Annotated in this window: 112 protein-coding genes, 1 tRNA gene, 1 other RNA gene and 1 pseudogene (2 of these 115 cut by a window edge); 57 read left to right on the forward strand and 58 right to left on the reverse strand. The window is 63.4% G+C overall.

All coding sequences use genetic code 11. The annotated features are described in order from the left end of the window. The 4 genes from JHL16_RS03105 to dgcA all read left to right on the forward strand — a co-directional run. Window positions 1–1099: the final stretch of an apolipoprotein A-IV repeat region-like domain-containing protein gene (locus tag JHL16_RS03105; RefSeq protein ID WP_200183429.1), read on the forward strand. Its footprint begins 5279 nt before the window's first position; only the last 1099 of its 6378 coding nucleotides appear in the window; its start codon lies beyond the left edge, outside the window; it ends in the stop codon at window positions 1097–1099. Between the two features lie 86 nt (window positions 1100–1185). Next, on the forward strand, window positions 1186–1635 hold the full coding sequence (locus tag JHL16_RS03110; protein WP_200183430.1) for a hypothetical protein: 450 nt from the start codon (window positions 1186–1188) through the stop codon (window positions 1633–1635). A gap of 13 nt (window positions 1636–1648) precedes the next feature. After that, window positions 1649–2659, forward strand: coding sequence for an N-acetyltransferase DgcN (gene dgcN, locus JHL16_RS03115; RefSeq protein WP_200183431.1), 1011 nt, complete (start codon window positions 1649–1651; stop codon window positions 2657–2659). Continuing rightward, window positions 2659–3642, forward strand: a complete 984-nt coding sequence (gene dgcA, locus JHL16_RS03120; RefSeq protein ID WP_200183432.1) for an N-acetyl-D-Glu racemase DgcA — start codon at window positions 2659–2661, stop codon at window positions 3640–3642. The genes dgcN and dgcA overlap by 1 nt, the downstream gene beginning before the upstream one ends. Here dgcA and JHL16_RS03125 read toward each other — a convergent pair. Next, entirely contained in the window at window positions 3590–4795 is a 1206-nt protein-coding gene (locus JHL16_RS03125) for an MFS transporter (RefSeq protein ID WP_200183433.1), read from the reverse strand. The two genes, dgcA and JHL16_RS03125, sit on opposite strands and share 53 nt — an antisense overlap. Before the next feature lie 102 nt (window positions 4796–4897). Here JHL16_RS03125 and JHL16_RS03130 point away from each other — a divergent pair, with 102 nt between their 5' ends. Next, the gene (locus JHL16_RS03130; protein ID WP_200183434.1) at window positions 4898–5692 is read left to right on the forward strand and encodes a hypothetical protein; all 795 of its coding nucleotides are present in this window, start codon (window positions 4898–4900) and stop codon (window positions 5690–5692) included. Here JHL16_RS03130 and JHL16_RS03135 read toward each other — a convergent pair. After that, window positions 5689–6672 carry a threonine ammonia-lyase gene (locus tag JHL16_RS03135; RefSeq protein WP_200183435.1) on the reverse strand — a complete coding sequence of 328 codons (984 nt, stop codon included), beginning with the start codon at window positions 6670–6672 and terminating at the stop codon, window positions 5689–5691. The genes JHL16_RS03130 and JHL16_RS03135 overlap by 4 nt on opposite strands. Window positions 6673–6781: 109 nt before the next feature. Between JHL16_RS03135 and JHL16_RS03140 the strand changes: the two genes are divergently transcribed. Together JHL16_RS03140 and JHL16_RS03145 are read left to right on the forward strand one after the other, a co-directional pair. Next, window positions 6782–7159, forward strand: a complete 378-nt coding sequence (locus JHL16_RS03140) for a DUF2852 domain-containing protein (protein ID WP_200183436.1) — start codon at window positions 6782–6784, stop codon at window positions 7157–7159. Window positions 7160–7227: 68 nt separating this feature from the next. After that, window positions 7228–8004 carry an SDR family oxidoreductase gene (locus JHL16_RS03145; RefSeq protein ID WP_200183437.1) on the forward strand — a complete coding sequence of 259 codons (777 nt, stop codon included), beginning with the start codon at window positions 7228–7230 and terminating at the stop codon, window positions 8002–8004. 87 nt (window positions 8005–8091) lie between these two features. On the opposite strand, the gene JHL16_RS03150 is transcribed toward JHL16_RS03145, so the two are convergent. Both JHL16_RS03150 and gcvA read right to left on the reverse strand, forming a co-directional pair. Next, window positions 8092–9033 carry an ATP-grasp domain-containing protein gene (locus tag JHL16_RS03150; protein ID WP_200183438.1) on the reverse strand — a complete coding sequence of 314 codons (942 nt, stop codon included), beginning with the start codon at window positions 9031–9033 and terminating at the stop codon, window positions 8092–8094. Continuing rightward, entirely contained in the window at window positions 9033–9956 is a 924-nt protein-coding gene (gene gcvA / locus JHL16_RS03155; RefSeq protein ID WP_137860357.1) for a transcriptional regulator GcvA, read from the reverse strand. Before gcvA ends, JHL16_RS03150 begins: the two co-directional genes overlap by 1 nt. A gap of 115 nt (window positions 9957–10071) precedes the next feature. Between gcvA and JHL16_RS03160 the strand changes: the two genes are divergently transcribed. Next, entirely contained in the window at window positions 10072–10293 is a 222-nt protein-coding gene (locus JHL16_RS03160) for a DUF1127 domain-containing protein (protein WP_200183439.1), read from the forward strand. Between the two features lie 123 nt (window positions 10294–10416). On the opposite strand, the gene JHL16_RS03165 is transcribed toward JHL16_RS03160, so the two are convergent. From JHL16_RS03165 to JHL16_RS03185, 5 genes are read right to left on the reverse strand one after another with little or no spacing between them, the layout of a single operon-like run. Continuing rightward, window positions 10417–10923 (reverse strand): cupin domain-containing protein, encoded by a 507-nt coding sequence (locus JHL16_RS03165; protein ID WP_200183440.1) that lies wholly within the window; start codon window positions 10921–10923, stop codon window positions 10417–10419. Next, on the reverse strand, window positions 10920–11393 hold the full coding sequence (locus JHL16_RS03170; RefSeq protein WP_200183441.1) for a murein hydrolase activator EnvC family protein: 474 nt from the start codon (window positions 11391–11393) through the stop codon (window positions 10920–10922). Before JHL16_RS03170 ends, JHL16_RS03165 begins: the two co-directional genes overlap by 4 nt. Window positions 11394–11432: 39 nt before the next feature. Next, window positions 11433–11828, reverse strand: coding sequence for a DoxX family protein (locus tag JHL16_RS03175; protein WP_200183442.1), 396 nt, complete (start codon window positions 11826–11828; stop codon window positions 11433–11435). Window position 11829: 1 nt separating this feature from the next. Beyond that, window positions 11830–12276 (reverse strand): tetratricopeptide repeat protein, encoded by a 447-nt coding sequence (locus JHL16_RS03180; RefSeq protein WP_200183443.1) that lies wholly within the window; start codon window positions 12274–12276, stop codon window positions 11830–11832. 27 nt (window positions 12277–12303) lie between these two features. Then, on the reverse strand, window positions 12304–13269 hold the full coding sequence (locus JHL16_RS03185; RefSeq protein WP_200183444.1) for an MBL fold metallo-hydrolase: 966 nt from the start codon (window positions 13267–13269) through the stop codon (window positions 12304–12306). Window positions 13270–13417: 148 nt separating this feature from the next. On the opposite strand from JHL16_RS03185, the gene JHL16_RS03190 reads away from it, so the two are divergent. The 8 genes from JHL16_RS03190 (at window position 13418) to JHL16_RS03225 (ending at window position 19439) form a co-directional block, all read left to right on the forward strand. Next, window positions 13418–13999: a sigma-70 family RNA polymerase sigma factor gene (locus JHL16_RS03190; RefSeq protein ID WP_200183445.1), complete on the forward strand. Its 582-nt coding sequence runs from the start codon at window positions 13418–13420 to the stop codon at window positions 13997–13999. Beyond that, entirely contained in the window at window positions 13989–14786 is a 798-nt protein-coding gene (locus tag JHL16_RS03195; protein WP_200183446.1) for an anti-sigma factor family protein, read from the forward strand. The genes JHL16_RS03190 and JHL16_RS03195 overlap by 11 nt, the downstream gene beginning before the upstream one ends. Window positions 14787–14815: 29 nt before the next feature. Then, window positions 14816–15391 (forward strand): hypothetical protein, encoded by a 576-nt coding sequence (locus JHL16_RS03200; protein WP_200183447.1) that lies wholly within the window; start codon window positions 14816–14818, stop codon window positions 15389–15391. A 352-nt stretch (window positions 15392–15743) separates the two neighbouring features. After that, the gene (locus JHL16_RS03205; protein ID WP_200183448.1) at window positions 15744–16127 is read left to right on the forward strand and encodes a VOC family protein; all 384 of its coding nucleotides are present in this window, start codon (window positions 15744–15746) and stop codon (window positions 16125–16127) included. A 120-nt stretch (window positions 16128–16247) separates the two neighbouring features. Beyond that, a tRNA-Lys gene (locus JHL16_RS03210) sits at window positions 16248–16323 on the forward strand. Window positions 16324–16455: 132 nt separating this feature from the next. Further along, a complete protein-coding gene (locus tag JHL16_RS03215; RefSeq protein ID WP_200183449.1) occupies window positions 16456–16719 on the forward strand; it encodes a hypothetical protein in 264 nt (87 codons plus the stop codon). A gap of 92 nt (window positions 16720–16811) precedes the next feature. After that, window positions 16812–19025, forward strand: coding sequence for an esterase-like activity of phytase family protein (locus JHL16_RS03220; RefSeq protein WP_200183450.1), 2214 nt, complete (start codon window positions 16812–16814; stop codon window positions 19023–19025). 129 nt (window positions 19026–19154) lie between these two features. Continuing rightward, a complete protein-coding gene (locus JHL16_RS03225; RefSeq protein WP_200183451.1) occupies window positions 19155–19439 on the forward strand; it encodes a GIY-YIG nuclease family protein in 285 nt (94 codons plus the stop codon). 388 nt (window positions 19440–19827) lie between these two features. Here the strand turns inward: JHL16_RS03225 and JHL16_RS03230 are convergent, their stop codons facing one another. Then, window positions 19828–21399 (reverse strand): 2-isopropylmalate synthase, encoded by a 1572-nt coding sequence (locus tag JHL16_RS03230; RefSeq protein WP_200183452.1) that lies wholly within the window; start codon window positions 21397–21399, stop codon window positions 19828–19830. Window positions 21400–21730: 331 nt separating this feature from the next. Here JHL16_RS03230 and JHL16_RS03235 point away from each other — a divergent pair, with 331 nt between their 5' ends. The 3 genes from JHL16_RS03235 (at window position 21731) to JHL16_RS03245 (ending at window position 26300) form a co-directional block, all read left to right on the forward strand. Continuing rightward, the gene (locus JHL16_RS03235; RefSeq protein WP_200183453.1) at window positions 21731–21967 is read left to right on the forward strand and encodes a hypothetical protein; all 237 of its coding nucleotides are present in this window, start codon (window positions 21731–21733) and stop codon (window positions 21965–21967) included. Between the two features lie 255 nt (window positions 21968–22222). Continuing rightward, window positions 22223–24850, forward strand: a complete 2628-nt coding sequence (locus tag JHL16_RS03240) for an ATP-binding protein (RefSeq protein WP_200183454.1) — start codon at window positions 22223–22225, stop codon at window positions 24848–24850. A 220-nt stretch (window positions 24851–25070) separates the two neighbouring features. Then, on the forward strand, window positions 25071–26300 hold the full coding sequence (locus JHL16_RS03245; protein WP_246770747.1) for a response regulator: 1230 nt from the start codon (window positions 25071–25073) through the stop codon (window positions 26298–26300). On the opposite strand, the gene JHL16_RS03250 is transcribed toward JHL16_RS03245, so the two are convergent. After that, window positions 26261–27016 (reverse strand): winged helix-turn-helix domain-containing protein, encoded by a 756-nt coding sequence (locus JHL16_RS03250; protein ID WP_200183455.1) that lies wholly within the window; start codon window positions 27014–27016, stop codon window positions 26261–26263. The genes JHL16_RS03245 and JHL16_RS03250 overlap by 40 nt on opposite strands. Before the next feature lie 207 nt (window positions 27017–27223). Here JHL16_RS03250 and fmdA point away from each other — a divergent pair, with 207 nt between their 5' ends. The 4 genes from fmdA to JHL16_RS03270 all read left to right on the forward strand — a co-directional run bounded on the left by fmdA (window position 27224) and on the right by JHL16_RS03270 (window position 29723). Then, complete coding sequence (gene fmdA, locus JHL16_RS03255; protein ID WP_200183456.1) at window positions 27224–28450, forward strand: formamidase; 1227 nt, start codon at window positions 27224–27226, stop codon at window positions 28448–28450. A gap of 76 nt (window positions 28451–28526) precedes the next feature. Continuing rightward, window positions 28527–29036 carry an AmiS/UreI family transporter gene (locus JHL16_RS03260; protein WP_137858263.1) on the forward strand — a complete coding sequence of 170 codons (510 nt, stop codon included), beginning with the start codon at window positions 28527–28529 and terminating at the stop codon, window positions 29034–29036. Between the two features lie 12 nt (window positions 29037–29048). Next, on the forward strand, window positions 29049–29345 hold the full coding sequence (locus tag JHL16_RS03265; protein WP_200183457.1) for an FmdB family zinc ribbon protein: 297 nt from the start codon (window positions 29049–29051) through the stop codon (window positions 29343–29345). 135 nt (window positions 29346–29480) lie between these two features. Further along, window positions 29481–29723: a hypothetical protein gene (locus JHL16_RS03270; protein ID WP_200183458.1), complete on the forward strand. Its 243-nt coding sequence runs from the start codon at window positions 29481–29483 to the stop codon at window positions 29721–29723. A gap of 183 nt (window positions 29724–29906) precedes the next feature. On the opposite strand, the gene JHL16_RS03275 is transcribed toward JHL16_RS03270, so the two are convergent. From JHL16_RS03275 to JHL16_RS03295, 5 genes are all read right to left on the reverse strand, one after another. Continuing rightward, a complete protein-coding gene (locus tag JHL16_RS03275; RefSeq protein WP_200183459.1) occupies window positions 29907–30827 on the reverse strand; it encodes a PhzF family phenazine biosynthesis protein in 921 nt (306 codons plus the stop codon). Window positions 30828–30903: 76 nt separating this feature from the next. Continuing rightward, window positions 30904–31716, reverse strand: a complete 813-nt coding sequence (dapF, locus tag JHL16_RS03280; protein WP_200183460.1) for a diaminopimelate epimerase — start codon at window positions 31714–31716, stop codon at window positions 30904–30906. 74 nt (window positions 31717–31790) lie between these two features. Continuing rightward, window positions 31791–33890: a TRAP transporter fused permease subunit gene (locus JHL16_RS03285; RefSeq protein ID WP_200183461.1), complete on the reverse strand. Its 2100-nt coding sequence runs from the start codon at window positions 33888–33890 to the stop codon at window positions 31791–31793. 10 nt (window positions 33891–33900) lie between these two features. Further along, window positions 33901–34884 (reverse strand): TAXI family TRAP transporter solute-binding subunit, encoded by a 984-nt coding sequence (locus JHL16_RS03290; protein WP_200183462.1) that lies wholly within the window; start codon window positions 34882–34884, stop codon window positions 33901–33903. A 98-nt stretch (window positions 34885–34982) separates the two neighbouring features. Further along, window positions 34983–35705: an NUDIX hydrolase gene (locus JHL16_RS03295; RefSeq protein WP_210345936.1), complete on the reverse strand. Its 723-nt coding sequence runs from the start codon at window positions 35703–35705 to the stop codon at window positions 34983–34985. Window positions 35706–35771: 66 nt separating this feature from the next. Between JHL16_RS03295 and JHL16_RS03300 the strand changes: the two genes are divergently transcribed. Continuing rightward, window positions 35772–37826 (forward strand): oxidoreductase, encoded by a 2055-nt coding sequence (locus JHL16_RS03300; protein ID WP_200183464.1) that lies wholly within the window; start codon window positions 35772–35774, stop codon window positions 37824–37826. Here JHL16_RS03300 and JHL16_RS03305 read toward each other — a convergent pair. After that, window positions 37823–38758 carry a hypothetical protein gene (locus JHL16_RS03305; RefSeq protein WP_200183465.1) on the reverse strand — a complete coding sequence of 312 codons (936 nt, stop codon included), beginning with the start codon at window positions 38756–38758 and terminating at the stop codon, window positions 37823–37825. The two genes, JHL16_RS03300 and JHL16_RS03305, sit on opposite strands and share 4 nt — an antisense overlap. Before the next feature lie 93 nt (window positions 38759–38851). Here JHL16_RS03305 and JHL16_RS03310 point away from each other — a divergent pair, with 93 nt between their 5' ends. Then, window positions 38852–39511: a DapH/DapD/GlmU-related protein gene (locus JHL16_RS03310; protein ID WP_200183466.1), complete on the forward strand. Its 660-nt coding sequence runs from the start codon at window positions 38852–38854 to the stop codon at window positions 39509–39511. Window positions 39512–39573: 62 nt separating this feature from the next. Here JHL16_RS03310 and JHL16_RS03315 read toward each other — a convergent pair whose 3' ends face one another. Further along, window positions 39574–40362 (reverse strand): outer membrane beta-barrel protein, encoded by a 789-nt coding sequence (locus JHL16_RS03315; protein ID WP_200183467.1) that lies wholly within the window; start codon window positions 40360–40362, stop codon window positions 39574–39576. A 285-nt stretch (window positions 40363–40647) separates the two neighbouring features. Here JHL16_RS03315 and JHL16_RS03320 point away from each other — a divergent pair, with 285 nt between their 5' ends. Continuing rightward, a complete protein-coding gene (locus tag JHL16_RS03320) occupies window positions 40648–41910 on the forward strand; it encodes a L,D-transpeptidase family protein (protein WP_200183468.1) in 1263 nt (420 codons plus the stop codon). Between the two features lie 3 nt (window positions 41911–41913). On the opposite strand, the gene JHL16_RS03325 is transcribed toward JHL16_RS03320, so the two are convergent. Continuing rightward, window positions 41914–42714: an arginase family protein gene (locus JHL16_RS03325; RefSeq protein ID WP_200183469.1), complete on the reverse strand. Its 801-nt coding sequence runs from the start codon at window positions 42712–42714 to the stop codon at window positions 41914–41916. Window positions 42715–42851: 137 nt separating this feature from the next. On the opposite strand from JHL16_RS03325, the gene JHL16_RS03330 reads away from it, so the two are divergent. Next, the gene (locus JHL16_RS03330; protein ID WP_200183470.1) at window positions 42852–43433 is read left to right on the forward strand and encodes a DUF4893 domain-containing protein; all 582 of its coding nucleotides are present in this window, start codon (window positions 42852–42854) and stop codon (window positions 43431–43433) included. Beyond that, on the forward strand, window positions 43430–44527 hold the full coding sequence (locus JHL16_RS03335; protein WP_200183471.1) for an FUSC family protein: 1098 nt from the start codon (window positions 43430–43432) through the stop codon (window positions 44525–44527). Before JHL16_RS03330 ends, JHL16_RS03335 begins: the two co-directional genes overlap by 4 nt. Here JHL16_RS03335 and JHL16_RS03340 read toward each other — a convergent pair. The 3 genes from JHL16_RS03340 to JHL16_RS03350 form a co-directional block, all read right to left on the reverse strand. Further along, entirely contained in the window at window positions 44524–44967 is a 444-nt protein-coding gene (locus tag JHL16_RS03340) for a YqfO family protein (protein WP_200183472.1), read from the reverse strand. The two genes, JHL16_RS03335 and JHL16_RS03340, sit on opposite strands and share 4 nt — an antisense overlap. 63 nt (window positions 44968–45030) lie before the next feature. Continuing rightward, on the reverse strand, window positions 45031–45528 hold the full coding sequence (locus JHL16_RS03345) for a heme-degrading domain-containing protein (protein ID WP_200183473.1): 498 nt from the start codon (window positions 45526–45528) through the stop codon (window positions 45031–45033). Next, entirely contained in the window at window positions 45525–45905 is a 381-nt protein-coding gene (locus tag JHL16_RS03350; protein WP_246770784.1) for a winged helix-turn-helix transcriptional regulator, read from the reverse strand. The genes JHL16_RS03345 and JHL16_RS03350 overlap by 4 nt, the downstream gene beginning before the upstream one ends. 163 nt (window positions 45906–46068) lie before the next feature. Between JHL16_RS03350 and JHL16_RS03355 the strand changes: the two genes are divergently transcribed. Beyond that, complete coding sequence (locus JHL16_RS03355) at window positions 46069–46923, forward strand: NAD(P)H-binding protein (RefSeq protein WP_200183474.1); 855 nt, start codon at window positions 46069–46071, stop codon at window positions 46921–46923. 57 nt (window positions 46924–46980) lie between these two features. On the opposite strand, the gene ilvC is transcribed toward JHL16_RS03355, so the two are convergent. The 5 genes from ilvC to JHL16_RS03380 all read right to left on the reverse strand — a co-directional run bounded on the left by ilvC (window position 46981) and on the right by JHL16_RS03380 (window position 51913). Beyond that, window positions 46981–48000, reverse strand: coding sequence for a ketol-acid reductoisomerase (gene ilvC / locus JHL16_RS03360; protein WP_200183475.1), 1020 nt, complete (start codon window positions 47998–48000; stop codon window positions 46981–46983). A 138-nt stretch (window positions 48001–48138) separates the two neighbouring features. Next, window positions 48139–49389, reverse strand: coding sequence for an FAD-dependent monooxygenase (locus JHL16_RS03365; protein ID WP_200183476.1), 1251 nt, complete (start codon window positions 49387–49389; stop codon window positions 48139–48141). 7 nt (window positions 49390–49396) lie between these two features. Beyond that, on the reverse strand, window positions 49397–50029 hold the full coding sequence (locus JHL16_RS03370; RefSeq protein ID WP_200183477.1) for a LysE family transporter: 633 nt from the start codon (window positions 50027–50029) through the stop codon (window positions 49397–49399). After that, window positions 50026–50781, reverse strand: a complete 756-nt coding sequence (locus JHL16_RS03375; RefSeq protein ID WP_200183478.1) for a pyridoxine 5'-phosphate synthase — start codon at window positions 50779–50781, stop codon at window positions 50026–50028. The genes JHL16_RS03370 and JHL16_RS03375 overlap by 4 nt, the downstream gene beginning before the upstream one ends. Window positions 50782–50863: 82 nt before the next feature. Next, the gene (locus JHL16_RS03380; RefSeq protein ID WP_200183479.1) at window positions 50864–51913 is read right to left on the reverse strand and encodes a helix-turn-helix transcriptional regulator; all 1050 of its coding nucleotides are present in this window, start codon (window positions 51911–51913) and stop codon (window positions 50864–50866) included. 123 nt (window positions 51914–52036) lie between these two features. Between JHL16_RS03380 and JHL16_RS03385 the strand changes: the two genes are divergently transcribed. Genes JHL16_RS03385 through JHL16_RS03405 form a run of 5 tightly spaced genes read left to right on the forward strand, consistent with a single transcriptional unit; the run spans window position 52037 to window position 57341 of the window. Continuing rightward, window positions 52037–53425, forward strand: coding sequence for an aminotransferase (locus tag JHL16_RS03385; protein ID WP_200183480.1), 1389 nt, complete (start codon window positions 52037–52039; stop codon window positions 53423–53425). 32 nt (window positions 53426–53457) lie between these two features. After that, entirely contained in the window at window positions 53458–54564 is a 1107-nt protein-coding gene (locus JHL16_RS03390) for an ABC transporter ATP-binding protein (RefSeq protein WP_200183481.1), read from the forward strand. Next, on the forward strand, window positions 54561–55478 hold the full coding sequence (locus tag JHL16_RS03395; RefSeq protein WP_200183482.1) for an ABC transporter permease: 918 nt from the start codon (window positions 54561–54563) through the stop codon (window positions 55476–55478). The genes JHL16_RS03390 and JHL16_RS03395 overlap by 4 nt, the downstream gene beginning before the upstream one ends. After that, window positions 55471–56274 carry an ABC transporter permease gene (locus JHL16_RS03400; RefSeq protein ID WP_200183483.1) on the forward strand — a complete coding sequence of 268 codons (804 nt, stop codon included), beginning with the start codon at window positions 55471–55473 and terminating at the stop codon, window positions 56272–56274. The genes JHL16_RS03395 and JHL16_RS03400 overlap by 8 nt, the downstream gene beginning before the upstream one ends. A 26-nt stretch (window positions 56275–56300) precedes the next feature. Continuing rightward, window positions 56301–57341 (forward strand): extracellular solute-binding protein, encoded by a 1041-nt coding sequence (locus JHL16_RS03405; RefSeq protein ID WP_200183484.1) that lies wholly within the window; start codon window positions 56301–56303, stop codon window positions 57339–57341. A gap of 40 nt (window positions 57342–57381) precedes the next feature. Here JHL16_RS03405 and ilvN read toward each other — a convergent pair whose 3' ends face one another. The 3 genes from ilvN to miaA all read right to left on the reverse strand — a co-directional run bounded on the left by ilvN (window position 57382) and on the right by miaA (window position 60788). Next, entirely contained in the window at window positions 57382–57939 is a 558-nt protein-coding gene (ilvN, locus tag JHL16_RS03410; RefSeq protein ID WP_137858289.1) for an acetolactate synthase small subunit, read from the reverse strand. A gap of 12 nt (window positions 57940–57951) precedes the next feature. Next, a complete protein-coding gene (locus JHL16_RS03415) occupies window positions 57952–59730 on the reverse strand; it encodes an acetolactate synthase 3 large subunit (protein ID WP_200183485.1) in 1779 nt (592 codons plus the stop codon). A 188-nt stretch (window positions 59731–59918) separates the two neighbouring features. Beyond that, entirely contained in the window at window positions 59919–60788 is an 870-nt protein-coding gene (gene miaA / locus JHL16_RS03420; protein ID WP_200183486.1) for a tRNA (adenosine(37)-N6)-dimethylallyltransferase MiaA, read from the reverse strand. Between the two features lie 6 nt (window positions 60789–60794). Here miaA and serB point away from each other — a divergent pair, with 6 nt between their 5' ends. After that, window positions 60795–61679: a phosphoserine phosphatase SerB gene (serB, locus tag JHL16_RS03425; RefSeq protein ID WP_200183487.1), complete on the forward strand. Its 885-nt coding sequence runs from the start codon at window positions 60795–60797 to the stop codon at window positions 61677–61679. 545 nt (window positions 61680–62224) lie between these two features. Then, the gene (locus tag JHL16_RS34880) at window positions 62225–63139 is read left to right on the forward strand and encodes a hypothetical protein (protein WP_478140538.1); all 915 of its coding nucleotides are present in this window, start codon (window positions 62225–62227) and stop codon (window positions 63137–63139) included. Between the two features lie 77 nt (window positions 63140–63216). On the opposite strand, the gene JHL16_RS03435 is transcribed toward JHL16_RS34880, so the two are convergent. The 10 genes from JHL16_RS03435 to JHL16_RS03480 form a co-directional block, all read right to left on the reverse strand. Next, window positions 63217–64686, reverse strand: a complete 1470-nt coding sequence (locus tag JHL16_RS03435; RefSeq protein ID WP_348647158.1) for a Do family serine endopeptidase — start codon at window positions 64684–64686, stop codon at window positions 63217–63219. Window positions 64687–64779: 93 nt separating this feature from the next. Next, window positions 64780–64977, reverse strand: a complete 198-nt coding sequence (locus JHL16_RS03440; protein WP_200183489.1) for a DUF2065 domain-containing protein — start codon at window positions 64975–64977, stop codon at window positions 64780–64782. Between the two features lie 13 nt (window positions 64978–64990). Then, entirely contained in the window at window positions 64991–65872 is an 882-nt protein-coding gene (gene hflC / locus JHL16_RS03445) for a protease modulator HflC (RefSeq protein WP_200183490.1), read from the reverse strand. Continuing rightward, window positions 65869–66963 carry an FtsH protease activity modulator HflK gene (gene hflK, locus JHL16_RS03450; RefSeq protein WP_200183491.1) on the reverse strand — a complete coding sequence of 365 codons (1095 nt, stop codon included), beginning with the start codon at window positions 66961–66963 and terminating at the stop codon, window positions 65869–65871. Before hflK ends, hflC begins: the two co-directional genes overlap by 4 nt. Window positions 66964–67033: 70 nt before the next feature. Continuing rightward, complete coding sequence (locus tag JHL16_RS03455) at window positions 67034–68323, reverse strand: flavin monoamine oxidase family protein (RefSeq protein WP_200183492.1); 1290 nt, start codon at window positions 68321–68323, stop codon at window positions 67034–67036. A 15-nt stretch (window positions 68324–68338) separates the two neighbouring features. After that, window positions 68339–68845, reverse strand: coding sequence for a dihydrofolate reductase (locus tag JHL16_RS03460; RefSeq protein WP_200183493.1), 507 nt, complete (start codon window positions 68843–68845; stop codon window positions 68339–68341). Further along, the gene (locus JHL16_RS03465; RefSeq protein WP_200183494.1) at window positions 68842–69327 is read right to left on the reverse strand and encodes a GNAT family N-acetyltransferase; all 486 of its coding nucleotides are present in this window, start codon (window positions 69325–69327) and stop codon (window positions 68842–68844) included. Before JHL16_RS03465 ends, JHL16_RS03460 begins: the two co-directional genes overlap by 4 nt. Next, window positions 69324–70100 (reverse strand): CPBP family intramembrane glutamic endopeptidase, encoded by a 777-nt coding sequence (locus JHL16_RS03470; RefSeq protein ID WP_200183495.1) that lies wholly within the window; start codon window positions 70098–70100, stop codon window positions 69324–69326. Before JHL16_RS03470 ends, JHL16_RS03465 begins: the two co-directional genes overlap by 4 nt. 6 nt (window positions 70101–70106) lie before the next feature. Next, the gene (locus JHL16_RS03475) at window positions 70107–70901 is read right to left on the reverse strand and encodes a thymidylate synthase (RefSeq protein WP_137858301.1); all 795 of its coding nucleotides are present in this window, start codon (window positions 70899–70901) and stop codon (window positions 70107–70109) included. 76 nt (window positions 70902–70977) lie between these two features. Continuing rightward, a complete protein-coding gene (locus tag JHL16_RS03480) occupies window positions 70978–71292 on the reverse strand; it encodes a DUF2853 family protein (protein WP_137858302.1) in 315 nt (104 codons plus the stop codon). 127 nt (window positions 71293–71419) lie between these two features. Between JHL16_RS03480 and ssrA the strand changes: the two genes are divergently transcribed. From ssrA to JHL16_RS03520, 8 genes are all read left to right on the forward strand, one after another. Next, window positions 71420–71777, forward strand: a transfer-messenger RNA (tmRNA) gene (gene ssrA / locus JHL16_RS03485). 81 nt (window positions 71778–71858) lie between these two features. Then, complete coding sequence (locus JHL16_RS03490) at window positions 71859–72359, forward strand: SspB family protein (protein ID WP_200183496.1); 501 nt, start codon at window positions 71859–71861, stop codon at window positions 72357–72359. A 4-nt stretch (window positions 72360–72363) separates the two neighbouring features. After that, window positions 72364–73284, forward strand: coding sequence for a penicillin-insensitive murein endopeptidase (gene mepA / locus JHL16_RS03495; RefSeq protein ID WP_200183497.1), 921 nt, complete (start codon window positions 72364–72366; stop codon window positions 73282–73284). A gap of 19 nt (window positions 73285–73303) precedes the next feature. Continuing rightward, window positions 73304–75208 (forward strand): potassium transporter Kup, encoded by a 1905-nt coding sequence (locus JHL16_RS03500; protein ID WP_200183498.1) that lies wholly within the window; start codon window positions 73304–73306, stop codon window positions 75206–75208. 15 nt (window positions 75209–75223) lie between these two features. Then, window positions 75224–76156, forward strand: coding sequence for a PHP domain-containing protein (locus JHL16_RS03505; protein WP_246770748.1), 933 nt, complete (start codon window positions 75224–75226; stop codon window positions 76154–76156). A 155-nt stretch (window positions 76157–76311) separates the two neighbouring features. Next, entirely contained in the window at window positions 76312–77703 is a 1392-nt protein-coding gene (gene fumC, locus JHL16_RS03510) for a class II fumarate hydratase (protein WP_200183499.1), read from the forward strand. A 7-nt stretch (window positions 77704–77710) separates the two neighbouring features. Continuing rightward, window positions 77711–77887, forward strand: a complete 177-nt coding sequence (locus tag JHL16_RS03515) for a DUF4169 family protein (protein ID WP_200183500.1) — start codon at window positions 77711–77713, stop codon at window positions 77885–77887. Beyond that, on the forward strand, window positions 77887–78111 hold the full coding sequence (locus tag JHL16_RS03520) for a ribbon-helix-helix domain-containing protein (RefSeq protein WP_200183501.1): 225 nt from the start codon (window positions 77887–77889) through the stop codon (window positions 78109–78111). The genes JHL16_RS03515 and JHL16_RS03520 overlap by 1 nt, the downstream gene beginning before the upstream one ends. On the opposite strand, the pseudogene JHL16_RS03525 reads toward JHL16_RS03520, so the two are convergent. The 3 genes and pseudogenes from JHL16_RS03525 to JHL16_RS03535 form a co-directional block, all read right to left on the reverse strand. Next, window positions 78108–78272: pseudogene (locus JHL16_RS03525) on the reverse strand (sugar ABC transporter ATP-binding protein); the annotation flags it as partial. The gene JHL16_RS03520 and the pseudogene JHL16_RS03525 sit on opposite strands and share 4 nt — an antisense overlap. A 41-nt stretch (window positions 78273–78313) precedes the next feature. Next, window positions 78314–82174: an AsmA family protein gene (locus JHL16_RS03530; protein WP_200183502.1), complete on the reverse strand. Its 3861-nt coding sequence runs from the start codon at window positions 82172–82174 to the stop codon at window positions 78314–78316. 54 nt (window positions 82175–82228) lie between these two features. After that, window positions 82229–83611: an FAD-binding oxidoreductase gene (locus JHL16_RS03535; protein ID WP_200183503.1), complete on the reverse strand. Its 1383-nt coding sequence runs from the start codon at window positions 83609–83611 to the stop codon at window positions 82229–82231. Between the two features lie 123 nt (window positions 83612–83734). Here JHL16_RS03535 and JHL16_RS03540 point away from each other — a divergent pair, with 123 nt between their 5' ends. The 5 genes from JHL16_RS03540 (at window position 83735) to JHL16_RS03560 (ending at window position 87934) form a co-directional block, all read left to right on the forward strand. After that, the gene (locus JHL16_RS03540; protein WP_200183504.1) at window positions 83735–84217 is read left to right on the forward strand and encodes a thioesterase family protein; all 483 of its coding nucleotides are present in this window, start codon (window positions 83735–83737) and stop codon (window positions 84215–84217) included. Window positions 84218–84296: 79 nt separating this feature from the next. Beyond that, a complete protein-coding gene (locus JHL16_RS03545) occupies window positions 84297–84479 on the forward strand; it encodes a hypothetical protein (RefSeq protein WP_200183505.1) in 183 nt (60 codons plus the stop codon). A gap of 264 nt (window positions 84480–84743) precedes the next feature. Beyond that, entirely contained in the window at window positions 84744–84926 is a 183-nt protein-coding gene (locus tag JHL16_RS03550; RefSeq protein ID WP_200183506.1) for a hypothetical protein, read from the forward strand. A 219-nt stretch (window positions 84927–85145) separates the two neighbouring features. Further along, window positions 85146–87491 (forward strand): ATP-dependent helicase, encoded by a 2346-nt coding sequence (locus tag JHL16_RS03555; RefSeq protein WP_200183507.1) that lies wholly within the window; start codon window positions 85146–85148, stop codon window positions 87489–87491. After that, window positions 87488–87934 (forward strand): GNAT family N-acetyltransferase, encoded by a 447-nt coding sequence (locus JHL16_RS03560; RefSeq protein WP_200183508.1) that lies wholly within the window; start codon window positions 87488–87490, stop codon window positions 87932–87934. Before JHL16_RS03555 ends, JHL16_RS03560 begins: the two co-directional genes overlap by 4 nt. Here the strand turns inward: JHL16_RS03560 and JHL16_RS03565 are convergent. The 3 genes from JHL16_RS03565 to JHL16_RS03575 form a co-directional block, all read right to left on the reverse strand. Further along, on the reverse strand, window positions 87931–88458 hold the full coding sequence (locus JHL16_RS03565; RefSeq protein WP_348647159.1) for an AAA family ATPase: 528 nt from the start codon (window positions 88456–88458) through the stop codon (window positions 87931–87933). The two genes, JHL16_RS03560 and JHL16_RS03565, sit on opposite strands and share 4 nt — an antisense overlap. Continuing rightward, a complete protein-coding gene (locus JHL16_RS03570; RefSeq protein ID WP_200183509.1) occupies window positions 88452–90881 on the reverse strand; it encodes an autotransporter family protein in 2430 nt (809 codons plus the stop codon). Before JHL16_RS03570 ends, JHL16_RS03565 begins: the two co-directional genes overlap by 7 nt. Before the next feature lie 140 nt (window positions 90882–91021). Then, window positions 91022–92431, reverse strand: a complete 1410-nt coding sequence (locus JHL16_RS03575; protein WP_200183510.1) for an MDR family MFS transporter — start codon at window positions 92429–92431, stop codon at window positions 91022–91024. A gap of 183 nt (window positions 92432–92614) precedes the next feature. On the opposite strand from JHL16_RS03575, the gene JHL16_RS03580 reads away from it, so the two are divergent. The 3 genes from JHL16_RS03580 (at window position 92615) to JHL16_RS03590 (ending at window position 96761) form a co-directional block, all read left to right on the forward strand. Next, window positions 92615–93016 (forward strand): hypothetical protein, encoded by a 402-nt coding sequence (locus JHL16_RS03580; RefSeq protein ID WP_200183511.1) that lies wholly within the window; start codon window positions 92615–92617, stop codon window positions 93014–93016. 206 nt (window positions 93017–93222) lie between these two features. Further along, complete coding sequence (locus JHL16_RS03585) at window positions 93223–95088, forward strand: ABC transporter ATP-binding protein (RefSeq protein ID WP_348647160.1); 1866 nt, start codon at window positions 93223–93225, stop codon at window positions 95086–95088. Window positions 95089–95111: 23 nt separating this feature from the next. Next, complete coding sequence (locus tag JHL16_RS03590) at window positions 95112–96761, forward strand: tetratricopeptide repeat-containing sulfotransferase family protein (protein WP_200183512.1); 1650 nt, start codon at window positions 95112–95114, stop codon at window positions 96759–96761. Between the two features lie 55 nt (window positions 96762–96816). On the opposite strand, the gene JHL16_RS03595 is transcribed toward JHL16_RS03590, so the two are convergent. Further along, window positions 96817–97524, reverse strand: coding sequence for an outer membrane protein (locus JHL16_RS03595; RefSeq protein WP_200183513.1), 708 nt, complete (start codon window positions 97522–97524; stop codon window positions 96817–96819). A 201-nt stretch (window positions 97525–97725) separates the two neighbouring features. Between JHL16_RS03595 and JHL16_RS03600 the strand changes: the two genes are divergently transcribed. Beyond that, window positions 97726–98661 carry a 50S ribosomal protein L11 methyltransferase gene (locus JHL16_RS03600; RefSeq protein WP_200183514.1) on the forward strand — a complete coding sequence of 312 codons (936 nt, stop codon included), beginning with the start codon at window positions 97726–97728 and terminating at the stop codon, window positions 98659–98661. On the opposite strand, the gene JHL16_RS03605 is transcribed toward JHL16_RS03600, so the two are convergent. After that, entirely contained in the window at window positions 98658–98855 is a 198-nt protein-coding gene (locus tag JHL16_RS03605) for a DUF1127 domain-containing protein (protein WP_246770750.1), read from the reverse strand. The genes JHL16_RS03600 and JHL16_RS03605 overlap by 4 nt on opposite strands. A gap of 482 nt (window positions 98856–99337) precedes the next feature. On the opposite strand from JHL16_RS03605, the gene JHL16_RS03610 reads away from it, so the two are divergent. Continuing rightward, the gene (locus JHL16_RS03610) at window positions 99338–100837 is read left to right on the forward strand and encodes a bifunctional metallophosphatase/5'-nucleotidase (RefSeq protein WP_200183515.1); all 1500 of its coding nucleotides are present in this window, start codon (window positions 99338–99340) and stop codon (window positions 100835–100837) included. 170 nt (window positions 100838–101007) lie between these two features. On the opposite strand, the gene JHL16_RS03615 is transcribed toward JHL16_RS03610, so the two are convergent. Beyond that, window positions 101008–102684: an adenylate/guanylate cyclase domain-containing protein gene (locus JHL16_RS03615; protein WP_200183516.1), complete on the reverse strand. Its 1677-nt coding sequence runs from the start codon at window positions 102682–102684 to the stop codon at window positions 101008–101010. Between the two features lie 119 nt (window positions 102685–102803). Between JHL16_RS03615 and JHL16_RS03620 the strand changes: the two genes are divergently transcribed. Beyond that, entirely contained in the window at window positions 102804–104618 is a 1815-nt protein-coding gene (locus tag JHL16_RS03620; RefSeq protein ID WP_200183517.1) for an aminopeptidase P family protein, read from the forward strand. 5 nt (window positions 104619–104623) lie between these two features. Here JHL16_RS03620 and JHL16_RS03625 read toward each other — a convergent pair whose 3' ends face one another. Genes JHL16_RS03625 through JHL16_RS03635 form a run of 3 tightly spaced genes read right to left on the reverse strand, consistent with a single transcriptional unit; the run spans window position 104624 to window position 105905 of the window. After that, window positions 104624–105013: a hypothetical protein gene (locus JHL16_RS03625; protein ID WP_200183518.1), complete on the reverse strand. Its 390-nt coding sequence runs from the start codon at window positions 105011–105013 to the stop codon at window positions 104624–104626. A gap of 1 nt (window position 105014) precedes the next feature. Further along, window positions 105015–105509, reverse strand: a complete 495-nt coding sequence (locus JHL16_RS03630; protein WP_200183519.1) for an SRPBCC family protein — start codon at window positions 105507–105509, stop codon at window positions 105015–105017. Window positions 105510–105530: 21 nt separating this feature from the next. Then, window positions 105531–105905, reverse strand: a complete 375-nt coding sequence (locus JHL16_RS03635; RefSeq protein ID WP_200183520.1) for an ArsR/SmtB family transcription factor — start codon at window positions 105903–105905, stop codon at window positions 105531–105533. 134 nt (window positions 105906–106039) lie between these two features. Here JHL16_RS03635 and phhA point away from each other — a divergent pair, with 134 nt between their 5' ends. After that, on the forward strand, window positions 106040–106891 hold the full coding sequence (gene phhA, locus JHL16_RS03640; RefSeq protein WP_200183521.1) for a phenylalanine 4-monooxygenase: 852 nt from the start codon (window positions 106040–106042) through the stop codon (window positions 106889–106891). Between the two features lie 37 nt (window positions 106892–106928). Here the strand turns inward: phhA and JHL16_RS03645 are convergent, their stop codons facing one another. From JHL16_RS03645 to JHL16_RS03665, 5 genes are all read right to left on the reverse strand, one after another. Further along, the gene (locus tag JHL16_RS03645; RefSeq protein ID WP_200183522.1) at window positions 106929–108704 is read right to left on the reverse strand and encodes an SLC13 family permease; all 1776 of its coding nucleotides are present in this window, start codon (window positions 108702–108704) and stop codon (window positions 106929–106931) included. Window positions 108705–108767: 63 nt separating this feature from the next. Continuing rightward, window positions 108768–109076 carry an AzlD family protein gene (locus JHL16_RS03650; RefSeq protein WP_200183523.1) on the reverse strand — a complete coding sequence of 103 codons (309 nt, stop codon included), beginning with the start codon at window positions 109074–109076 and terminating at the stop codon, window positions 108768–108770. Next, window positions 109073–109783, reverse strand: a complete 711-nt coding sequence (locus JHL16_RS03655) for an AzlC family ABC transporter permease (RefSeq protein WP_200183524.1) — start codon at window positions 109781–109783, stop codon at window positions 109073–109075. The genes JHL16_RS03650 and JHL16_RS03655 overlap by 4 nt, the downstream gene beginning before the upstream one ends. Window positions 109784–109908: 125 nt before the next feature. Beyond that, on the reverse strand, window positions 109909–110772 hold the full coding sequence (locus JHL16_RS03660) for an AraC family transcriptional regulator (protein WP_200183525.1): 864 nt from the start codon (window positions 110770–110772) through the stop codon (window positions 109909–109911). Between the two features lie 58 nt (window positions 110773–110830). Then, complete coding sequence (locus tag JHL16_RS03665; RefSeq protein WP_200183526.1) at window positions 110831–111376, reverse strand: NADPH-dependent FMN reductase; 546 nt, start codon at window positions 111374–111376, stop codon at window positions 110831–110833. Between JHL16_RS03665 and JHL16_RS03670 the strand changes: the two genes are divergently transcribed. Continuing rightward, window positions 111284–112369 (forward strand): LysR substrate-binding domain-containing protein, encoded by a 1086-nt coding sequence (locus JHL16_RS03670; RefSeq protein WP_281435974.1) that lies wholly within the window; start codon window positions 111284–111286, stop codon window positions 112367–112369. The two genes, JHL16_RS03665 and JHL16_RS03670, sit on opposite strands and share 93 nt — an antisense overlap. 148 nt (window positions 112370–112517) lie before the next feature. Here JHL16_RS03670 and ligA read toward each other — a convergent pair whose 3' ends face one another. Next, window positions 112518–112537, reverse strand: partial view of an NAD-dependent DNA ligase LigA gene (ligA, locus tag JHL16_RS03675; protein ID WP_200183528.1) — the final stretch only. The gene runs 2080 nt beyond the window's last position; only the last 20 of its 2100 coding nucleotides appear in the window; the start codon falls outside the window, past its right edge — the gene reads right to left on this strand; it ends in the stop codon at window positions 112518–112520.

A 112537-nucleotide genomic window follows, 5' to 3' on the forward strand; every position in this document is an offset into this window, starting at 1 on the left:
TCTGGGCGAACGCTTCGACGTGGCCACCGATCTTCTCGACAAGATCACCACCGATGTCTCGGGCCGCATGGAGGGCGCCAGCCTCTCCTTCGCCCAGACGCTCGACAGCGCCAGCACCAACATCATCACCAACCTGGGCAAGGCGTCGGACGCCTTCTCGGAGAGCCTCGGCCAGACGACGCTGCAGGTCTCCGGCCAGTTCGAGCAGCAGACCGGCCTCCTCGCCGATCACATCGACCGGGCGGCGCGCGACTTCGAGCGCAGCTCGCAAGGCTCGACCAAGAAGCTCGAGGAAGCCGGCGGCAAGTTCTCCAAGCATCTGGAGACCGCCAACTCCTTCCTCGCCAACCAGCTCTCCACGACCGCGACCAACATCGACGAGCGCCTGGAAGGCATCAGCCTGCAGCTCACCGGCAAGCTCGAAGGCGCCGGCAGCCGCATCTCCGAGCGTCTCGAGGACGTGTCGGGCGTGGTGCAGAAGTCGCTCGACAAGTTCAACCTCGACATGGAGCGCATGCTCTCCAGCCGCGAGGATACTTTGGGCGGCCTCGTCGACGCGCTGGGCAAACGCGCCCAGGATGTCGATCAGATGATGCGCGGTTTCCTGGGCCACATCGAGGAATCGCTGGGTTCGGCCGAGCGCCGTTCCCTCGAGGTCGGCAAGTTCATCTCCGAGAACACGACGCAGGTCGCGTCCAATCTGGAGAAGGAGATCCGCAAGCTCGAATCCTCCTCCGACCTGCAGATATCCAATGCCGCCCGCGTCATGCGCGAGCAGCATGAGCGTGCCGTCGGCGCCATGAACCAGATGATGGCCGAGACCGCCACCGGCTTCCAGCAGACGGCGCAGGAGATGCGCGTCACCGCCCAGCAGGTGGTCAAGGACATCGAATATGCCCGCAACGAGCTGAAGCGCGCCATCTTCGATCTCCCCGACGAGACGCGCGCCAATGCCGACGCCATGCGCCGCGTGGTGGCCGATCAGATCTCGGCGCTCAACGCCCTCGCCGATGTGGTGAAGAAGCAGTCGAGCGCGCTTGATCTCTCAGGCCCGGGCATATTCATGCCGACCGGACGAGGGTCCGGCGCGGGAAAATAGCAGGCGCCGGGTCTGACGCTCCCCCGCGGACCTCAGGCGCCCAGAAAAGAGAGACCACGCGGAGCACAGACGAGCCCCCGGCCCAATTGCGGGGCCGCCTCGAGGATGAGCCGAAGCCGGCCAATGGCACGGAGCGCAAGGCCAAGGCGCCGCAGCTCTCACGCGCCTTGGGCCGCGAGGCCGAGACGCTAGTCCACAAGCTCCACGCCGCCGCCCGCGATATCGTCGAGGCGATCGACACCGAGCTGCCGCGCGATCTGGAGAAACGCTTCTCGGCGGGTGCCGAGGACATCTACACCCAGAATCTGCTCGAGGATCGCGGCCGCCGCCTGCCCAAGCTCATCGAGCGGCGCTACCGGGAAGAACGGCTGGTGCGCGGCCGGGTCGATGCCTATGTGCGGCTGTTCGAGCGCCTGCTCGACGCCCTTGCGGAAACCCCACAGGGCGACAATCTGGTCGACGCCTCCCTTGCATCGGAATCAGGAAAGCTCTACCTGCTGCTCGCACAGGCCTCAGGGCGCATCAGCCCGCAATAACAGGTAGCGACAGATGGATATTGCCAAGCCCTATCTCCTTTTCCTGGGAGATGTGAAAGACCAGCTTGCGGCCAAGACCGCGCAAGGCGTCGTCGACTGGCGCCCGGACTGGTGCGTCGGCCAGATGCGCCTCGAAGGCTGCAAGGCCGATTGCGGGCTGAAGGACGTGACGATCGCCGAAGCCGCCGCGAAGGGCGCCAAGACCATGGTGGTCGGCGTCGCCAATGCCGGTGGCGTTCTGCCCGACCATTGGGTGGCCCGCATCGTCGAGGCGCTCAACCAGGGCCTCGATGTGGCGACCGGCCTGCATAAGCGTCTGGGCACCATACCGGAGATTGCGGAAGCCGCGAAACGCAACGGTCGCAAGCTCCATGACGTGCGCTATACCGACATGACCTTCGCCACCGGCAAGGGCACCAAGCGGCCGGGTCTGCGCCTGCTCGCGGTCGGCACCGATTGCTCGGTCGGCAAGAAATACACCACCCTCGCCCTCGACAAGGAAATGCGTGCCCGCGGCATGAAGTCGGATTTCCGCGCCACCGGCCAGACCGGCGTCCTGATCTCGGGCCGCGGCATCGCGCTTGACGCCGTCATCGCCGATTTCATCGCCGGCGCCGCCGAATGGCTGAGCCCGGCCAATGATGCGGACCATTGGGACGTCATCGAGGGCCAGGGCTCGCTGTTCCACCCCTCCTTCGCCGGCGTGACGCTGGGCCTTCTCCATGGCGCCCAGCCCGATGCCTTCGTCGTCTGCCATGAGCCGACCCGAACCAAGATGCGCGGCGTCGAGCATGCGCTGCCGTCGATCGCCGACGTGATCGAGCGCACCATCGTCGAGGGCCGGCTGACCAACCCCAAGATCGCCTGCGTCGGCATCGCCATCAATACCGAGCATCTCGCCGAGAAGGACGCGCTCGCTCTCCTCGAGCGCACGGGCAAGGAGCACGGCCTGCCCTCAGTCGACCCGATCCGCACCGGCACCGGACCGATCGTCGACCTCCTGCAGAAGCGTTATCACGCCTGATGTCGCGGCAGGTCGAGATCGCTCATGAGAGCTGGCCGATCGCCGGCTCTTTCACCATCTCGCGCGGCTCCAAGACCGCCGCCGATGTCGTCGTCGTCACTTTGACCGAAGGCGGCGTCACCGGGCGCGGCGAATGTGTGCCCTATCCGCGTTATGAGGAGACGGTGCCGCAGGTCCTCGCCGCCCTCGAAGCGGCGAAGGGCGCCATCGAGAGCGGTCTCGAACGCGCCGATATCGCGCGCCATGTCGCACCCAAGGCGGCGCGCAACGCGCTCGACTGCGCTTTGTGGGATCTCGAGGCGAAACGCGCCGGCAAGCCGGTCTGGCAGCTCGCCGGGATCGCCGAGCCGACGCCGGTCGTCACCGCCTACACGCTGAGCCTCGACACGCCGGAAGCCATGGCGAAGGCGGCGGCCAATGCCGCCGACCGCCCGTTGCTCAAGCTCAAGCTCGGCCGCGAGGGTGACGAGGAGCGTATCGACGCCATCCGCCGGGCGGCGCCCAAGGCGCGGCTCATCGTCGATGCCAATGAAGGCTGGAGCGAAGCCGTGCTGCCGCGCATGCTGGCGGCCTGCGCCAAGGCCCAGATCGAGCTGGTCGAGCAGCCCCTGCCCGCATCGGCCGACGACGCCTTGCGCGATATCGACCGCAAGGTGGTCATCTGCGCCGATGAATCCGCCCATGACGCGGCGGGCATCCGGAAGCTGATCGGCAAATATGACGCCCTCAACATCAAGCTCGACAAGACCGGCGGCCTGACCGGGGCGTTGGAGCTCGCTCGCGCTGCCCGCGACAACAATATCAAGATCATGGTCGGCTGCATGCTGGCGACCTCGCTCGCCATGGCGCCGGCGATGCTGCTCGCTCAGTTTGCCGAGTTCGTCGATCTCGACGGGCCCCTGCTCCTGAAGAACGACCGCGTGCCCGGCATCAACTTTGCCGGAAGCCTGATGAGTCCGCCGCCAAAGGCCCTGTGGGGGTAAGGCGCAGCAGCGCAAATGCGAGTGCCGAGGCGGCGAGCGACATCGCCGCCATCGCCCAATAGGCATGGCCGGCATAGGCCTCGAACAGCGGTCCCGCCGCCACCGTCGCCAGCATCATGAACAGGCCGCCCGAGCAGGCGGCGTAAAGCCCTTGCGCCGAATTGCGCAAATGCGCCGGCATGTAGAGCAGCAGGAAACGCATCGTGCCGAAATGGGCGAGCGCGAAGGTGAGAGCGTGCAGCGCCTGCAGCGGCATCAGCAGCCAGAGCGCCGGGTCGAACGCGGTGACCGTCCAGCGCAGGATTCCGGCCAGGCAGCCGATGAGGATCAGCACGGTCGGCGCAAAGCGCGGCACGAGCCGCCCTGAGAAGAAGAAGAACACCACCTCGGCCGAGACGCCGATGCCCCATAATATGCCGATGATCGCCTTGGAATGGCCGAGCTGCTCCCAATGGAGCGAGCCGAAGCCGTAGAGCAGCGCGTGGCTCGCTTGCGCGATGCTGACCGCCGTCAGGAAGATGATGAAGACCTTGGAGCGGAAGAGCTGCAGCACGTCGGCGGGCCTGACCCTGATGGCGGGCGCTCCGGCACTATCGGCTTTCTGCGGCCGCTTGTCCGGCAGAGCCAGGCTCGCGGCGGCGAGCGCCAGATAGCTCACCGCGATCAGCAGCACCGCCTGCGCCGTCGCCATCCATTCGAGCGCGAAGCCCGCGACCAGCGTGCCGACGATGAAGCTCACCGACGCCCACAGCCTTTGCCGCCCGTAATCGAGACCGGCCTTGGCGCTTTCGACGATGGCGAAGTTTTCGGCGATGGGCCCCACCGGCGACAGGACGATGGACGCCATCACCGCCACCGGGAAGATGGTGATGAAATCGCCCATGAAGCTCAACAGCAGATAGCTCGCCGCGCAGGCGAGCGCCCCCAGCCGCACCAGGATGATCGGCCTTCCATAGCGGTCGGCGAGGAAAGTCCCGAGCGGCGCCCCGAACATGCGCACGATGATCTGGCCCGACAGGACGGCGGCGATTTCCGCGGTGCTGAGGCCGCGATCGGCCAGCCACAGGGGCAAAAACGGCAATTGCACGCCCAAGCCTAAGAACAGGAAGGACATGAAGAAACAGAGGCGGAAATTGAGGGCCTGAGGCTGCATCGGCGCCGTGGGAGACGGAGGTTTCAGCCTCTAAACGAAACGCTAACCAGTTTCCAGAATAATCAGGCCGAGCTCGGTGTGTGTGAGTAGCGGGAGTAAGGGATGAGTTCGCCCGGTCAGGGTTCTGGCGCGGTTGTTTTTCCGCCTGGGCAGTATGAGGCGCTCGAAAGTGCCGTCATGGAATCGGCGCGCGGGCGCTGGTTTCTGTCCGAATATGCGAAGCGCAACCGGGCGGCCGACACGATGATGCTGCTCGACGCCCTGAAGAAGCTCGAAAACGTTGCGTCAACGAACCCGATCAAGCCCGACCGGCCATTGCCCGATATCGGCCAGCTCGCCTCGACCATCAAGGCGGCGCGCTCCGAGATCGCCTCGACCCACAATGACCTTTTGCCTGATGGCGGCTATCTGCCGGCCGACAGCGCGCTTTATGATCACATCACCGCCGACGCCAAGTCGATGGGCCACGAAATCACCAAGCGGTCGATGAGCCTGCGCGTCATTGCCGGCGGTTTGAAAGCGGCAACGGCCGACGAGGAGCATGTCGAGGCGGTCGAGGCCAATGCCCGTTCTCTCGAAAACCTGTCCTGGTCGCAGGAGGTGCTGAGCGAGCGTATCGCCAAGGCGATGGGACTTTTAAGCGAGATCGACAATACGCTGACCGGCTTCTCGGCCGAGGTGGAAGAGGCTCCCCTGGCGGGGCGGCAGATGCCCTACTTCTCCCGCGACGAGGATCTGTTCACGGTGCCGCCCGAGGCGCCATCCGAACCTCCCCCGCTCGACCTCGCCGCCGAAATGGATAAGGCGACACAGGCCGCCGCATCCGCGGAAAAGCCGCGCATCGTCGTCATCCGGCGCGGCAAGAACGAGCCGCTCGACATCCCGCTGACAGGCTAATCTTTAGCTATCAGGATTTCGGCGAAGAGGGCCGGATCGACATTGCCGCCGGAAGCAATGAGCGCGATCGTGCGGCCTTCGGTGGCGATCTTGCCTGAAAGCACCGCGGCGAGGCCGACCGCGCCGCCCGGCTCGATCACCAGTTTCAAATGATGGAAGGCGAAAACCATCGCCCGCCGTACCTCCGCCTCGCTGACGACGAGGCCGGCGCCGAGCCGGCTCTGATTGACCGCGAAAGTGAGCTCGCCCGGCTCGGGCGACAGCAGCGCGTCGCAGATCGAGCCTGACGCTTTGGCATTGCGCTCGCGTTTGCCGCTGGCGAGCGAGCGGGCATGATCGTCGAAACCTTCCGGCTCCACGCTGTGGATCTGCGTCCCGGGCGAACGCGCTTTCACCGCGAGCGAAATGCCGGCGATGAGGCCGCCGCCGCTCACCGGCGCCAGCACGGCATCGAGCTTGGCGCCACGTTCGGCAGCCTGCTCCACGAGCTCCAGTCCGCTCGTGCCTTGTCCGGCGATGATCTGCGGATGCTCGAAGGGCGGCACGATGACGGCGCCGCGCTCCGTCGCGATCCGCCCGGCGATCTCCTCGCGGTTCTCGCGGACGCGGTCATAGGTCACCACCTCGGCGCCATAGGAGCGTGTATTGGCTTTCTTGATCTCGGGCGTGTCGACGGGCATCACGATGAGCGCCGGCAGCTTCATCAGCGCCGCCGCCGCGGCGACACCTTGCGCATGATTGCCGGAGGAATAGGCGACCACGCCGCCTCTCGCCGTCTCCGCGGTCAGGCGCGAGATGCAGTTCCAGGCGCCGCGGAACTTGAACGAGCCGGTGCGCTGCAGGTTCTCCGCCTTGATCAGCACCCTGCCCTTGACGCGCGCGTTCAGTGCGGCCGATTCCAGGAGTGGCGTAACGACGGCTTGCCCGGCAAGCCGGGCCCGGGCGTCGACGACATCATCGATGGTGGGGATTTGTCTCATGGTTCAGCCAATTACCCCATTCCGCTTGGTCACGCCACCAGGCCGTCCCTTGAACCGGCCGCCGCCCTTCCCATATCTGCCATGCAATTTGATCGGAGGAGGATCAGCAATGACATCGTCACAATCGCGCTGCGGCCGCTGGACACCCTTGAGCATTCTGGCCGTCGTCGCCGGTTTCATCGTGTGGTGGCCGCTTGGCCTCGCCGCCCTGGCCTATACGCTGTGGGCGGGCCCCGTCGACCGCCTTGCCGATGAAGGCGCGCAGAAGCTGCGCGAGACCTTCGGCCGGCGCGGCGGCAGCGGTTTCTATCGCGGCTTCCAGAAGAGTTCTTCCGGCAATGCCGCCTTCGATGCCTACCGCGCCGAGACGCTGCAGCGCCTCGAAGCCGAGCAGGCCGAATTCGCCGAGCATCTCAAGCGCCTGCGCGAGGCGCGCGACCGTGAGGAGTTCGAGCGTTTCATGGCGGAGCGCCGGACGCAATCCTGATTGAACAGAAGACAGCACCATGCGAGAACCCGGCTTCATCGAGCCGGGTTTTTTATTGGGAGCACGGAATGGATCTGGGATTGAAGGGCCGCACGGCCATTGTCTGCGCCTCGAGCCGCGGCCTCGGCAAGGCCTGTGCCTTGTCGCTGGCGCGTGAAGGCGTCGCCATCGTCATCAATGGCCGCGATGAGAAGGCTCTCGCCGCAACCCGCGACGAGATCGTGAAGGCGACCGGCGCCCAGGTCACCGCCATCATCGCCGATGTCGGCACGAAGGAGGGACAGGACGCCCTGCTCGCCGCCTGCCCCGAGCCCGATATTCTCATCAACAACAATGGCGGCCCGCCGCTGCGCGATTTCCGCGAGCTCGATCGCGAGGCGCTGCTCGCCGGCGTCGTCCAGAACATGGTGACGCCGATCGAGCTCATCCAGCGGGTCGTGCCCGGCATGACGCGCAAGAAATTCGGCCGCATCGTCAACATCACCTCCGTTTCGGTGAAGATGCCGATCCTCGGTCTCGATCTCTCCTCCGGCGCCCGCGCCGGCCTCACCGCCTTCATGGCGGGACCGGCGCGTGACCTCGCGGCGCACAACATCACCGTCAACCATCTGCTGCCCGGCATGTTCGACACCGACCGCTTGCGCAACTCGACCGGCCGCATGGCGAAGATGCAGGGCAAGAGCGACGCCGACATGGCGGCGCAGCGCCAGGCGACCGTGCCGGCGAAACGCTTCGGCGAGGCCCATGAGATCGGCGAGATCTGCGCCTTCCTCTGCTCGGTGCAGGCCGGCTACGTCACCGGCCAGAGCATTCTCGTCGATGGTGGATTGTTCAACGCAGTGTAATCCACGTCCACCCCCTCATGCTGAGGTGCGAGCGTAGCGAGCCTCGAAGCATGATCCAGGCACAAAGGGCTCGCCGCTCCTCGCGCTCTACCGCGCATCCTTGCGGGTCCGCGCGATGAGCGCGCGGGCGGCGGTATCCCAGGCGCCCAGATGGTCGATCATGCCCTGCTTGCCGCCAAAGGCCTGGCGCGCATTTTCGCCATCGGGCGCGCTGAAGGCCCAGCTGTTGCCGCCCGGATTGCATTCGAGCGCATAGAGCTTGCCGGTCCCCGTCTCGCGCAGCACATCGCAGCCTTGCAACGGCACGTCCGGCAAAACCTGGCCCATCCGCCTCGCGAAGGCGATGACCTCCTCGTCGCGCGCCGCGGCGGTGTGATTTGAGCCTTTGACGACCGCGTTGCTCGCCACCTGGCCGTCGAGCAGCGTGCGGTCGCTGGCCATGAGCGACGGCCGCTTGAGCGAGGAGAAAATCGTGCGGCAGCAGAGCGCCTCGCCGAGCAGCGTCTCGACCCTGAAATGCGTCGGGTAGTCGCCGGTATCGATGAATTGCTGGATCAGATAGATGTCGTTGTGGATCGGATGGCTGGCATTGAAGAGCGCCGGCTTCAGCGCCGCGACGCGTTTGGTGCGCACCAGATGGATGCCGAGCCCCTTTGAATTGATGCGCAACGGCTTGAGGATGACATAATCGCCGAACAATGCCGGATCGGGGTTCAAGCCGAATTTGAACACGCCGGTCTTGGGTGTGGGAAGCCCGGCTTTCAGGAACAGCTGATATTGATCGGTCTTATAGATGCGCTGCTGGCGCAGCACGGCGCCACGCTGCGGCTCGAGATCGAAGCTGTTGCACAGAGCGACGACGAGCGCGGGCTTCGACCACAAGCCGGCGGGCGGCAGCTGCCCGCCGCGCGCTCTGAGCACCACCGGCCTGATATCGGGCGCCATGGCCGCGACCTTGAGCGCGATCTCGTTGAAATCGGCGAGATCATGCTCATTGCGGCAGATGATGATCAGCGTGCGCTCGCTCATCACTTCACCAACGGCGTCTTCGCCGCTTCATCGAGGATCCAGTCGCGGAAGCTGCGCACCAGAGGATCATTCTGCGTCTCGACCGGCGAGATGACGTAATAGGCGAATTGCGGCGGCCCCTTGATGGTCACCGCGAAGGGCTGCACCAGGCGTCCCGCCGCCAGATCGTCGGAGACCAGCGACGAGTCGCCCAAGGCCACGCCCTGCCCGTCGATCGCCGCCTGCAAAGCGAGACCAGAATTGTCGAGCCTGAGGCCCGCGGTCTCCTGGTAGTCGGTGACGCCCGCCGCCAGCAGCCACATCCGCCAATTGGGCCAGATCACCCCGGGCGCACTCCATTCGACATGGATGAGCCGGTGCTGCAGCAGATCGCGCGGATGCAGCAGCGGCTTTTTGGTCTTGAGCAGCGCCGGGCTGCAGACCGGGAAGATCGTGTTGTCGAACAGCCGGTCGGCGCGGTGGCCGGGATAATTTCCGTTGCCGAAGCGGATCGCGACATCGATCTCGTCCCGGCCGAAATCGCGCACCCGGTCCGAGACGTCGAGGCGGACATCGACGCCCGGCATCGACTGCATGAAATCGTCGAGCCGCGGCACCAGCCAGCGCGCCGCGACCGATGTCGAGGCGGTGACCCGCAAGGCCGCGCTGTCGCGCCGGCGTTGCATCTGCCCCACCGCGCGGGTGAGCCCCGCCAGCGCCTCGGTCACGGCGGCGTGGAGGGTCTCACCGGCCGATGTCAGGCGCATGGACCGGCTGGTCCGCTCGAGCAGGCGGATATCGAGCTGGTCCTCGAATTCCTTGATCTGATGGCTGACGGCGGCGGGCGTCACATGCAGCTCCTCCGCCGCCCGCGTGAAATTGAGATGCCGGCCGGCGGCCTCGAAGACTCTCAGCGATCCGGTCCCGGGAATGGGGCGCACCATGGTCTATCTTCAAATGAAATTATCAGATGGAATGAAAACTACTCGTTTGTTTAAGTAAATACAACAGCCTATCTCTGGATCATCAAGAATGACTTGTTGTCAAAGGATGAAGACCATGTCCAAGAGCCCGGTTTACCAGATCCCCCAGAACCACAGTGTCTCCCCCGGCGCCCTCTTAGGCTCGCTTTACAATGGTATCCGCCGGTCGATCCTGCGCTTCACCGCCGTCAACGAGCTGGAAAATCTCAGCGACCAGCAGTTGCGCGATGTCGGCATCGACCGTCACCAGATCGAGCAGGTCGCCGCCCGCGAAATCGCCAAGCTTTACGCGAAATAGACCCGGAACGGATGTTCCCCGACGGCCGAACAGAACCGGTTAGTTGCGACAACAGGGTACGAACACGGGTTGTCTATTTTGACGTGGCCTCAAGAGGAGGTTGTATCTGGCCTCATGGCGGTTTCAGCCTTCCCACATCGTGACGGCCGGCCCGGAGTTCCCGGCGATCGGGTCCTGGGCCGGCCTGGCCACCTTGCCGATCCGCGCCCGTATCTGAGCCTTGTCGGCCTCGCCGGCGCGCTTGAGATCGCAACGGGCCCCGGGCGGATAGGCGCCGATGACCAGAAGATCGCCACTCGCCGAGAGCCGCTGGTGTCCGGTGCCCGCGGGCAGCAGCACCGCATCGCCTTTCGTGACCTTGACCTCCTGCCCTGACGCGCCGCCGAAGCGCACCAGCGCCTCGCCTGCCGCAATACCGAGCACCTCATGAGCGTTCGAGTGATAATGCGGAAAGGCAAAGATGCCATTGCGCCAGCCGTCGCCCCAGCCATGGCGCGCGAACAACAGCTCGAAGGCGCGGGCAGCATCCGCCACATCGGCCCCGATCACGCCTTGATAGACGATCATCGGCCACCGCGGATGGTTCGGGATATCGCCGTCATCGGCAAAATTGAGCGCGCTGATCTTCACGGGTCCTCCGGTTCCTGCGGCTTGAGCCGCGCCAGATAACGTAAGGCGGAGACCGGCTCAGCCCCTTTGCGGATCTCGAAATAGAGCTGTGGCCGCGCGGCAAAACCGCTCGCGCCGCTCCTGGCGATCACGTCGCCGGTTCCCACCTCATCGCCCCGGTTCACATAGAGCTCGTCATTATGGCCATAGACCGTCACCCATCCCCCTTCGTGGCGGATCAGCACGAGATTGCCATAGGTCTTGAGCGACCTGTCGGCATAGATGACCGTGCCGGCAAGGCTGGCCCGCACCTCGGTTCCCTTGGGGACCAATATGTCGATGCCGATGGCGCGCGCCGGGCTCGGCCGCCCGTCATCCTCATCGACGACCTGCCCCACGACCGGCCAGGCGAAAGGCGGAAGATAATTCACTGCTGTCTCGGCCCCCAGGGCGAAGGCCATGAGACCCAGAACGACGAAGAGGCGCGCCATTGCGATCCGAGATTAACAGACCCGCCGGACGGCGTCGAATTACGTCAACCTGGCATCGATCGAGAAGCGCCCGGCCCCGCGCGCGGCCAGGATCAGCAGGGCGCCTGCCAGCGCCAGATCCTTTTCGAGCTGGATCTGCTGGGCCCGCTGGGCGAGATCGGCATGGAAGATCAAGGCGGTCAGGAAACAGAAGCCGGCGAGGAGAAAGGCGGCGATCTGTGTCCGCCAGCCGAGCAGGATCGCGATCCCGCAGCCGAGCTCGACGGCGATGGCGAGCGGCAGGAGCGCCGCCGGCAGCCCATAGGCCGCCATGTATCTGAGCGCCCCGCCTGTATCCCAAAGCTTGTCCGCCGCCTCGATGACGAACAGGGACGCCAGAAGGACACGGCCGGCAAGCTCAGCCGTCGCGCCGAGAGGAATGCCGGCCGTTGCCATGTCAATTGGTCCCGGCCGCTTGTGTGATCGCCGCACTCAGATCGGCGAGCTCCTCGCAGCCTTGCGGGCAGAGCTTCTTGAGCCGCGCTTCATTGGCGCGCGCTTTGCCGAGATCGCCGATCTTCACATAAAGCTCGCCTGAATATTCGAGTGCGCCCTTGTGATCGGGATCGAAATCGAGCGCCTTCTGATAAAAAGTGAGCGCGGTGGTGAGATCGCCGCTCTGCCGGAGGCTGTAGCCCAGAAGATTATAGACATCGGGATTCTGCACGCCGCTGTCGACCAAGGCATTGAGGCCGGTGATAGCGCTCTTGAAATCCTGGGCGGCGATGTGGGCGCGGATGGCGCTGAGATCGGGCGTTGCCGCTGTCGGTGTATCGACCGCGAAGGCGGGTGTGGCAACGGCCAGGAACAGGCCGGCATAGAGGATGGGGCGTAGATGTCTCATCGGAAAACTCCTTGTGGGAATGCGCTGTCAGAGGGTGACGGGCACGAACGCATAAGCCGCGCCGTCCTTGGTGAAAGTGCCGGCGCCCGGGAACGGGAAATGCGCGCCCGCCACCAGCATCTTGTCGGCGATGACGCGATCGATCAGCCGCCGGCGTGTCGCGACCGCCAGCGGCCCGTCCTGGTCATAGGCGCCCTGCCAGTCCGGATGCGGCGCCAACAGCGCCGGCACATAGGCCGTGTCGTTCGACACCATGAGCTGCTGATCGCCCGAGCTCACCAGGAAGGCCGAGTGTCCGGGTGTGTGCCCTGGCGCCTTGACGAGATGGATGCCGGGCGCGACTTCCTTTTCCCCGCTGACCAAAGTGAAATTCGACCAGCGCGGAAACACCTTGTTGATGCGCTGGCCCAGCGCCTTGCGCGCTTCCGGCAATTTGTCGACGCGGCCGGGCTCGGTCCACCACGCATATTCGGCGCTGCTCACGACGAGCTCGGCATTGGGATAGACCGGCTCGTCGGTCACCCTCTCCATCAGGCCGTAAATATGATCAGGATGGAAATGCGAGATGAGGATCGTGCCGATTTTGGTCGGATCGATGCCGGCCGCCTCCATATTGGTATGCAGATGACCGGCGGTCGGCTGCCACTGCGCGCCCGACCCCGCATCGACCATGATATGCCGGTCGCCGATCGTCAGCACGATGACGGTCAACGGAATGGGCACGTAATTGGTGACGAGCCCGGCTTTGGCGAGCGCCGCCTTGGTCTCCTCGATCGAGGCGTTTTTGATGAAGGCCGGGTCATGTGGCTTCCTCCAGATGCCGTCATAAAGCGCCGTCACCGTGATCTGCCCGACCTTGTAGCTGTGGAAGCCGGTGGCGGGCTCGTCGGCCGTGCCGGCAAAGGCTGCGGGCACGTGAAGCCGGGCGGTAAGCCCCAGCGCGGCGGCGAAGGCGGTGCTTTGAACGAAGACGCGGCGGGACAGGTTATACATGGGAACCTCCGGATAGGGATGCGTGGTGCTGCCCTTCCGAGACTCCGCCGCCGGCTCACCTATTCCTACGATCGCTCTTCGGCCGTTCACGAATATTTTTCTCCGCCGCGGGGAATAGACCGGACCTTGGCGGAGTCTCATAGAGGTCATGAGCATGGATCCCGGCACCGCCGCCTTGCGCGATTTCGAGCGTCAGGCGCTGGCCCATATGGATGCCGCCTACAATCTCGCCTTCTGGCTGGTGCGCGAGCGCGCCGATGCCGAGGACGTGGTGCAGGACGCCTATCTGCGCGCCTTCCGGGCTTTCGCCACGGTGACCGGCGACGACATCAAGCCCTGGCTTCTCACCATCGTGCGCAACGTCGCCTATCGCTGGCTTTCGGTCCGTAAGCGCCGGACCAATGTCATCCCGCTCGACAGTGTGCTGCCCAATGCCGACCGCGACGAAGCGGGGCCGGTCTTCGAGATCGCCAGCGACGCGCCTTCGGCGGAGGACATGCTGCTCGGCCGCGCCGACCAGGCCTTGGTGCATCGCGCCCTCGACCGGCTGCCGCCCGCCTTTCGCGAGACCATCATCCTGCGCGAGATGGAGGAGCTGAGCTATCGCGACATCGCCCGCATCACCGAGGCCCCGATCGGCACCGTCATGTCGCGCCTCGCCCGCGCCCGCGACCAGTTGAAGGAAGAGCTCACCGAGCTCATCGCCAAGGAGACCCGCAATGCGCTGTGACCATGACCGCGCGCGCATCGCCTTGCTGCTCGACGGCGAGCTTCCGGCGCCCGAGCGTGATGCCGTGACCCGCCAGGCCTCGGACTGCGCCGATTGCCGGCGTTATCAAAGCGAGCTCCTTGCTTTGCGCGGCCAGTTGCGCCGAGCCCGGGCGACGCCGTCCCCGGCCCTCGCCGACCGCCTGCGCCTCAGGCTCGATTACGAAGCGGCGGAGATGGCCGCGGGCCCCGCGCGCCCTGTGACACCTGGGCGACGCGCGGCCCAGCTCCTGGACCGCCTGGAGCCCTATTGGCGGGCCTATGGACGCCAGGCCGCGGCTGTCCTCGCCGCCTGCCTCCTCTCCGTCGCCGCGACCCTCTGGTGGGTCGGGCAGAATGCCGGCCCGGGGCCGGACCAGGCACATGACGTTCTGGCCGCTCATGTCCGCTCGCTCCTGCAGGACAACAGCGTCCAGGTGGCATCGCTCGACACCCACACGGTCAAGCCGTGGTTCGCCGGCCGGCTCGACTACACGCCGGTGGTCAAGGATCTCGCCGCCGACGGCTTCAAGCTCGAAGGCGGCCGGCTCGATTATGTCGACGGCCGCCGCGTCGCCGCCTTGGTCTATCTGCGCCGCCTGCACCGCATCAGCCTGTTCATCTGGCCCGCGGAAGGCCCCGAGACGGCGCCTCAGCGGGCCAAGATCGACGGCTACAATCTCATCTCCTGGCGCAAAGCCGGCATGCGCTTCTGGGCGATTTCCGATCTCGATGAGACAGAGCTGGGACAATTGCCCGAGCTTCTGTAACAATGTGGCTTCGCAGGGAAAGGGCGCGCATGGCTGCCAAAACGCGAATCGGGTATTTCGTGGACACGTCCGATGGTTCGTTGGCCGTCTGGGCATATAAGTGGCTGATCTGGGGAATTGGAACTGCGCAGATAGCCTTGGTCGGCTTGTTCGTGCTGCTTCCCAGATCGTGGTTTGAACAGGACTTCCTGCGCGAGATATCTGAGGCAGCAACGGCGTGGTGGCCAAAACTTGCGTCCGACCAAGCGGCGCTCTCCAGCTTGAACCCGTCCTTCGCCGGCAAGTTTGTCGTATTCAGCCTTGTCGCTGCCCTGCTCTGGTTGATTTCCACCGCGATCCTGCTGCCAATACTTGTTGCGGCGCTGGCACGATCCGGCCAATCTCCTGATCGCACATTTCAGAATTCGCCCAAACCATTGCTGGCGCTGGTCTTCTGTCTCCTATTCCTACTTTTCGTCCTTGTCTGGCCAACCCCCTTTCAGAGATTTACGTCATCCGAGCCCGTCCTATTATATTCGGGACTGTTTTGGATTGCGCTCCAGGTTTTCCTGGTGAACGCGGTTTCAATGTCGAGCAAGTTTGTCTTTGGCCGACGTGCCGGCTAATCAGAAATCCGCGAGAGATAAGGCTTATAGTGCTCGAAGAGCCCCTTCTGAATGTCGGGAATGAGAAAGCCATATTGCGCCGGCAACAGCCGCGCGAGAGTCAAGGTACTCGCATCCGGCTGCTTTCGGCCGCCGGACAAGGCAACGGGCGTTGGACCTATGCCAGGCAAAGTGACCAAGCCTCGCCATTTGCCACCCGCGTGCGTGAACGTACCCAGCTCCGAATCCGTATAGGGGTCTGATTTGAAAAGACCAAACATGGTGCGTGACCCATCCAGGTAAAGCCCACATGTTGCTCGCCAGCCACTATATTCCGATTGATGCATCATGTAAAATTCTCTAGAAGCCCCGCATGATCGATCATGTGACATTCGCCGTCAGCGACGTAACGAAAAGCAAGCGGTTTTACGAACAGGCCTTCGCGCCGCTCGGCTACCGCATCGCCTTCGGCGACGAAGGCCGCTTCTGGGCCTTCGATATCGGCGACGGGCTGTTCGAGATCATGCAGGTGGAGGACAAGGGTCCCCTCACCCGCGTCCATGTCGCCTTCCGGGTGAAGAGCAAGGAACTGGTCCGGGAATTCTACGAAGCCGCTTTGGCCGCCGGCGCCCAGGACAATGGCGCGCCCGGCCCCAGGCCCCAATATACGCCCGATTATTACGCCTGCTTCGTTCTCGATCCCGATGGCTACAACATCGAGGCGATGATCGACCAGGCGGACGCCGGCCAGCCCTGATTAAAAACCTAAACTCATCTACAGCTTAGGCCAGTATTTGGCTGGACACCCGGGAATCGCTTTGCTAGACAGCAGCCCGCGAGACGGTCTTCTGGCCCCTCCGGTACTTCCTTGATGGTCGGGCGCATAGCTCAGGTGGTAGAGCAGCTGACTCTTAATCAGCGGGTCGTAGGTTCGAGTCCTACTGCGCCCACCAAGGAAATCAGAGAGTTAAGGGACTTTCCCCTTTTAATCCCAAATAATAGGCGTGCCGCGAGCGGTGATGCCATCCTAAAGCTTTGGAAGCCACCCTATATTAGGGGGTGAACAGGCTTTGGACGGTCGCCCCATGAGCGTACTTCTGCTTCTGGTCGCCATAGTTTTCGTCACCCTTTATGCTCTCGGCCAAGGCTTGATGCCGGTGCCCTTGCAGAGCTTTCTGACTCCGCTCCTCCTATTATCGATTCTCTACGTTCTAAGCTTCGCAGCCCTGGCCCTGATCGAGCCTAGGGGGCCGGCCATGAACGGCCTCGCCGTCCTGTTCCTGGCCGTCATCGCCCTTTATGGCGGCCGCCGCCTGTGGAGCCGTATCGGCGAAAAGCGCAACTCCTGACAACTGTCCCCAACCGTCATCTGATCGTCATCCGCCCCGCCTTTAAGTTTCCCTCGAACGATTCCACCGGCACATCACGCGAGGGGACCACCATGCTTCGACCGATCATCAAAACCACACTAGCAGCGGCCTTGCTGACCGGCACGGCGCTTACTTCCAATGCCGCCGAGGTCTTCAACCGCATCGCCACTTTCCATGTCGTCGACAATCTGCCCGCCGGTGCCGATCCGGCGAAATCCACCGTCGCCGAGATCATCACCGCGACGCCCGACGGCAAGACGCTCGTTTATACCGACAGCCCCGGCGAGCGCATCGGCCTCATCGACATCACCGATCCCAAGGCGCCGAAGCCCGCCGGCACGGTGGCGCTCGGCGGCGAGCCGACGTCGAATGTCGCCCTCGGCAACTATGCGCTGGTCGGTGTCGTCACTTCCAAATCCAAGGCCGAACCCTCGGGCCATCTCGCCATCGTCGATCTCGCCAAGAAGGAAGTCGCGGCGACCTGCGACGTCGGCGGCCAGCCCGACTCGCTCGCCAAGAGCGCCGACGGCAAGTTCCTCGCCATCGCCATCGAGAATGAGCGCGACGAGGAAGTGAATGACGGCAAGATCCCCCAGCTTCCCGGCGGTACGCTCGTGAGCTTCGCCGTCAAGGAAGACGGTTCGGTCGACTGCGCCACCAAGAAGGTCATCGACGTCTCCGGCCTCGCCAAGATCGCGCCGGAAGACCCCGAGCCGGAATTCGTCGACATCAACAGCAAGAACGAAGTGGTGCTGAGCCTTCAGGAGAACAACCACCTCGTCATCGCCGATCTCGCCACCGGCAAAGTCATCGCCAATTTCAGCGCCGGCACTGTCGATCTGAAGAACATCGACACCGAGAAGGACGGCATCATCTCGCTATCGGCCAAGAAGGACGCCGTGCCGCGCGAGCCCGATGCGGTGCATTGGATCGACGATGAACGTTTCGTCACCGCCAATGAAGGCGATCTCGACGGCGGCAGCCGCGGCTTCACCATCTTCAAGAAGGACGGCGCCGTCGATTTCGAAAGCGGCGCCTCCTTCGAATATCAGCTGGTGCGCCTCGGCCACTATCCGGAGAAGCGCAACAAGAAGGGCGTCGAGCCGGAAGGTGCGGAGGTCGCGACCTTCGGCAATGACCGCCTGATCTTCATCGGCTCCGAGCGCGGCTCGATCGTCGGTGTCTACAAGGATGAAGGTGCCGGCAAGGCGCCGACCTGGCTGCAGGCGCTGCCGGGCGGCATCGGTCCCGAAGGCCTGCTCGCCGTGCCTGACCGCAAGCTTTTCGTCACCGCGTCCGAAACGGATCTGCGCGAGGACGGGCTGATCGGCTCGATCGTCACCATCTATGAGCGGGGCGAAGGCGACGCCAACTACCCGACCCTCGTCTCCGCTGATGACTCCGATGGCCTGCCGCTGCCATGGGCGGCGATCTCAGGGACCAATGCCGACGCCAAGGAACCGGGCAAGCTTTATGCCGTCACCGACAGCGCCTTCAAGCAGGGCCGCATCCTCACCATTGATGCGACGCAGAAGCCGGCGCTGATCACTCGTGCCCTCACCGTCACCAAAGGCGGCGAGCCGGCCAAGCTGCTCGACCTCGAAGGCATCGCTTTGTCATCCGACGGCGGTTTCTGGCTCGCTTCCGAGGGCAATCCGGAGCGTGAGAAGGACAAGACCCAGTCGATGCTGGTCAAGACCGACGCCAAGGGCGCCATCCTGGAAGAGATCGCCATCCCTGAGGCGCTGGCCCAGCAGGCGACCCGTTTCGGCTTCGAAGGGGTGACCGTCACCGGCTCCGGCGCCGACGAGACGATCTGGCTCGCGGTGCAGCGCGAATGGAAGGACGACCCCAAGGGTTTGACCAAGCTCCTCGCTTACAAGCCGGCGGACAAGAGCTGGGGCGCCGTCCACTATCCGCTCGACAAGGCGGAAAAGGGCTGGGTCGGCCTCTCCGAGATCACCGCCGTGCCGGGCGGCCTGGTGCTCATCGAGCGCGACAACCAGGTCGGCAAGGATGCCAAGATCAAGAAGCTCACCTTCGTGTCGCTCGACGGCGTCACCCCTGCCCCGCTCGGCGGCGCGCTGCCGGTCGTCGCCAAGAAGGACCTGCGCGACCTCCTGCCCGATCTCGCGGCGCCCAAAGGCTATGTCCTCGACAAGGTGGAGAGCTTCGCCGTCGACGCGGCGGGCGATGCTTATTTCATCACCGACAATGACGGCGTCGACGACCATTCCGGCGAGACGCAGTTCATCGGCCTCGGCAAACTGAACCTGCCGATGTAACGGGCGGCACATTCACAACTCGTCATGGCCGGGCTCGACCCGGCCATCCAGTTTCTCCGCAGCCACGTACTTCGCAATTCGTCATGGCCGGGCTTGACCCGGCCATCCAGCCGTGCCGAACATAGGCGCATGAGAGAAGGCCACGTCTACATGATGGCCAACAAGCGCAATGGCACGATCTATATCGGCGTCACGAGCAATCTGTCCGGCCGCGTCTTCGAGCACAAAGAAGGGCGCGGCGGTGTTTTCACGCGCAAATACGGCCTGAAAATGCTCGTCTGGTATGAGACATATCCCTCGGTCGCCGATGCCATCCAGCGCGAGACATCGCTGAAGCGGTGGCCACGCAAGTGGAAGCTCGATCTCATCGAAAAGATGAATCCCGAATGGGAGGACCTCTATCTGAGCTTCTGAGCACGTATATCCCAGTCCGTCATGGCCGCCCCTGAGGCGGCCATCCAGCCCATCCGCCAAACAGTTGCATGACGGTGAGGCTGGATGGCCGAGTCAAGCCCGCCATGACGGGACGGCGAAAGGCCTCAGTCGTATCCTAATTCGTCATGGCCGCCCTCGAGGCCGCCATCCAGCCCATCCGTCTAGCAGTTGCGTGGCGGGAGAAGCTGGATGGCCGGGTCAAGCCCGGCCATGACGGGATGGGAAAGGCTGTGTCGCGATCTAGGAAACAAAATGGTCGGGCTAAGTCCGGCCATGACGAACTGGGGAAGCCTACACAGCGACCTAGAAACCGAAATGGCCGGGATAAGCCCGGCCATCACGATTATCGGAATGCGTACGAAAACCCTCACGGCCCCCGGCGCGCATCGCGCTGGAGATCGACGCCTTCGAGCTGGCCCTTGGCCTGCTTGATCTTGAGCTTGTTGAGCGCCGACACATAGGCCTTCGCCGACGCCACCAGCGTGTCGGGGTCAGAGCCCTTGGCAGTCACCTGCTTGCCCGTCGCCTCGTCCTCGAGCCGGATCGAAACTTCCGCCTGCGCGTCAGTGCCTTCGGTCACCGCATGCACCTGATACAGAGCGAGCTTCACCTCATGCGGCACCAGCGCCTTGATGGCGTTGAAGATCGCATCGACCGGGCCGTTGCCGGTCGCCTGATGGGTCACGTGATGCCCGTCGATATCGAGGGTCAGCGTCGCCGTCTGCGGCCCCATCGTGCCGGCGATCACCGTCAGCGACAGAACCTTGATGCGCTCATGCTGCTGCGCGATCTCGTCATCGACCAGCGCCTCGATATCCTCGTCATAGACATGCTTCTTGCGGTCGGCCAGCGCCTTGAAGCGCGCGAAGGCGTCCTCGAGCTGGTTGTCGCCCAATTCGTAGCCCAACTCCTTGAGCTTCTCCTTGAAGGCATGGCGGCCGGAATGTTTGCCCATCACCAAAGAGGTCTTGGTCACGCCGACCGAGGCCGGTGTCATGATCTCATAGGTCTGGGTGTTCTTGAGCATGCCGTCCTGATGGATGCCCGATTCATGCGCAAACGCATTCCGCCCGACGATCGCCTTGTTGTATTGCACCGGGAAGGACGTCACCGCCGCGACGAGCTTCGACACGCGGTTGAGCATCGCGCTTTCGATGTTGGTGCGGTAGGGCAAAACATCGCCGCGCGTCTTGATCGCCATCACCACTTCTTCGAGCGCCGCATTGCCGGCGCGCTCGCCGATGCCGTTGATGGTGCATTCGATCTGGCGCGCCCCGCCATGGAGACCGGCGAGCGAATTAGCCACCGCGAGGCCGAGATCATTGTGGCAATGAACGGAAAACACCGCCTTGTCGGCATTGGGCACACGCGCGCGGATGTCCTCGAACATCTTCTGATATTCGTCCGGCGTCGCATAGCCCACCGTGTCCGGCAGGTTGATCGTCGTGGCGCCGGCCTTGATGGCGGTCTCGACACAGCGGCAGAGATAGTCGATCGGCGTGCGCGTCGCATCCATCGCCGACCATTCGACATTGTCTACGAGATTGCGGGCGCGCGCGACGGTGGACGAGATGATGTCCAGCACCTCTTCCTGCGTCTTCTTCATCTGGTGTGCCAGATGGATCGGTGATGTCGAGACGAAAGTGTGGATGCGCGGGCGCCGTGCATGTTTCACCGCCTCGCCGCAGCGGTCGATGTCCTTGTTGATGGCGCGGGCGAGGCCGGCGATCACCGAATTCTGGGTACGCTTGGCGATGGCGGTCACCGCCTCGAAGTCGCCTTCGGACGCGATCGGGAAGCCCGCCTCGATGATGTCCACCCCCATCTCGTCGAGGAGCTCGGCGACCTCGAGCTTCTCGTCATGGGTCATGGTGGCGCCGGGCGACTGCTCGCCGTCGCGCAAGGTGGTGTCGAAAATCACGACTTGGTCGGAACTCATCGGTATTGTCCTGTCATGGCGCCGGATAATATCCGGCTGGCGGTCTTAAGATCTGGTTTGGAAGCTGACATCCCCTGAAGACCCGCCCGTGAGAGGGCTGCCGATGTTCAGGGGCATCTAAGAAGCAGGCCGAGACCGGCCAATCCGGCGCAAAGGCAGCCGGTCGGGGCAAGGGTCTGGGTCGATGCATAAGCCATGTCGGGGCTGTTGATAGCGCAAGGCCAAGCCATCCGCAACCTCCTACATGGCCAGATCTGGGAATAGCCTCCCGCCGCCCGGCGTCGCATTCTTTGGGAGAGTAGGCCCGGATCGGCCGGGCATGGAGGATCCCATGAAAAAAGCCCTGATTTTTGCATCTTTCCTGGCTCTGGCGACCCCGGCTTTGGCCAACCAGTGCCCGACCCTGATGAACAAGATCGACGAGGCGATGAAGACGACCCAGCTCGACGACGCCAAGAAAGCCGAGGTCATGGCCCTCTACACCAAGGGCAAGGCTGCCCACGAAGCCGGCGACCATGCGGCCTCCGAAGCCGATCTCAATGCCGCGTTGAAGCTGCTCGGGCAGTAACGCGATCCGCTGACCTCTAAAACTATCCCCCTCTCCCGTCCGCAGGATGGGAGAGGGTGGCCGAAGGCCGGGTGAGGGCTCTTTGTCAGAGGCCTCACAGTATTTCAGAAAGAGTCCTCATCCGCCCTATCGGGCACCTTCTCCCATTGCTGCGCAACGGGAGAAGGGAAGTCGGAGGCAGCGCTGGCCCCTAACCTTCCAATGAACTAAGCTTCCCCAACCTGTCCGCGAGAGACGGGACGTCGGGGGAGAAACATGGACACGCCGCAGCTTCCGGCTTTGCGCTCCTACCAGTCGTGGATCGCCAATGAAACGCTCGAAGACTATTCGCTGCGTTACGCCGCGCGTTCCTTTCGCCGCTGGACGCCCTTCGTCATTGCCAACACCGCCATCGGCGGCATTTCCTTCCTGGCGCTCGAAGCCATCGGCGGCGCCATCACCCTCAATTACGGCTTCGCCAACGCCTTCCCGGCCATCCTGGTTGTCTGCCTGTTCGTCTTCCTGACCAATCTGCCGGTCGCCTATTATTCCAGCCGCTACAATATCGACATGGACCTGCTCACGCGGGGCGCCGGCTTCGGTTACATCGGCTCGACCATCACTTCGCTGATCTACGCCACCTTCACTTTCATCTTCTTCGCCCTCGAAGGGGTCATCATGGCCCAGGCGCTGAAGCTCTATGCCGACATCCCGATCGTCATCGGTTATGTCATCTCCTCCCTCGTCATCATCCCCATCACCTTCATGGGCATCACCATGATCAGCCGGCTGCAGATGATCACCCTGCCGATCTGGATCATCATGATGCTGGCACCGTTTTTGTGGATCGCTTTCGCCCAGCCGGAAGTCCTCCAGCAATGGACCGCCTATCGCGGCAACTCAGCCGGCGGCGGCGGCTTCGACGTCATTTCCTTCGGCCTCGCCATCGGCGTGCTCTGCTCGCTCACCATCCAGATCGGCGAGCAGGTCGACTACCTCCGTTTCCTGCCCGACCGCGACAAGGTCAGCGGCTTCGCCTGGTGGAGCGCCGTCATCGCCGCCGGCCCCGGCTGGATCATCATCGGCGGTTTCAAGATCCTGTGCGGCAGCCTGCTCGCGGTGCTGGCGGTGTCTTCCGGCCTTTCCCACACGACGGCGCTCGAGCCGATCCATATGTATATCAAGGCCTATGGCTATATGATCGACGATCCGCGCCTCGTCCTCGCGGCGGCGGCCATCTTCGTGATCGTGTCGCAGGTCAAGATCAATGTGACCAATGCCTATGCGGGCTCGCTCGCCTGGTCGAACTTCTTCGCCCGCGTGACCCACTATCATCCCGGCCGCGTCGTCTGGCTGGTCTTCAACATCCTCATCTCGCTGCTTCTGATGCTGCTCGGCATCTTCGAGACGCTGGATCTGGTGCTGGCCGTCTATTCGATCATCGCCACCGCCTGGATCGGCGCCATCTTCGCCGATCTGGTCATTCTCAAGCCCTTGGGCATCAGCCCGCCTTTCGTCGAGTTCAAGCGCGCCCATCTGCATGATTTCAATCCGGTCGGCTGCGGCGCCATGGCCTTCGCCTCGCTCGCCGGCATGATCTGCTTCACCGGCGGCCTGGGACCGCTGGTCCAGGCCTATGCGGCACCCCTATCCTTCGTCCTATCGCTCGCCGCTGCCGTTTTGATCGGCATCGCCACCAAGGGCCGCTATTATCTCGCCCGCGAGCCGGTGGCCCCCTCCCCGACTTCCGGCACGCTCATCCGCTGCGAGATCTGCGACCACGACTATGAGCGGCCCGACATGGCCTATTGCACTTTCTATGCGCGGCCGATCTGCTCGCTCTGCTGCAGCCTCGATGCCCATTGCCACGACGCCTGCAAATTCTCGACTACCGAGCTCGAGACCTCGCGCTCGCGTTATCTCGGCCGCTCCTTCACCGCCAAGATCGCGCCCCGCATGGCGCAGCGCCTGCTGAAGGTCTCGGGCGTGCTGATGGCGCTCGCTGTCGTCACCGGCGCCGTGCTCCTCATCACCTATCGCCTGGTCGACCCGGGCGCCGAGATGCTGCGCCTCGACAATGACACGCTGCTGCTGCGCATCTTCCTGGCCTTGCTGCCTTTGCTCTGTATCGGCGCCTGGTGGATCGTGCTGTCGCATGAAAGCCGCGAATTGGCCGAACGTGACCTCGTCGCCTCGCTCGAGCGCCTGCGCGAGACGCAGGCCGAGCTCGCCCGCAATGAGCGCCTCGCGGCCATCGGCCAGATCACCGCGACGGTGAGCCATGAATTGCGCAACCCGCTCGGCACCCTCGTCACCTCGCTTGATATCCTGAACCGCGCATTGCCGGCGCAAGGCGGGCCTGTCCAGGAGGAGATGCAGCGCATAAGGCGCAATGTCTGGCGCTGCGTCCATATCATCGAGGATCTGCTGGAATATTCACGCCGCAAGAAGCCGGTGCTGGCGCCGGTGATGATCGACCGCTGGGTCGAGCAGCAGGTCGCCGACCAGCCCGGATCGGCCGGCATCGACATCACGCTCGATCTCAAGACCGGCGCCGTCCTCCCCGCCGACGGCCAGCGCCTGCGCCAGGCTTTCGACAATGTGCTGCACAATGCCGTCCAGGCGCTCGAAAGCGAGCCTCAGAAGCCGGATCGCCGCGTCACCATCGCCACCGCCCGCGACGCCGATTTTATCGCCCTAACCATCGCCGATAACGGCCCCGGCATGGCACCCGACGTCGCGGCCAAGATCTTCGAGCCGCTCTACAGCACCAAGGCCTTCGGCGTCGGCCTCGGCATGCCGCTGGTCAAGCGCATTATCGAGGATCATGGCGGCGAGGTCCGGGTCACCACCGCACCCGGCGAAGGGACACGCGTCGCTCTGCGCCTGCCGATACGCCCATGACCGCAGGGCTATCGCACATCCTGCTCCTTCCCTGCGCGAAGCGCGGGGAAGGTGGCGCGCAGCGCCGGATGGGGTGTGGTGCAACCGACGAAGTCACGGATAGCCGCACGAGAATGGCTCAGCATAGAGGCCATCAGATGTGGAGGCTCACCGCCCACGCGGGGTCACCCCCTTCCGGCGCTGCGCGCCACCTTCCCCCGCTGCGCGGAGGAAGGAGGAGATGTTTCATGCGGTTACCCCGCCCATGACCGGCCCCGCGAGCGACATACCGGTCGACTTCATCCTCGACGACGCCGGCGCCCCGGGCTCAGGCCCCACGCCGCGCAGCGTGCTGGTGGTCGACGACGATCCCGACTTCGCCGAAAGCCTCGTCGGTCTCTTGCAGATGGAAGGCTATGAAGCCGCCCTTGCCCGCAATGCCGAGATCGCCGAGGCGCATCTGCGCGAGCATCGTGTCGCCGTCGCTCTCATCGATCTCAGGCTCGATCTCGGCAGCGGCATCGATCTCATCCGCAGCCTGTATCAGAGCGCGCCCGATCTCGTCACCGTGATGATCACCGCCTATGCCTCGATCGACACCGCCATCGAGGCGATGAAGGCCGGCGCCTATGACTATCTGTCGAAACCCTTCTACACCGAGGACCTCCTCGCCACGCTGGAGCGCTGCTTCGAGCGCATCCGCCTGGTCGAGGAGCGCCGTCGCGCCGAGGACCGGCTGCGCCAGATCCAGCGCATGGAAGCGATCGGGCAGCTCACCAGCGGCGTGGCGCATGACTTCAACAATGTGCTCGCCGTCCTCTATGGCAATCTGAACTGGATGCGCGAGCGGACCGACGACCCGAGCTTGCGCGAGATGATCGACGACGCCCTCGATGCGGCGCGCGCCGGCTCGGAAATGACGGAAAGGCTGCTGGCTTTGGGCCGCCTGCCGATCAGCCAGAGTCTGCCGACCGACCTCACCGAGGTGCTGCCGGCCTTCGCCCGCGTCCTCAGCCGCACGCTAGGCGAGAGCGTCACCATCGATCTGGCCCTGCCGTCATCGCTCCATGCGATCGAGATCGACCGCGGCCAGCTCGAAAGCGGCCTCCTCAATCTGGCGCTCAATGCCCGCGACGCCATGCCGGAAGGCGGCACCTTGCGCTTTGAGGCGGCCAATCTGGTAATCGCACCGGAGGACGCCCGTGTCGCCTCCGGCTTGCGGCCCGGTCCCTATGTGCTGCTGTCGGTGATCGATACCGGCCAGGGTATGCCGCCCGCCATTGCACGCCGCGCGCTCGAGCCGTTTTTCACCACCAAGCCGCCCGGCTATGGCAGCGGCCTCGGCCTCACCATGGTCGATGGTTTCGTGCGCCAGGCCGGCGGGCGGATCGGCCTCACCAGCACACAAGGCCACGGCACCCGCATCAATCTCTACTTCCCGGCTCTTACCGCGAAGCCGTCGCCTTCCTGAGGCGGCGCGAACATGTAGCCCAAGCCCCGCACCGTCTTGATGAATTGCGTCGAGCGCACATCGTCTTCGAGCTTGCGCCTGATCTTGCCGATCAGCACATCGATGCTGCGGTCATAAGGCGTCCAGTCGCGATTGGCGACGATATCGAGTATCTGCTCGCGTGACAGCACGCGGCCGCGCCGGCGCACCAGCGCCTCCAATATATGGAATTCCTGGCTGGTCAGGCGCACCTCGCGGCCGTCAGGCGCCTTGAGCTTGTAGCGTGCCGCATCGAGCAGCCAGCCGGCGAAACGCATGGTCGTCTCGGTCTCATCCGTCTCGTTGCCGCTGCTGCGCACGAAGCGGCGCAGAACCGTGCGGATGCGCGCCAGCAATTCACGCGGCTCGAAAGGCTTGGTCACATAATCGTCGGCGCCGAGCTCCAGGCATACGACCTTGTCGATGGTCGCGGCCTTCCCCGACAGCACGATCAGCGGCAGGTCATATTGACTGCGCATACCGCGCGCCAGTGTCATGCCATCCTCGCCCGAGGGAAAGCTCAGATCGAGAATGACGAGATCGACCGCGCCATTGGCGAGCGCGCGGCGCATCGCCCGCCCGTCATGCACGGCGGTGACGGCATAACCTTCGCTGCCGAGAAACTTGCCAAGAAAGCCGCAGACACGCCGATCGTCGTCGACCACCAGAATGCGGGATTTGAGGGCGCCCGGCTGCATGGGTTGAGCATAGACGCAAAACAGGCCTGAGGTCGAGCTTCGAGCGCACCCGCTGACGTCCATGTGACCCGTCATTTACAAAAAATTACAGAACCGCCCCTCCCCGGATTCAAACCGGTTACGCGGAGCCCCTAGCGTCCGCTTCCATGCCGCATCGGATCGGCCGGTGACGGTGGCACGACAAGAATGCACTCAAAGGAGGAACCCATGCCGAAGACCGTGTTCAAGATCGATCTCAACAAGGCGCCGGAAGACCAGGCGATCAAGACTCACAATCGCTGGCATCCCGACATTCCGATGGTCGAGACCTTCAAGCCCGGCGATACGTTCCGCGTCGAATGCTACGACTGGACCGGCGGGCAGATCGGCAACAATGACAGCGCCAATGACGTGCGCGACGTCAATCTCACCAAGGTGCATTATCTGAGCGGCCCCTTCGGCGTCGAGGGTGCCGAGCCGGGCGATCTCATGGTCGTCGACATTCTCGATATCGGCGCGCTGCCCAATTCCGAATGGGGCTTCAACGGCATCTTCGCCAAGGAGAATGGCGGCGGCTTCCTCACCGAGCATTTCCCCGAGGCACGCAAATCCTGCTGGGACTTCCACGGCATCTACACCACCTCGCGCCATATTCCAGGCGTGCGTTACCCGGGCATCATTCACCCCGGTCTGATCGGCTGCCTGCCCGATCACAAATTGCTGGCCGAAGCCAACAAACGCGAGGCGGCGCTGATCGCCACCGATCCCAACCGCGTCCCGCCGCTCGCCGCCCCGCCCTTCGCCGATACGGCGCTGATGGGCCAGATGAAAGGTGGAGCAGCCGCGGCCGCCGCCAAGGAAGCCTGGCGCACCGTGCCGCCGCGCGAACATGGCGGCAATTGCGACATCAAGAATCTGTCGCGCGGCTCGAAGGTCTATTTCCCTGTCTATGTGAAGGGCGGCGGTCTCTCGATGGGCGACATCCACTGGTCGCAGGGCGATGGCGAGATCACTTTCTGCGGCGCCATCGAAATGGCCGGCTGGATCGATATCGGCGTCAGCCTGATCAAGGGCGGCATGGCGAAATACGGCATCATCAACCCGATCTTCAAGCCGAGCCCGATCGATCCGCATTTCGACGACTATCTGATCTTCGAAGGCATCTCGGTCGATGAGCATACAGGCGAGCAATATTATCTCGACGCCCATGTCGCCTACCGGCGCGCCTGTCTCAACGCGATCGAGTACCTCAAAAAGTTCGGCTATACCGGCGAGCAGGCCTATATGATCTTGGGCACCGCGCCGGTCGAGGGCCGCATCAGCGGCATCGTCGACATCCCCAATGTCTGCGCCACCCTCGCCATCCCGACGGCGATCTTCGACTTCGACATCAATCCGACCGCCACCGGACCGAAACGCGAAGTCTCGGGCGTCAGCGTCGCCAAGACGACCTGACGGTTCTCTATGGAAGCAATGCCGGGGTGCTTGCGCATCCCGGCTCTCACCATCAACGCTTTCGGGAGATACCGCCATGCTGCTCGGCCTGTCCCTGCTTTATGTCGGGGCCGTTCTCACCCTCAACGGTCTCTGGCTTCTCGGCCATATCGGCGATCGCGAGATCGTCGTTGTCAACGTCGCCTCCGGCATCGTGACCTTCTGCGTCTCGCTCTATCTGGCCTTCGGCCTCGCCGATCCGGGCTCGATCCGCGCCGCGGCGCTGACACTGCTCTTCACCGTCACCTATTTCTGGGTCGCCCATAACCGCCTCGCCACGGTCGATGGCCGCGGCCTCGGCTGGTTCAGCCTGTTCGTCGTCATCACTGTCGTGCCGGTCGCCTTCTCCACCCTCACCACGGCCTCGACGGGCATCGATATGTGGATGGGCTGGAACTGGGTCGGCTGGGCGGTGGTATGGTTCCTCTATTTCCTGCTGCTCACCTTGAAGATGCCGATCCTCAAGCTGACGGGAGCCGCAACGCTGGCGGCCGGCCTGCTCACCGGCTGGCTGCCCGCCGTCCTGATCATCGAAGGCAAGCTGTAACGGGAGTACGCCATGCCGCTCTATAATTATGTCTGTTCCACCTGTGGCCCCTTCGATGCCTGGTCGCCCATGGCGCATGCGGACAGCCCCTGCGCCTGTCCCGATTGCAACCGGCCAAGCACCCGCGATGTCGCCGCCCCGCATCTGAGCCTGATGAACGGCACGTTGCGCAAGGCACTCACCCGCTCGGAGAGCAGCACCAGCGAGCCCAAACGCGTCAAACGCGCCCATCTCGCCAATTGCGGCTGCAAGATGTGCGGCGGGTCCAAGAAATCCTCCCCGATGCGGCGTTGGATGATCGGCCACTAGCAGGCTAAAGGTCATCGCCGCACCCTTGGCCCGGGCATTGCCCGGGCCTTTTGATTTGGCTATGGAACCGGCAAAGTTCCGTCACACTTCTCAGCCAGTTTCGCCAGATAACAACCGGTCAGGGGATCGTCCGCCATGAAGCTCTTCCTTCTCGCCCTCGCTTTGCTGGCGGCCACTGCGGTGCCGGCTTTCGCCAAACCCTGCGACGATGAAGTCAAGCAGGTCCAGGCGGCGCTGGGCTCGGCCCAGATCTCCGATGACGAGCGCGCCCAGGTTCAGGACATGGCCAAGCAGGCCGCCCAGCTCTGCGCCGCCGGCAATGACCAGGAGAGCATCGACGTTTCCGCCGAAGCCAAGGCGGTGCTGAATATAGACTGACGGTCTGCGGCGCTCTTGCAATGATGGGCGGAGCCGGGAAATACCAGGCTCGTGAGCGTGTGCCGGAGAGGTCGAATGAGAAAAATCAGAAAATTCCCTGTTGTTCCCTGCAGATCCGCTGTTGTTCCGCTGTAAATTCCCCTGCAAATTACAGCGGAATTTTCGGAAATCCGCTGTTCTTTTCTAGACCGTGATGACACCGGCGGAGACGCGCACCGCCTGGCCGCCAACGCGCACTTCGGTTAGATCGCCCTTCGCCACATCCGCTTCGAGCACGAGATCGCTCGGCCGCTTCATCTCATAGCCTTGCTCGATCACGAAGCGATGCTTGCCGTCCTTAAGCTTGTCCGCGATGAGAAGCTGCCGGGCGAGCAGCGCCGTCGCCGAGCCGGTCGCCGGATCTTCCGGAATGCCGCCGCCCGGCGCATACATGCGCGAACGGAAAGAGGCATCCTTGCCGTCGCCGCCGCGCGTATAGACATAGGCCGCATCGACATAGGCCTCGTGTTTTCCGAGGATGCCCATGAGCGCGCTCCAGGCCGGCTCGCAGACGCGGGATTTTTCCAGGACACTGCGCGATACGACCGGCACGAAGAAGAAGGTCGGTCCTCCCTGCAGGAGGATCGGCGCATGACCCGCAAAGCCGATCTCATCCGCCGACAGTCCGAGTGCCGCCGCAATGGCGGCTTTGTCCGGACCGTCGTCAACTTTCACCGGCACCACCGGCGCCTTGAACATGCCATGCGGCACGTCGCCTATACGCGTCACCTTGACCGGCACGAGGCCCGCAACCTCCTCGAGCCGGATCTCGGTCTCGAAGGAGCAGCCGGGCTTGTTCTTCATCTCGGCGAGCAGGATGGCGCAGCCGAGCGTCGGATGGCCGGCGAAGGGCATCTCGCCACCCGGGAAGAAGATGCGCACCTTGGCGGTGTTGTTGGGATCGGCGGGCTTCATCACGAAGATCGTCTCCGAGAGATTGAACTCGCGGGTGATCGTCTGCATTTGCTCCGTCGTCAGATGATCGGCATCGTGGACGACCGCCAGCGGATTGCCGCCGAAGCGCTTGTTGGTGAAGACATCGAGGGTGTTGAATTTGAGTTCCATGGCGGTGATTGGTAATCCGCCGGGCATTTGACCGCAAGTGGAGTATTGCACCCTGACGAATTGTATGGAGGCAATCTTAATCGAGCATATGCGCCGCGACGGTGCCGGAATAGACCGGCTCGACGGCGCCGGTCAGGACGACCCCGCCGATCCCGTCCCAGTGCACTTCTACGGTTCCGCCGTCGCATTCGACCTCGACAGCATGGTCCAGCAGTCCACGCCTGATACCGCCGACAACGGCGCCGCAGGAACAGGAGCCCGATCCGAGGGGTATCCCGCCGCCGCGCTCCCAGATGCGCAAGCGGATATGGCCACGGTCAATCACCTGGACGAAATGCACATTCGTCCGGCGCGGGAAAAGCGGATCGGCTTCGATCGCCGGTCCGACGGCCGCGACATCGATCGCCGCCAGATCATCGACGAAGAAGGTGCAATGCGGATTGCCCATGCTGCAGGCCGTCGGGCCTCCCGCGAGAGGCAACATATTTGTGTCGAGTTCGCGTGCGAGTGGAATATCCCGCCAATCGAGAAGCGGCTTTCCCATATCGACGGAAACCGCCCGGCCTGCCCCGCGCCGGCAGGTCAGCAAGCCGCGATTGGTTCTCAGCACGATCGACGATATACCGGCTTCGTTCATCAGCATGTCCGCGACGCCCCTTGTAGCGCTGCCGCAGGCATCGAGCGCGGTGCCATCCGGATTCCAGAACACCAATCGCGCGGCCGCGTCGTCGCAATCGAGCATGACGGCAAGCTGATTGAAGCCGATGCCGCGGTTTCGGTCACCCAGGCGACGAACCAATTCGCTCGCCAGCGGACCGGTCTCACCGCGCCTGTCGACGATGACGAAATCGTCGCCATGCGCATGCATCTTCTGGAAGTGCAGAACCATGAACCGTCTGCTAGCGGTCGAGCTCCGCCGCATCAAGACGCATATTGCATCCTGACGTTTTGTATCGATGCATCCTATCGGGCGGCTTCGAGGCGACGGTACCGCCAGACATGCACGACCGCGACACTTGCGATGAGAAGCGCCCCCAGCAGCTGCCAGCGATAATCGGGCACCATCATCGCGACACCGCCGAGCACGGCCGCGAGTCGCTCGACGCTGCTCGCCGGGCCGGTGATCCAGCCTGCGGCGCCGATGCAGAAGCCGGCCAAGGCCAAGCTCGAGGTCAGCGTGATCATGACAATCTGCGTGATGCTGCCCGACAGCAGGAGGCCCATGCCGTCGGGCGACAGGCAGAACATCACCGGCACGACGAAGGCCGGCAGCGTGTATTTCCACGCCTGCATCATGGTTTTGAAGGGTGAGCCGCCGCAGATGGCGGAGGCGGCGAAAGGCGCCAGCGCGGTCGGCGGCGACACATCCGCCAGCACCGCGTAATAGAACATGAACATATGCGCGGCCGGCGCCGGCACATCGAGCGAGACGAGCGCCGGGACGAGGATGACGGCGGCGATGATATAGGACGCGGTGACCGGGATCGCGGTGCCGAGGATCCACATCGCGAAGGCGGCGAGCAGGATGGTCACCGCCAGACTGCCGCCGCCCAGCTCGACGATCTGTCCCGACAATCTGAGGCCGAGCCCCGTGAGATTGATGATCGATACGATGATGCCGGCGGTGGCGCAGGTGGCGGCGATGCCGACGCAGCCCTTGCCGCCTTCGACCAGCGCGGCGATCAATCTCTCCGTCGCCGCATCCGGCGCCCTGCCCTGATGTTTGTCCCAATAATGAAGCGCGATGCTGACGAGGCCGCCGGCGATCAGGCCGAGAAAGGCCGCGACCGACAGGCGCTCGCCGCTGAAATAGAGGATGATCGTCAGCACGAGCGCGGCCGCCGCGCCCGGCAGAGTGAGGAGCCTTTGCTCGCGCCGGATCAGGCTCAGGATCACCGCGATCACGATCGACCAGAACACCGCCATGAAGGCGCTGAGGCCATAGATCAGCAGCACCGCGATCGCCGCGAGCGACAGGAAGTGATAGCCTTGGCTGGTGGTGAGCTTCCACAGCGACTGGTCGCTGGTCTTGACCGGCTTCACATGGAGGCGGCGCGCATCGGCCTCCACCATCAGCCAGCAGCAGAGATAGTAGAGCACGGTCGGAATGGTCGCCATCACCAGCACGTCGAGATAGCTGATGTCGAGATATTCGGCGATGATGAAAGCGGCCGCCCCCAGTGTCGGCGGCGACAGCGTGGCGCCGATGCCGGCAGCGGCGGTGAGCCCGCCGGCGGTGGCCGGATTGTAGCCCGAGCGTTTCAGCATCGGCCAGGACAGCGAGGCGAGCGTCACGGTGGTCGCCACGCCCGAGCCCGAGACGGTGCCGAGCAGGAAGCCCGACGCCACCACGGCGCGGCCGGGGGCAGCCGGGGCTGGTCTCTTGCCGAACAGCGCGAAGGCCCAGTCGATGAAAAATTTGCCGGCGCCGCCGCGGTCGAGCACCGCGCCATAGAGCGAGAAGATGATGATGAAGGTCGCCGCCACATCGGTCGGCGTCGAGAACAGGCCTTCGAGGGTGAGATAGTTCTGCCCCACGATACGCGCGATCGAGAAGCCGCGATGATTAAAGGGCTCGGGCATGTAGCGCCCGAAATAAGCATAGAGGAGGAAGGCGGCGGCAATCAGCGGCAAGGCCCACCCCGTTGCGCGCCTTGTCGCCTCGAGCACCAGGAGGATCAATATGCCGCCGAGCCAGACCTCGATATCGAGCGGCGACGTGGCGCGCATCTTCGTCGCCTCGAGATGCGTCGTGAGATAATAGATCGAGGCGAAGGCGAGCGCGATCAGCAGCCAGTCGATGATGCGGACATGGCGGCCCTCGCCCTTCGGGAACAAGGGATAGATGAGGAAGGCCGCGGCCAGCACCAGCCCGACGAAAGTGGCGCGATAGATCGAGGTGTTGATCGCGAACTGCGTCCAATAGAGCGCATAGAGCGACAGCCCGGCGCAGAGGCCGGCGGCAAGCCAGGCCTCCCAACCGACAAGCCGGCGCGTCCGCCCGGACTCACTGTCGATCGCCAGCTGGTCGAGCTTGTCCTGGTCGAGCTCCGTCTGCGCCACCAGCCGCGCCTCAGCCGGCCGTCACACCACGGCTCTTGTAGAATTCGACCGCCGCCGGATGATGCGGAACCGCCGACTTGGCGGCCGCGGCTTCGAGCGTCAGCCGCTTGGCCACCGGATGGATCTGCGCCACTTCGGCGAGATTATCGAAGATCGCCGCCAGGATTTCCTTGACCAGCGCGCCATCGAGCGCCTCCGGCACAAGCAGCACATTGTCGACGCCGAGCACCGGCAGGTCCTCTGCAAGTCCCTCGTAGACACCCTTCTTGAGCGACGAGGGCAGATAGACGCCCGGATATTTCTCGGCAAGGCCGCCGGCGAGATCGCCGGTATTGATGAAGGTGATGTCGGCGGCATTGGTCGAGGCGAGGTCCTTGACCGCCGGCGTCGGCACGCCGCCGATCCAGAAGAACACGTCGATCTTGCCATCCTTCAAGGCGCCGACCGACTCGGCGACGCCGAGATTGTCGCGCGTGACGTCCTTCATCGGGTCGAGCCCCGCCGCCGCCATCACCCGGTCGGCGATGGATTCGGTCGATGAGCCGGAAGAGCCGACCGAGGCGCGTTTGCCCTTGATGTCGGCGATGGTCTTGATGCCGCTCGATTTCGAGGCGACGGTGTGGAAGACGCTCGGATAGAGAACGGCGAGTGTGGCGACCTTTTGCGGCCCGACATCCTGATAGGCGTCCGTGCCCTTGAAGCCATCGAAGGCGGAATCGACCGTCGAGAAGCCGATTTCGGCATCGCCCTTGGCGAGCAGTTTCACATTGTCGACCGAACCGCCCGTCACTTCCGCCGTCGCCTGCATCTCGGGCAGTTTTTCCGAGAGCAGTTTGGCGAGACCGCCACCATACGGATAGAACACGCCGCCGGTGCCGCCCGTGCCGATCACGATGTAACGCGTCGCCGCCTGGCTCGGTGCGCTGCCCAGCATCGGCACCAAAGCGGCGCCGCCCATCAGGGCAAACAAGTCGCGGCGTGAAAACTGGCTCATGGTGGTTCCTCCCCGGATATTGATTTTCATAAGGTCGCTGAGAGTGTTCTCCCAGGCCCGGCCCGTCAAGCGCAATCCTACTTTCGCAAGGGTATTCCTTAAGCTCGATCGGCGGTCAAATAACGTGCGATTGCAACAGCATAGGCCGGCATTGTTGAATCAAATTGTGAACTCGCTCTGACGATCTCGATATCGCTGAGCTCGTCCTCATGGCCACTGCGCAGATAATGCCTCACCGCTTCCGCCAGCATGTCGGCCGGCTGCGCGAAGCGGAACACTTGCGCCACCGACAGGCGCGGCCCGTCGAACACCGCCAGAAGCTCAGCCCTCTCCGCGTCGGCGGCTTTCAGTCCGGTCTCTTCGGCTAGTTCACGGATAAGCGAGCCCATGACATCGACGCGGCCATCAACGGAGACATCCTTCATTTCGAGCGAGCCGCCGGGCGGATAGATCTTGCCGGCATTGAGCGTGTGGGACGCCATGCGGCCATAGAGCAAGGCATTGTCGGCCGTGTGAACGATGGCCGAGCCGAAAACGTTGCTGACGCTCTTGTCGGGCCAGCCCCAGTCGCGCCAGGCGACGAAGCTCGCATAGTCGGTCTTGATGAAGCGGCCGGTGAGCACCGTATCGGCGACCTTGGCCCCAGCGCAGATCAGCACATCGCCGTTCCAGATACGCGGATTGGCGTCGGCGAGCTTGCGCCAATGTTCGGTGATGCGGAGCTTCTCGGCCTCCGCGAAGGACCATGATCCGGAATGAAGACGAAGATCGAGCGCGGTGATGGCGACAGGCGTGAGACTCATGGCGGCAAGTCTTGGCATAGCCCCTCCACTGGCGCAATTGGTCCGCGATTGGTACACAGTGGTTTCCCTATCCGCAGGACATCCATGACCCGCGATTCTCGTTACGACATCCTCTTCGAGCCCATCCGCATCGGCCCCGTCACCGCGCGCAACCGCTTCTATCAGGTGCCGCATTGTAACGGCATGGGCTATCGCGACGTCTCTGGCCTCGCAGCCATGCGCGGCATGAAGGCGGAAGGCGGCTGGGGCGTGGTGTGCACCGAAATGGTCGAGCTCCATGCGGCCAGCGACGTGGCGCCCTATGTCGAATTGCGCAATTGGGATGACCAGGACATCCCTACCCTGGCCCGTATCGCCGACAAGATTCACGAGCACCAATCCCTCGCCGGCCTCGAGCTCTGTCATTCGGGCTACACGGCCGCCAATCTCTATTCGCGCGAGACGCCGATCGCGCCGATGGCGATGAACACCTCGACCTATCATTTCGATCCCGTCCATGCCCGCGCGATGGACAAGCAGGACATCAAGGACCTGCGCCGCACCCATCGCGCCGCCGCCTTGCGCGGCAGGAAGGCGGGCTACGATCTGATCTATGTCTATGCCGGCCATGGCCTTGGCATCTTCCAGCAGTTCCTGTCACGCGCCACCAATGACCGCGCTGACGAATATGGCGGCTCGCTCGAAAACCGCGCCCGCCTGCTGCGCGAGGTGATCGAGGACACCAAGGACGCGGTCGGGGATACCTGCGCCGTCCCGGTGCGTATCGCGATGAGCGAGTTCTTAGGGAGCGACGGCCTTGAGCCCGCCGAGGTCGAGGACGCCATCGCCATGATGGCGGAGCTTCCCGATCTCTGGGATCTGTCGCTGTCCGCCTGGCCCAAGGATTCGCAGACCTCGCGCTTCTCCGAGGAAGGCTTCCAGGAGCCCTATATCAAGGGCGTCAAGAAACTCACCTCGAAGCCGGTCGTCGGCGTCGGCCGCTACACCTCGCCCGATGCGATGGTGCGCGTCATCCGCCAGGGCATCATGGACATGATCGGCGCCGCCAGGCCGTCGATCGCCGATCCCTATCTGCCGAAGAAGATCGAGGAAGGCCGCCTCGACGACATCCGCGAATGCATCGGCTGCAATATCTGCGTCACCGGCGATTACACCAAGACGCCGCTGCGCTGCACCCAGAACCCGTCGATGGGCGAGGAATGGCGCAAAGGCTGGCATCCCGAGCACATCCGCGCCAAGGCGCGCGAGGCGCAGATCCTGATCATCGGTGCAGGTCCGGCAGGCCTCGAAGCCGGGCGTGCGCTCGGCCAGCGCGGCTATCAGGTAACGATTGCGGACAAGGCGCGCGAGGCCGGCGGCCGCGTGGCGCGCGAATGCCGCCTGCCCGGCCTTGCCGCCTGGGGCCGCGTGCGCGACTGGCGCCTCCTGCAGATCGGCAAGATGACGAATGTGAACCTCTATCTCGAAAGCGATGTCACCGCCGACACGGCGCTCGAATTCGGCGCCGATCACATCGTCTGTGCCACCGGCGCTCTGTGGCGGCGCGACGGCGCCGGCCATCATCAATATCTGCCGCTTGCCGTCGATGCCGCCGCCGATGTCCTGACGCCCGATGACGTCATGTCGGGAGTTCGTCCCAAGTCCAGGGAGGCAATCGTTTTCGATGACGATCACTATTACATGGCGAGCGTGCTTTGCGAGCTTCTGGTGAAGGACGGCATCAAGGTGACCTATGTCACCCCCGCCGCGGTCGCCGCCGCCTACACGGTCAACACCATGGAGCAGAAGCTCATCCAGGCCCGCCTCCTCGAGCTCGGCGTGACGGTCGTCACCGCCGAGGCCCTGTCGGAGGTGACGGCGCAGGGCCTCGTCACTTCCTGCATCTATACCGGCAAGGAGCGCCGGCACGCGGCCGGATCGGTCGTGCTCGTCACCTCGCGCAAGGGCGATGATGCGCTCTATCGCGAGCTGAAGGAGCGTGGCGCAAAGGTGACGGCGATCGGCGATGCCTGGGCGCCGGCGGCGATTGCCCACGCCGTCTATGCCGGCAGGCGCTTCGCCGAGGAGTTCGACACCAGCCCGCGCGACATGATGGAAACACCCTTCCGCCGCGAGCTGCTCACGCTGGCGGGCAGTTAGCTCGCGAAGAGACGTGTCTTCTCGATGAGGGCCTCCGCGGCGATGCGCCAGGCGCCGAGCTGATCCTCGCGCCGAACGCCATCGATCGTCGGAACGGCCTGCGCGCGCGGCGAGGAGAAATTCCAAGTATGCCCGCCGGGATTGATCTCGAAGCAATACAATCTTCCGCTCTTGGCATCGCGGCTGATATCGCAGGCCTGGAAGGGCACTTGCGGAATGGCGCGATAGCAGGTGCCGGCGAAGGCCAGGATCTCTTTGTCGTAACAATAAGCGAGCTCTCGGGCGCCGCCGGTTGCCGCGTTGGAGACGACGCCTTCGGTCGTCCTTGGGACGGTGCTGTCCGGCCGTTGGATCTTGATCAAGGATTTTCGTCGGAGGGCATAAAGCACGCTGCCGAACAGGGTGACGACGCGGTAGTCCTCTGCATAATCACCGTTGTCGACGAACTGCTGAACGATCGTGTTTGATGCCGTCTTGCCTTGCAGGCTCATGATGGCAGGCGAGACATGTTTGTAGCTTGCCGTGTGCGCCAGCTCCACGCCGCGTCCCTTCGAGGCATATCCAAACCTGACCGGCTTGACGATGACATAAGGTCCCCAATCATACTCGGACAGGCGGAGATTGGGGCGCGAATAGACCCAGCGCGGAACGCGTACGCCGCCCTTGGTCAAGAGGCGCATCTGCTCGTCTTTGCCGATGGATTGACCGCAGAACACTTTTCCGCGCGGCGCCTTGAAGTGCTGCAGCATGGAGGGGCAGAACGTCATGAGCGGATTGGCCGCGATGTCCTCGCGCGGCCTGATCCCTGAAACGTCCGGATAGATGAAGACTTTGACATCTTCGCATCGGTTTCTGATCTCGTCAGCGATGGCGGTGTAGTCGCTGACGGAAAACAGATCGGGCTGGTGAACGAGCGCCAGGTGTTTGAGCATGTTCTACGCTTGCCAAAACAGGTGAAGCTGCCAGAATGCATATATCATTATTTGCCGTGATGAAATGCCGAGGGGGGCTGATCGGAAGGGGCGATGGCGAAACGGTTCGCTGTGTTTGGCGCTGAATCCATTTTCACCGCGGACTATGCCGAAACTGTCGAAAGACTTGGCTATGTGCTCGACCTCGCCATTGTCGATGGCGAGCCGGAATGGGACATGGCGGGCCTCAATCCGAAAACCCTCGCGCAGTGCCGCCCCGATGATGTGAGCGTCCCTTGCGGGATTCCCTGGGTTACGCCGGGCTTGAAGTGGCAGAAGGCGCAGGCGGCCATCACACACGGGTTTCATGACTTCCCGAGCCTTGTCGACCCGCATGCCAGCCTTGCCCGAACAGCGACGGTGGCGCGCGGCGTCTTCGCCGGCGCCAGCGCCACCATCGGCGCCCTTGCCGTGGTCGGTGAGTTCGCCCTGCTCAATCGCAACGCCTCGCTTGGGCATCACAGCCGGCTCGGCTCCTACGCATCACTGGGTCCGGGATCCGTCGTCGCGGCGCGCTGCAGCATCGGCAGCGGCACCATGGTGGGCGCGGGCGCGATCGTGACACCCGGCATTTCGGTCGGCGCCAATTGCCTCATCGCCGCCGGCGCCGTGGTGACACGCGACATGCCGGACCAGGTCATGTGCGCCGGCAACCCTGCCCGGGTCACGCAATCGGGTTATTCCGGTTATAAGGACGCGCTCGTCCCGACTTGATTCCGCAGCGACAAAAAGGGCCCCGTAAGGGGCCCCTTCAGTCTTGAATTCAGTTTTTGCCGTTAGAGACCGAAGCGCCAGGACAGCACGGCGCGCACCGTGTCGCGCGAGAAGTCCACCTTGCCATCCGCATTGTTGTCTTCATCGACGCCGCCCCATTCAGGATCGAACGGCGCTCCGTCCCACTCGACGCTGTCGAGGAAGTCATGGCGATATTCGATCTTGAGCGAGATATTCTCGGTCAGGAGTTGTTCGATACCGGCACCAAGCGTCCAGCCATCGACATTGTCGTCTTCGTCGACTTCACCGAAGTCATCACCGGCCTGGAAGAACTGGAAGCCGTTGAGCCCCTTCACCTTGCCCTTGGCCCAGGTGTAGCCGCCCAAGCCGTAGATCAGCGAATTATCGTTGATGACGAAGCCCAACCGGCCGCCGACGAACCAGGTATCTTCGAGTTCCGATTCGACCTCAGCGGTGATGAAGCCATCTTCGGCTTCTGCGAATGAGGAAGCACTGGCGTCAGATTTGCCGTTGAAATCATAGTTGGCGAGGACACCGACGACGAAGGGCGTATCTTCGAATTGGTAGTCGGCGCCGATTTCTATGGTGCCGAAACCATAGAATTTGCCCTCGTCCCCTTCAATCCCGATGAAGCTGGGAATGGCCGAATCCCAGGGATCGATATCGAAGTTGGACTCGGCGTCATACGAGTTGTAACCGGCGCCGCCGCCGATACCGATATGCACGGCGGTCCAATTGGTCGTGGGCGCTGGCGGCAGGATGTCCGCGGCAAAGGCGGACGGCGCGATCATCACCAAGGCCGTAGCGGACATCAGAAGAAACTTATTCATAAAACCCCTCCAATTGGTTTGGCCCCTAATTATTCCTTAGAGTAAAATGGATTCTATCCCCTCGGCAAGACACAGAAACAACCCAGAGTAAGTTTGTTGGGGATTGTGGCTTTTGAGCAACACATGAGTTAGTATATTGTTTTTATTGACTATTTTTGAATTCGACAGGTCGCAAAAATTCCAAAGAGTCCAGAAAGAGTAGCTCAGAGGTAGAGCCCGGCCCGGTTAAGCCTCGGTTTACCAAGATCGCCGACTCTCTGCCGGACACTCGGGGACTCGACGACCATGACACGGCTGACTTCCGCTTTTGTTTTACTGCTTTCCACTGGCCTGGCGGCTTCCGCCCATGCCCAGTCTACCGATTATACCGGTTCCATCAGCTCGCTGACGCGCCAGGCGCCGACCGGCAAGCTCGCCACCCAGACAGAGGTCCTGGACGGACAGTCCCAGGCCGCCCTGATCACCCCCGCCTCGCCCCAGGCGATGGACGCGGCCATCGCCATGTACGATCACATCGCCCGCAATGGCGGCTGGCCGTCCGTCCGCGAGCGCAACCTGGAAAAGGGCGATTTCAGCCCCGGGGTCGCGGTCCTGCGCCAGCGCCTGGTGGCCGAAGGCTACCTCCCGCCCCAGAGCCTCGAGGTCGACGAGCCGGAGAAATTCTCGGTCGAGATCCGCAATGCGGTGAAGGCCTTCCAGGCCAATCATGGCCTCGCCCCCACCGGCAAGGTCGATGACCGGACCCGGGCCGAATTCAACATCCCGGCCGCCGCCCGCTTGCGCCAACTGCAGATCAACCAGCCGCGCGTCGCCGCCTATGCGGCGAAGCTCGGTCCCCGCTACATCCTGGTCAATATTCCATCGGCCCAGCTCGAGGCGGTGAATTTCGGTGCCGTCTATTCCAGGCACAATATCGTCGCCGGCAAGATCGACCGTCCCTCACCGGCCTTGATGAGCCGGATCAGCGACATCAATTTCAATCCCTATTGGACGGCGCCCGATTCCATCGTCAAGCGCGACCTCCTGCCCAAGCTCGCCAAGGATCCCGACGTGTTGAGCAAGATGAAGATCCGCGTTATCGAGAAGGCGAGCGGCCGCGAGATCGACCCGGGCAGCGTCGACTGGGGCATGACGCCGAGCAGCCAGTTCCTATTCCGCCAGGACCCGGGCGATCAGAACGCCATGGCGACGGTGAAGATCAACTTCCCCAATAAATATGCGGTCTATCTGCATGACACGCCGACGCGCGAATTGTTCGGCCAGAACGCCCGCTATCTGAGCTCAGGCTGCATCCGCGTCGATCGCGTCCAGGTGCTGATCGATTGGATCCTGTCCGGTCAGGACGGCTTCAATCCCGATATGATCGAGACCATCGCCCAGTCGGGCAAACGTCTCGACAAGCCGGTGCGCAACGGCCCCGATCTCCGGATCATGTATCTGACCGCCTGGGCCACCGAGGACGGCCGCATCCATTTCCGCCCTGATATCTATCATCTGGACGGCACCGGCTTCGTCACCGGCCAGCCGCAGCCGCGCAGCGAGTTCTGATCTTCAAGACTGCCGGTTCTTGATCATCATCCCGGCGATCTCCTTGAGCAACTTGGCCGCCACATTGGCGGTGAGGTTCGAGATATCGCAGCGCGGATTATATTCGACGATGTCGGCGGCGACGATGGGCTGATCGAGCCGGTGGAGGAGATTGACCACCTGGCGGACCGTCAGGCCGCCGGGCTCGCGATAGGTCACGCCGGGCGCATGCGCCGGATCGAGCGCATCGATATCCATCGAAATGAAGATCGGCGTCCCGATATCGAGCCTGAGATCCTCGCCGCAACGCCCCGCTTCGATGACCTCGACGCCGAAGCGCTTGAACTGGTCGCGATGATGCCCGTTGATGGTGCGCAGTCCCACCTGGATCAGCCGGTCGGTGAGTCCCTCCTCCATGATCCGTGCGAAGGATGAAGTCTGCGAGCGCCGGTTGCCCTCATAGGCGTCATAGATGTCGGGATGCGCATCGATATGGAGGATGGTGAGGCTCTTATGGCGCTGGCGCACCGCCCGCATGAGCGGATGGGTGATGGCGTGATCGCCGCCCAGGCAGATCAACGGATCGCCGATATCCAATATGCGCCCGACGGTTTCCTCGATGACATCCCAGGGATCTCGCCCGTCCTCGAAGCGGATATCGCCATGATCGCTGAACGCCTCATTGAGATCGATGCCGGTTTCGGTCCACAGGCTGTGGGCGTCGGAATGCAATTCCGCGCGAATGGGGGCCGGCGCCTCGGCCGCGCCCTTCATCATCGCGGAATTGTCGTCATTGGGAATGCCGAGAAGCGAGACCTTGGTCATGATTCCTGCCTGGTTCGAAGGGGGATACGCTTCGAGCACATCGATTTGCCAGAATCGTGACGCTCCTTGCTGCTCGAGATCACCGTCTTTAACATCCCACTACGTTCGATCTGGAGGCCTTTGAAGTGATTTTTGACATGTTTACCCGCGCCGGCCTGGCCGCGCTCACTATGTTCGCTTTCACCACCTTGGCCAAGGCCGATGGCGAGATCGACAAGCTCATGACGGCCGGCGACAAGGCCCGCCTCGCCGATTTCGACAAGGTCCGCGCCGAAGCGATCGCCGAGGCCAAGAAAGGCGGCGCGCCAACGGACGTCAAGACGCTCGACGCGATCCTCGCCGGCAAGGCCCTGTCCTTCTCGGGCAAATTCGACCTGACCGGCAATTGGCAGTGCCGCACCATCAAGCTCGGCGGGCGCCCGGCGCTCACCATCTATGGCTGGTTCAAATGCCGCGTCACTGACGACGGCTCCGGCTGGCGGCTCGAGAAGCTCACCGGCTCGCAGCGTACCTCCGGCGCATTTTATACAGACAGCGATACCAAGCTCACTTATCTGGGCGCCGGCCACTATTCAGATGAGAAGCCGCGCCGCTATCGCGCCGATCCCGATCGCGACGAGGTCGCCTATGCGGTCCGCGCCGGTGAGAAGCGCGTCCGCCTCGAATTCCCCTCGCCCAAATATGAATCGAAATTCGACATCATCGAGCTGAAGAGGTGAAGCCGGGCGACGTCATCGCTTTCATTCGCGCGCATGTCGCCGAACTGCGCCATGCCTTGCGGGTGGTCATCGCCGTCGTCGCCGCCTTCGCCGTCGTAAAACTCTTCGGCCTGCCGCAAGGCTGGTGGGCCGTCATCACTGCTCTCCTCGTGGTCCAGACCAGCGTCGGCGGCTCGCTCAAGGCGGCGCTCGACCGGCTGTGGGGCACGATGGCCGGCGCCTTTTATGGCGCGCTCGTCGCCCTCGCCATTCCGCATGCGAGCGATATCGGCCTCGGCATCGCCATCGCGGTCGCCATCCTGCCGCTCGCTTTCCTCGCCGCGGTGAATGCCATCTTCCGGGTGGCGCCGGTCACTGCCTTGATCGTCATGCTGCCGATCTACGGCCCGGCCTCCGATCCCTTGATCTCGGCCGCCGACCGCGTCTTCGAGATCATCATCGGCAATATCGTGGCGCTCGCCGTCACTTTCGTGATCCTGCCCACGCGGGCCCATGGCCAGTTGCGCGAGGCGGCGGCGCGCGTCGCCAGCCTCAATGCCGATCTCATGGAAAGGCTGATCGACGGCCTCACCCGCGATCAAGGCCGCCAGAGCGTGCCGCCCCTCCATGCCAAAATTCGCGCCGCGCTCAAGCAGACTGAAACCGCCGCCGAGGAAGCGGCGCGCGAGCGCAAGATGCGGGTGAGTGACGACCCGGACCCCGAGCCCGTGGTGCGCACCCTCTATCGGGTGCGCCATGACCTTGTGATGGTTGGCCGCGCCGCGGCCAAGCCTTTGCCCGAGCCGGTCCTGGCCGAGCTCGGCTCCCTGCTCACGACCTTGCACCAGGATGCCAGCGCCGTCCTGCGCGGCATCTCGGCAGCCCTCCTCGCCCACCTGCCGGCGCCGGGCATTGAGGCCTATCAGGCCAGCGTCCGCAGTCTGGCCCAGGCGATCGAAACCATGGCGGAGAACCGCCAGCGCCTGCCTCAGCAGGAGGCGGCGCGCCTCTTCACCTTGCGTTTCGCGCTGGAGCAACTCGGCGACGACATGCGCGACCTCGCGGCCCGCACCAGCGAGCTGGCAAAGAAGAAAGCCGCGCCGGCGACAAGCTAATTCGCCGCGGCCTTCTTCCAATCCCCGGTCGTGTTCCACCAGCGGTTGGGATTGGCGCTGTCATCGAGGCCCTTGGAACGGCTGGTGAGGATGGGCGCGATGCGGATCACCGGCTCCTGATAGGAATGGTATTCGAAGATCGCTTCGATCACCGCCTCGACAAGGGCTCGGTCATCATCGAGCTCGAAAGAGACCTCGACGACGCCGGGGCGCTTGCGGGTCTCGGTCTCGGACCCGGCGGCGGCACCCTCGAGCGGTCGGTAGCGCTCGACGCCCGCACTCGACTGATAGGCATTGCTGTCATATTTACCCATGGCGAGCGGCGTCACCTGGGTAACGGCCGCCATGATGCGGTCCACGTCATCGGCCGGCGCCTGCACGGTCAGCAGGCACTTGCGCTCCATCCGCACCGAGCGGGTCTCAAAGCCTTCTCCGGTCATCACGGGTCCTCCCTGTTGCTGGGAGCCAGGCTAGGACCCGCCCATGACAGCCTGTGTCAGCAGCTATTCCGGGCCGAGCGCCAGCCCGTCCATCGGCTTGTGCAGGAAGGCGCCGAGGACCTCGACCACCAGCCTGTGGTCCTCGCGCTGCGGCAGGCCCGACACGGTGATGGCGCCGACGACACCCGTGCCCTCGACATGGATAGGAAAGCTGCCGCCATGTGGCGCATAGTCCATGGGCGAGACGCCGCGATACTGGTCGAGCGTATCCTCCTTGGCGGCAAGCTCGCGCCCGACCCGGTAGGAGCTCTTGAAATAGCGCAGCACGACATTGCTCTTGCGCCGCACCCATTCGGGGTTGTCGGGCGTGCTGCCCGCCAGCGCCGTGTAGAAGAGTTGCCGCCCACCAACACGGATATCGACGACGATCGGCAGTTTGCGCGTCTCGGCGAGATCGCGGAATCTGAGGCCCAGCTCCCAGGCGGTGTTCTCGTCGAAGGAGGTGAAGCGCAGCACATCCTCCTGCAGCGCGAGTTGCTTGAGATCGTCACTGATGGTCATGCGGGGGCCCCCGGAGGTGTGCGGTCGAAAGACTGGCGCGCCTTGCGCACCTTCTGGTGATTGCGATCCGACCATTGCACGAGATACTCGAGTGGGTCCATCAGCGATTGGCCGAGCTTGGTGAGGCGGTAGTCGACGCTCGGCGGCACGGTCGGATAGACGGTGCGCTGGATCAGCCCGTCGCGCTGCAGGTCGCGCAAGGTCTGCGTCAGCATTCGCTGCGAGATGTCGCCGATCATCCGCTTGAGCACGCCGAAGCGGCGCGGCCCCTCTTCGAGATTCTTCAGGATCAGGACGCTCCATTTGTCGCCGATCCGGTCGAGCACGTCGCGCACCGGGCATTTGGCGATCAGCATGGCATCGGCGCCGGGCGGCATCGGCTGCAACCGGACGGGTCCATCGGCAAGGCGCATGGGTAGTTACCTCCACATAACCAGGCGCGCGGAAAGTGCCGTCTTTCGCACCTTCCCGAAAGTGCCTATCTCACATCCTGGTCTCAAAAAGAGACCAGAACTCTAGACAAACGGAGTGGAGATATCCATGTATTTCGTCACCGGCGCTTCCGGCAAGCTCGGCCAATTGGTCGCCGCCGAACTCGCACAACAAGGGACGGCGGCTGATGTCACCCTTGGCTCGCGCAACCCCGATAAGCTCGCCTCCTACGCGCAACAGGGTTTCAAGACCGCCCGCTTCGATTTCGACGCGCCGGACTCGATGCGCGCAGCACTTGCCGGCCATGACCGCCTGCTCCTGATTTCAGGCGATGCGCCGGTCGATGAGCGTATCCGTCAGCACAAAGCCGCCATCGATGCCGCCAAGGCCGCAGACGTCAAACTCATCGCCTATACGAGCTTCACCAACGCGTCGGCGAAAAGCCTCTTCACTTTCGCCAGGATACATGCCGAGACCGAGGCCTATATCAAGGCATCCGGTCTCGCTTACCGCTTCCTGCGCGACAACCAATATGCCGAGAATATTGCGAGCGCTGTCGCCCATGCCAAGGAAACCGGCGCCTTCGCCGTCTATGGCAGCAAGGGCAAGGTCGCCTATGTCACCCGCGCTGATGTCGCCAAGGCGGCGGTGGCGGCGCTCTTAACCCCGCCGAATGGCGGAGAGACTTTCGAGATCACCGGGCCACGCGCCTATGACGCGGCGGAGATCGCCGAAATCCTGAACCGGAAATGGGGTAAGCCGGTCGCGGCGGCGGAACTGCCGCGTGATGTGCTTGTCGCGATATTCAAGCAGCTGCAGTGGCCGCCCTTCGTCATCGAAGCGGTCGTCAGCCTTCACGAGGCGACGGCCGCAGGGGAGCTCGCCTCAGCAAGCGGCGACTATCAAAGATTGACAGGCAAGGCGCCGGAGAGCCTCGCCGACTTCCTTGCCCGGACAGCATAAAAAGAGCCGCTGGATCACTCCAGCGGCTTTTTCATGCATGGCGATTTGATCGCGCAATCAGTTCCGGGTCTTGTCGACCAGCTTGTTCTTCGAAATCCACGGCATCATGGCGCGGAGCTTCTCGCCCACATCCTCGATCGGATGGGCGTCATTGACGCGGCGGATGGCCTTGAAGCTCGGCTGGCCGGCCTTGCATTCGCGGATCCATTCCGAGGTGAAGCGGCCGGTCTGGATGTCCTTCAGCACGCGGCGCATTTCCTGCTTGGTCTCGTCGGTAATGATGCGCGGACCGGTCTGGTACTCGCCCCATTCGGCGGTGTTGGAGATCGAGTAGTTCATATTGGCGATGCCACCTTCATAGATGAGGTCGACGATCAGCTTCACTTCGTGCAGGCATTCGAAATAGGCCATTTCCGGCGCATAGCCTGCTTCCACCAGCGTCTCGAAGCCGGCGCGGATCAATTCGACCAGGCCGCCGCAGAGGACCGCCTGCTCGCCGAACAGGTCGGTCTCGCATTCTTCCTTGAAGGTCGTCTCGATGATGCCGGAGCGGCCGCCGCCGATGGCGCAGGCATAGGAGAGCGATAGGTCATGGGCATTGCCCGAGGCGTCCTGATGGATGGCGATGAGGCAGGGCACGCCACCGCCCTTCTGATATTCGCCGCGCACCGTATGGCCGGGGCCCTTCGGCGCGATCATGAGGACGTCGATGGTCTTCTTGGGCTCGATCAGGTTGAAATGGATGTTGAGGCCATGGGCGAAGGCGATCGCGGCGCCGTCACGGATATTGGGGGCGATCTCGTCCTTCCAGATGTCGGCCTGGAGCTCGTCCGGGGTCGCCATCATCATCAGGTCGGCCCATTTGGCGGCCTCGGCGACAGTCATGACCTGGAGGCCGTCGGCTTCCGCCTTCTTGGCAGTCTCGGAGCCCTTGCGCAGCGCCACCGCGAGGTTCTTGGCGCCGGAATCCTTGAGATTCAGGGCATGGGCCCGGCCCTGGCTGCCATAACCCACGATGACGACCTTCTTGCCCTTGATCAGATTAACATCGGCATCCCGGTCATAATAAACGCGCATGAGACTTCCCTCGCTGGTGAATGAGAACGGGCCTAAAGGCCCGCAAATCCGGGCGCACAATAGAGATCGGTGTCCCAAAGGCAAGCCTGTTCGATGCATTGGCCGCATGCCTCCGGAGGGGGGCTACCCGCCCCACCGTCAGCCTGAGACGGCGCTCGAACCCCGCTTCGCAAGCGATTCAAAAGACTCATGGTTCCGGCCCAGGGCCAGGTCCCCCGACACGATCCGGGCCAGCCCCCGGGCCACCAGGGGAATCCGGCTCATCGGCGCCACCAGCCCGTCCCTGAGCATCGGCAGGAGGGTGCTGTCCGACTGGTAGAATGGGGTAAAAACGGCGCTGAGCGTCTGGTAGAGCCGGATATGCAGCCGCCGCGCTCGGGCATAGTGGCCAAGCGCCTCGTTCAGCTCGCCGGCGCCGGCCAGCGCCTCTGCAAGGCCTCTCACATCGAGCAGCGCCATATTGGCGCCCTGCCCCAGTTGCGGGCTCGTCGCATGGGCGCTGTCGCCGATAAAGACGATGCGCGGCCCATAGGGCAAGGGCAGCGTATGATGGCCGTAAGACGCGAGGACCATCTGGTCCGGATCCCGGATCTCGGCCAGAAGCGGCTCGGTCTCGGGCCACAGCCCGGCCACCTTGGTCCGCCAGGCTGCAAGTCCCTCCGCCTGCCAGCGCGGATAGTCCTTCGCCTTGAGGCTCCAGAAGAACGTCGTCTGCGGCTCGTCGCCGGCAAAGCGCTTGCCCACCGGCAGCACCCCGATCATCACGGACGCCTTCTCGTAGCACTGCTCCAGCGCGCGCCCATCGAAAGCTTTGGCCACACCCCAAGGCAGCGTCGTCCACAACGCCCCATAGGAAAGGATGCGGCGGCGCGCCGGCGCCGAAGCTTCCACCATCAGAGGCGACCGACCGCCCAAGGCGTCGATGACGAGGTCGAACGGACCGAAACGCCGCCCCTCTTCCGTGATTAGGAGCGGTCGCCCGTTCTGGGCGCGAGCGAGTCTTGTGATCCGCGCACCGGTCTCGATCGACAGCCGCAACTTCTTCGCGGCTTCAAAGAGAACATTGAACAGCGCCGAGCGGTGCACCGCCAGCCCGTTGCGTCCATTCGCCAGCGCCGCATACCGTACATCGAGCACGATACGGCCGGACGGGATGGCGCGCCCGAACAGGCGGTCGATCGGCGCGCCGAGCTGGCGCATGCCATCGCCGAGCCCCAGCCAGTCGAGCACATCGAGGCCTGCTGGCTGCAGCATCAGTCCCGAGCCCAAGGCCCGCGGCGCCTCGAACTGGTCGAAGATCTGGATCTTATGACCCTGGCGCGCCAAGGCCAGACCGGCGGCGAGCCCGGCCACACCACAACCGGCAATCGCGATGTCGAGAGGTTTCACCGGGAGATCAGGCGGCGTCGCGCGCCTGCCACAGGATCCTGAGGCTCAAGGCGCCGAGGAACAGGCCGGTCACCCGGTCGATCCACTTCTTGGCGCCGATATAGAAACGCCGCACCGGCGCTGAGCCGAAGCACAGAGCGACCAGCACATACCAGACGACTTCGTTGGTGGTGACGATGGCGAGCAGCGCCAGCATCATCCAGGTCGGCACGTCCTGCGGCAGCATGGCGACGAAGATCGAGCCGAAGAAGACCGCGACCTTGGGGTTGGAGATCTGGGTGAGGAAGCCGCGCACGAACGGATTGCGTCGCATCGCCTCGCCATTGCTCTCGCCCATTTCGATCGGCGCATTGGCATGCCGGAAGATCTGGAAGGCGATCCACAAGAGGAACAAGGCACCCGCCACCTTCATGCCGACGAACAGCCAGTGATGCAGCCGGAACAGCGCATTGAGGCCGAGCAGCGCGGCACTCGCCCACACGACGGTGCCGGCGCCGAGGCCGAAGGCGATCTTGATACCGTCGAGGCGCGAACGCGCCACCGCAGTCTGCGCCGTGATGAGGAAGCTCGGCCCCGGGCTGATGACCGCCAGAAGCTGAACCAGTCCGATCGTCACCAGGGTGATCAAGCTTGCCGTCACGCTGCCTCGCTTATCTTATCGCCGCAGGCCATGCGGAACAGCCGCACGGTTTCCGCCATGCCGAAGACGAGCGCATCGGCCGTGATGGCATGGCCGATCGAAACTTCGCGCAAATTAGGCAGCGCCGCAACCAGGCGCGGCAGATTTTCGCGGGTCAGGTCATGGCCGGCATTGAGGCCGACGCCGGCCTTCTCGGCCGCCTTGCCGGTCGCCACGACTTTGCGGAATTCGCGTTCCAGCGCTAGGGGCTCGAAGGCGCCGCCATAAGGCCCGGTATAGATCTCGACCCGGTCGGCGCCCACGTCCTTGGCCTGAAAAGCGAGCTCGGGCTCGGCGTCGATAAAGATCGAAACGCGCATGCTTTGGCTCTTGAGCTTGCCGATGACGTCGGTGAGGAAACTCTTATGGGTGGCGATGTCCCAGCCATGGTCGGAGGTTGCCTGGCCGATGTCGTCGGGCACCAGCGTCACCTGATCGGGCTTGGCGGCCAAAACCAGCTTGACGAAATCGGGGTCGGGATTGCCTTCGATATTGAATTCGCGGCCCGGATACTCCTTGCGGATCATGTCTTTGAGGATTCCGACATCGCTGCGGCGGATATGCCGCTCATCGGGTCGTGGATGCACGGTCAGACCATAAGCGCCCGCCTGCAGCGCGATCCGCCCCAGGCCCTCGACGCTCGGCCATGGCAGGTTGCGCCGGTTGCGCAGAAAGGCGATGGCATTCACATTGACGGACAGTTTGGTAGACAAGGCACACCTCGGCTGATCGAAGAGAGCCTTGAAGCTATCAACCGAGTGGACAGCCTAAAACGTCCGCTTTAGGGCGATTTTCTCAGACCACTTTTGAGGCGTCCAACACAGGGCTGCGGCCCTGCAGATGGTCGAGGAACATGAGGAATATTTCCCGCTCCGTGGTGATGTCGAGCCTGCGATAGATCCGCTTCTTATGCGCCTTGACGGTCTGCGGCGCGCAGCCGACGCGCTCGGCGATCGCCTTGGTCGGATAGCCTTCGAGGATGGCGCAGATGATCTCGTGCTCGCGCTTGCTGACATAACCCGCCAGGAACGAGGCCTTCAATGCCGGCAGGCTGTTCCTGAGGCTCGAATAGCTGAGAACGCAGAGCCGCCCGCCGGGCGCGATCGGGAACCATTCGTCGAGCCGGCTGGCGAACAACGTGCCGCCATCGATATCGAGGCTGCGGCTGCCCTCGGCGAAGGCGGCTCTCGCCTGGGCCTCCAGCGCACCGTCATGCCGGCAGGCCTGGCGCCATTGGCGATTGGCGAACACGGTCTCGCCGGCCCGGTCGAAGATGCACACCGCATTGGGCTGGAAGCCGCGCGCCGCGCGTGTCACCGCGCCCCGGAACAGCAGCTGATTATTGGTGCGGTGAAGCCTCGCGATGCCGGAATAGAGCCGGCGCAGCACGTCAGGCGCCTCATCCGAGAAGCGCATCGACCGCTCCATGAACAGCGCCACCGTGCGCCGCCCCGGTGACGGCAACAGCATGCCGATCTCATCGACAAGGCCGATCGGATCATAGAACTCGGCGAAGTAATTGCCGAAATCATAGTCGCGCTCGCGCACCTCATTCATGGTCACGACGCCGGGCCGGCCGGTATTCTGCCAGTGCCGCGACAGCGGGCAATAGCGGCTGAACTCGCGCACATAGGACTTGCAGTGGATCTCCGGCGTGTCGCACGGATCGATGCACACGGCCCGGCCGTCACGCTCGATCTGATAGACCTGCGCGAAGTCGCTGGGAAACACCTCGCGCACCACATCGAGGATGCCACGATGAAATCGGGGAGTTCCCAGGGCCCCGGCAATCTGGCCGAGCGCCTGGGCCGCCGCACCCGCGTCGCTGATCCCGAGCTTGCCCATAAGCGCCCCTCCTCCCGGCTCCGTTACCCCAAAAGGGGGATTCAAGCCGCCGGCGAGCATGCCCTAGACCTCATCGCCAGTCCATCTGCCTGGGAACGGCGTAACGAACAGGTGAAGCCCGCAATGACCTTGACCACCAATTTCGAGAAATCCGCTCAGGAAGCCTGGGAACAGGATCGCGCCCATCTCATTCACCCGTTTTCGAGCCTCGCAGCCAATAAGGAAGAAGGCTGCACGGTGATGGCGGGTTCGGACGGCGTCCACGTCATGGATGCCGAGGGCAACCGCTTCTATGACGGCATCGGCGGCCTGTGGTGCGTGAATGTCGGTTATGGCCGCGAGGAGATCATCGAGGCGATAGTCAAGCAGCTGCGCGAGCTGCCCTTCTATTCCGCCTTCAACAACCTGACCAACAAGCCGGCTTCGGCGCTCGCCGCCAAGCTCGCCGAGCTGGCGCCCGGCAAGCTGAACCATGTCTTCTTCGGCACCGGCGGATCGGTGGCCAATGACTCGGCCGTGCGCCTCGTCCACCATTATTTCAACCGGATCGGCAAGCCCTATCGCAAGAAGATCCTGTCGCGCCAGAACGCCTATCATGGCAGCACCCATCTCACCATCGCGTTGACCGGGCCCGTCTATCAGGCGGGCTGGGACGGCGCCACCGATCTCGTCCACTACCTCTCCGCCCCGCACAGCTATCGCCGTCCCGCGGGCGTCAGCGAGGAAGGCTTCCTTGATTTCCTCATCCAGGAGATGGAGGACGCGATCCTCAAGCTCGGCCCCGATAATGTCGCGGCCTTCATCGCCGAGCCGATCATGGGCGCCGGCGGCGTGATCGTACCGCCCGAGGGCTATCACAAGCGCACCTTCGATCTCTGCCGCAAATACGGGATCTTCTACATCTCCGACGAGGTCGTCACCGCTTTCGGCCGCCTCGGTCACATGTTCGCGTCCTTCGACAAATTCGGCATCGAGCCGGACATCATCGCCAGCGCCAAGGGTATTTCTTCCGGCTATCAACCGCTTTCCGCCACCATCATCTCGGACGAGATTTTCGAGGTCATCAGCCGTCCGGGTGCCGCCTTCTTTCATGGCTTCACTTATAGCTGCCATCCCGCCGCCTGCGCCGCCGGCCTCAAGAACATCGAGATCATCGAGCGTGAGAAGATCTGCGAGCGTGTGCGCAAGACCGGCCCGATTTTCGAAAAGACGTTGCACAAGCTCGAGGACCTCGATCTCGTCGGCGAGGTGCGCGGCAGCCATTTCATGATGTGCATCGAGAGTGTCGCCGACAAGAAGACCAAGGCGCTGCTGCCGGCTGAGGCGAATGTCGGCAAGCGTATCGCGCAGAACTGCCAGAAGCGCGGCCTCATCGTCCGCCCGCTCGGCCAGCTCAACATTCTGTCGCCGCCACTCACCCTCGAGGTCGCCCAGATCGAGGAGATCGGCGCGATCCTGCGCCAGAGCATCAAGGCCACGATGGATGACCTCAAGAAGGATGGGTTCCTCTGATGCTGCACCGGCAGCGGGATTTTGCTGAGGCAATGAGCACAGGATCGGGAATGGAGCGCAAGACGGCGATCGATGTCGCGGGCGTCGTCAAGCGCTTCGGCCACGGCCCGGCTGGCGTCGTGGCCCTGAAGGACGTATCGCTCACCATTCGCGACAATGAGTTCTTCACCTTGCTGGGGCCTTCGGGCTGCGGCAAGACCACCCTGCTCCGCATCCTGGCAGGCTTCGAGGCGGTGAGCGACGGCGCCGTCTCGCTTTATGGTGAGAATATTGCCGGGCTGCCGGCCAACCGGCGCTCGGTCAACACCGTCTTCCAGCATTACGCGCTGTTTCCGCATATGACGGTGGCCGAAAATGTGGCCTATGGACCGCAGCGCCTGCGCCGGCCGGCCAAGGAAATCGCCGAGACGGTCGCCCGCATGCTCCAGCTGGTCAAGATGGAGAAATTCGCCGAGCGTCGCCCGGCGCAATTGTCGGGCGGCCAGCAGCAGCGTGTCGCCCTCGCCCGGGCCCTGGCGCCGCATCCCAAGGTGCTGCTTCTCGACGAGCCTCTCTCCGCCCTCGACCTGAAGCTCAGACAGGCGATGCGCGCCGAGCTCAAGCAGCTTCAGCGCGCCACCGGCATCACTTTCGTCTTCGTCACCCACGACCAGGAAGAAGCCTTGTCGATGAGCGATCGCATCGCCGTCATGTCGGAGGGCGAGGTCCAGCAGATCGGCACACCGGCGGAGATCTATGAATATCCCGCCAACCGCTTCGTCGCCTCCTTCATCGGGGACGCGAATTTTATCACTGCCGAGATCGACGGCATCATAGACGGCGTGGCCAGCTGTCGTTCCGCCCGCGGTCTCTCCTTCACCCTCGCAGCGGCGCCCGGCGGCAAGCCCGGTGACAGAGTGACCTTGTTCCTGCGTCCGGAGAAAGTACGGATGGAAGCCCCCGGCGATGCCGGCTTGGCGGGCAGGATCCAGACGATGGAATATCTCGGCCAGTCGATCTTCTATCAGGTCGATATTGGTGAGGATGCTCCGCTGATTGTGGCCGGACGCAACCGGGACGATGGTGGCACACCTTACAAGACCGGGGATCGCGTCTCGCTTATCATCGGCGCCGACGCCTTGCGGATGCTGGCCGCATGATCGCATCAGCACAGACGCCGGCGCTGCGCAGGTTTCTCGGTCTCCTGCCGGCACTGGCCGTCATCGGCCTCTTCATGCTGGTGCCGGTCGCCATCATGGCGCTCTATTCGTTCCTCGAGGCCAACCCCTTTGGCGGGATCGTCTGGCGCTTCTCACCCGAAGCCTATGTGCAGTTCCTGTTCGAGCGCGATCTCGCCGACAATCTCGTTTTCCAGTCGGGTTATCTCATCATCATCCTGCGCTCGCTCGGCCTCGCGGTGCTGGCCACCATCCTCTGCCTGATCGTCGGTTTTCCGATCGCCTATTTCATTGCCCGCCAGCCCGCCCGGCACCGCAATATCTGGATTTACCTGATCACCATCCCCTTCTGGACCAACCAGCTGGTACGCACTTTCGCCTGGATCATCATCCTCGGCCGCAACGGCACGATCGAGCTGCCCTTCCGGTGGCTGGGGATCCTCGGCGCCGACGACACGCTCGGCCTCATGTATACCGACTTCGCCATCGTCATCGGCCTCATCTACGCCTTCATCCCGATTATGGTGCTGCCGATCTATGCGAGCCTCGAGAAGCTCGATTTCCGTCTCGTCGAGGCCTCGGCTGATCTTTATTCCTCGACCTTCGAGACCTTCCGGCGGGTGATCATCCCGCTGGCGAAGCCCGGCATCGTCGCCGGTTCCATCCTTGTTTTCATTCCCTGCCTCGGCGCCTTCATCCAGCCCGACCTCCTGGGCGGCGGCAAGAAGCTGATGCTCGGCAGCCTGGTGCAGTTCCAGTTCGCCACCGCGCGCAACTGGCCCTTCGGCGCCGCCGTGGCGATGATCCTCCTCGCTTTCGTCGTCCTTTGCCTCCTCTGGTATGCGCAGGCCGCCCGCCGCGCCGGCGCGCAATCGGGAGCCCTCGCCCATGCCTGAGTTCCGCAATGTCGGCGAAGTGAGAGGGCTCAGGTCCGCGGCCTTTGGCTTCATGGTCTTTCTCTATCTGCCGATCGCCATTCTCATTCTCTATTCCTTCAATTCGGGCTCGCTGGTGATGGTCTGGTCGGGCTTCGGCCTCAACTGGTATGCCAAGGCCTTCGCCAATGCCGACATCCAGCGCGCCGCGCTCAACTCGCTCATCGTGGCGACGGTCGCGACGGCCCTGGCGACGGTGATCGCCACGCTTGCAGCGCTGGTGATGACGCGCGGCGGCCCCTTCCGCGGGCGCGGCGCCAGCCTCGCGATGATCTCGCTGCCTTTGATGGTGCCCGAGATCGTCACCGCCGTTGCCATGCTGATCGTCTTCGCCGGCACCGGCCTGTCGCTCGGTCTCGGCAATGTGATCATCGCTCATGTCACTTTCTGCATCCCCTTCGCCTTCATGCCGATCCGCGCGCGCCTCGAAGGCATGGACACGACGCTCGAGCAGGCCTCCGCCGATCTCTATGGCAGTGACTGGGCGACGTTCCGGTATGTCACGCTGCCGATCCTGATGCCGGGCATCCTCGCCGGCGCCATGCTGAGCTTCGTCATCTCGCTCGACGACTTCATCATCACCATGATGGTGGCGGGCGCCGGCTCCACCACGCTGCCCGTCTATATCTACAGCATGATCCGCCAGGGTGTGACGCCCGAGGTCAATGCCGTTTCATCCCTGCTGCTTTTGGCTTCCGTCCTGCTGGTGACGCTCTATTGGCTCGTCACCCGCAATCGCGATGCCGCCACTGCCTAGAAACGAAAAAATGAAGGAGGAAACCAATGAGATTGCTCGTCGCATCCGCGGTCGCGGGCCTGCTGGCGCTTTCACCCAATGCCGCATGGTCGGAGGAGAAGCTCTTTCTCTATAACTGGACGGACTATACCTCACCCGAAGCGATCAAGAAGTTCGAGGCCGAGACCGGGATCAAGGTCACCATCGACACGTATGACTCGAACGAGACCTTGCTCGCCAAATTGAAGGCCGGCGCCACCGGCTATGACGTCATCATCCCCTCGCATAATTTCGTGCCCATCCTCATCGACGAGAAGCTGGTCCAGAAATACGACGCGAAAGCCCTGCCCAATTTCGCCAATGTCGAGGACCGCTGGAAGAACCCGGAGTGGGACAAGAACCAGGAATATACCGCCCCCTTCCACTGGGGCACCACCTCGGTCGCCTATCGTGAGGATCTCTACGGCAAGAAGCTCGAATCCCTGGGCGAGTTCTTCAAGCCCGGCGACAAGGCGGCGGGCCGTGTGAGCGTCTTCAAGACACCGGAGGAAGTCGTCAATCTGGCGCATCTCTATCTCGGCCAGAAATTCTGTAACCCCGATCCTGCCGAGATGCAGAAGGTCCAGGACCTGCTGCTCGCGCAGAAGCCCGCCGTCAACACCTACAGCTCGGAGGGCATGAATGACCGCCTGATCAATGGCGACAGCGTGATCAGCACGCAGTGGAACGGCTATGCCCTCAAGGGCCGTACCGAAGGCGCCAAATCCGGCAAGATCGTCACCTATGCCTATCCGAAGGAAGGTGTCATCGGCTGGATGGACAATATGATGATTCCGGCCACCGCCGGCAATGTCGAGAACGCCAAGAAGTTCATCAACTTCATGATGGCGCCGGAGAACATGGCCCTGCAGGCGAACTTCACCGGCTATGCCGCCGGCATCAAGGGCATGGAAGCCGGTCTCAATGAAGAGATGCGCACGGCACCTGAGATCAACGCGCCGGCCGACGTCAAGATCGTCTTCTCCTGGGCCTGCGATGCCCCATCCCAGAAGCTGATCGACAAGGTGTGGACCAACATCCTCAAATGAGGCGAGGCCGCAAGAGCACCCGCTCTTGCGGCCATTTACGTCAGATCTTCATGGCCTCGTGGCCGCGCGAAATGGCGGCGATGCCGGTGCGCGACACTTCGACGAGACCAAGCGGCTGCATCAGCGAGATGAACTGATCGACCTTGCTGGTCTTGCCGGTCAGTTCGAAGACGAAGCTTTCAGTCGTCGCATCGATGACATGGGCGCGGAAGGCGTCGGCGAGCCGCAGCGCTTCCATGCGCTTTTCACCCTTTCCCGCCACCTTGATGAGCGCCAATTCGCGCTCGATGGCGTTGCCCTGGACGGTGAGGTCGGCGACCGAATGCACCGGCACCATGCGCTCGAGCTGCGCCTTGATCTGCTCGATCACATTGCTGGTGCCCGACGTCACGATGGTGATGCGCGAGACATGCGCATCATGCTCGGTCTCGGAGACGGTGAGCGAGTCGATATTGTAGCCGCGGCCCGAGAACAGGCCGATGACACGGGCGAGGACGCCCGGCTCGTTGTCGACCACGACGCACAGCGTATGCGTCTCGACCGCGCGCTTACGATCATCGAGGAAATAGGCGGAAGCCGGTTGTGCTTGCATGTTCATTGTCGTTGTTCCTTACACCAGGACTTTGCCTTCGGCGCCGATCGCCTTTTCGATCTCATCATCCGGCACGTCCTCGCCGAGCAACATCTCGTTATGTGCCTTGCCCGAGGGAATCATCGGGAAGCAATTGGCGAGGCTCGCGACACGGCAGTCGAAGATCACCGGGCGGTCGACCTCGATCATCGCCTTGATCGCGCTATCGAGCTCGGAAGGCTTTTCCGCTCGCATGCCGACCGCGCCATAGGCTTCCGCCAGCTTGACGAAATCGGGCAATGCTTCCGAATAGCTTTCCGACAGGCGGTTGCCATGCAGGAGCTGCTGCCACTGGCGCACCATGCCCATATACTGGTTATTGAGGATGAAGATCTTGACCGGCAGGCGATACTGCACCGCAGTTGAAATCTCCTGCATCGTCATCAGCACCGAGGCATCGCCGGCGATGTCGATGACGAGACTCTTCGGATGCGCCATCTGCACGCCGATCGTGGCGGGAAGGCCATACCCCATCGTGCCGAGGCCGCCCGAGGTCATCCAGCGGTTCGGTTCCTCGAACTTGAAGAACTGCGCCGCCCACATCTGATGCTGGCCGACTTCGGTGGTGATATAGACATCCTTGTCGCGGGTCAGCGCATAAAGCCGCTCGATCGCATATTGCGGCATGATGACGTCCTTGCGCGCCTTGTATTTGAGGCTGTCGCGCGAACGCCACTGATCGATCTGCTTCCACCACTGGGCCAGCGCCGGCTTGTCGACCTGGTGCTGCCTGGCCTTCCACACGCGGATGAAGTCTTCGAGCACATGAGCGCAGTCGCCGATGACGGGCAGATCGACGCGGACATTCTTGTTGACCGACGAGGGATCGATATCGACATGGATCTTGCGCGAATGCGGCGAGAAGGCATCGACGCGGCCGGTGATGCGGTCATCGAAGCGCGCCCCGATATTGATCAGCACGTCGCAGCCATGCATGGCCATATTGGCCTCGTAGGTTCCGTGCATGCCGAGCATGCCGAGCCAATGCTTGTCGGAAGCCGGGAAGGCACCGAGCCCCATCAAGGTCGAAGTGACCGGGAAGCCGGTCATCTTGACGAATTCGCGCAGGAGCTTCGAGGCCGCCGGACCCGAATTGATGACGCCGCCGCCGGTATAGAAGATCGGCCGCTTGGCGCTGGCGATCAGGTCGACTGCGGCCCGCACCGCGTTCTGGTCGGGCTTCACCTTCGGGCGATAGGTCTTGTGCTGGATATTGCCGGGACCAACATAGGTGCCCTTGGCGAACTGGACATCCTTCGGCACGTCGACGACGACCGGGCCTGGACGGCCATTGGTCGCCACATAGAAGGCCTCGTGCAGAATGCGCGCCAGGTCGTTGACGTTCTTCACCAGGTAATTGTGCTTGGTGCACGGCCTGGTGATGCCGACCGTGTCGCATTCCTGGAAGGCATCGTTGCCGATCAGATGGGTCGGCACCTGACCGGTGATGCAGACCATCGGGATCGAATCCATGAGCGCATCGGTGAGACCGGTGACCGCATTGGTGGCGCCGGGGCCGGAGGTGACGAGGACGACGCCGGGCTTGCCGGTGGAACGGGCATAACCTTCCGCCGCATGGGTGGCGCCCTGCTCGTGGCGCACCAGGATGTGCTTCACCTTCTCCTGCTGGAAGATCTCGTCATAGATCGGGAGAACCGCGCCTCCCGGATAGCCGAATATATGTTCGACCCCTTGATCCGCCAGCGCCTTCAAAATGATCTCGGCGCCTGTCATTTGCTCATCGCTTCGGCCAGCCATCGTCCTCTTCCTTCCTCTTTATCCTCGTGCTTCCGTTCCATCGCGGGCAATAAAAAAGGCCCCCGAGGGAGCCTTTTGCGCGTCAGCCAGTATCGTGGCAGCTTAGGCTGCCCCGGCGACGCGCATTCCTACGATAAGAACGAGAGATTGGTTCATGGCGAGCCTTGTAGTGGCCCTCGCGGCAAAGGTCAAGCGCGTCGCTCTTCCCAGCCGGGCATCTGGTGGCGCCACCAGGTCAACTGGCGTTTTATATACTGCCTGGTGGCGGTCTGGCCGGCCGCGATGGCGTCCTCCAGGCCCCGCCAGCCCGACAACCAGGCCGCCAATTGCTTGACCCCGATGGCCTTCATGACCGGCACATTGGGGTCGAGCCCCAGCGCCAGCAGCGCCTTGACTTCCTCGACCGCCCCCTCTTTCACCATGCGGGCGAAACGCTCATCGGCTCTGGCGTGAAGGATCTTGCGGTCCGGATTGAGGAATATCCGCTCGACCGCCACCCCTGCCAGCACAGCCTGGCCCTGGGCCGCCCGCTGCCAGTGATCGAGCGGCTTGCCGGTGCCCTCGAAGACCTCGAGCGCCCGGATGATCCGCTGCCGGTCGTTAGGGTTAAGCCGCGCCGCCGCTCCCTCGTCGCGCTTGGCAAGCTCGGCATGGAGATCGCCCTTGGCGTCCCGCCATTTCTGCGTGATGTCCGGCGGGATCAGCGGGATATCGGCGAGCCCCTGCTCCAGCGCCTTGAAATAGAGCCCGGTCCCACCGGTGATGACGGGAACGCGCCCCGAGCGCCACACCGCCTCGAGCTCGGCCGTCGCATCGGCGAGCCAGCGCGCCACCGAATAGGCGCTCGCTCCCGACACATGTCCGTAGAGCCGGTGCGGCACCTGTGCCTCGTCCTCTTCGCTGGGCCGGGCGGTCAGGATGCGCAAGTCGCGATAGACCTGCATCGCATCGGCATTGACGATGACGCCGCCCTTCTCATGCGCGAGCGCGATCGCCAATGCCGACTTGCCGCTGGCAGTCGGTCCTGCGATAAGCACCGCTCGCTTTTCCAAGGACATGAGTGAATGGACTCCGTTGTCATTCTCATAGCAGCCCCGGGCTCGCGCGCAATCGGCGAGACGGTGGCCAAGACGCTCGGCGAGCTGACGATGACGCAACCCCACTGGCTGTGCGAAAGCGAAGCTCTGCAGGCGCCGGTGAGCACCGCAACCTTTCCGGGTCTCGCCACCGAGATCCAACGGCTGGTGCGGAATTTGCCCGTCGACCTCGCCCTCGTGCCCGCCGCGAACCGGCGCAAGCGACTGCTGATCGCCGATATGGATTCGACCATGATCGGCCAGGAATGCATCGACGAATTGGGCGCGCTGGCGGGTGTCGGCGAGCGCATCAAGGAGATCACCGCCAGCGCCATGCGGGGCGAGCTCGATTTCGAAGCGGCCCTCAAGGCGCGCCTCCAGCTGATGAAGGGCCTGCCGGAAGACGCCATCGCCAAAGTTCTGAAGGAGCGGATCACCTTCACGCCGGGCGGCCGGACGCTGATCGCCACCATGAAGGCCCATGGCGCCTATGCCGCCCTCGTCTCCGGCGGCTTTGTCCAGTTCACTTCTTACGTTGCGCAAAAATTGGGCTTCGACGAGGATCGCGCCAATGAGCTCCTCATCTCCGAGGGCCGCCTCACCGGCGGCGTCGGCGAGCCGATCCTCGGCCAGGATGCCAAGGTCCAGGCACTCGACGAGATCACCGCGAGGCTCGGCATCACCGTTGCGGATGCGCTCGCGGTGGGCGACGGCGCCAACGACATCCCGATGCTGCGCAAGGCTGGCCTCGGGGTGGCGCTGCATGCCAAGCCCAAGGTCCAGGAGCAGGCTGCGGTGCGTATCAACCACGGCGACCTGACCGCCCTTTTGTATCTCCAGGGCTACTCCGTTAAGGATTTTGCGGCCGCCTGACCGGCCATAAATACGCCCCAAACAGGCGCGCTTCTTTCGTCATCACGTTTTTGTTAGAGTGCGGTACCGGTGCGAAGGCACCCATGGAGGCCTCAATGAATATGATTCGTCTGACAGCCCTGGCAGGGTTCGCCCTGGCGGCGGTTGGTTTCGCGGTCACACCCGCAAGCGCCCTCTCCAGCAAGGAATGCAGCGTGAAATACCAGGCGGCCAAGGAGGCCGGCACGCTCAAGGGCCTGAACTGGAACGAGTTCCGCAAGGCGCAGTGCGCCGACGATGCGGCGGCAACCGATGACGATGCCGCGGCAACCACCAAGACGAAGACCAAGAAGGCCGCGGCCTCCGACGATGACGCGGCCAAGGGCCAGACCTCCAAGCAATGCAGCGCCAAATATCAGGCGGCCAAGGAAGCCGGCACGCTCGGCGACACGAAGTGGAACGACTTCCGCAAGGCCGAATGCGGCCCCGGCGCTTCCGCCGAGATCGAGAAGGCCAAGACGAAGACCAAGAAGGCGGCGGCGTCCGAGGATGACGCCGCCAAGGGCCTGACCTCCAAGCAGTGCAGCACCAAATACCAGGCGGCCAAGGAAGCAGGCACGCTTGGCGACACGAAGTGGAACGACTTCCGCAAGACCGAATGCGGCCCCGGTGCTTCCGCCGAGGTCGACACGGCCAAGACGAAGACCAAGAAAGCCGCGGCTTCCGAGAACGACGAAGCCAAGGGCCTCACCTCCAAGCAGTGCAGCACCAAATATCAGGCGGCCAAGGAAGCCGGCACGCTCGGCGACATGAAGTGGAACGACTTCCGCAAAGCCGAATGCGGCCCCGGCGCCTCCGCCGAGGTCGAGAAGACCACGAGCAAGACGAAGACCAAGAAGGCCTCTGCCGCGACCGATGACGAAGACGCGGCCGGCGGCCTCTCGATGAAGCAATGCAGCGCGAAATATCAGGCGGCCAAGGCGGCCGACGCGCTCAAGGGCATGAAGTGGAACGACTACCGCAAGGCCGAATGCGGCCCCGGCGCTTCCGCCGAATTCGAAGCGCCCAAGGCCACCAAGGCCTCGACCAGCTCGGGCGGCGGCCTGTCGATCACCGAATGCAGCGCCAAATATCAGTCCGCCAAACAGTCGGGCTCACTCGGCGGCCTGAAGTGGAATGACTTCCGCAAAGCCAAGTGCAGCGCCGAAGCGGCCGATGACGAGACGGTGCCGGCCGAGAGCGAAGCGCAGTACACCGACGAGCCCGAGACTCCCTCGGTCGCGGCTCCCAAGAGCGTCAAGTTCCCGCGCGCCATTTCCTCCAAATATTCGAACGAGTCGGAGGGCAAGGCCCGCATGCATACCTGCCTGCAGCAGTATTATGCGAACAAGGAAAACAACGCGCTGGGCGGCCTCAAATGGATCCAGAAGGGCGGCGGTTATTACAGCCTCTGCAACGCCCGCCTGAAGGGCACGAGCTGAGGCTCCTTTCCCTTCTTCACAGCACAAACAAAAAGAGCGCCGGTTCGGCGCTCTTTCTTTTTAACCTGAAACGCGGATCAGTCTTTCTTGATCCTGACCGCGATGAAGCGCGTCTCGCTCTGCTTGCCGCCCTTGGCGATATAGAGCAGCACCGACTTCTTCGACGCGCTCTCGGCGTCCTTGATGCGCGCCGTCACATCACCCGGCGTCTTCACCGGCTTCTGGCCGGCTTCGACGATGACATCGCCCGGCTCGATGCGTTTCTCCGCCGCCGGCCCGTTGGGATCGACGTCGGTGACGATGGCGCCTTCGAGACCCTCGTCGATCTTGAAGCGCTGACGCTGCTCGTCGGTGATGATCGAGAGCTTCATGCCGAGCGCGTCGGCGGTGTCGGCCGACACGGCCGCTTCGGGTGCTGCGGCAGCGAGCTTCTCACCATCCTCGAGGCGGCCGACCTCGGCCGAGAGCTCGACGATCTTGCCTTCGCGCATCACCTTGACGGCGACCTTCTTGCCGATCGGCGTGTCGGCGACGACGCGCGGCAGATCCTTCATCTCGCGGATCGGCTTGCCGTCGAATTCGGTGATCACGTCGCGCGGCTTGAGGCCGGCCTTTTCGGCGGGCCCGGTGGGCGTCACTTCGGCGATGAGAGCGCCTTGCGCCTTGCCGAGATCGAGGCCTTCGGCCAGATCGTCGGTGAGCGACTGGATGCGCACGCCGAGCCAGCCGCGCCGTGTCTCGCCATATTGGACGAGTTGGTCGACGACGCCTTTGACGGTGGCGGCCGGAACCGAGAAGCCGATGCCGACCGAACCGCCCGACGGCGAATAGATGGCGGTGTTCACGCCGACGACGTCGCCATTGAGATTGAACAGCGGACCACCGGAATTGCCTTTGTTGATGGCCGCATCCGTCTGGATGAAGTCGTCATAGGGACCGGCATTGATGTCGCGGTTGCGTGCCGAGACGATGCCCAGCGACACCGAGCCGCCGAGGCCGAAGGGATTGCCGATGGCGAGCACCCAGTCGCCGACCCGAAGCTTGTCGGAATCCCCGAAGCTCACCGCGGTCAGCGGCTTGTCCGGCTTGACCCGGAGCACCGCGATATCGGTCTTGGCGTCGCGCCCGACCAGTTCCGCCTTGAGATTGGTACCATCATTGAGGACGACGCTGATCTCTTCCGACTGCTCGATCACATGGTTGTTGGTGACGATGAGGCCGGAGGCGTCGATGACGAAACCGGAGCCTTGCGAATTGACGGTGCGCGGTTCGGGGCGCCCGCCCGGACGCTGGCGCTTGAAGAAATCCTCGAACATGTCGCGAAAGGGAACGTCGGGCGGCAGCTCGGGAATCTGCAGCTGCACGCCCCCCGCCACCTTCTGTGTCGTGGCGATCGAGACGACCGCCGGCGAGAGTTTCTCGGCGAGATCGGCGACGGTCGGAAGCTGTTGAATTTGCTGGGCTTGCGCCGGCAGCCGCGGCACGAAGCCGTCAAAGGCAGCGAAAGCCAGAGGTGCGGCCACCGCGGCGGCCAGAACCTTCTTCACTGTTCCATTCATAACCCTAGATCTCCGTCATCACATCATCAGGTGAGTAAGCGTCCAACGCTTGATGCCCGCAAGCGCCTATGGATCACGATTTCATGATCCGAGAACCGACCTGGCCAGCCACACCAGCGCGACACCGAAGGCCGCGGCGATGAGCCCGCCCAGTCTCAAGGCGTCATCGGAGGTGTTCTGCATCAGCGCGATCACCGCCTTCAGATGGCCCGGAACAAAGGCATAAAGAAGGCCCTCGATCACGAAGACGAGACCGAGGGCCGTGATGAAGTCGCTCATGACTTGGCGAGCGTCAGGGCGTGGCCGGCTTGGCCTTGTCCATGCCGAGATATTTGAAGAAATCCGAATCGGGCTTCAGCACCATGGTGGTGCCCGAGTCCGACAGGCTGTTGGTATAGGCCAGCATCGACCGGTAGAAGTCGAAGAATTCCGGGTCCTTCTGGAAGGCTTCGGCGAAGATGCGGTTACGCTCGCCTTCGCCTTCGCCGCGGATGACCTCCGACTGGCGCTGGGCGTCGGCCAGCTTCTCCGTATAGGCGCGGTCGGCCTGGGCCATGATCTCGATCTTGCGCGCCTCACCGCGACCGCGCAGATCCTTGGCCTCGGCGATGCGTTCCGAGCTCATCCGCTCATAGGTGTTCTTCAACACCTCATCCATGAGGTCGGTGCGCACGATGCGGACATCGACGATCTCGATGCCGTTATTGAGCGCTTCGGCGCGGACCTGGTCGCGGATCTCGCGCATCATCACGGCGCGGTCCTTGGACAGCGCCGCATCGAAGGTGCGCTTACCGTAGGTCTGGCGCAACGCCGCGTCGAGGCGGGTGCGGATGCGGTCCCAGGCGCGCGTCAGGTCGGCCGACACGGTCTCGCGGAAGCGCTGCGCATTGACGATGCGCGCCATGGTGACGGCGTCGACGAGATAACGCCGTCCGTCCACCACCTGGACGCTCATATTGTCGCTGGTCCACAGGATCATGCGATCCTCGATCGGCACCACCTCGTCGGCGACCGGGATCTTGAAATAGAGACCCGGCTTCTCGACGATGCGGTTGATCTCGCCGAAGCGCAGCACCAGCGCCTTTTTGCGTTCGTCGACGATGAAGGTCGACGACCAGACGATCAGTCCCAGAACGACGAGGATGATGACGCCAAAGGATTTGAAGAAGTTCATTGATTGGCTCCTTGCGCCGGCGTCGTCGTGTTGTTCTGACGTTTCTGCAGTTCGGGCAGCGGCAGATAGGGAACGACCCCTTGCCCGTCGCCTTCGATGATCACCTTGTTCGATTTGGAGAGGATGCCTTCCATCGTTTCGAGGAACATGCGCTTGCGCGTCACATCCTTCGCCTTCGCATACTCTTCATAAACGCTGAGGAAGCGCTGGGCTTCACCCTGGGCTTCGAGCGTCACACGGGCCTTGTAGCCCTTGGCGTCCTCGACCAGCTTGGCGGCTTCACCTTCGACGAGGCGACGGCGTTGATTGGCATATTGATCGGCTTCGTTGATCGAACGGGCGAGATCCTGCTCTGCGCGCTGCACTTCTTCGAACGCATCGAGCACTTCCGCCGGCGGGTCGGCCTTTTCGAGCTTGAGGCCGGTGATCAGGATGCCGGCGGCATAGCTGTCGAGCGTGGTCTGGCTGATGCCCATCACCTGGTCCTGCGCCGCCAGACGGCCGGTGGTACGCACCTCTTCGGCGGGTGTGCGGCCGACGATCTCGCGCATGGCGCTTTCCGCCACCACGCGGACCAGCTTTTCCTGGTCGCTCACATTGAAGAGATATTCTTCCGGATTCTTGATCTTCCACAGCACGGTGAAGCGGATATCGACCAGATTCTGATCGCCCGCCAGCATCAGCCCTTCATTGGCGACGGCGCCGATGGAAGTCTGCCGTTCCGATTCGACCTGGACGGTTTCGAGCGTCTCGACCGGCCAGATGGCGAAATGCAGACCCGGATTGACGGTGCGGGTATAGCTGCCGAGCCGGAGCACGACGCCGCGCTCGTCGGCCTGAACCTGATAGACGCTGTTGAAGGCGATCAGTGCTATGATGGCGAGGATGAAGATCACCCAGGTGCTGCGTCCGCCGGCACCACCGGGCAGGATGTTCTTGAGGCTGTCCTGGCCCTTGCGGATCAGTTCGTCGAGATCGGGTGGGGTGGGGCCGCGATTGCCGCCGGAGGGACCTCCCGGTCCCTGTCCCCAGGGGCCTTGTCCCCAGGGGCCCTTATTGCCTCCGCCACCGCCATCCTTGTTCCACGGCATTGAATCTTACCCTTATCGTTATGCGTCGCGCTCATATAGGAATTTGGAGGACGGAAGTCCAACTTGCAATTCAGGCCGAAACCGCCTGTTTGCGCCCCGCAGCGCCATGTCCAACGGCCGTTAACGCTTTCGCAGCGGCAGCGAGCCCGGTTTCGAAGGCGCCATGCGCCGTTGCAAAGAATGTGGGATGCGCGTGCTCGCCGGCGAGGAAGATACGCTCGGCGATCGGATTGGCGAAGACCCGCCGCGCAAGCCCATGGCCGGGCTTGGCGCAGGAATAGGCGCCATTGATGAAAATGTCGGAAGACCAATGGGTTGTGGTCGCTTTCCTGACTCTTTTTCTTAAGTCGGAGCCGAAGGCCCGCACCAGGGCCGACAGTGCGAAATCGATCATTCCCGCCTCGCCCTCCCGCTCCATGTCGCGCGCGAAACGGCCGCCGATATGGGTGACGGCGATCGGCCGCCCGAAGGGATGCAGTTCGAAATTGAGTGGATGCGTGGAGGGCGCCACCGGATCGAAGATGTCGGCATAAGGCACATCGAAACCCTCGAACACTTTTCCGTCAAAAGCGAAGGCGATCTTCTCATAATAGCCCATCGGCACATGCTCGAAGGCCTGGGCGATGTCGTCCGGCATGTCCGCAATGCTGAGCTTGCCCGTTTCCAGCATGCGTGCCGGCACCGCGACGATGGCGGCCTTCGCGGTGATCGTGCCCTGATCGGTCTCAACGACCACGCCTTGCCCGCCCGCCGTCACTTTGCGCGCCGCGACCTGAGTTGCGATGGGCAATCCTTCGGCGAGCTTGGCGACCAGCGCGCCATAGCCATCCTCGACCGCGAGATTGATGCCCGTATCATCGTAACTTCCGGCATCACGCGTCGAGATGTCCTCGGGCTCGGCCGAATACATCAGCGAGAGCCAATGCCGCGCCATCGGGTACCAGGGATGTTTGGGATCGAGCAGGCTCGCCGCCGCAACGTCCTTGCCCTTGTGTCCGGCCTCGGCCACCTCGCCCAGAATGTCCCATACATAATCCACCCGCACCGGGTCGGCTTTCCATTCGCCGTTCATGAAGCTCTTCATGACCCCGTCACGCGGCTTCTTCAGGAATTTGTGGCCTATTTCCTCGGCGAGACCGCGCAGCACATTTTTGTCCGCCGAATGGAACCAGTGGCAGCCATGGTCCCACAAATGCCCGAGGCTCGTCGCTTCGCTGAAAGCGCGCCCGCCGATGCGGTCCTTGGCTTCGATGATGAGGAAGGGAATGCCGGCCTTGGCCAGAGCACGTCCGGCGCCGACGCCGGCTGCCCCCGCCCCGATGACGACGATGTCTGGATTTGTCGGATATTGAACCATCATTCAATGATGCGGGGCTTAGCGCCTGCGGTCAAGCACGCGCAGGACGAAGCCTGCATCGTCATTCTCGGCGCGCGGATGCACCTCCCGCGACGTCTCAGTCCACTGGCTGAAATCGAGCGGTGGAAACACGGCATCGCCTTCGGGCGCGAGATCGACCTCGGTCAGATAGAGCCGGTCCGCCAGGGGCAGGAATTGCCGGAAGATCTCGCTGCCGCCGATGACGCAAATCTCCTCGGCATTGGCCTCCCGCGCCGCCGTCAACGCCTCTTCGACACCCGCGGCCACCACTGCGCCGGGAGCCTCATAGGCGCGATCGCGCGTGATGACGATATTGAGGCGGCCGGCCAGCGGCCGCTTCGGCAGGCTCTCCCAGGTCTTGCGCCCCATGATCACCGGCTTGCCCATGGTGATCTGCTTGAAGCGTTTGAGATCGGAGGAAATGCGCCAGGGCAGATCGCCCTTGGCGCCGATGACGCCATTGCGCGCCACCGCCACCACGAAGGCGATCCTCGGATGGGTCATGACTTTGCCCCCGCCAGCCGGATCAGCGCCGCGTCCGCCAGCCGGTAAAAGCGCATGCCCTCGTCGCAGGTGGCGCCGGTCTTGTCATAAAGCGCCTGCGCCTTCTCGTTCCAGCCCATGCTGAGCCAATAGATGCTGGGAAAACCGCGATCGCGCGCCTCGACCGCGAGCCTCTGCAGCAGTGCAAGGCCGATGCCGCGGCGTTGATAGGCCGGCAGCACCGAGAGATCTTCCAGATACATGACCTCGCACCCGCGGGCGGTGGTGAAGCTCCGATGCCAGAAGGCGCAGCCCGCCGGCTCACCGTCGCAAAAGGCGAGCAGGCAGCCGACGATCGGATCGGACGCGAAGAGCGCGCGCTCGAGATCCTCCGCCGTCGCCGTATATTTGTCGAGGAAACCATGCGATTCCGCCAAGGCGCGCGTCATCGCCAGAAGCGCCGGCCCCTCACCGGATTTGATGGAACGAACTTCTATCGTCATTGCGGAGCCGCCGAATACAGCGCCAGCACCGCCAAGCTATTCCATGCGGCGTGGCAGGCGATCGTCACCCACAGGCTGCCGAAGCGCACCAGAAGCCAGCACAGAACCAGTCCCATGAGAAACAGGAGGCCGACGACATAAAGTGGCTGGGTGGGCCAATGTATCCCCGCCCACAGAGCCGAGGTGACGAGCGCGGCGCCGCTTAAGCCCAAAGGGGTCTGCGCAAGCGCGCCAAAGATCTGTCCACGGAAGATGATTTCCTCCGCCAATGGCGCGCCGATGACGAGCCCGCCGGCGATGAGGAAGAACAACGGATCATGTCCGAACTGCATCGTCCCCTGCTCGACCATCCCGGACGATTGGAGATCGAGGCCGAACACCATCGCGATCAGCAGGAACACCATATTGATGACGAAGAAAAAACCGCCGACGACCAGGATCCAGCCGACGACACCGAAATCGGGCAGCCTGAGAGCCAGTACATCGCGCGCATCGGCGCCGCGCTGGCGTGCCAGGATCAAGCCGATCCAGGCGGTGACGAGGCTCGCCGGCAGGATGGCCAGCAACAGGGCACGCAGCCATCCGCTCTCATCCGCGATCATGCCGGATGTCAGCATGACAATCCCGACGCCGAAAGCCGGCACCAATATGATCTGATTGAGGATGAAGAGACCGATGAAAATACCGACCGCCGGCCAGAGACCGGAAGGATTGAACGGGCGATAGAGCGCACGGGTCAGCCCTGCCTGGATATCCACCCCGATCCAGTTCATTGCGGCTTACACCGCGACCGGAGCGGCGATATGCGGATGCGACTGGTAGCCGACGATCTCGAAATCCTCAAAGCGGAAATCGTCGATCGTCTTCACGTCGCGCTTGATGATGAGGCGTGGCAACGGCAACGGTGTCCGCGTCAGTTGCTCATTGGCCTGGTCGAGATGGTTGAGATAGAGATGCGCATCTCCAAGCGTGTGTACGAATTCGCCGGCCTTGAGGCCGGTGACATGCGCAACCATGTGGGTGAGCAGCGCATAGGACGCGATGTTGAACGGCACGCCGATGAAGATGTCGGCAGAGCGCTGATAGAGCTGGCAGGATAGCCGGCCATTGGCGACATAGAACTGGAACAGGCAGTGACAGGGCGGCAGCGCCATCTTGTCGACATCGGCCGGATTCCACGCCGTCACGATGAGGCGGCGCGAATCCGGGCTCTTGCGGATGCGGGTGATGACATCGGCGATCTGGTCGATGGTCGAACCGTCGCGCGCCGGCCAGGACCGCCATTGCGCGCCATAGACAGGCCCCAGATTGCCGTCCTTGTCGGCCCATTCGTCCCAGATGCTGACGCCGTTGTCCTGCAGATATTTGATGTTGGTGTCGCCGCGCAGGAACCAGAGCAGCTCATGGATGATCGAGCGCAGATGCAGCTTCTTCGTGGTGAGCACCGGAAAGCCATGCGCCAAGTCGAAGCGCATCTGGTGGCCGAGCACCGACAAGGTGCCGGTGCCCGTGCGGTCGGTCTTGCGCGCGCCGTGGTCGCGCACATGGCGCATGAGGTCGAGATATTGCTGCATGGAGCGAATCTAGCCGATTCCGCCCCTCCACCTCAATGAAAACGGCGGTGTGTCCCTACCGCCGTTAACAGGGAAATCAGGCGAGCTTGCCGAGAGTACCGGTCTGCTCGGCCACCAGATAATAGACCGTGACCCGGTGCTTGGTCCGGTCGGCCTTCATCTTCTCGCCGACCGCCTTGACCGCCGCTTCCGCGGTGGCGGCGTCGAGGCCGAGCTTCTTGGCGCAGAAGCCGTTCACCACGCGCTGGACCTCGGCATTGTCGCTCATCGAAACCCATTGGGAATCGGCGCCTTTGAGGGCGATTCCGCAGAATTTCACGATGGAGTCGACCGCCTTGTCATTGACCTGGGCGGTATATTTGCGGATGTCCGCAGCGTAGTCAGAGCTCATCTTTTGTCCCCGTGTCTACAAAGGTTAACGCCGCGCCGCCGGCACGGCTTGGCAAGTTGGGTTCCAATTCATGGCGTTTTTGCGGTGGCGATCGGGGAAAAAGGTCTTACCCGGGCGTAACACCTTGCTCCTTTTCATTAGGCGTGGGGGCGCCTATATTGGGTCTGCCACCCGCAAGGGCGGCTATGGCGATAAATGGCCATCGTAATAAACCCATCGGACCCGGGGGCGGTACCCGGCGCCTCCACCATGGACCGCAGTAACCTGCGGCCCATGATGGGGGCGAAATAGGATCGACGAGGGCGTAAAGGGTGAGCTTTTGCTCGAGTTGGCTCCGACGTAACGGGCCACTATTATAGTTGCCAATGACAACTATGCTCCGGCCGCTCTCGCTGCTTAATGCAGCGCGTAAGCCGAAATCAAAGTCCTTGGCCTTAGCCGGTTAAGGCGGGGTTCGCAGGCACCTGGCAACAGAAGCCTGCACTTCTCCCCTTCAATTTAATGACTTCACCCGGCCCGGGCGAGTATATGATAGCGATGAATCGATTTGCCTCGGGGACTGGACTATGGCTGAAGATCTGATGCGCTACGACCTCTTGGCGCAGGAAGCGCTACGAGGGGTCGTCCGCGCGTCTCTACGCAAGGTCATGAAGAGCGGCCTGCCCGGCGAGCATCATTTCTATATCGCCTTCGACACCCGTTATCCGGGCGTCCGCCTCTCCGAACGGCTCGACCAGAAATACCCGCGCGAAATGACCATCGTGCTGCAGCACCAATACTGGAACCTGCAGGTGCGCGACGATGAATTCGAGGTCGAGCTTTCTTTCGACAATATTCCGGAGAAACTTGCGGTCCCCTTCAATGCCATCAAGGGTTTCCTCGATCCCTATGTCCAGTTCGGCCTGCAATTCGAGACGGTGAAGTTGGAAGCCGCGCCAAAGGAAACCGAAACCCCGGTCAAGCCCGCGCCTGAACCAGCGCTTGCCACTGCCGAACCCACCGCGGCGCCGGCGGAGCCGACGGAAAAAGGCCGCGTCGTTTCTCTCGATTCATTCAGAAAGAAGTGACCCTGTGCTGAGACTGGCCGCTCTTCTCTTTCTAGCGCTCGTTCCGCTCTCGCAGGCCCAGGCCCAGAGCGCCGATTCAGCGACTCTGGCGGCCATCGCCAACAACGCCATCAACGAGATCCCGGCCAAGAAGCTCTTCGGCGCCCAGAAGACGCCGGCCAATCTGGCGTCCCGCGCCATCGGCACCTATGCCAAGGGCTGTCTCGCCGGCGCCGAGGCCTTGCCGGTGAACGGCCCGGCCTGGCAGGTCATGCGCCTGTCGCGCAACCGCAATTGGGGCCATCCCAAGCTCATCTCGCTCCTCGAGCGCCTCGCCGACGATGCGCGCGAGAAGGACGGTTGGAACGGCCTCATGGTCGGCGACATCTCGCAGCCGCGCGGCGGCCCGATGCTCACCGGCCATGCCAGCCACCAGATCGGCCTCGACGCCGATATCTGGCTGATGCAGATGCCGGACCGCACGTTGAGCCGCGCCGAGCGCGAGAAGATCAGCCCCAAGCTGGTCGTCAAGGACCGCAAGGAGATGGACTTCAGCGTCTGGACCGAGGCGCATGCCCGCCTGATCAAGCGCGCCGCCTCCTATCCGGACGTAGCCCGCATCTTCGTGCATCCGCCGATCAAGCGCGAACTCTGCCGCTGGGCCACCGGAGACCGCTCCTGGCTAGCCAAGGTCCGCCCCTATTACGGGCATAATTATCATTTCCACATCCGCATCCACTGCCCCAATGGCGGCTGCAAGGACCAGTGGGCGCCCAATCCGAAGGACGGCACCGGCTGCGGCGAGGAATTGGCTTATTGGTATAGCGACGCGCCCTGGAAGCCGCCCAAGCCCCGCGACCCCAATGCCAAGCCGCCAAAGCCACCCAAGCCCTTGACGATTACAGGTCTTCCTGCTGAATGCCGCTCCGTCGTGACGGCGGAGTAAGATCAGGTGAATACCGAGCATGAGTGATCCGCAATCGGCGCCGGCCGGCGATGAAGATTCGCGGGCCGCATTCCGCCGCAAGCTGAAACTCGCTTTCGCCAGCATCGGCGTGGTGTTCGGCGATATCGGGACCAGCCCGCTTTATGCCATGCGGGAGTCGCTCGCCCATGTCGCCAATGCCGGCGGCAATGTGCATGGCGACGTGCTGGCGGTGGTGTCGCTGCTCATCTGGGCGCTCATCCTCATCGTCACCATCAAATATGTGCTGATCCTGATGCGCGCCGACAACAAGGGCGAAGGCGGCATCCTCACCCTCGTCGTGCTGGCCGAGCAGGCGCTGCGCCAGCGCCGCAAATTCGTGCTCATCCTCGGCGTGGTGGGCGCGGCCTTCTTCTTCGGCGACGCGATGATCACGCCCGCCATTTCGGTTCTCTCGGCCGTCGAGGGCCTTGCCGTCGTCAATCCGGCCTTCAGCAGCTTCGTGGTGCCGATCACCCTCTTCATCCTCGCCACCTTGTTCGCCTTCCAGTTCCGTGGCACCGGCAGCGTCGCCTCTCTCTTCGCACCGATCACCACTTTGTGGTTCCTGACCATCGCGGTGCTCGGTCTCCTGCATATCGGCGACGATCCGACGATCTTCCTGGCGCTCAACCCCATCTATGCGGCCAAGCTCGTCGTCACCGATCCGGGCATGGGTCTCGTCATTTTTGCCGGCGTCTTCCTGGCGGTGACCGGCGGCGAGGCGCTTTATGCCGATCTCGGTCATTTCGGCCGCTTCCCCATCCGCCTCGCCTGGACCTTCATCGTCCTCCCGTCGCTGATCCTGAACTATCTGGGCCAAGGTGCCTTCGTGCATGCCAATCCGGGCGCGGTCGCCAATCCTTTCTTCCTGATGGCGCCGTCCTGGGCCCTCGTCCCGCTCGTCGTCCTCGCCACTTTGGTGACGGTGATCGCGAGCCAGGCCGTTATCACCGGCGCCTTCTCGATTGCCCAGCAGGCCATTTCGCTTGGCCTTTTGCCGCGCATGAACATCACCCACACCAGCGACACCGAACAAGGTCAGATCTATATCGGCCAGATCAACTGGCTGGTCTTCGCCGGCGTCATCCTGCTGGTGCTGCTGTTCGGCTCCTCCGCCAGCCTCGCTTCCGCCTATGGCATCGCCGTCAACATCTCGATGATCATCGACACGGCGCTGGCGCTCATCGTGTTCTGGCATTCCCGCCATTTCCCGCCGGCGGTGGTGCTGCCCGTCCTCATCGGCATTCTCGGCATCGAGCTCATCTTCTTCGCCGCCAACAGCGCCAAGCTCATCGCCGGCGGTTATGTGCCGGTGCTGATCGGTCTCACCATCATCGTCACCATGCTCACCTGGCTGCGCGGCCGCTCGCTTCTGGCCGAGAAGCTGCGCAAGGACAGCGTCGAGCTCGAGGGCCTGCTCGCCTCGCTCGAACGCCGCCCGCCGACGCGTGTCGCCGGCGCCGCCGTCTTCCTGCAGACCGATCCCGTCTATGCGCCGAGCGCGCTCATGCACAATCTCAAGCACAATCGCGTCCTGCACGACATATTGGTCTTCATTTCGGTCGAGACGATGGAAGTGCCGCGCGTGCCGCCAAGCGAGCGCATCGAAGTGAAGAAGCTGCCGCTCGGCGCCTTCCTGGTCGAGGCGCGTTTCGGCTATATGGAGCAGCCGGATGTGCCGGCCGCCTTGCGCATGTGCGAGCCCTACGGTCTGTCGATCGATCCGCGCCAGGCCTCCTATTTCCTCGGCCGCCGCGCCATCCGTACCTCGCCCCGCGCCAAGATGCCGTTATGGCAGCAACGCCTCTTCATCATGCTCGCCAACCAGTCGGCGCGCGCCATCGAGTTCTTCCGCATCCCGCCCGAACGCGTCGTCGAGCTCGGCATGCAGATGTCGGTTTGATCAACCTCAGAGAATATGATGCCTCATCTTCCGCCCTTCTCGCTCCCCGGCCGGTTCTGGCGGGGCAATCTGCATACTCATTCCACACTGTCCGACGGCGTGCTCGAGCCCGCAAAGGTCGTCCAGGCCTATAAGGATGCGGGCTACGACTTCATGATGCTGTCGGACCATTTCATCGATCATTTCGACTGGCCGGTCGCCGACACCCGCGCCTTCCGGTCCAACAGCTTCACCACCATCATCGGCTCTGAGCTGCACGCCCCTCAGACCTCGGCGGGCGAGCTCTGGCATATCGTGGCGGCGGGCCTGCCGCTCGATTTCGCACCCTGTGCGCCCGAGGAGACCGGTGTGCAGGTGGCGCGCCGCGCCGCCGACGCGGGCGCCTTCATCGGCATCGCCCATCCGGCATGGTCGCAGCTCACCATCGAGGACGGCCGCGCTCTCGACGTCGCCCATGCGGTCGAGATCTACAATCACGGCTGCGCCATCGAATGCGACCGGGGTGACGGCTTCTATCTGCTTGACCAGTTGCTCACCGAGGGAAAGCGTCTCACCGCCTTCGCCACCGATGATGCGCATTTCCGTCACCCTGATCATTTCGGCGGCTGGGTGCAGGTGAAGGCCGAGGCCAACGATCCCGATCTGCTGCTCGCCGCTCTGAAGAACGGCGAATATTATTCGAGCCAGGGCCCGCTCATCCACGACATTTCGATCGAGGGGCCGGAGCTCCACGTCACCACCTCGCCGGTCGACACCATCGCGGTCGTCTGCGGCCATTCGCGCACCGTGCAGCGCCTCGGACGCTCGATCACCGACGCAACACTCGATCTGCGCAAGCTCGAGCGCGGCTGGCTCCTCACCAAACAGAGCCCCTGGTTCCGCGTCGCCGTCATCGATCAAAATGGCAAACGCGCCTGGAGCAATCCGGTCTGGAAGGATCAGTTATAAGCGCCTCGGACATAGAGATAAGCCGCCCCTTTCATGCCACAGGCCGAAGGGGCGACACCGCGATCTAGCAGCCACCCGCCGGCCATGCTAGACCGCGCCCGACTTACCTTACCGGGCGCCGGCCCGGGCGCTCACTTCCACGAAGGCAGGACCAGATGACCAAGACCCGCACCGAAACCGATACTTTTGGCCCCATTCAGGTGAGGGCCGACCGTTATTGGGGGGCGCAAGCGGAGCGCTCGCTCGGCAATTTCAAGATCGGCTGGGAGAAGCAGCCGAAGCCGGTCATCCGGGCGCTGGGCATCGTCAAGCAGGCCGCGGCGGAAGTAAACATGTCGCTCGGCAAGCTCGACCGCAAGGTCGGCAAGGCCATCGTGGCCGCCGCCCAGGAAGTCATCGACGGCCAGCTCGACGATCACTTCCCGCTCGCCGTCTGGCAGACCGGGTCCGGCACCCAGTCCAACATGAACGCCAATGAGGTGATCTCCAACCGCGCCATCGAGATGATGGGCGGCGTCATGGGCTCGAAGTCGCCGGTGCATCCGAACGACCATGTCAATATGAGCCAGTCGTCGAACGACACCTATCCGACCGCCATGCATATCGCCTGCGCCGAGCAGATCCACCACGATCTCCTGCCCGCTTTGCATCACCTGCAGCGGGCGCTCGCCAAGAAGTCGAAGCAGTGGGCGAAGATCATCAAGATCGGCCGCACCCACACCCAGGACGCGACACCGCTCACTCTCGGCCAGGAGTTCTCGGGCTACGCCACGCAGGTCCAGAACGGCATCACCCGCATCGTCGAAACCATGCCGGCGCTGATGGAGCTGGCGCAAGGCGGCACCGCCGTCGGCACCGGCCTCAACGCGCCGAAGGGTTTCGACAAGAAGGTCGCCAAACGCATCGCCGCCATCACCGGCCTGCCCTTCACCACCGCGCCCAACAAGTTCGAGGCGCTCGCCGCCCATGACGCGATGGTGATGAGCCACGGCGCCATCAACACGGTGGCCGCTTCGCTGTTCAAGATCGCCAATGACATCCGTTTCCTGGGCTCGGGCCCCCGTTCAGGCCTCGGCGAGCTCTCGCTGCCCGAGAACGAGCCCGGCTCCTCGATCATGCCGGGCAAGGTCAATCCGACCCAGTGCGAAGCGCTCACCATGGTCTGCACCCAGATCTTCGGCAACAACGCCACCCTCACCTTCGCCGACAGCCAGGGCCACTTCGAGCTCAATGTCTTCAACCCGGTAATGGCCTATAACTTCCTTCAGTCGGTGCGCCTCCTCGCCGATGCGGCGGTGAGTTTCACCGATCACTGCGTGACCGGCATCGTCGCGCGCGAAGACAACATCAAGGCGGCCCTCGACCGCTCCCTGATGCTCGTCACCGCGCTTGCCCCCAAGATCGGCTATGACAAGGCGGCCGAGATCGCCAAGACGGCGCATAAGCGCGGCACCACCTTGCGCGAGGAAGCGCTTCGCCTCAAATATGTGACGGCCGAGGATTTCGACCGCATCGTGCGGCCGGAAGACATGCTCGGCCCCAAGTGAAGGCGGCATGAGCGAGATCGTCAATCTCAAGCGCCACCGCAAGCGTGTGGCGCGCGCCGAGGAAGAGCAGAAGGCGGCGGAAAACCGTCGCCGCTTCGGCCGCCCCAAGGCCGAGCGTGAGCGCGACGAGGCCGAGGACACCCGCGCCGAGCGTCACATCGACGGACATAAGCGCGAGACCTGATGCCCAAGGACTTCAAGCGCTCGCTCACCATTTCGGGGCATCGCACTTCGCTCTCGCTCGAGCCTGAATTCTGGACCATTCTGAAAGCCGCCGCGCAGGCGGAGCACAAGTCGCTCGCCACCCTGGTCGGCGAGATCGACCGCACCCGCGGCGACCGCAATCTGTCGAGTGCACTGCGCGTCTGGGTGTTGAAGCGGGTGACGCGGACTTCGGGCGAAACCTAACCACCGATCATCAGCTTGACCACCTCGTCATGGCTGGTCTCGGCGATCCGCCTCGTCCCGGCGGTAACGCCCCGGCGCAGCACGATGATGCGGTCGGACACCGCGAAGATGTCCTGCAAATTATGCGAGATGAAGATCACGCCCCGCTCTTGCGCCTTGACGCCGCATCCTATTGCAAAAGTGCAACGCTCGATGGTTGAATTTACGGCTTACGTCCGAACAGGCGATCGAAGAACGACCGGTTGTCTTTGGGCGGCGGCTCCACCGCCCGCTTCTGCGGCGGCACCAGGACGAGCGGCGCTCCCGGATCACTGCGCGCCTGCGTCTTGGCCGGTGCTTGCTGGCGCTTCACTTGCGGCTGCGGCTTGGGCTTGGGCGGTGGCGGCGGTCCGAAGATGGCGTCATCGCCCGTATCGGGCAGCAGCGGCTGAACCTCAGTCGGGTCGTTGCTGGCAGCCCGCGCCTTGTCGTCAGCCGAAGGCGCCGGCTCGACCGAAGGTGCAGGCTCGAGCGCCGGCGGCTCCGCCGCTTTGGCCTCGCTGCCATCCGGGGGACTTTCCTCGACGACGACAGGCTGGCGCGCCTGCATCTCGCGATGGACACGCAGCTCCTTCTGGCGGCGCTGCATCTCGCGCCTCTGCTCGTTATAGGCATCGAGGCGCGCCTCATCCTCGCGCCGCTGCTTCTCTTCCTCGTCCATCAGCTTCTGCTGCTCGGCCTGCAGCTTCTCAAGCTCCTTCAGCGTGCGCTCCACCACCCCGAAGCCGAGCTTGGATTCGAGCGCCGCGACATCGACGAAGCGGGCCAGCGCATCGGGCTTGCCGCTATAGGTGACGCCGAAATGCGGCTCGTCCTGAAGCGCCTTGAGCTTGACCTGCAGATTGGCGTCGAGCCGGCCGTCGGGCAGATCGATTTTGGGCTCGAGCCTGGTCTCCGCCACCGCCGAGCTCTGCGCCGAAGCCGGCATCGTCACCGTGCCGTCGGTAATCTTCAGGATGCCCTTAGCGTCGCCGAAGACCAGCACGCCGCCGCCCGACAATGCGGTGAAAGCGGTCTTGAGCTCATCGCCGGTCGTCGCGTTGCGTACGAGCCCGACGAAGCGCTCGGGGTCGATATTGGCGACCTCGAGCCCCGAAATGTCATAGCTGCCCGAGCCTTGAAGGCTCGCCAGCACCGCGCCCGGCGTGCGCCCGGCACCCGACACCTTCACCGACAGTTTGGCGAGTCCCTTGGCGACCGGCTTGCCTGTCTGGTCCTTGAGACTGCGGCCGAGATCAATCGGCATCACCAGGCGGCCGTCGAGGACCTTGCCGCCGCCTTGCGGCCGGGCGCCGATCTCGATCGCGACATCGCCGCCGAGCTCGCTCTTGCCGAAGGCGGCGAGACGCACTTCCTCAGGCGTGGCGCTGATTCCGATCTGGGTTTCCTTGACCGTCAGTCCCTGGGCGATCTCGAGCGCCGCCGGCTTGATCCACAATTCACCGGTGAAGCCGCGCGGCGGCTCGGACGCGAAGGGCAGCTCGACATCGAGCGGCCGCCCGTCCCAGGGCATGAAGGCAAGGTCGAACAGACGGCCGAAGGAGACGGCGCCCGTCGAAAACTCTCCCTTGACCCGGTTGCCGCCCTCGAAGCTGAGCGTGCCGGAGATCGGTGCGCCGGCGAGGAAACCTTGCGCGCTGGGAAACACGACCCGGGGCAGCGCCACTTCGACGTCGGACTCGACCGAAAGAGCACCGCCGGCATAGTTGCTGATCCCTGCCGCGGTGAACAGGTCGTTCGGCCGTTCGGCGAAAAGCCCGGCTCGGCCGGTTCCGGTCAGCACATTGTCCCGGCGCAGGAACTTGCCCTGGAACTGGCCCCTGGCCCCAAACGCGTCGGCCTTGAAATCGGCGACAAGGCCGTTGGCGAGCGAGCCGGTCAGGGTGCCCGCGAGCTTGGCGGCGCCTTCCGGCACCGCTACCGGCCGCCACCCCACGAGCTTCAGGAGGCCGGCGCCCGTGGCGCTGCGCAAGCTGAAATCGGCGCTGATCTCGCTGGCCAGCAGATCGCCCTCCCCGGCGGCCGCCACCGTCGCCTCGATGTCGAGATCGCCGCTTTTGCCGGCGACCCGGAAATTGGCCGACTGCCCCTCCTCGTCGGGCTTGAGATCGGTGGTGATGGTGAGCTCGGTCTGGCCAAGCGCCTCTGCCCATACCGGGTTTTCGTTCTTGGGCAGGAGTCCCAAGAGCTGCAGCAGGCTGCGCGGGTCTTGCGCCGTGACCCCGGTCGAGATCGAGCCCTGATGGCCATTGGGCATCGGCGCCAACAGGCCGGTGATCTCGAGTCGCGCCTCGCCGACATTGCCGATCTCGACCGTCTTGAGATCGATATTGCCGTTGATCGCCGCGATATCGATCGCGACGTCGCGGGCATTGACGCCATTGAGCTGCGTCTCGCCCGATTGCAGCGTGAGGCGCAGATCGTGCCCCACCGCCCATTGCGACAGGAGATCCGCGGTGCCGAGCCAACTGCCGCTGCCCAGGCCATTGGGCACGAAGCTGTCGATGTCGACGGCGCTGGCATCGAGCCTGATGTCGAGCGCCGGCCGGTCGCCGAAGCCGATCGTCAATCCGCCGCTGCCCTGTGATTCATCGATCTGATATTTGAGATCCTGCAGCCGGAGCTGTCCGTAAGTGGCATCGAAGCGGGTCTGCAGCTTGAAGCGCCCGCGGCTGCCGGTCCAGATTCTGGCGATGTCGCTGCGCCCTTCGGGCCAAACCCAGGACACGAAATCACGCAAGCTTCCGGCTTCGCCCGCGAGGTCGCCTGCCAGTTGCGGGCCGCTGTCGGTGACCACGAAGGTGCCGGTGAACAGGCCGCGCGCCTGGCCGGGCATGCCGGCCGACAGTTCCTTGATCCTGATCGCGTCCTGATTGACCGCGAAGGCAAGCTTGGCGTTGTCGAGCGCTTCACCGCCGACCACCAGCGAGGTCACGCCGAGCGTGGCGTCGATATCGACATCGTCCGGCATCAGGCTGAGCGTGTTTTCGAGGAGCGCCAGCCCGCCCCCTTCGCGCAGCAGGTTCTTCGCCTTGGCGCCGGCGACCTGGTCGAGATCGAAGCGTGTCGCCCGAAGATCGGTTTTCAGCGACACATTGGCGCCGAGCGCGATCTCGGCGCTGCCGGTGAGCAGATTGGCGCCTTCGGCATTCGCCTCGCGCGGCGAGATCTCGATCTTGTCGAGCGCCACTGTGTTGAAATCGGACGTCACTTGCGCGGTCATCACCAGCGGCCGGAGCTGGCCCTCGGCGTCGCTGCGCCCATCGACGCTCGCCGCCGGCTGGATGCGCAGGCCGCCAGTCACGTGATTGCCGTCATTGACGCCGTCGAACTGATAGACGAGCCCCGAGCCGTCGGCCGAACCGATGCGGAAGCCGAATTTGAACGGCGTGTCTGGCGTCCAGATGCCGGTATTGACGGCCAGCTCGACGGGCCGATCACGATAGGCGGCCATGCCGCGTAAGCGCCAGGGGCCGGCGAAACTCTGCGCCGCCAGCGTCGCATTGACGTCCGTGATCGTCGCCTTTCCGGAGCGCCGGTTGTCGATGAGATGGACCGTGCCGTCGGTCACGCTGATCTGATCGAGCCTGATCCGGTCGAGTAGCCGGAGGTCGCTCGCCGGAGCCTGCGATTTGAGATGCCAGCTGCCCTGACCAGTGGCCAGGCGCTCGAAGGCGATGACCGGCCGGATGACGTCGATCGTCTCGACCCGGATCTCGCCACCAAGCAGGCCCGCCAGCGTCATGCGGACATCGACTTCTTCCGCCGTGACGAAGTCCGGCATGGCGGCCCCCTCCGGATTGGCCACCTTCACGTCGCGGATGGTGAGCTTGGGCCACGGGAACAGCCGGCCCGATATGTCGCCCGCCACCGTCACCTGGCGGCCCGTCACCTTGCTGCCGTAATTCTCGATCGCCGTCCGGTAGCTGCCCCAGTCGATGACGAAAGGCGCAACGAAAGCCGCCGTCACCGCCAGGATAAGGGCGATCCCGAAATACAGAACGGGCGATTTCCAGAGCTTCATACCGTTATCGGTCCAACCTGTCGCTGCCCAACGGATGGCACACGGACAGGGCGATCATAAGGCGACTATCTTGCCTGGGTTAAGGATATTCTTGGGGTCGAGCGCCTGTTTGATCTGCCGCATCAGCGCCACGCCCTGCGTACCGTGCTCGAGTTCGAGAAAGGCCATCTTGCCCCGCCCCACGCCGTGCTCGCCGGTGCAGGTTCCCTCCATGGCGATGGCCCGCCGGATGAGCCGCTCATAGAGGCCCTTTATCCGCTTCACTTCATCGGCATCGGCGCGGTCGCAATAGAGCACCACATGGAAATTGCCGTCGCCGACATGGCCGACGATGGGCCCGTAGAGGCCGCTGGCCTTGAGATCGGCCTGGGTCTCGTTCACGCATTCGGCGAGCCGCGATATCGGCACGCAGACATCGGTGGCGAAGGACTCCTTGCCCGGCATCAGCGATTTCGTCGCCCAGAAGGCGTCATGGCGCGCCTGCCACAGCCGCTGGCGGTCCTCCTCCTTGGTTTCCCAGGTGAACGGGCCGCCCCCCATTTCCTCGGCGATCGCCCCGAAGAGCTGTGACTGCTCCGCAGTGCCGGCCTCGGTGCCGTGGAACTCCAGGAACAGAGTCGGCGCCACTTTGAGGTCGATCTTGGAATAGGCGTTGAAGGCCTTCACATGCTCTTCATCGACGAGCTCGATACGCGCCACCGGGATGCCGAGCTGGATCGTCTGGATCACCGCCTGGCAGGCCGCATCGATCGAGGGAAACGGGCAGACGCCGGCGGCAATCGATTCGGGGATACCATAGAGCTTCACCCCCACCTCGGTGATGATGCCGAGGGTACCCTCGGAACCGACCAGGAGACGGGTCAGGTCATAGCCGGCGGAAGACTTCTTGGCCCGGTTGGCGGTCTTGACGACCTCGCCATTGGCCAGGACCGCGGTGAGATTGAGGACATTCTCGCGCATCGTGCCATAACGCACCGCATTGGTGCCCGAGGCGCGCGTCGCCGCCATGCCGCCGATACTGGCATCTGCCCCCGGATCGATCGGAAAGAACAGCCCCTTGTCGCGCAAATGGACGTTGAGCGCCTTGCGGGTCACACCCGCCTGGACCCTGGCGTCGAGATCCTCGGCATTGACCTCCAACACCTGGTTCATCGCCGAAAGATCGACCGAGATGCCGCCGAAGGGGGCGGTGAAGTGGCCTTCGAGCGAGGTGCCGGTGCCATAGGCGATGACCGGTGCCTCATGCCGGGCGCAGATCGATACGATGCGCTGCACCTCCTCGGTGGAGCGGACGAAGGCCACCGCGTCGGGCGGCGCTCCCGGCGCCCAGGTCTGGTCCTTGCCATGCTGCTCGCGCACCGCCGGTGCCGTGGAGAGGCGGTCGCCCAGGAGTTCCTTGATCTCGGCCACCGCCTGAGTCGTGCTGTTCCTAATCATCTGTCATCCGCCGTAAGTGTCTGCTAGAGCAAATCCCGCCAAAGTTGAATACTTTGGCGATAAGGATTTGATCCACCACATTGATTTCCAATTCAGAAATTACCAAGATTCACGGAAAAGACGATGGCCTTCCCTGCCCCTTTCGTAAGCTCCCCCCATCGGGTCGAGGATCAATGGACCGACTATAACGGCCATCTCAACATGGCCTATTACAACGTCCTGTTCGACCGGGCGGGCGACGAGGCCTTTGATGCCATAGGCCTGGGCGCGGACTATGTGAAGCGGGCGAATTGCTCTTTCTTCACCCTCGAGGCGCATATCACCTATCTGCGCGAGATCCATGCGGGTGATTCCGTCACCGTCGATGTCCACTTCCTCGACTATGACGCCAAGCGCATCCACTATTTCGAGCAGATGCGCCATGCGGGCGAAGGTTTCATCGCCGCGACCAGCGAGCTCATCATCATCCATGTCGATATGATGACACGCAAGACCGCGCCCTTCCCGCCTGACGTGCTCGCCAACATCAAGGCGATGCGCGACGCACATGCTGCATTGCCCATCCCGCCGCAGGTCGGCCATCGCATCGGAATCCCGAAAAAATAGCGCCTCTGCCACATTCTGCGCGCATTTCACCGTGATCCTCTCTCTCGCTCCAGGGACGGCGCATCATACGGAGAAGCACATGCAAGCTCTCGAAATCCTGGATTATGCACGCCAGCTTCAAGAAGTACGCGGCGAACGGGCCGTTCTCGAAGCCGCACAGCGCGCCACGGCCTGTGAGGCGAAAGGCGACAATGAAGCCGCCGCCAATTGGCGCCGCATCCAATCAGCCCTGACGACGATCCAATCTCCGCATATGAGCTGACCGCTCATATTCTCTATCGTCGTGAGACCGAAGCGCGCCGCTTGACGGCGCGCTTGTGTTTTAGGGCATCAGCCCCAAAAGTGCCTGCGGTTTTCGGGCAAGTCGATGCGTAAAAGCAAAGGAGAGCGCGACGGCGCTGTGTGAGATTCAAAACCGTTAAAATCTGAAGCATATTAATATCGTCTCGCCGCATCGCTGCAATAATATCGACTCATTCACCGGGCATATGTCCCCCATCAACCGCAAACGAGGGAGGTCGGCACCATGCAGAATGCAACCATTATCGAATTCGCCCGCCAGCTTCTCGTCATTCATGGCGTGAAGGCGAGTGAAGAGGCCCAGGTCCATGAGCGCATTTGCGTAAAATATGGCGCCCGGCACACCGCCGAAACCTGGCGCAGCGTCCAGGCTGCGCTCAAGGATATGAAGGGCAACTGCCTCCACTGAAAATGGCCGGTTTTGGCCTTAGAGCCCTTCCCGTTTTGATCGAATCGTTCCGACTCGATCAAAACGGGTAAAAGGGCTCGAAATACATATAATCTGGAGCGCTTTCTTATCGCCAAAGTCGAGCAACTTTGGCGGGAAGCGCTCTAGCCAAAGGCATCGTGATCCGGCGCCGAGTTGCTATATAAGGGTGCGAAACTTCAGGATTCGCACCCTTTTACCATGACGTCGCGTCCCATTGATCTAGGTGATTTCGAAGAGGCCCCGCCACCGCAGAAGCCGGGCGGGCTCTCTGCGCGCGCCTTGGCGGGCGCCGAAGCTCCGTATCTGAAGGGCCTCAATCCCGAGCAGCGGGCGGCGGTCGAGACGATCGACGGCCCGCTTCTGGTGCTGGCCGGCGCCGGCACCGGCAAGACCCGGGTGCTCACCACCCGCCTCGCCCATATCCTGGCCACCGGCAAGGCCTGGCCGGGGCAGATTCTGTGCGTCACCTTCACCAACAAGGCGGCGCGCGAGATGAGGGAACGCATCGGCCACCTGATCGGCGGCGTGGTCGAGGGCATGACCTGGCTCGGCACCTTCCACGCCATCGGGGTCAAGATCCTGCGCTCGCATGCCGAACTCGCCGGACTCAAATCCGGCTTCTCGATCCTCGACACCGACGATCAGATCCGGCTCCTGAAGCAGATCATCGAGGCGGCCGGCATTGACGAGAAGCGCTGGCCGGCCCGCCAGCTCGCCGGGCTCATCGATAATTGGAAGAATCGCGGCCTGCTGCCGGCCCGGGTGCCCGCCGGCGAGGCGCATGCCTATGGCAATGGCCGTGGCGCCGAGCTCTACGCCGAATACCAGGCGCGGCTCAGGGTGGTGAACGCCGTCGATTTCGGTGACCTCCTGCTCGAGGTCCTGCACATCTTCCAGGACCATCCCGACGTGCTGAAGGAATATCAGCGCCGCTTCAAATATATGCTGGTCGATGAATATCAGGACACCAATGTCGCCCAGTATCTGTGGCTGAGGCTCCTCGCCCAGGGCCATAAGAACATCTGCTGCGTCGGCGACGACGACCAGTCGATCTATGGCTGGCGCGGCGCCGAGATCGACAACATCCTGCGCTTCGAGAAGGATTTTCCCGGCGCCAAGGTCATCCGCCTCGAGCGCAATTACCGTTCGACCCCGCAGATTCTGGGCGCCGCCTCCGGCCTCATCGCCAAGAATGAGAGCCGCCTCGGCAAGACGCTCAGGAGCGAGCGCGACGACGGCGACATGATCACTTTGCGCTCGCATTGGGACGGCGATGAGGAAGCCCGCGCCATCGGCGAGGATATCGAGCAGCTGCAGCGCAAGGGCGAGAAGCTCAACGACATGGCGATCCTGGTGCGCGCGTCCTTCCAGATGCGCGCCTTCGAAGACCGCTTCATCACCTTGGGTGTTCCCTACCGCGTCGTCGGCGGTCCGCGCTTCTATGAACGCCAGGAAGTCCGCGACGCGCTGGCCTATCTCAAGATCACGGTATCGCCCGACAACGATCTCGCTTTCGAGCGCATCATCAATGTGCCGAAACGCGGCATCGGCGACACGTCCGTCAAGCGCATGCATGAGCATGCCCGCAAGAATGGCTACTCGCTCTACCGCGCCGCCGAGGCCGTGAGCCAGACCGACGAATTGCCCGCCAAGACGCGCACCGCCTTGCGCTCGCTCCTCGAATCTTTCGGACGCTGGCGCCAGGCGCTGCAGGGCCTGCCCCATACCGAGCTCGCCGAGATCATCCTCGATGAATCCGGCTACACGACCATGTGGCAGAACGACAAGAGCCCGGAAGCGCAAGGCCGCCTCGAAAACCTCAAAGAGCTGGTGCGCTCGATGGGCGAGTTCGAGACCATGGAAGGATTCCTCGAGCATATCTCCCTCGTCATGGACACCGAATCCAATGCCAGCGAGGACAAGGTCAACATCATGACCTTGCATTCCGCCAAAGGGCTCGAATTCGGCACCGTCTTCCTGCCCGGCTGGGAAGAAGGCCTGTTCCCGCATCAGCGCTCGCTCGACGAGAATGGCCGCGCCGGCCTGGAAGAAGAGCGCCGCCTCGCCTATGTCGGCATCACCCGCGCCAAGCGCCGCGCCACCATTTCCTTCGCCCAGAACCGCCGCGTCCATAATCTCTGGCAGTCGAGCCTCCCGTCGCGCTTCATCGATGAATTGCCGGAAGCCCATGTCGAAGTGGCGCCGATGGCCAACTCCTATGGCGGCTACGGGATCGGCTCCTATGGCACCAGCCGCTTCGAGGAGCGCACCACGCCCTTCTCCAACACCTATGATACGCCGGGCTGGCAGCGCGCCCAGCGCGCCTATGCCAAGGGCGAGGCCATGCGCTCCTCGCCCCATATCATCGAGGGCCAGCTGGTGGCGCGCGAGACCGAGGGCAAGAACATCGCCCGCGGCGCCCGCGTCTTTCACCAGAAATTCGGCTATGGCCGGGTCAGCCATGTCGACGGCAACAAGCTCACCATCGACTTCGACAAGGCGGGCGAGAAGCGCGTGCTCGATTCCTTCGTCGAACTGGCATGATGGCCGACATCGTCGTCCGCGAGATGCGGCCGGAGGACAAGGCCGTCTGGCGCGATATGCGCGCCGCCCTCTATGGCGAGGATCCCTCGCTTCTCGGTGAGGTCGAAGGCTATTTCGCCGGCGATCCGATGATCGCCCGCGCCTTCATCGCAGAAGACGGCGGTCCGATCGGTTTTGTCGAGCTCTCCTTGCGCAACTACGCCGAGGGCTGCGACTCGTCACCGGTCCCCTATGTCGAGGGCCTCTATGTCGCGGAAAGCGCCCGCCGGCGAAATGTCGGCCGCCTGCTGATGACTGCAGCGGAAAACTGGGCCAGGGCCAATGGCTTCGCCGAGATGGCGAGTGATACGCAAATCGAAAACGAGGTTAGCCTCGGCGCGCACCACGCTTACGGCTTCACCGAAGTCGAGCGCATCGCCTGTCTGCGGAAGGCGCTCGATTAAGCTCTGAGAATCCTGTCCACCACCTCTTCGGCGGTCATCTGCGACGTGTCGAGCCACAGGCCGAGACGCGGCGTCTCGCGCTCGAGCGCACCAGCCAGCACCTCGGGCGGAAAATCTACGCTGTAACCGGTCTTGTGGCGCGCCGCGTCGCGCTTGGCGAGGACGTCCGCCTTGGGGTTGAGCACCACGATCATCGGATCGAGATCGGCGAGCCGCTCAGCCACATCCTTCAAGGACACTCCAATCAATATGTCCTGATAGACGACAGCAAACCCGGCCTCGATATAGGCGCGCGCCGCGTCACAGGCGAGACGGTGGCGCAGAGCGAGTTGCGCCTTGGCCGCTTCCGACAGTACGGGCCCCATTTCGGCGGCGCCATTGACGATCATCCGGCGGAACAGATCGCCGCGCAGATGCACCGATTTCGGCAGGCGCTCAGCGAGGAGCTGGGCGACGGTCGACTTGCCGGCCGCCATCGCCCCGGTGATGATGAAGAGCCGCTTCGGCGCCCCTTCCCTCACCACGCGACTTGCAGGCCGAGATTGCCTTCGATCGCTTCCTTCTCCTGCCCGCCGACATCGAACGTATAATCGCCGGTGCCGAACAGGCTCACGCGGTCGGAAATCGCCGCGACGAGACCGCCGCCGACCTCGACCGCCGTGCTGCCGATCTTCGTCTTCACTTCGTCCGCATCGAAGTCGACCTCATCGGTCTTGGACGGCGAATACCAGAGATTGGCCTTGAGATAGGGCTGCCACTGCGTTCCGGCATCGCTCTCGAAGCTGCCGGTTAGGCGCGCGCCGAGGCGGCCGGTGAAGGTATCGGGTGTATCGTAATTGATGTCGGCGAAATCATCCTCGCTGTCGTCGAGATCGAGATGCTGCCAGATGACCTGCGCCTGCGGCTCGAGCGCGATGCTTTCGCCGAGTGCGATGGGAATGCCGCCTTCGAGCGAGGCGGTGACGGCGGTGCCGTCGAGATCTGCCGAAACGCCGCGATCCGAATTGGGCCGGCCGTCGAGAAGCGTGCCCATCAGCACGCCATCGAGATACCAGCCCGAGGCCCCGACATGGACGACATTGGCGCCGATGCTGTAGCCATTGATCGGTGCGTCGCCCGCCTCGAAATCATCGATCGCCTGGGCGAAGCCCTCGACATCGCCCGTGATGCGGCCATAACCGCCGAAGAGGCCGGCCGCGGTGATGCCGCCGCTCTCACTCTTCCCGCGGTAGAAATCGGCGCCGGCCTGGAAGCCGAAGGCAGCTCCTTCAAAGGACGGATCGACGGTTCCGTCCCAGGACATGTCGAGATACTGGGCGAAGCTGCGCATCCAGAAGCGGCTGCCCTCCTGCCCGTCGCGGAACAGAGCCTGCTCGCCGCGCCGCTCGTGGAAGGTGCCGAGCATGACGGCGGTAAGCTCGCGGGCGAGCGGCGCCACGGCCGACTGGATCGCCACTTCCGGGCGGTAGAGCGGAATGGCGGGCTCCGGATCCGGCCCCTCATCGATCAGCTGCGAGCGCAGATACCAGTTATTCGCCTCATCGCCCGCCGCATTGCCCTGGAAAAGCAGATAGTCGAAGGCGCCGGCGGCGACCGGCTCCGCCAGGTGGAAAGCCGTGCCGGCGGAAGCCCCGCCCTGCTCCTCGACCACCAGAATTCCATCCGCGGTGGTCAGCGCGCCCGGTCCGCCGAAATTGCGGATCTCGAGCCCGGTGGTGCCGGTCGCCGGTGCATCGGCGAGAATCAGCCGGTCGGATGCCGAGCCATCACTCCCCAACACCGTGTCGAGGATCACGCGCCCGCCATTGCCGGCATATTGGCCGCGGACCGTGAAGGTATCATTGGCGCCGCTGCCGCCATTGGTGAGATCGATGGCGCCGGCATTGCTGAGGCTGGCCGTGCCGGTCGGATCGAAAGCCCGAAACACCGCATTGACATTGTTGCCGACGAGCAGCCGGCTCGAGGCATCGATCGTCATCGCGCCTTGCAGGGTGCCGGCATCGCCCAGCACGATATCCTGCGTGGCGGTCACCACCGAATTGCTGGTGAGATCGGCGTTTTCCCAGTTCAGGAATTGCGCCGCCCAGCTGGCGCTCGTGTTCGAGAAAGTGAGCGTGTCGGTGCCGGTCTGCCCGTCGACAATCGTCCCACCGATGATGGCATCGGTGAGATTGCGCAAATTGGCGCTGTCATTGGCATCGCCAAGCGTCACGCTGCCGCCGATCGTGCCGCCACCGTCCCAGGTGAAGGTATCGGTTCCCGTCCCGCTCTGCACATTGCCGCCGATGCTGCCCCCCGTGACGGTGAAGCTGTTATTACCGTTCCGGAGGTTGACCGTGCCGCCGATCGAGCCACCCGACAGAATGAGTGTGTCATTGTGCTGCTGTGCCAGCACGTCGGTGTCGATCGTGCCGCCGGACATTTTCAGGATGTTGTTGGCCTGCTCGAGATCGACGGTGCCGATCCGCCCGCCCGTCATGGTGACGTCGTCACCAGCGAAGAACAGGCCGACGATCCGCCCACCACTGATCACGGCGACGTCGAGATCACTGCCCTGGTTGAGCGCGGCGATCTGGCCGCCCGACATGATGAACGTGTCGATGCCTGCCCCTTGATTGACGGCGCCCTGCACCGTGCCGGCGCTGATCTCCAGCGAATCCCGGCCGTCCTCCTGCTGAATGCTGAGCGCGCCGATCGCGGCATTGCTGTCGATATTGCCGGGATCGGCGGTGATGGTCCCGCCTGTGATTTTCACGCTGTCATTGCCGGCGCCGGTATTGAAGAAGCCGGTTGGATCCGGCGCATTGCCGTCACAGACGATCGAGTCGGGCGCCGGTGTCCCGGGGAGATTCGTACAGGCTGCCTCTGCCTGTTGCGCCGCCGAAAGTCCAACGGCGATGAGACACGCTGTCGATGTCCCCATCAGCGACAAAAGTTTTAATTTCATTTGAGTCCCCACAGCCCGAAACAGAGTTACCCGAATCTATCCGCAGCCGACGCAAATGTACCAACGTCCGATGCCGCCGTCCTTAACGGAATCAATCGGCATGCGGATTAATCGTGCCAATATGAGACTTTATCGCAACGTCAGGTGCTCTCGCCGACCTTGACCGCGACGCGGCCGGACACTTCTGCCCCGGCATCCTTGTCGAGCTTCAGATGCGAGAACACCGAAAGCGAACTGATGATCGCCACCGCGAAGAAGGCGAAGGAGAAATCTGCAACGGTCAAGGAAAGATCGCCTCTGAGATACTGTGCGATCTCGAGCACCGATGCCGCGCAGAAGACGCCGGTCGCCAAAGAGAGTTGCTGCGCCACGCTGTAGAAGCTCGTCGCCTTGCCCATCTCGCGCGGCGAGATGTCGGAATAGGACAGCGCATTGAGCGCGGTGAACTGCAGCGAGCGGAAGAAGCCGCCGGCGAGCAGGACCGCCAGGATGACGAGATGCGGCGTCTCCGGCGTGAACAGTCCTTGCACGGCGAGGAAGACGGCGCTCACCAGCGCGTTGCAGACGAGCACGGTGCGGAAGCCGAAATGTTTGATGATCCGGGCCGCGGTGAACTTCATGGTGAGCGCGCCCAAGGCGGCGGCGAAAGTGAGGCTTCCCGACTGGAAGGGCGTCAGCCCGAAACCGAGCTGCAGCATCAAGGGCAAGAGAAACGGAATGGCGCCGACACCGACGCGGAACAGATTGCCGCCCAGTGCACCCGATCGGAAGGTTGCGATCTTGAGAAGATTGAGATCGAGGATCGGATTGGCGGTACGCCTGGCATGGCGGACATAGATCGCCGTCAGCACCGCGCCGACGACCATCAGGATCTCGGCGCCATGGGCCGGCAGCACATCACGGCCGAACACCGTCGCGCCGAAGACGAGCGATGAAAGCCCGAGGCCCGACAGGAGAAAGCCCTTGGCGTCGAGCGGCGGCACGCCCTCCTCGCGGATATTCGGCATATAGATCGTCGCCAGCGCCAGGCCGAGCAAGCCGAACGGCACATTGATGAAGAAAATCCAGCGCCAATGGAAATAGGTTGTGATGAAGCCGCCGAGCGGCGGGCCGAAGACGGGTCCGAGCAGCGCCGGTATGGTGAGCAGCGCCAGGGCATTCACCATTTCACTCTTCGATACTGTTCGCAGAATGATGAGCCGGCCCACCGGCACCATCATGGCGCCGCCCATGCCCTGCAGCGCCCGGGCCGCGATGAGGCCTTCGAGCGACGTCGCCAGCCCGCAGGCGATCGAGCCCAAAGTGAAGATGGCGATGGCGGCGCGGAATACATTGCGGGCGCCGAAGCGGTCGGCGCACCAGCCGCTCACCGGAATGAAGACCGTCAGCGCCAGGAGATAGGTGGTGAAAGCGAGCTTGAGGATGACCGGATCTTCGTGGAGATCGGCGGCGATGGCCGGCAGCGACGTCGCGATCACCGTCGAGTCGGTATTTTCCATGAACAGCGCGGAGGCGACGACGAGCGGAATGATGCGCGGAAAAGAAGCCATGGCGGATTTCTGGTTAGCATGTGCAGCAAATGACCAGCCACGCAATTATCGGCGGATGCCCATGCCGTTGCCGAGAATTACCCCCCAACTGCCTGATATTTATGAGTTTTTAATTTCATCTCGAGGGGAACTTTCAGCCATTTCCGGAGTTGACAGGCATCATCCATTTGATGGGAGACAAGAATGGATACCAACCCTCAGTATCGCGCGAAGACGGATCCTAAGGCCGACTCGAATGTCAGCTACGAGACGGAGATTCATAACAAGGGATCTGGCAGCAGCACCGGATGGATCATCGGTGGTTTGGTGGTCCTGGCGTTGATCGCGGCCTTCTTCATGTGGGGCGGCAGCAGCACTACGCCGCCGGCGCCGACCACGGGCACCACGACCGAACAGCCGGCCACGCCGGCGCCCGAACAGCCCGCGACGCCGACACAACCGCAGGGCGGCACGAGCACGCAGCCTGAGGGCAGCACCCAGCAGCCTGCGGCCCCGGCCCCCGAACAGCCGGCCACGCCGACGGCGCCAGCCCCTGAGGGCGGCACCACGGGTGGTACGACCGGTCAGGGCACGACCAACCCGTAACGTAAGGATCGGTTCGCGATTACCACAAGGAACCCCGCCGCATCGCGGCGGGGTTTCTGCTTTTATGACGGGTCTCCCCGCTTCCCTCTTGAATTCTGCTCCGCTATAAGACGGCCACGATTTTCGGGAGAGTCGACAGCTTTCCCGCCCGAACGCTTCTGGAGCCCCGACAAGGCGAAGCGTTCCGATTTTTTTGGAGCAAAAAAGTGTTCGAGCGTATTTTCAGCTGGCTGGAAAGCCGGACCGATACGTTTCCGCCTGTGAAACCGACCAAGCCCGGCAGCACGCTGTGGGGCTTCGTCTGGCATTATACGCGTCCGTTCTGGCCGATGATCCTCATCTGCTCGAGCCTCGCTTCGGCGGTGGCGCTGATCGAGGTGGCATTGTTCTCCTTCCTCGGCAATCTCGTCGATTGGCTGAACAACGCCGATCGTGCGACGTTCTGGGAAGTTCACAGCACCCGCCTCATCATCATGTCGGTGCTGGTGCTGGTCGTCCTGCCGATCCTCAAATTCTGGTATGAGGCGGTCGTCCATCAGGGGCTCATCGGCAACTTCGCCATGCGCATCCGCTGGCTGGCGCATCGTTACGTGCTGCGCCAGAGCGTGGACTTCTTCCAGAACGACTTCGCCGGCCGCATCGCCACCAAGGTCATGCAGGCGGCGCTCGGCACCCGCGACACGGTGATGAAGATCACCGAAGTACTGGTTTATGTCGGCGTCTATTTCACCGGCGCCGTCGTCATGTTCGCGGCAAGTGACTGGCGCCTCGCGGTGCCACTCGTTTTGTGGTTCCTCGGCTACCTCCTGGTCATGCGCCATTTCGTGCCCCTGCTCGGCCAGATGTCGAAGGCGCAGGCCGATGCGCGCTCGATGGTCACCGGCCGCATCGTCGACAGCTACACCAATATCTCGACGGTGAAGCTCTTCGCCCATGCCGACCGCGAGGATCTCTATGCCCGCGACGGCCTGCGTCACATGCTGGACACCGTCTACAACTCGCTGCGCACCACCACGCGCATGACGGTGGCGCTCAATGTGCTGAACGCGCTTCTGCTGTTCTCCACCGGCGCCCTGACCATCTGGCTGTGGACGCTCGATGCGGTGACGACGGGGGCGCTCGCCTTCACCGTCGGCCTCGTTTTGCGCATGCAGGGCATGGCGCATTGGATCCTGTGGGAAGTGGCGGGGCTCTTCGAAGATATCGGCACCGTCCAGGACGGCATCGAGACGATCGCGCGCGACCGCACGCTCGTCGACATCCCCGATGCGGCGCCACTCATCGTCACCAAGGGCGAGATCAAATTCGAGGATATCGGCTTCAACTACGGCAAATCGACCGAAGGCGAGCAACGCGCCGTCGTCGACAATCTGAGCCTCACCATTGCGCCTGGCGAGAAGGTCGGCCTGGTCGGCCGCTCCGGTGCCGGCAAGTCGACGCTCGTCAACCTGCTCCTGCGCTTTTACGACCTGCGCCACGGCCGCATCCTGATCGACGGCCAGGACATTTCCCGAGTCACCCAGGAGAGCCTGCGCGAGCAGATCGGCATGGTGACGCAGGATACGTCACTGCTGCACCGCTCGGTGAAGGACAATATCGCCTACGGCCAGCCCGACGCCTCGCTGGAGCAGATCATCGAGGCGGCGAAACGTGCCCATGCCGATGAGTTCATTCCGCATCTCGTCGACCCGAAGGGCCGACGCTCCTATGACGCCCATGTCGGCGAGCGTGGCGTGAAATTGTCCGGCGGCCAGCGCCAGCGCGTCGCCATTGCCCGCGTGCTGCTCAAGAACGCGCCGATCCTGATTCTCGACGAGGCGACCAGCGCGCTCGATTCCGAGATCGAGGCGGCCATCCAGGAGAGCCTCTATAGTCTCATGGAGGGTAAGAGCGTCATCGCCGTCGCCCACCGCCTATCGACTATCGCGGCCATGGACCGGCTCGTGGTGATGGACAAGGGCCGCATCGTCGAGGAAGGCACCCATGACGAGCTCTTGCGCAAGGGCGGCCTTTATGCCGATCTGTGGCGTCGCCAGTCGGGCGGCTTCCTCGCCCGCGAGGCGGCGGAGTAACCCAAGGGATCGAGGCGTCCTCGATGCGCAAGACTGATTTTCCTCCGCTTGGCGCAGGCCGGCCCGCTGTCGCGGTGCCGGCCCGCAAACCTAATCCGCCGGCTGAGAACGCACCGGACGTTCACGCCGCGCTGCAGAGCGGCATCGGCCTGCAGCGCCAGCGGCGCTTCGTCGAAGCCGAGCGCATCTATCAAGGCATCCTGCATCGCCTGCCGGAACATCCCGACGCGCTGCATCTGATGGGCACGCTGGCGGTGGAGGCCGACAATTTCGGCGCCGCGATCGATTATTTCGAGCGCGCTGTGAAGCGGCGCCCCAAGCATCCCGAATATCTCAACAATCTCGGCACCGCCTATCTCGACAATGGCGACTTCGAGCCGGCCATCTCGGCTTTGCGCAAGGCCGTCGACAACAGCCCGGGCCTCATCGAGGCATTGTGCAATCTCGCCCGCGCCCACCGGCGCAACAACAAGGCGGCCAATGGCCTGCCCTATCTCGAGCGCGCGTTGCGCATGGCGCCGGATCATCCCCTCGTTGCCGTCAGCTTCGGTGAGACCTTGCAGGATCTTGGCCGCATGGACGAGGCCGCCGGTCACTTCCGCCATGCCATCGGCCGCGGCCTGTCGCTGCATAAGGCCTATCAAGGCCTCTCCTTCACCCGCAAGTTCCAGGACGGCGATCCGGAATTCGCCGAGATCGAGGCCGTGTTGGCGCGCCCCGACATCGCCGATGAGGCGCGCAACTACCTCCATCACGCGCTCGGCAAGATGTACAATGACGCGAAGCGTTACGACGACGCCATGGCGCATTTCCAAAAGGGTAAGGAAATCAGCGGCCGGCATTTCAACATCGTCCATTATCGCAAGACGATCGATGCCCTGCAGGAATTGTTCACGCCCCTGTTCTTCCATGAACGGCGCGATTTCGGAGATCCGTCCGATCTGCCGGTCTTCATTGTCGGCATGCCCCGTTCGGGCACGACGCTCACCGAACAGATCGCCGCCAGCCATCCCAAGATTCACGGCGCCGGCGAACTGCCGGACCTGCGCAAGATCGCATCCATGCTGGGCCTCGTGCGCACCACGCCGGACCGTTTTGTCGCCGCGGTGAAGGCGATGAGCGCCGATCAGGCGCGCGACATCGCCCGGCAATATCTGCGCCGCCTGAGAAAGCACTCGACCACCGCCGACCGCGTGACCGACAAGATGCCGCATAATTTCGAGCTGCTCGGCCTGATCGCCCTGCTCTTTCCGAAGGCCCGCGTCGTCCATTGCCGGCGCGACGCGATCGACACCTGTGTCTCCTGCTTCACCAACAGATTCGCCGAAGCGCATGGCTACAATAGCGACCTGACCAATATCGGGCTCTATTACCGGGAGTATGACCGGCTCATGGGTCATTGGCGCCGCGTGCTGCCGCTGCCGATGCTCGAACATGGCTACGAGGAATTGACCGAAGCCCAGGAGCCGGCCTCGCGCCGGCTCATCACTCATCTGGGGCTCGACTGGGACGACGCCTGCCTCAACTACTTCGAGACCGACCGCACCGTCGGCACCATCAGCCGCTGGCAGGTGCGCCAACCGATCTATCGCTCATCGGTGAAGCGCTGGGCGCATTATGAGGCGCATCTGGATCCGCTTTTCACCGCGCTCGGCGATCTGGCGGTGCGCTGAATCAAAACGGGCCGGCAAAGGCCGGCCCGTCGAATATTCTTAGTCCGCTCGGCGATCAGAACTTGAAGATCACGCCGGCCTGCACATTGTGCGAATAGAGATCGCCATGCTCATAAGGCTCGGTGTCGCTGGAATCCCGCGCATCGAAGTCTACGCCCAGAATACCCTTGAAGCGATAGCCGACATCGAGAGCGATATTCTCCGTGAGATCGAAGGTCACGCCGGCGCCGGCCTGGAAGGCAAAGCCCACCTCACCGTCATTATATCCATAATCATCGCTATCGTCGAACTGGGTGCTGGCATCGACCCAGGCCACACCGGCGCCGCCGCCGACATAGGGCGTGAAGGACGTGCCTGTATCGATATCATACCAGAGATTGCCGAGGAGGTAGGTGGCGCTCACATGGCCTGAGGCATCACCGCTGAACTTGTCGCCACCATCGTCGTTCTGGCCGCTATAGGAATCGGCCTTCCAGCGTGCATAGGACACTTCAACTTCGGCGCGCAGCGGATCCCAGACCCGCATGCCGATCGTGCCGCCCAGGATATACCCCATCTTGGTGTCGAGCGTGTAATCATAGTCCGGACTCGGGCTGTCATAGTGCTGGACCGCATCGACGTCATTCAGGAAGCTCGCACCGCCGAACAGGCTGACATAGAAGCCGCTGCTGTCCGCCACCGGCGTCACATCGGCCGCCTGGGCATTGACCGCGAACAGAGAAAGAGCGCTTGCGGCGCAGGCGACGAGAAGAGTCTTCTTCATATTATAGTATCCCCAACAGAAATCTGTCCCGGAGTAATAAGCGAGCGGACTCTCCCTGAGCAAGCTAACTCTTTTGTCTCCCGGTGTTTTTCCCAACCCACGTAACCTTTTTGCCACAGTCGCCGCGCACCTTATAATTTTACCCAACGTACGATTTTAAAATGACTTGTGATCAGCGGTGGAAATGTTGAAAGCAGAGCCATGCAGTTCACCCTCACGATCGATCATTTGACCGAAGCCCGCGCCGCCGAGCTCGCCACTCTTTTTGAAGACCAGGACGAGTCGCCGCTTGCTGTCACGATCAACGAAACCGACGAGGCGGCCAGACTTTGGAATGTCGTGGCCTACTTCGACGGTGAAGCGGAAGCACGCGCCGCCGGTGAGGCGCTGACGCCCCTTCTCCCGGCGGAGACCTTCACCATCGACGCTCTGCCCGATGTCGACTGGGTGCGCCGCTCGCTCGAAGGCCTGGCGCCGGTCGTTGCCGGGCGATTCTTTCTTTATGGCTCGCATGACCGCGAGCGCCGGCGCCCCAGCGGGATATCGCTCGAGATCGACGCCGGCACGGCCTTCGGCACCGGCCATCACGGCACGACTTCGGGCTGCCTCCTGGCGCTCGATCGCCTGTTGAAGAGAAATACGCCGCGCCGGGTCCTTGATGTCGGCTGCGGCACCGGAGTCCTGGCGATCGCTGCCGCCCGCGCGCTGCGCCGCGCCGTCACCGCCAGCGACATCGATCCGATCGCCGTCGACGTGACGATCGATAATGCTCGTAACAATGGCGCCGGCGCCCTTCTCTCAGGCCTCACCGCGCCCGGGCTCAAGCACCGGCGGATCGCGGCTTCAGCTCCCTATGATCTGATCTTCGCCAATATCCTGGCCAGGCCCCTGATCGCGCTGGCGGGCGACCTTGCCGCGAGCCTCGCTCCCGGCGGCACTCTGATTCTCTCAGGCCTGACGCTCGATCAGGAACAGGCGGTGCGGGCCGCCTACCGTAATCGCGGCCTCATTCCAGAGAATCCAATCAGACTGGGTAACTGGGCGACGCTCGTGTTCACCCAAACAAAAAGCCCGCGGCGTTTCCGCCGCGGGCATCATGTAGGCACAACCGCGGGAAGCGGTTGGGAACTGGCTTAGTTACCCCAGACCATCCGGTGGATTTCCGAACGGCGCATGCCGATATCGGCCAGGAGACGGTCGTCCAGAGCCTGCAGCTGGCGCTCGGCGCGGCTGCGCGACACATAGTTGACGACGCGGCTGGAGACGCGGGTCAGGAAGTCAGGAACCATACGGGTATGGCTGGTTTCGCGGTTGAGAGTGGTCGTGTTCATTTCTAGCTCCTATTTCGTCACACCGGACCAACGGCCCTTCGGCAATCGCACCCGGTGAGGTGTTGACTGATGTTGTGCACTGCACAAGCACGCGCCTTATATGAGAGGCCCCCAGGGTTGCACCAGGGGGTTCCTTGGCATGCAAGGCATGCACAAAACTCATATCACCGTTCAGGACTCGTTAATCACCCCGACACGCACCTCAAGCCCTCTCTTATAGTATTGAAATTACTAGATTTACCGTAATTAAGACACAGTTCAGACACAATCGGAAAGCGATCGTTAAGACGCCTATCGGCGACTGCTTTGGTGTTAACTGGTTCGAATCACCCGCCGCGGCATGTCGAGAGCGCATAAATTCAGGCGATTTGAATTTTTGCACCGCACAATCACCTAGAGGAGGAAAATCTTGCCATTGCGTGAGAGCGTCGGATGCTTTCCAATGGCCCGCCATCATCCCGCCTTGTCCGGAGCCTTACCCAATGAAAGCCTTCCATAGACTAGCCTTTTTCGCCGCCTTTGCCTGGCTGCTGTCGGCCCCGGCGCTGGCCGAGCAGGTCACCGTCAGCTTCATCCAGACCAACGACATCGACAAATTCGAAGGCTCAGGCGAGCGCGGCGGCTTCGCCCGCCTCAATGCGGTGGTAAAGGCCGAGCGCGCCAAGGGCGGCCATGTCGTCTACGGCCATGCCGGCGACATGATATCCCCTTCCCTTATGTCAGGCCTCGACAAAGGCGAGCACACGATCGCCCTCACCAATATGGCACCGCCCGACGCCTTCACCCCCGGCAACCACGAATATGACTTCGGTCCGGAAATCTTCCTGAAACGGATGTCGGAGGCCAAATTCCCCCTGCTCGCCGCCAATCTGCGTGATCCCGACGGCAAGCTGATCCCCAATTTCACCGATACGCTGATGATCGAGCGCGGCCCCCTCAAGATCGGCATTGTGGGATTGACCTCGGATGAAAGCGGGCATGCCTCGAGCCCCGGCAATCTGAAGATCACCAATGCGCTCGAAACCGGTCTCGCCAAGGCCAAGGAATTGCGCGAGGCCGGCGCCGATTTCGTCGTGGCATTGACCCATTCGGGCCGCGGCGAGGATCGCGCCATGGCCGAGAGCCGTCTCATCGACCTCATCATGACCGGCCATGACCAGGATCTGCTGGTCAATTACGACGGCCGCGTCGCCACGATGGAATCCTATGAGCAGGCCGATTACGTCACCATTGCCGACATCACTTTCGATATTTCGGAAAAAGACGGCAAGCGTACCGTCAAATGGCATCCGAGCTTCCGGGTCATCGACACCAAGGACGTGACGCCCGATCCTGAGACCAAGGTCGAGACCGACAAGCTCGCGGCGATGCTCGCGAAAGAGCTCGACGTCGCCATCGGCACGACGACCACGGCTCTCGACAGCCGCCGCGCCACGGTCCGTAGCGCCGAGGCCGCGATGGGCAATCTCGTCGCCGATTCGCTGCGCGAGGCGGTCAAGGCCGATGTCGCGATCACCAATGGCGGCGGCCTGCGCGGCAACAAGGAATATCCGGCGGGCCATGCCATCACCCGCAAGGACGTGCTGACCGAGCTGCCTTTCGGCAACCGCACGATGAAACTGCAGGTGACCGGTGCCACCATCCTCGCGGCGCTCGAAAACGGCTTCAGCGAAATCGAGGACAATGGCGGTCGCTTCCCGCAAGTGTCGGGCCTGAAGGTCGTCTATGAAGCGGCAAAGCCCAAGGGCCAGCGCGTCGTCTCCGTCGAGGTCGACGGCAAGCCGCTCGATGTCGCCGCCAAATACACGCTCGCCACCAATGACTTCATGGCCAATGGCGGCGACGGCTATGCGGTGTTCCGCGAGGCCAAGCCTCTGCTGACGGTGCGCGACGCCAAGCTGATGGCGAATGATGTGATGGCCTATGTCACCCAGCGCAAGACGATCTCGCCCGCCGTCGAAGGCCGGATCGTGAAGAAGTAGCTCTACCCTCTACCCTCGAAGAGGGGAGAGGGAGGGACCCATTGCGAAGCAATGGGAGGGTGAGGGGCTTCTGTCAGGATTTAGCACACGGTTGGAAGCAGGGACGCAGCCCTGCCCCTCACCCTTCCCTCTCCCCGCTGCGCTTCGCTTGCAGGGCGAGGGTAATCCCCCTATCTCTCCGCCGCCCGGCTCCACAATCTGATCTTGCCGGTGCGGCCGCGCAATTCGTGCTCGCCGCTGTCGTTGAATTCCCGGATCGCCTCATCGCCCGCTTCCCGGCGCGCCGCCTGGACGACATCGTCGCTCGCCAGCACCGCGATATTGAGCGCGCGCGTCATTTCCTGGACGCGGCTCGCCACATTGACGGTGTCGCCGATGACCGCGAATTCCATACGCCGCTCGCTGCCGATATCACCCAGCACCACATCGCCGTGATGCAGGCCGATGCCAAGATGCATCGGCTTCAGATCATTGGCGCGCCGTTTCGCGTTCCAGCGCGCGATCGCGTCCGCCATCGCCACGGCACAGGCAAGCGCGTTGGCGGCATCGCGAGGGCCCGCTTTCGGCGTGCCGAAGGTCGCCATCAGGCCATCGCCCAGAAATTTGTCGAGCGTGCCGCCATGGGCGAAGATCGCTTTCTCGAACATGCGCAGAAGCTCACGCAGCAACGTCATGACCTGCAGCGGCGGCATCGCGGCGCTGATCGTCGTATAGCCCCAGATATCGGCGAACAGCACCGTCACCCGCTGGGTGCGCGCCTCGTCGAGCCGGCCGCCGGTCTGCATCAGCCCGTCGACCATATTGGGTGAAAAATAACGCGCCAGATTGGCGCGCTTGCGCTCGGCATCGCTCAGGCGTTTCTGAACTTCCATCTGGCGGGTGATGTCGCGCAGCGCCCCGACCACGCGCCGCGGCCCCTCCTTGCCATAGACGATGAGGCCTCGCATCACGATCCACTGCGTGGCGCCGGGCCGCGGCTCATAGCGGCATTCGATGTCGAAATTCTCCTCGCGGCGCTCGTATTTATGACGGAAGGTGGCACGCAGGAAATCGCCATCCGCCTTGACGAAGAGCTGGATCAGCGCATCGATGTCGCCGTCGAGGCTTGCCGGCGCCAATCCCAGCACCTCATGCAGCCGCGGCGAAAAGAAGGTCTTTCCCGTCTTCACATCCCAGTCGAACAGCCCGTCATGCGCGCCGCGCGCGGCGAGCGCGTAACGTTCCTCGGAAAGCCTGATCTTCTCATCGGCCTCTTCACGCTCGACCGCGCCGGCAATGAGGGCGGCGGCCGTCTTCAGCACATGGATCTCTTCCGAGCTCCAGCCGCGCTCTTCCTTGCAATCGTCGAAGCCGAGAAAGCCCCACCATCTCCGCGCCACCATGATCGGCACCGAGATAAAGGACAAAGTGCCGTGCTCGAGGAAAACCTGGCGCGTATAGCCGGTCGTCTGGCTGAGCTTCGCCTGCACGATCTCGCCGCGCTCGCGCTTGCCGGACCAATCGTCCGGCTGTGTCGGATCATCGCCGTCCGAGAGTGGCATATTGTGATAACGCGGATCATCGCGCAGTGGGCGCAGCCCGTCGCCGGCCCAGTCGAAGCGGCAGGATTGCACGCGATGGCCGCCCGGCCCCGGATGCACCTCGAACAGGGTCACCCGGCTCATATCAGTGGCGCGGCCTAAGCGCTTGAGGAAGTCCGGAACATGGTCGCGCCAGTCGCCCGCCATCATACGCGCCGCCGCATAGGCGATGGCGTCGAGCATCGCCAGCCGACGCTTGGCCTCGATGATCGCATCGGGGCCAATGACGGCCAGGAGATCCTGGTCGACCGGTGGTCTGGTCTTCATGCCTGCCGCTGTCCCCAACTCGCCAACGCCCCGGTCCCTCGCTCTACAGGATTACTGCCGTCAAGGAAACGGGCGGAGCCCTGCTTTGACAGGGACGCTGCCATCATCTTAGATGGGCCATGTTCCAATCATTCGACGACGTTTCCGAAGGTCATCTCTCGCGCGAGCGCGTGACGCGCTTGCGTGAGGAGCTCCAGCGCCGCCAGCTCGACGGCTTCATCATCCCCCGCCAGGACGAGTTCCAGGGTGAATATGTGGCGCCCTATGCCGAAAGGCTGCGCTGGCTTTCGGGCTTCGCCGGCTCCTGGGGCCTCGCCATCCTGATGCGCGATCGCGCCGCCATCTTCGTCGACGGCCGCTACACCATCCAGGTGCGCCATCAGGTCGACACCGCGATCTTCACGCCCCGCCATCTCGTCGAGGAGCCGCCGGCGGAATGGATCGAGAAGGAGCTGAAGCCCGGCGAGGTGTTGGGCTACGACCCGTGGTTGATGACGGCGGAGCAGATCTCCCGTTTCGAGAAGGCCGCAGCCAAGGCCGGCGCCAAACTCGTGCCGGTCGACAGCAATCCCATCGATGCCGTCTGGGCCGAGCAGCCGAAGCGCCCGGCGAAGCCGGTCTCCGTGCAGCCGACCCAGTTCTCCGGCAAGAGCGCCAAGGATAAGCTCACCGATGTGGCGAAGAGCCTGGAGAAGGCCGGCGCCGATGCGGTGGTGCTGACCCAGCCCGATTCGGTCGCCTGGGCGTTCAATATCCGGGGCGGCGACGTCGCCTACACACCCGTCGTGCTGAGCTACGCCATCCTGCATCGCAAGGGCGAGGCCGAGCTCTTCATCGACGCCGACAAACTGCCGGAAGACGTGAGCGCGCATCTCAGAGGCATTGTCCGCATCCGCCCCGCGGCCGAGATCGAAGCCTCGCTCGCAAACCTCGGCCAGCAGAAAGCGCGGGTCCAGATCGATCCCGACTGGGCGCCGGAACGCATCCGCGCCGTGCTCGCGCAATCGGGGGCCGATATCGTCGCCGGCAAGGACCCTTGCGTATTGCCCAAGGCGCGCAAGAACGCCACCGAGCAGGAAGGTGCCCGCGCCGCCCAGAAGCGCGACGGCGTCGCCGTGACGCGTTTCCTCTGCTGGCTCGACAGAGCGGCGCCCAAGGGCGATCAGGATGAAGTGACCGTCGCCCAGAAGCTCGCCGAATTCCGGGCCGAGGGCGGCATGCTCAAGGACCTCTCCTTCGATTCGATTTCAGGTGTCGGTCCCAACGCTGCCATCCCGCATTACCGCGTGTCCAAGGCCTCGGCGCTGCCCTTGAAGAATGGTGAGATCTATCTCATCGATTCCGGCGCCCAGTATCAGGACGGCACCACCGACATCACCCGCACCGTGATCATCGGATCACCGACGCCAGAGATGAAGGACCGCTTCACCCGCGTACTCAAGGGCATGATCGCTCTGTCGCGTATCCGCTTTCCGAAGGGCACCTGCGGCAGCCAGCTTGACGTGCTGGCGCGCCAGCCGCAATGGATGGCGGGGCTCGATTTCGATCACGGCACCGGCCATGGCGTCGGCAGCTATCTCTCCGTCCATGAAGGCCCTGCCCGCATCAACAAGTCGGACAGGACGCCGCTCGAGCCCGGCATGATCCTCTCCAACGAGCCCGGATATTACAAGGAAGGCCAATATGGCATCCGCATCGAGAACCTTATTCTCGTGCGCGAGCCCGAGGCGATCTCCGGCGGCGAGCGTCCGATGATGTCCTTCGAGACCTTGACGCTCGCGCCGATCGACCGGCGCCTGATCGAACCCGGCCTTCTGAGCCCGGAAGAGCGTGACTGGCTCAACGCCTATCACGCCCGCGTCGAGCGCGAGATCGGCGCCTTCCTCGAAGGCGAGGAATTGGCCTGGCTCAAGCAGTCCTGCGCGGCGGTCTGATCACGTCATCCTTTGGACCGGCGGTAAAGCGCACCGCCGAGCCACGCGCAGGGCATGGTGACGAGCACCAACAGGATCGGATACCAGGCCGGTCCAAGATTCATCTGAACCGCGGCCACGGCGCCGGCGAGGCTGATCGCCACGCCGATGCCGCCCAGAATGAGCGCATGCCGCATCGGGGCGTAAGGGGCCAGCCAGGCCGTCGCGTAAGCGCCGGCGACGCCATAGATGCAGCGATAGAACAGCGCCAGCAGATTGTCGCTGATCTCGGTCATCGGCACGCCCCAGGGTGGATAGACATTCAGCAAGTGGAAGATCTGGTCGGTGCCGAGACCGAAGATCACATTCACCAGAAGGCCGGCAAAGACGGCGCCTATGCTTTTGAGCAGGGTCATGTCATTGCGCCAGGATCTTGTCGAGCCGGTCGTAGCCTTTCGCGATACCATCCTCCATCGGCGATTTAAGCACCGCGTCGCGTGCTGCCTGCGATGAATAGAGGACCGTCTGCTCTACCAGTGTCTGGCCACCCGTCGCGGTGAAGAGAGTCGTCACCAGCGTCTCGCCGCCGGTCCAGTCTTCATCGAAGGTTTCGTTATGGACGATGCGCGACGGCCGCTTGATCTCGCGGAAGACGCCGCTCATGCCCATGCTGGTGCCGTCCTTGTGCTTCCAGACATACCGCATCTTGCCTCCCGCTTTGAGCTCGACCTCGCAGACCGGCAGGGACCAGCCCTCGGGCCCATACATCCAGCGCTTGATCAGATCAGGTTTGGTGAACGCGTCGAAGACGAGATCGCGCGGCGCATCGAAGATCCTGGTCATCCGGATCTCCCGGTCGCTCAGCGCCGACACTTTGAGGCCGGCCGTTGTTCTGGGTGTTGCGGCATTCATGCGGAATCTCCTTCGAACTGACTACGCTTTCTTTGGCTGGCGGGCGTTGCCGCTTTTGCTTTTTTTCCTCGCCGCCTTGAGCTCGACCAGCAGCGCATCGAGCTGGCGGAACTGGCCTTCCCAGAAGCGGCGGTAATTTTCGAGCCACTCCTCCACCTCGGCGAAGGCCTTGCCTTCGATCCGGCACGGCCGCCTTTGCGCGTCGCGCCCGCGTGAGATGAGGCCCGCCTGCTCCAGCACCTTGAGATGTTTGGAGATCGCCGGCTGGCTCATCGAGAACGGCTCGGCGAGTTCCAGGACCGAGGCCTCGCCCAGCGCCAGACGGGCGAGAATGGCCCGACGCGTCGGATCGGCAAGGGCTGAAAAGGCGGCGTCGAGACGGCTGGCAGGCGTCATTCCATAACCAAGTGGTTCTATAACAATTTAGTTTTGGATGAAATCCGATACATCGTCAAGCCCCGTCGTGCCAAGGCCGCCCGATCGCGCTATCATGGTGCTCCGCCGTATCGGCGCTAAAAGGAGTGCATGCCATGACAGCCTTGAAAAAAGAGGATGTGCGGGCTGACTTTACCATCGACCAGCCCGTCGCCACCTACACCGCAGAGGACCACGAGACATGGCGGACCTTGTTCCGCCGCCAGGCCGAGATCCTCAAAGGCCGCGCCTGTGACGAATATCTCGACGGGCTCGAAGGCCTCGGCGTCGCCGCCGACGGCATTCCCGATTTCCGCAAGCTCAGCGAGGTTCTGACCAAGGCGACCGGCTGGTCGGTCGTCGCCGTTCCGGGCCTCGTGCCCGACGATGTCTTCTTCGACCATCTCGCCAATCGCCGCTTCCCCGCCACCTGGTGGATCAGGAAGCCCGAGCAGATGGATTATCTCGAGGAGCCAGACGTCTTCCACGACCTCTATGGCCATGTTCCCTTGCTGATGAATCCGGTGATGGCTGATTTCGTCGCCGAATATGGCAAGGGCGGCGTCAAGGCGCTGAAGCTCGGGGCGCTCCCCAATCTCGCGCGGCTCTATTGGTACACGGTCGAATTCGGCCTGATGGAGACGCCCAAGGGCATGCGCATCTACGGCGCCGGCATCATGTCGTCGAAGAGCGAATCCATCTATGCGCTCGAAAGCCCGAGCCCCAACCGCGTGCGCTTCGACCTCATGAGGGTGATGCGCACCCGCTACCGGATCGACACTTTCCAGAACACCTATTTCGTGATCCGTAGCTTCGAGGAGCTGTTCAAGGCGACGTCGCCCGACTTCACCCCGCTCTACAAGGCGCTGCAGAAACAGCCCGAGATCGGCGCCGGCGACATCGTCGAAGGCGACAAAGTCGTCCATCGCGGCACCCGCGAAGGCTGGGCTGAAACGCCCGACGCGTGACCCTCGCAGTACGGAACGGGAGACACTCTCCCGTTCCTTACAACGGCCAGAACAGCAGGATCAGCGGCACACCGACGAAGAGAACGATGAAGGAAAGCGGCAGGCCGAGCCGCCAATAATCGCCGAAGCGATACCCACCGGGGCCCATCACCAGCGTATTGCATTGATGCCCGATCGGGGTGAGGAAATCGCACCCCGCCCCGATCGCCACCGCCATCAGGAGCGGATCGGGGTTCATCTTGAGCGAGGTCGCGAGCGACACCGCGATCGGGGCCAGGATCAGCACCGTCGCCGCATTGTTGAGGAACGGCGTCACGCTCATGGCGATCAGGAGCAGGATCGCCACATAGCCCCAGCGCGGCAGGACGTCGGCGAGCAGCGATACGAGATGGGCGATCGTATCGGTGAGACCGGTCGACTGCGCCGCATCACTCACCGGAATGAGAGCGCCCAGCATGATCAGGATCGGCCAGTCGATGGCGTTATAGGCTTCACGCAAGGTGATCGAGCTGGCGAGGATGACGAGTGCCGCCGCGATGAAGAAACCCATGGCCACCGGAACCACGCCCAGCGCCACCGCCAGCATCGCCGCCGCCAGAATGGCGATCGGCAGATAGGTATTCCGCTTGCGCCCGAGCCCCAAGGGCCGTTCCGCCAGCGGCAGCAGCCCGAGTTCGCCCATGGTTTCCGCCATGAAACGCATATTGCCTTGCAGCACGATCGCATCGCCCGCTTTGAGGCGCACCAGGCCTAAACGGTGGGTGATGCGACTGCCGCGCCGGCTGACTGCCAGAAGATTGAGATCATGGCGGTCGAAGAGCTGGTTCTGCGATACCGATCGTCCGACCAGAGGTGATTCCGTGCCGACTACGGCCTCCATGACGCCGATCTCATCGGTGGCGTTTTCTTTGGTCGGCTGCTTGTCTTCTCGCGCCAGCAGCAGCTTGCCGACCGCCACCGCTCTCTCGAGCGCCGCCGGCTCGCCATGCAGAATGAGCATGTCGCCGGCGCGGATATTCATGGCTTTGCCGGGATTGGATTTGTGCAGGCCGCCGCGGATCAGCACCGCGACGTCGATCTCGTCCTCGGCGTGTTTTTCCAGTTCGGCGATCGACTGGCCGATCACGGGCGAATCCTCCGGGACCGTGACCTCGGTCGCATAGGCGTCGAGATTGAAGGCTGCCTCGATCGAGGCGGCGCCACGTCTGCCGGCCGGCAAGAGCCGATAGCCGAAAGCCAGAAAGGTGATGCCGGCCACCGTCAGGCCGATGCCGACCGGCGCGAAATCGAACATCTGGAATGGCGTGCCAAGCAGCTTCTCGCGTGCCTGCGAGACGATGATATTGGGTGACGTGCCGACCAGTGTGATGAGCCCGCCGAGGAGCGAGGCGAAGGACATCGGCATCAGCAGCACCGACGGTGAGGTTTCGCTGCGCCGCGCGAATTTGAAGGCGATGGGCAGAAACATCGCCAGCGTGCCGATATTCTTGATGAAGGCCGACAGCACCGCGATGCAGGAGGTCAGCGTCACGATCTGGGCGCGCGGCTTCGACAGGTCGAAGCTCGCATAACTCATTGCGAGCTCGACGATGCCCGAGCGCGAGACGGCGGCGCTCAGGATGAGGGCGCTCGCGACGATGATGACGATATCGCTGGAGAAGCCGGCAAACGCCTTCTCGGCCGGCACGATACCGACGATATATGCGGCAATCAGGGAAACAATGGCGACCAGGTCGTAGCGAAGCCTGCCCCAGGCGAACAGTGCCATCATGGCGAGTATGGTGCCCAGCGCCAGGATTTGCTGTTTGTCCATCAGCAGCTCAACTTTTGCCGATGGAACAAGTTCCCCAGGGAAGCGGGATTTTCTTCCTTACCATCAAACCTTGATGATCATCCGCAGCAGCACGACGCTCACCATGCCGATCAGGATGGTGACGATCATCGGCAATCTGAGGAAAGCGGCAACCGCGGTAATCGCCGCGGCAAGCGTCTCGGCGATGCCGGTGGCGATAATGGTCGGCGCGATGACTGCCATCAGGATCGCCGGCGGCAGCGCGTCGAAGGCGGCCTTGGTGCGCCCCTTCACCGTCACGTAGCGCATGAGGAACAGCCCGGCGATGCGCGTCGCATAGGTGGCGAGCGCCATGCCGAGAATGGCGAGGAAAGTGGAAAGATGCAGCGTCATGACGTGGCCTCCGCTTCCGTCTCTTCTTCTTCCGCATGAAGCAGCACGGCGACGAGGACGCCGGCGAGCCCGCCCAGAACGACAAACCAGGCGCCTGGAATGGTGAGCTTCGCGGCGGCCGCCACGACGGCGCTCGCGGCCAGGACGGCGCCGGTCTTGGGTCCCTTCCAGAAGCCCGCCAATATGCCGATGAACAAAGCCGAGAAGGCGAAATCGAACCCATAGGCGGCGGGGTCCTTGAACCACTCACCGGCAATCGCGCCAATGACGCTGCTCGCTGTCCAGGTCACCACCATGGGCGCGCCAAGGCCCAGATAATAGGGCATGGTCAGTGGCTGCGTCAGGGCCCGGCGTTCCGACAGCGCCCAGTTCTCATCCGCCATCATGTAAAGGAGCGGCGCCCGCCAGCCTTGCGGGATATCGCCCATATGGCGCGACAGCGAGGCGCCCATCAGCACATGGCGGACATTGACGATGAACGCGGTGACGGTGAGAAAAAACCATGGCGCCGGATCGCGCCACAGCTCGATGGCGATGATCTGCGCCGAGCCGGCAAAGACCGTGGCGCTCATCAGACCGGCCTCTAGCGGCGACAGTCCCTTGCTTGCCGCTTGCGTACCCCACAACAGGCCGATCACGGCGGCGGCAGCCAGGATGGGCAGGACATCGATAACGCCTTGCCGGAATTCGGCAGTGGTCTTGGACATGAATCTCTCCGAGGGAGCGCCTCTCTACCAATCGCGACGTAAGCCGTCTTGAAGGATTTTGCTCAAAGCATCGGGCCGAAAAGTGCGAAGCGGTTTTCGGATAACCCGATGCACAAAACAGAGGCTTAATTAAGCAGCGCGCGATATTGGCCGGGCGTCACGCCGAGCCTGGCCTTGAAGCTGCGCGTCAGATGCGCCTGATCGGCGAAGCCGCACTGAAGCGCAATATGGCTGGGGCTTTCCCCTGCCCTGAGCAATTCGCGCGCATGATGGACGCGCCGGTCGACGAGCCAGGCATGTGGCGTCAGACCCGTCGCCTTGCGGAACACCCGGATCAGATGCCAGGCGCTCAAGCCGACATGGGCGGCGAGGTCCTGGAAATCGGTGGCCTCGCTGAGATGCGCCAGCAGATAATCCTTGGTGCGCGCGATCGTATCGGGCTCCGCGCCTGCCGCGATGATCGACGGCAGGCCGCCACCGTAACGCTCCACCGCCGCCAGATAGAAGCCGATCAGCTTCTCATCGGCGAGGAGCGGCTGCGTGTTGTCTTCCAACGCCCGATGCGCGGCGCAGAACATCTGGGCGAGCTCGGGATCATGAGCGCCCGCAAGCCGGAAGCGCGGCGTCCCCACCGCCCGGCCGGTCGCCTCCCGCAGCACGGCGGTAAGGAAGTCCGGGCTCGGATAGGTCATCCGGTAGGAATAGCCATAGGTGTCGGGCGAGCCGTCATGCACCTCGTCCGGATTGATGAAGCAGATCGTGCCCGCCTCGCAGCGCACCTTCACCCCCTTATGCATATAGGAATGCACGCCATCGAGGGTCACGCCGATGACATAGGTCTCGTGTGTATGGGGCGGGAAGATATGCTTGCGGAAGGTGGCGGTGAAACAATCGAGATCGCCATGCCGCGACACCCGCCAGAAATAGGTCTCGTCGCCCGGGGAAAGGTTCTCGGGGCCGACGGAGTCGCGGGGCGATATCTGCAGCATCTCTCAAATATAGCATTCCGGCCTGTGGCCGCTTGAATAAAATTGCTCCCTGACATTGTCAGGCGAGACGCTTGACCCAGCGTCCAAGCGCCTCGACATAGGCGTTCAGCGTTTTGAGCGCCGTCACGTCGACGACATTGTCCGCCTCATCCAGAAGCCCGTCCTTGAACGCCACATAGGCCTCGGGCCGCCCCATCAGGGCCACACCCAACGAGGTGAGCACGGCGCGCAGATGCGCCTGCGCCACCGCGGTGCCGACCGTGCCGGCCGATGTGCCGATGACGGCCCCCGGCCGGTCAAGCCACACGCTGGTGCCATAAGGCCTCGATCCCCAGTCGATGGCGTTCTTCAAAGCGGCCGGAATGGAACGGTTATGCTCCGGGGTGACGAACAGCACCGCATCGGCGGCGGCGATTTCCTGCTTGAAGCGCGCGACAGCGGCCGGCAGCTCGGCCTCGTTGTCCTGATTGTAGAGCGGCAGGTCGGCGATGCTCAAAGGCCGGAATTCGAGATGCGGTACTGCGAGCTTGGCCAGCGCCCGGGCCAGCCGGCCATTGAGCGAGGCCTGGCGCAGCGATCCGTTGATGACGGCGACAGTCGGCATGTAAGTCTCCTCTTCCATGCCGGGAGAGATGAGGGTGATTGCCTCCGCCGCACCAGCGCCTTATCGTCCCCGCCTGTGAGCCCACGTCACACCCTGACAACCCCCAGATTGCCGCCACTCGAAGCGGTCCGGATGTTCGAGACCGTCGTTCGTCTCGGCTCGACGGTCGCCGCGGCGCACGAGCTGGGTCTCACCCATGGCGCGGTGAGCCGGCGTGTGCGGGCGCTCGAGGATAACTTGGGCGCGGCGCTCCTGTCGCGCGGGCGCGGCGGCCGGCTGGTGCCGACCGAAACCGGTGCGCGCTTTGCCGAGGCTGCAAATCATGCCTTCGCCCTCATCGCCGAAGCGGCGCAATCGGCCGGACGCGGCTCAGCGCGGCGCAAGGTCGTGCGCATCAACACCACGGCCTCTTTCGCGTCTCTATGGCTGATCCCGCGCCTCAAGCGCTTCCGCGCCCGCCATCCGGCTTTCGAGGCCTGGATATCGGAGAGCCAGTCGCTGATCGAGCCCGGCGCTCACTCTGCTATCGACGTCGCGATCAGGTCGGGCAATGGCCGGTGGCCTGGCGTCAAGGCCGAGAAGCTGATGGATGATGTCCTGATTGCGATTGCCGCGCCCTCGATCAAGCAGCGTTTGCGCAAGCCGGCCGATCTGGCGCGGGTCACGCTGTTGCATGACGAGGATCCCGCCATTTCCTGGTTGGATTTCACCGACAGGCTGGGCCTCGGAAGGCCGGACTGGGCGACGAGCGGTCCGCGCCTCGCCTCCACCTTGCTGCTGATTCAAGCGGCCCTGGCCGGTGACGGCGTCGCGTTGGTCCCGGAGCGGCTTGCTCAGACGCATCTCGCCAAGGCCGATCTGATCACGCCTTTCACGGTGAAACCGGCCCAACCGCTGACACATTGGCTGGTGCGGCCGCAACGGGCCCTGTCCTCACCGGCCATCCGTGCTTTCACCACGTGGCTGCGCGCCGAGGCTACAAACAAGACTTAGTGCGAAACGAGATCGCCTGATTAACAACCCTCACCCTGAGGTGCCCGGCGCAGCCGGGCCTCGAAGGGTTGGCAAGCGGCACGACCTCTGTCCCTGGATCATGCTTCGAGGCTCGCAGGCGCTCGCACCTCAGCATGAGGGTAAGTGACTAAGCGCCGACGCGGCGGA

Source organism: Taklimakanibacter albus, assembly GCF_016595235.1.
Lineage (GTDB): Bacteria > Pseudomonadota > Alphaproteobacteria > Rhizobiales > Aestuariivirgaceae > Taklimakanibacter > Taklimakanibacter albus.

Excerpts from the sequence above, each read along its gene's own strand:
- JHL16_RS03535 (WP_200183503.1), bottom strand. The coding sequence starts at position 83,611 with ATGATTAGGAACAGCACGACTCAGGCGGTGGCCGAGATCAAGGAACTC.
- JHL16_RS03610 (WP_200183515.1), top strand. The coding sequence starts at position 99,338 with ATGAAAGCCTTCCATAGACTAGCCTTTTTCGCCGCCTTTGCCTGGCTG.
- JHL16_RS03595 (WP_200183513.1), bottom strand. The coding sequence starts at position 97,524 with ATGAAGAAGACTCTTCTCGTCGCCTGCGCCGCAAGCGCTCTTTCTCTG.
- JHL16_RS03480 (WP_137858302.1), bottom strand. The coding sequence starts at position 71,292 with ATGAGCTCTGACTACGCTGCGGACATCCGCAAATATACCGCCCAGGTC.
- JHL16_RS03560 (WP_200183508.1), top strand. The coding sequence starts at position 87,488 with ATGATGGCCGACATCGTCGTCCGCGAGATGCGGCCGGAGGACAAGGCC.
- JHL16_RS03350 (WP_246770784.1), bottom strand. The coding sequence starts at position 45,905 with ATGCCGCCCGGCGCCGATGCCATGCTGATCGCCAAATGCCCGGTGCGC.
- JHL16_RS03470 (WP_200183495.1), bottom strand. The coding sequence starts at position 70,100 with ATGAACTGGATCGGGGTGGATATCCAGGCAGGGCTGACCCGTGCGCTC.
- fumC (WP_200183499.1), top strand. The coding sequence starts at position 76,312 with ATGACCAAGACCCGCACCGAAACCGATACTTTTGGCCCCATTCAGGTG.
- JHL16_RS03230 (WP_200183452.1), bottom strand. The coding sequence starts at position 21,399 with ATGAGTTCCGACCAAGTCGTGATTTTCGACACCACCTTGCGCGACGGC.
- JHL16_RS03440 (WP_200183489.1), bottom strand. The coding sequence starts at position 64,977 with ATGAGCGACTTCATCACGGCCCTCGGTCTCGTCTTCGTGATCGAGGGC.
- JHL16_RS03645 (WP_200183522.1), bottom strand. The coding sequence starts at position 108,704 with ATGGACAAACAGCAAATCCTGGCGCTGGGCACCATACTCGCCATGATG.
- JHL16_RS03325 (WP_200183469.1), bottom strand. The coding sequence starts at position 42,714 with ATGACCAAGGTCTCGCTTCTCGGCATTCCCAATGACGACAATTCCGCG.
- JHL16_RS03245 (WP_246770747.1), top strand. The coding sequence starts at position 25,071 with ATGTTTCATGCGGTTACCCCGCCCATGACCGGCCCCGCGAGCGACATA.
- JHL16_RS03615 (WP_200183516.1), bottom strand. The coding sequence starts at position 102,684 with ATGAAGACCAGACCACCGGTCGACCAGGATCTCCTGGCCGTCATTGGC.
- JHL16_RS03630 (WP_200183519.1), bottom strand. The coding sequence starts at position 105,509 with ATGAATGCCGCAACACCCAGAACAACGGCCGGCCTCAAAGTGTCGGCG.
- dgcA (WP_200183432.1), top strand. The coding sequence starts at position 2,659 with ATGTCGCGGCAGGTCGAGATCGCTCATGAGAGCTGGCCGATCGCCGGC.
- hflC (WP_200183490.1), bottom strand. The coding sequence starts at position 65,872 with ATGAACTTCTTCAAATCCTTTGGCGTCATCATCCTCGTCGTTCTGGGA.
- JHL16_RS03665 (WP_200183526.1), bottom strand. The coding sequence starts at position 111,376 with ATGCCGACTGTCGCCGTCATCAACGGATCGCTGCGCCAGGCCTCGCTC.
- phhA (WP_200183521.1), top strand. The coding sequence starts at position 106,040 with ATGACAGCCTTGAAAAAAGAGGATGTGCGGGCTGACTTTACCATCGAC.
- JHL16_RS03415 (WP_200183485.1), bottom strand. The coding sequence starts at position 59,730 with ATGGCTGGCCGAAGCGATGAGCAAATGACAGGCGCCGAGATCATTTTG.
- JHL16_RS03490 (WP_200183496.1), top strand. The coding sequence starts at position 71,859 with ATGGCTGAAGATCTGATGCGCTACGACCTCTTGGCGCAGGAAGCGCTA.
- JHL16_RS03575 (WP_200183510.1), bottom strand. The coding sequence starts at position 92,431 with ATGGCTTCTTTTCCGCGCATCATTCCGCTCGTCGTCGCCTCCGCGCTG.
- JHL16_RS03330 (WP_200183470.1), top strand. The coding sequence starts at position 42,852 with ATGTTTACCCGCGCCGGCCTGGCCGCGCTCACTATGTTCGCTTTCACC.
- fmdA (WP_200183456.1), top strand. The coding sequence starts at position 27,224 with ATGCCGAAGACCGTGTTCAAGATCGATCTCAACAAGGCGCCGGAAGAC.
- JHL16_RS03455 (WP_200183492.1), bottom strand. The coding sequence starts at position 68,323 with ATGATGGTTCAATATCCGACAAATCCAGACATCGTCGTCATCGGGGCG.
- JHL16_RS03270 (WP_200183458.1), top strand. The coding sequence starts at position 29,481 with ATGAAGCTCTTCCTTCTCGCCCTCGCTTTGCTGGCGGCCACTGCGGTG.
- JHL16_RS03520 (WP_200183501.1), top strand. The coding sequence starts at position 77,887 with ATGCCCAAGGACTTCAAGCGCTCGCTCACCATTTCGGGGCATCGCACT.
- JHL16_RS03655 (WP_200183524.1), bottom strand. The coding sequence starts at position 109,783 with ATGTCCAAGACCACTGCCGAATTCCGGCAAGGCGTTATCGATGTCCTG.
- JHL16_RS03500 (WP_200183498.1), top strand. The coding sequence starts at position 73,304 with ATGAGTGATCCGCAATCGGCGCCGGCCGGCGATGAAGATTCGCGGGCC.
- JHL16_RS03550 (WP_200183506.1), top strand. The coding sequence starts at position 84,744 with ATGCAGAATGCAACCATTATCGAATTCGCCCGCCAGCTTCTCGTCATT.
- JHL16_RS03240 (WP_200183454.1), top strand. The coding sequence starts at position 22,223 with ATGGACACGCCGCAGCTTCCGGCTTTGCGCTCCTACCAGTCGTGGATC.
- JHL16_RS03160 (WP_200183439.1), top strand. The coding sequence starts at position 10,072 with ATGTCCAAGAGCCCGGTTTACCAGATCCCCCAGAACCACAGTGTCTCC.
- JHL16_RS03400 (WP_200183483.1), top strand. The coding sequence starts at position 55,471 with ATGCCTGAGTTCCGCAATGTCGGCGAAGTGAGAGGGCTCAGGTCCGCG.
- JHL16_RS03380 (WP_200183479.1), bottom strand. The coding sequence starts at position 51,913 with ATGGGCAAGCTCGGGATCAGCGACGCGGGTGCGGCGGCCCAGGCGCTC.
- JHL16_RS03555 (WP_200183507.1), top strand. The coding sequence starts at position 85,146 with ATGACGTCGCGTCCCATTGATCTAGGTGATTTCGAAGAGGCCCCGCCA.
- JHL16_RS03175 (WP_200183442.1), bottom strand. The coding sequence starts at position 11,828 with ATGGCAACGGCCGGCATTCCTCTCGGCGCGACGGCTGAGCTTGCCGGC.
- JHL16_RS03315 (WP_200183467.1), bottom strand. The coding sequence starts at position 40,362 with ATGAATAAGTTTCTTCTGATGTCCGCTACGGCCTTGGTGATGATCGCG.
- JHL16_RS03290 (WP_200183462.1), bottom strand. The coding sequence starts at position 34,884 with ATGAGCCAGTTTTCACGCCGCGACTTGTTTGCCCTGATGGGCGGCGCC.
- JHL16_RS03570 (WP_200183509.1), bottom strand. The coding sequence starts at position 90,881 with ATGAAATTAAAACTTTTGTCGCTGATGGGGACATCGACAGCGTGTCTC.
- JHL16_RS03300 (WP_200183464.1), top strand. The coding sequence starts at position 35,772 with ATGACCCGCGATTCTCGTTACGACATCCTCTTCGAGCCCATCCGCATC.
- JHL16_RS03475 (WP_137858301.1), bottom strand. The coding sequence starts at position 70,901 with ATGCAGCAATATCTCGACCTCATGCGCCATGTGCGCGACCACGGCGCG.
- JHL16_RS03385 (WP_200183480.1), top strand. The coding sequence starts at position 52,037 with ATGACCTTGACCACCAATTTCGAGAAATCCGCTCAGGAAGCCTGGGAA.
- JHL16_RS03660 (WP_200183525.1), bottom strand. The coding sequence starts at position 110,772 with ATGCTGCAGATATCGCCCCGCGACTCCGTCGGCCCCGAGAACCTTTCC.
- JHL16_RS03540 (WP_200183504.1), top strand. The coding sequence starts at position 83,735 with ATGGCCTTCCCTGCCCCTTTCGTAAGCTCCCCCCATCGGGTCGAGGAT.
- JHL16_RS03205 (WP_200183448.1), top strand. The coding sequence starts at position 15,744 with ATGATCGATCATGTGACATTCGCCGTCAGCGACGTAACGAAAAGCAAG.
- hflK (WP_200183491.1), bottom strand. The coding sequence starts at position 66,963 with ATGCCGTGGAACAAGGATGGCGGTGGCGGAGGCAATAAGGGCCCCTGG.
- JHL16_RS03260 (WP_137858263.1), top strand. The coding sequence starts at position 28,527 with ATGCTGCTCGGCCTGTCCCTGCTTTATGTCGGGGCCGTTCTCACCCTC.
- JHL16_RS03465 (WP_200183494.1), bottom strand. The coding sequence starts at position 69,327 with ATGACGATAGAAGTTCGTTCCATCAAATCCGGTGAGGGGCCGGCGCTT.
- JHL16_RS03275 (WP_200183459.1), bottom strand. The coding sequence starts at position 30,827 with ATGGAACTCAAATTCAACACCCTCGATGTCTTCACCAACAAGCGCTTC.
- JHL16_RS03150 (WP_200183438.1), bottom strand. The coding sequence starts at position 9,033 with ATGAGCGAGCGCACGCTGATCATCATCTGCCGCAATGAGCATGATCTC.
- JHL16_RS03530 (WP_200183502.1), bottom strand. The coding sequence starts at position 82,174 with ATGAAGCTCTGGAAATCGCCCGTTCTGTATTTCGGGATCGCCCTTATC.
- miaA (WP_200183486.1), bottom strand. The coding sequence starts at position 60,788 with ATGTCCTTGGAAAAGCGAGCGGTGCTTATCGCAGGACCGACTGCCAGC.
- ilvN (WP_137858289.1), bottom strand. The coding sequence starts at position 57,939 with ATGAACATGCAAGCACAACCGGCTTCCGCCTATTTCCTCGATGATCGT.
- JHL16_RS03650 (WP_200183523.1), bottom strand. The coding sequence starts at position 109,076 with ATGACGCTGCATCTTTCCACTTTCCTCGCCATTCTCGGCATGGCGCTC.
- JHL16_RS03185 (WP_200183444.1), bottom strand. The coding sequence starts at position 13,269 with ATGTATAACCTGTCCCGCCGCGTCTTCGTTCAAAGCACCGCCTTCGCC.
- JHL16_RS03215 (WP_200183449.1), top strand. The coding sequence starts at position 16,456 with ATGAGCGTACTTCTGCTTCTGGTCGCCATAGTTTTCGTCACCCTTTAT.
- JHL16_RS03625 (WP_200183518.1), bottom strand. The coding sequence starts at position 105,013 with ATGACCCTGCTCAAAAGCATAGGCGCCGTCTTTGCCGGCCTTCTGGTG.
- JHL16_RS03670 (WP_281435974.1), top strand. The coding sequence starts at position 111,284 with ATGCGGTACTGCGAGCTTGGCCAGCGCCCGGGCCAGCCGGCCATTGAG.
- JHL16_RS03340 (WP_200183472.1), bottom strand. The coding sequence starts at position 44,967 with ATGACCGGAGAAGGCTTTGAGACCCGCTCGGTGCGGATGGAGCGCAAG.
- JHL16_RS03130 (WP_200183434.1), top strand. The coding sequence starts at position 4,898 with ATGAGTTCGCCCGGTCAGGGTTCTGGCGCGGTTGTTTTTCCGCCTGGG.
- JHL16_RS03180 (WP_200183443.1), bottom strand. The coding sequence starts at position 12,276 with ATGAGACATCTACGCCCCATCCTCTATGCCGGCCTGTTCCTGGCCGTT.
- JHL16_RS03310 (WP_200183466.1), top strand. The coding sequence starts at position 38,852 with ATGGCGAAACGGTTCGCTGTGTTTGGCGCTGAATCCATTTTCACCGCG.
- JHL16_RS03265 (WP_200183457.1), top strand. The coding sequence starts at position 29,049 with ATGCCGCTCTATAATTATGTCTGTTCCACCTGTGGCCCCTTCGATGCC.
- JHL16_RS03225 (WP_200183451.1), top strand. The coding sequence starts at position 19,155 with ATGAGAGAAGGCCACGTCTACATGATGGCCAACAAGCGCAATGGCACG.
- JHL16_RS03590 (WP_200183512.1), top strand. The coding sequence starts at position 95,112 with ATGCGCAAGACTGATTTTCCTCCGCTTGGCGCAGGCCGGCCCGCTGTC.
- JHL16_RS03135 (WP_200183435.1), bottom strand. The coding sequence starts at position 6,672 with ATGAGACAAATCCCCACCATCGATGATGTCGTCGACGCCCGGGCCCGG.
- serB (WP_200183487.1), top strand. The coding sequence starts at position 60,795 with ATGGACTCCGTTGTCATTCTCATAGCAGCCCCGGGCTCGCGCGCAATC.
- JHL16_RS03305 (WP_200183465.1), bottom strand. The coding sequence starts at position 38,758 with ATGCTCAAACACCTGGCGCTCGTTCACCAGCCCGATCTGTTTTCCGTC.
- JHL16_RS03190 (WP_200183445.1), top strand. The coding sequence starts at position 13,418 with ATGAGCATGGATCCCGGCACCGCCGCCTTGCGCGATTTCGAGCGTCAG.
- JHL16_RS03395 (WP_200183482.1), top strand. The coding sequence starts at position 54,561 with ATGATCGCATCAGCACAGACGCCGGCGCTGCGCAGGTTTCTCGGTCTC.
- JHL16_RS03295 (WP_210345936.1), bottom strand. The coding sequence starts at position 35,705 with ATGCCAAGACTTGCCGCCATGAGTCTCACGCCTGTCGCCATCACCGCG.
- JHL16_RS03250 (WP_200183455.1), bottom strand. The coding sequence starts at position 27,016 with ATGCAGCCGGGCGCCCTCAAATCCCGCATTCTGGTGGTCGACGACGAT.
- JHL16_RS03355 (WP_200183474.1), top strand. The coding sequence starts at position 46,069 with ATGTATTTCGTCACCGGCGCTTCCGGCAAGCTCGGCCAATTGGTCGCC.
- JHL16_RS03515 (WP_200183500.1), top strand. The coding sequence starts at position 77,711 with ATGAGCGAGATCGTCAATCTCAAGCGCCACCGCAAGCGTGTGGCGCGC.
- JHL16_RS03235 (WP_200183453.1), top strand. The coding sequence starts at position 21,731 with ATGAAAAAAGCCCTGATTTTTGCATCTTTCCTGGCTCTGGCGACCCCG.
- JHL16_RS03345 (WP_200183473.1), bottom strand. The coding sequence starts at position 45,528 with ATGACCATCAGTGACGATCTCAAGCAACTCGCGCTGCAGGAGGATGTG.
- JHL16_RS03620 (WP_200183517.1), top strand. The coding sequence starts at position 102,804 with ATGTTCCAATCATTCGACGACGTTTCCGAAGGTCATCTCTCGCGCGAG.
- JHL16_RS03320 (WP_200183468.1), top strand. The coding sequence starts at position 40,648 with ATGACACGGCTGACTTCCGCTTTTGTTTTACTGCTTTCCACTGGCCTG.
- ilvC (WP_200183475.1), bottom strand. The coding sequence starts at position 48,000 with ATGCGCGTTTATTATGACCGGGATGCCGATGTTAATCTGATCAAGGGC.
- JHL16_RS03170 (WP_200183441.1), bottom strand. The coding sequence starts at position 11,393 with ATGGCGCGCCTCTTCGTCGTTCTGGGTCTCATGGCCTTCGCCCTGGGG.
- dapF (WP_200183460.1), bottom strand. The coding sequence starts at position 31,716 with ATGGTTCTGCACTTCCAGAAGATGCATGCGCATGGCGACGATTTCGTC.
- JHL16_RS03635 (WP_200183520.1), bottom strand. The coding sequence starts at position 105,905 with ATGACGCCTGCCAGCCGTCTCGACGCCGCCTTTTCAGCCCTTGCCGAT.
- JHL16_RS03200 (WP_200183447.1), top strand. The coding sequence starts at position 14,816 with ATGGCTGCCAAAACGCGAATCGGGTATTTCGTGGACACGTCCGATGGT.
- JHL16_RS03545 (WP_200183505.1), top strand. The coding sequence starts at position 84,297 with ATGCAAGCTCTCGAAATCCTGGATTATGCACGCCAGCTTCAAGAAGTA.
- JHL16_RS03580 (WP_200183511.1), top strand. The coding sequence starts at position 92,615 with ATGGATACCAACCCTCAGTATCGCGCGAAGACGGATCCTAAGGCCGAC.
- JHL16_RS03505 (WP_246770748.1), top strand. The coding sequence starts at position 75,224 with ATGATGCCTCATCTTCCGCCCTTCTCGCTCCCCGGCCGGTTCTGGCGG.
- JHL16_RS03145 (WP_200183437.1), top strand. The coding sequence starts at position 7,228 with ATGGATCTGGGATTGAAGGGCCGCACGGCCATTGTCTGCGCCTCGAGC.
- JHL16_RS03600 (WP_200183514.1), top strand. The coding sequence starts at position 97,726 with ATGCAGTTCACCCTCACGATCGATCATTTGACCGAAGCCCGCGCCGCC.
- dgcN (WP_200183431.1), top strand. The coding sequence starts at position 1,649 with ATGGATATTGCCAAGCCCTATCTCCTTTTCCTGGGAGATGTGAAAGAC.
- JHL16_RS03390 (WP_200183481.1), top strand. The coding sequence starts at position 53,458 with ATGAGCACAGGATCGGGAATGGAGCGCAAGACGGCGATCGATGTCGCG.
- JHL16_RS03405 (WP_200183484.1), top strand. The coding sequence starts at position 56,301 with ATGAGATTGCTCGTCGCATCCGCGGTCGCGGGCCTGCTGGCGCTTTCA.
- gcvA (WP_137860357.1), bottom strand. The coding sequence starts at position 9,956 with ATGGTGCGCCCCATTCCCGGGACCGGATCGCTGAGAGTCTTCGAGGCC.
- JHL16_RS03195 (WP_200183446.1), top strand. The coding sequence starts at position 13,989 with ATGCGCTGTGACCATGACCGCGCGCGCATCGCCTTGCTGCTCGACGGC.
- JHL16_RS03460 (WP_200183493.1), bottom strand. The coding sequence starts at position 68,845 with ATGACCCATCCGAGGATCGCCTTCGTGGTGGCGGTGGCGCGCAATGGC.
- JHL16_RS03605 (WP_246770750.1), bottom strand. The coding sequence starts at position 98,855 with ATGAACACGACCACTCTCAACCGCGAAACCAGCCATACCCGTATGGTT.
- JHL16_RS03220 (WP_200183450.1), top strand. The coding sequence starts at position 16,812 with ATGCTTCGACCGATCATCAAAACCACACTAGCAGCGGCCTTGCTGACC.
- JHL16_RS03140 (WP_200183436.1), top strand. The coding sequence starts at position 6,782 with ATGACATCGTCACAATCGCGCTGCGGCCGCTGGACACCCTTGAGCATT.
- JHL16_RS03125 (WP_200183433.1), bottom strand. The coding sequence starts at position 4,795 with ATGCAGCCTCAGGCCCTCAATTTCCGCCTCTGTTTCTTCATGTCCTTC.